This window comes from Micromonospora sp. NPDC049044 (genome assembly GCF_040649215.1).
Lineage (GTDB): Bacteria > Actinomycetota > Actinomycetes > Mycobacteriales > Micromonosporaceae > Micromonospora.
The window spans coordinates 1-88,565 of the sequence record NZ_JBEZFA010000034.1; the positions used below are offsets into that span (position 1 = coordinate 1).

The following is an 88,565-nucleotide window of genomic DNA, read 5'->3' on the forward strand; positions in this document are numbered from 1 at the left end:
CAGCGCATCCCACTCGACATCAGACAACTCGTAGCGACGACCCACGCGCTACATCATCCGACATCAAGATCCTTTGAAGACACGGCCTAGGGCTCGAGGGTGGCGGGCATGCCGAAGGCGGCGACGTGACGGGCACCGATGAAAGCGTTGCTCTCTACGATCTTCCCGTTCTCGATCCGGAGTACGTCGACGACCAACGCCTCGTAGTGCGGGCTGCCGGGCCGGCGGAGATAGTTGATCAGTGCCGGGCGCCCGTTGGCCGAGGCAGGGAACGTACGCCAGTCGAGCGGTCGGCCGAGGAACTCCGCGGCCGCGTCGATCCCGACTACCGGCGGCTCGGGCGGCATCGTGATCCGTACGTCCTCGGCGAGCAGTGCCCGGAGCGTCTCCGGGTCCTTCGCGTTGGCATAGCGGCGCAGGATCTCTTCGTCCTCACTGGTGAGCTGCGGGCGGCGCCAGTCCTTCGGGTCCGACGGCGCTTGCCGTCGGAGGGTGTGGCGGGCCCGTTGGAGGAGGCTGTTGACGGCCGGTACGGCGGTGTCGAGCGCGGCGGCGATCTCCTGCGGCGTCCAGCCGTACACGTCGCGCAGCACGAAGGCCGCCCGCTGCCGCGGCGGCAGGTACATGAGCGCTGCGATCACGGCCAGCTCGACGGTTTCCCGGGCGGCGACACCGGTCTGCGGATCGTCGACCAGCAGGGCGTCGGGATAGGGACCGAGCTCGGTGGACCACTCCAGAGGATCACCGTACGGCAGCGTCCGGTGACCGGCCGCCTTGCGGCTGTCGAGGAAGACGTTCGTGGCGATCCGGTAGAACCAGGTGCGCGCCGACGCGCGACCCTCGAAGCGGTCGCGAGCCCGCCAGGCACGCAGGAAGGTCTCCTGCACCAGGTCGTCCGCGTCGGTGACGTTCCCGGCGAGGCGGTAGCAGTGGACGTGTAGCTCACGCCGGTGTTCGTCGAAGGCGCGCTGCAGCCAGACCGCCTGCTCATCAGGCGAGTCGGACATGTGATCTCCCCGGGGCTGAGTGGTCTTCACCACCGTACTGACGACCGCGGACCCCATCCGTCATCGGTCACCGATGACGATCGCCGACTCGGTCGTCTGTACCTGTGACCGATCCCCACTCCACGAAGGAGATAGCCATGACGGCAACCCCGGCGTCCAGCGCCGCCGCGCCCCCGGTCGTCGACCGGGAGACCTGGCTGCGTGAGCGCGACGAACTGCTGGTCCGGGAGAAGGCCCATACCCGCGAAGGAGACGCGATCGCAGCCGCTCGTCGTCAGCTGCCGATGACCTTGATGCCGACGGTGACGGTGCGGGGCCCAGGCGGGGACACCCCGCTGGTGGAGGTGTTCGAGGGCCGCCGGATGCTCATCGCCTACTTCCACATGTGGCACGACGGCAAGCCGTACGAGCATCAGTGTGAGGGGTGCACCTTCTCGACCTGTCACGTGCAGACGCTGGACTACCTGCACGCTCGGGACGTCACCTACGCCGTGTTCTGCCAGGGTCCCTACGACGAAAGTGCCCCGTTCGCGGAGTTCATGGGCTACCGGTTCCCCTGGTATTCGGCGAGAGACTCCGACCCGGCTCTGGCCGACGGTCGTGACTTCGGGTTCATCGCGTGCTACCTGCGCGACGGCGACGAGGTCTACGAGACCTACTGGACCACCGGGCGGGGCGTGGAGGCGTTGATGACCACCTACCACGCCCTGGACCTCACGGTGTACGGCCGGCAGGAGAACTGGGAAAATTCGCCTGAAGGCTGGCCGCGGGTCACCGGACACCCGTGGCGTCTCAACGGCCGCCCCACCGCGCAATGGTCACGCCCCGGCGTCGCGCCGCAATGACGTTCTGATGATCGAGGTGATCATGATCGGGTCGACCGCGGTGTCAGCCTGCTGCTGCGTCGTGCCGCGGGCGGGCGCTTCCCGCAGAGCCCGAATGCTTGCGGGTGCGATGGTGGCCGTCATGGCCGCGGTGACCCTCGATGCCGCACCGGTTGTGCAGTACGCGGGCACGCTGCTGCTCCTGGTCCTGGCGGTGGCAATCGTCGCCGGCGGTCCGACCGAGCGCGGCCCGGAGGTGGAGTGGCACCGTACGGCCGGGGCCGTGCTCATGGCGCTCGCCGTGTTGATGCATCAACACGGTGAGTCGGTGGCTACCCACCACATGCACGCCGGGCCCCGGACGGACCACGACACCGTCACCGGCCATGACGCGGCGCTCGTGTTGGTACGCGCCGCCACAACGGCTTACCTCTGCTGGATGGCGACCGCACTCGTCCGGCTGCGCAATCGACCGATCACGGACCTGCTCCGTTGGGAGCACCTGGCCATGGGGGCAAGCCTCGCGGCCATGATCTTCTTCATGAGCTAGTGCCGCGCAAGCAGTCGGCCGATCAAATGACGTTGGAGTATCAGGTCTGTTTCATAAGGGCGGTCGCGCCGAGGCGGAGTCCGGGCGGCGATCCGGCGGCGTTCGGGTCCGCCGCAGGCCGGCCAGCTCTTATGAAGGAAACCCTAGAGGTACATGCCGGTGCGGTGCTCCGACTCGTCGCGCCGAACCGGCTTGTCGCCCTCGCCGAAGAACCGCTTGCCGCCGAACTCACCGTGCAGCCGGTCGTCCAACTCGTCGGCGAGACCTGTCATCACCTGCACCGCAAGCATCAGATGGGTGGCCTGGAAGTTGCGGCCGAAGACCGGGATGGACGCCCAGACCGTGTCGTCGGCGCAGTAGAGGCGGCCGATCGGCATCCGGTTGGTCAACTCGGAGAGCTTGACGTAGAGCCGCTCGGTCGGCTCCACCTCGGTGAGCACCGGAGAGAACACGTCCACGAGCGGCGGATTGTCCCGCACCCGCACGAAGACCATCGCCGAGCCGGCCCGGATGTTGATGTCACCGTCCGAGTCGATCTGCAACCGGTCAGTGTCCGACTTCAGCATCGTGGAGACCACCGTCCGGACCCGATCGGCCAGGTCGAGCACGTCGTCCCGCTCGGCCTGCGCGGAGGCCGCCTCGGCCAACGCCTCCTCCAGGTCGGCCTCGACATCGGCGTCCGGGCCGAACTCGCTGCGCGCCGTGCCCAACGGGTCCACGGCCAGCGGCTCACCCTCGGCGTCATGCACCAGGTAGACGAGGAACGCCGGATGCGGGGCACCGTAGACGTCCCGCAGCGTCCGGGAGAGCAGCGCGGCGATCCGGGTCGACTCGCTCGTCTGGCCGTCCAGTCCGAAGAAGCCGCCGGAGCCGGCGAGCACCCCGGGCGGCGACCAGCCAAGTGCGACCATGTCCGCCACCGCATCGCGGTCCAGCCGGTAGCCCTCCGGCAGCGTCGCGTTCCCGACCCCCCGCGCGGACAACCCGCCACCGTCGCGCACGTCCACGCTCACCGAGTAGACGGCGTCCCCGGTGCCGGAGGCGGTCGGGTCGAGGGTCACCTCAAGGTGCGCGCCGACGGGAAGTTCCCGCAGCCGAAGGGCGAGCGCACTGGCGAACTCCTGCCAGGCCTCGGTCACCTTCGCCCGCAGATCGGTAGTGCTGGGTTCGTCGAGCAGGATCGATTCCGCCGGCTCAGTCGTCGCGCCGGGCAGGTCACCGAGCGGCGCCGAGGGGTGGTCAGCCGTCATGATCGCCTCCGTCCGTCACGATCACCCTACCCACGCCGCCCACGGACCCGATCAGCCCGGACCGGGATCGGACAACGGCCGTCAGGGGGCGGTCGGGTCCGCCGGGTCCGCGCCCAGTTCGACAGGCCACGTCCCGGCCAGGGCGCTGAGCCGGGCCGCCACGTCCGCCGGGTCGGCACCCCGGCCGACCGCCAGCCCCAGCAGGTACGCGGTGACCGGCGCACCCGGTCGCAGCACCTGGTGGGCGACGTCGCGGGCCACGTCCAGCACCGCCTGCACGGGCACCCCGATCGGGTCCAACTCCAGCTCGGTGCAGACCGCCGTCACCCAGTCGTCCATCACCGTCATCGCGCCCACTCCTCCGCCCGGCGTACGTCCTCTTCAGTGTCGCAGTCGAACCACGGCGGCGGGCCGTCGCCGGACCAGGGCACCTCCCGCACCACGAGCCCGGCCAGCAGCGCCCGGACCGGGGCTCCGGCCAGGGTGCCGCCCCGCTCGACGGTCAGTCGGTCCAGGCCGGCCCGCAGCGCCGCGACCCGCCAGACCCCGCAGAGCGACTGCCGCCGCCCGTCCACGTCGACGAAGCACGCGCCGTCGGGCTCGGCTCCGGCGAGGTGGGTGAGCAGGTCGCCGATCGCGGCGCGGGTGAGCAGCGGCAGGTCGGCGGCGAGCAGCGCGACAAGTGCGGTGTCCGGCTCGAGCAGCGCCAGCCCGGCAGCCGCGGCGGCGACCGGTCCCCCGCCCGGCGGGTCCTCCCTGGTGACCCGCACGCCCGCCGGAACCGTGTCGGCCGGACCCACGAGCACCAGTGGGCTGGCGTCGCTGACGGCGGCCAGCACCCGGGCGCGCATCGGCTGGCCACCGACCGGGACTGCGGGCTTGTCCACCCCGCCCATCCGTCGAGCGGACCCACCGGCGAGCACCACGGCGGCATACGTCCCCACCCGGTCACGGTACCCGGGTGGACGCTCGCCGCCGGTCGCTGCCGGGTGCCCGCAGCCCGGTGGCCGTGCGGGCGTGCCGGCGGGAGGTGGAGGATGGCGGGATGGGACGGGCAACTGATCGGCGGGGCGTACTTCGGATCGACCTGGACGCGGCGACTGTCGGGCGCGGGTCCATCCGCCGACCGGACACGCTTGCGGTGGAGGAGCCGCTGGAGATCCGGGTCGGCGCGGCCGGGCCGGGCCGACGCAAGCCCCTCGCCGTGACCATGCGTACCCCCGGTGACGACCTCGATCTGGCCATCGGGTTCCTGCTTACCGAGGGGCTGATCCGGTCGACCGACGACGTGTTGACCGCGCAGCTCTGCGCCGGCGCGGAGACACCGAACACGTACAACGTGGTGGACGTGACGCTCGCCCCTGGCGTGCCGGAACCGACCACCGACCCGTCCCGGAACTTCTACACGACCAGTTCCTGTGGCGTCTGCGGCAAGGCCAGCATCGACGCGGTCCGTACCCGGTCCCTGTTCCCGGTCGCCGCCGATCCGCTCAGCGTGCCGGCCACGCTCCTCGTCGAACTGCCCGACCGACTTCGTGCCGCCCAGCGTGGCTTCGACCGGACCGGTGGACTGCACGCGGCCGGTCTGTTCACGGCCGGGGGAGAACTGGTGGTGCTGCGGGAGGACGTGGGCCGGCACAACGCGGTGGACAAGGTGATCGGCTGGGCGGTGCGCGAACGTCGGCTGCCACTGGCTGGGCACCTGCTGCTGGTGTCCGGCCGGGCAAGTTTCGAGCTGACCCAGAAGGCGTGGATGGCCGGGTTGCCGCTGCTGGCCGCGGTGTCCGCACCGAGCACGCTCGCCGCCGAACTGGCCGACGAGGCGGGGATGACCCTTGTCGGATTCCTGCGCGGTCGGACCATGAACGTCTACACCGGGCCACACCGGATCACGCTGGAACAGCCCGCCTGACGCTCAGCGACCGATCAGGTCGAACAGGGCCAGCCGCGCGGCGGCGTCGCGAGCGACAAGGAAGCCGGCGATGCCGAGGATCCACCCCAACGCGCTGCCCGCCTTGTTGACGATCCAGTTGTTGAGTCGGGCGAGCACCGGCTCGACAACTGCCGGGCGGGCCACTCTGGCAGCCAGCAGCACCACCGCGGGCAGCACCATGACCAGGCAGTATCCGGCCAGCAACCCCACAACTGTCGCCGGGCCGACCCCCGAGGTGGCCAACAACCCCACCGCCCCGAGGTACGGCAGCATGGTCGCTACCTCGGCGAGCGCGGCCAGCAGCGCGAGCCCGACCAACCAGCGGGCGGAGGAGTCTCCAGCGGTGGCTCGGTCCCGCCATCGCAGCACGCCACCGCTACGGGGACGTCGTTTGCCGTCGTAGCGGAAGCTGAGCGCCAGCATCGCCACACCCAGCACGAGTTGCGCCCAGAGCACGGCCGGGTTGTCCAGAGCACCGCCAAACACGTCGGCCAACCTGCCGCCGCCCCACACCAGCAGCAGCCCCACCGCGAGATAGAACGCCGCGATGGTGGCGAGGTAGCCAAGGATCCGCCGGGCGTTCACCGGCCCGGGTGCAAGCAGCAGCCAGACCGGGATGAAGAGGGTGCCGATGCTGGTGCTGTCCACCAACGCCAACCCGGCCAGCGAGAGCAGCAGTTCGAGGGTCATTTCGTACCGGTGCGAAGAGCGGACATCAGATCATTATCAAGGAGTGCTGGCGCTACCGCGTCGGCCGCGGACAGGAGTGCGCCGTACATCCTCTGGCGGCGTACATCCTCTGGCGGAGGAACCCGCCGGGAACGATCAACCTCGGGGGACGAGGGATCAGCGTCGGGCCGGGCAGCCTGGGCGGGCTTTGTCGGGCTGGCAAGGAAGATCGGCCCCGTCGACCGGGGCTCGTCCTTCCCCGCCCGACCCGTGGTCGACGACCCGCTCCACACCTCAGGTCAGATCGAGGATGCTCCACCTGGCGGGGAGCACCTTCGCCGCCGCCTTCGGTTGCACCGTCGCGTAGTGCGCCTCGTGGATGAGTGCCGCGCGGGCGGCATGGCCGAATGAGATGTCTCCATCAACGGCACGGGCGAGCGTGCCCGTGTCTCGCACGTCCTCGCCGTCGAGCGGCAACAGACGGATCATCGGAGCACTCATCATCAGGGCCAGTAGCGCGACATCGATCTCGTCGCCCGCGCCCGCGATGGCGGCAGCCAGGCACGTCGCAGGGACGGCAACCTGCCGGCCCTCGTCGGCGACCTCCAGCATCAACTCCCCCACCGAGACGTTGCCCCCGATGTAGGCAGTCAACGCCGACGCGTCGAAGACCGCCGCGATCTGATCGCTCATCCGGCACGCCCCAACATCCGGCGCCCCTCAGCCAGGGCATCGGGCGGGATGGGCGTCGCGAGCCGCTCCCGCCAGCGCGCCCTGCCCTCCTCGGTCACCTCAATGCCGGCGCGCCGCAGCACCTCGTGCAGGTGGCTGGCGTCCATCTGGGCCCGCACCGCCGTCGTGATCGCGGCCGAGACGTTGGGCTGCTGGTCAAGCCACTCCGCGACATCGTCGGGGAGGCTCACGGAGCGCTTCACGGTCATGTCCTCCAGGCTATCAACGTGGGTAGCACCGTCGGTATTACCGCGCGTGTTGCGGGGACGGTCAGCGGCGGCCACGTCGCCTCCGCCTACGCGGACGGATCACCCCTGGCATCCCGACCGACGGCCACCCGTCCAGCTCGGACGGGGGCACCCCGCGCCGGAGCAGGTCGTCAAGCAGGATGGCGAGCGAGTAGTCGGGGTGCAGGCTGAGCGTGCGCTCCAGCGCGACGGCCGCCAGCGCCCCCTGCCCTGCACGCCAGGCCGCGAACGCCAGCAGCGCACCTGGCGCGGCGGCAAAATCCGGCTCGGCCCGGCGCAGCACGTGGGTCCAGAGGGCGATGTCCCGGTCCCGACCGTCGGTGCGTTCCCAGGCGTGATCGCGGATCGGCAGGTGGGTCATCAGCAGGCTCAACCAGGCCACCTCGTCGTCGTCGAGCCGCTCACCGCGGCGCTGCCGGCGCTGCGCCTCGCGGACCGCCGCGGCCCCGGCGGCGCACATCGTCCGGCCGCCGAGCAGGTCGCTCGCGGGCGCCTGCCCAAGCAGCTCGGTCAGGCGCAGCTGGGCCCGGGCGGTGGCCGCCCGCATCGCGTCCCGGGCCGGGCCGTCCACCGGCGCCACCTGCGCCACGAGGGCGGCCCGGTCGGGGAGCGCGACCTGGCCGGCGAAGACCGCCGAGGCGGTAAGCGGGTTGGCGGACGGGTCGTAGCGCCGGCCCTCGGGCGGGCAGCAGTCGGGCTCGGTGCAGAGGTAGGACCACCACCGGCCCTCGGTCACCCGCAGCGCGTCGAGCACCTCGAGCCCGCCCGCGGTCAGCGCGGCGCGCACCGCGTCCACGGCCGGCGTCACCCGGTCGGGTGGCCCGTAACCGACCACGGTGGCGGCCTCCGCGCCCTGCCGGTGGATCACGCCGGCCAGGTGCCGGGCCCGCTCGACCAGGTCGGTCGACGGGTCGGGCAGATCCGCGCGGGCGGCGAAGATGATCTGCCGCCCCAGCATCGCCACCGCGACCACGCTGTCGGCGGGATGGAAGCCGAGCAGGTACGGCACAGCGGCGATCAGATCGGCTGGCGAGCGGACGGCGAGCTGAGGGCGATCGGTCGAGGTCATGGCGGAAGCCTGCGCGGGGCCGCCCAGGTGCCGCCGCCCCTGTGGACGACACGCGGTTTATCCACAGTTACTGAGCGTGTTTACGCTGCTCATCGCGTATCCACGAGTGCCGAAAGCGACCCGATGTCATCGGGCGGCACCGTGGCGTCACAGGGAGCGGTTACCGTGCGCTGATGGACCTGGCGTACCTGCGCGCGCACCCGACACACCTGCCGACCTTCCGGACCCACCAGCGGATCCGGGAGACGCCGGTCGCCGGTGGGCAGATCTGCGCGGCCGCCCGGCTCACCCTCGACGACGGCCACTCCGTCTTCGCCAAATCCTGGCCCGAGGGGGCGGGCCGACCAGCGCCGGAAGGTTTCTTCGCCGCCGAGGCGGCCGGGCTGCGCTGGCTGCGGGAGGCCGGGGCGATCCCCGTACCCGAGGTGATCGTGGCGTTGCCGGCCCTGCTGGCGCTCGACTGGGTGGAGCCCGGCGAGCCCACGCCGGAGGCCGCCGAACGCTTCGGCCGGGAGTTGGCCGACCTGCACCGGGCGGGCGCACCCACCTTCGGTGCGGCCTGGCCGGGTTTCATCGGGTCGCTCCCGCAGGACAACACCCCCACCGACGGGCCCTGGTCGACGTGGTTCGCCGAGCGACGCCTCATTCCCTACCTGCGGCGATCGGTCGACGGTGGTGCGCTCACCAGCGCCGACGCGATCCTGGTCGAGCAGGTGGTCGGTCGGCTCGACGGGCTCGGCGGCGACGAGCCACCAGCGCGCGTGCACGGCGACCTGTGGCCGGGCAACGTGCTCTGGGGTGCCACCGACCGGGCCTGGCTGATCGACCCGGCGGCGCACGGCGGGCACCGGGAGACGGATCTGGCCCAGCTCGCCCTCTTCGGCGGCATCCCCTACCTGGACCGGACGCTGGCTGCCTATCAGGAGAGCTGGCCGCTGTCGGACGGCTGGCGCGAGCGGGTGCCCCTGCATCAACTGCATCTGCTGCTCGTGCACACCGCGCTCTTCGGTGGCGGCTATCGAGACGCGGTCCTTCAGGCCGCCCGCGCCGTCCCGGGCCGGGTCGAACGCGCTACGGTCGACAGGTGAGCCTCGCCCCGGGGACCGCTGGCGTCCTCGTCGACCGGTACGGCCGCGTCGCGCGTGACCTGCGCGTGTCCCTCACCGACAAGTGCAACCTGCGCTGCACCTACTGCATGCCGGCGGAGGGGCTGCCCTGGCTGGCCGGCCCCGAGCTGCTGACCGACGAGGAGATCGTCCGGTTGGTCCGGGTGGCCGTCGAGCGGCTCGGTGTGACCGATGTGCGGTTCACCGGCGGTGAGCCGCTGATCCGACCCGGCCTGGTCGGCATCGTGACGGCCGTCGCCGCCCTCCAGCCCCGCCCCCGCATCTCGCTCACCACCAACGGCATCGGCCTGGACCGGCTGGCCCCGGCGTTGCGCGCGGCCGGCCTGGATCGGGTGAACGTCTCACTGGACACCCTGGACCCGGACCGGTTCACCACCCTCACCCGCCGCCCCCGCCTCGACGCGGTGCTGGCCGGGCTCGCCGGGGCAGCCGCAGCCGGCCTCAGCCCTGTGAAGATCAATTCAGTGCTGATGCGCGGCGTCAACGAGGACGAGGCGCCCGCCCTGCTCCGCTTCGCCGTCGAGCACGACTACCAGTTGCGGATCATCGAGCAGATGCCGTTGGACGCCCAGCACGGCTGGGACCGCGACACCATGGTCACCGCCGAGGAGATCCTGGCGTCCCTGCGTACCGCCTTCCATCTCAGCCCCGACCCGACCGAGCGTGGCGCCGCACCGGCGGAGACCTGGCTTGTCGACGGAGGTCCCGCCCGGGTTGGCGTCATCGCCAGCGTCACCAGACCGTTCTGTGGAGACTGCGACCGCACCCGGCTGACCGCCGACGGCCAGGTCCGCGCCTGCCTCTTCGCCACCGAGGAGTCCGACCTGCGCGCGGCGCTGCGCACCGGCGCGGACGACGAGGAGTTGGCCCGACGCTGGCGCACCGCGATGTGGGGCAAGCGCGCCGGGCACGGCATCGACGACCCGACCTTCCTCCAGCCGACCCGGCCGATGTCCGCGATCGGGGGTTGAGGCGTGACCCCGACACCACTGACCGTCCGCTACTTCGCTGGCGCTCGCGCCGCCGCCGGGCACGCCGAGGAGGTGCTGCCCGCCGGCCGGTCGCTCGACGACCTCACCGCCGAACTGGTACGGCGCCACGGCGATCGACTCGCCGCAGTGCTGCAAGTGGCGAGTTTCCTGGTAAATGGCGTCACCTGTCATGATCGTGAAGCATCCCTGCCGGCCGGGGCCACGATCGACGTTCTGCCTCCGTTCGCGGGTGGCTGAGGAGGCGCACATGTTGGCGGTTCTGGGGTTCGTGGGCATCCTGGCGCTGGCCACCGGTCTCATCCACCTCTACCTGTGGAAGCGGCTCGTTCGGGACACCACCAACCCGGGTCGCTGGCGGCGGGTCGGCGGGGTCGCCGCCCTGGTGCTGGCGCTGCTCGTGCCGGCCACCCTCGCCGGGACGCAGGCCGGGCTCTACTGGCTCGCCTGGCCGGGCTACCTGTGGCTCGCCGTGATGTTCTACCTGCTCGTCGTGCTCGCCGTCCTCGAAGTGCCGATGCTTGTCACCCGGCTGGTGCTGCGCCGCCGGCTCGCCACCGCCGAACCGACCACCGCCGCGCCCGAGCCGGTGCTCGTCGGCGCCGCCGGGCCACCCGAGCCGCCGGCGGCCGACGCCGTCACGGCCCCGGACCACGACCCGAGCCGCCGGCTGCTGCTGGCCCGTGGGGCGGCCATCTTCGCCGGCCTCACCGCCACCGGCATCACCGGGTACGGCGTGCGCACCGCCCTCGGCCCGCCCCGCCTGGACCGGGTGCAGATCCCTCTCGCCAAGCTCCCCCGCAGCATGGACGGCCTGCGCATCGCGACCGTCTCCGACATCCACCTCGGTCCGCTGCGCGGCCGGGCACACACCGAGCGGATCGTCGCCGCGATCAACCGGCTCGACGCCGACCTGGTCGCGGTGGTCGGGGACCTGGTCGACGGCTCGGTCGCCGAGCTCGGCCCGGCCGCCGCACCGCTGCGCGACCTACGCTCCCGGTACGGCAGCTTCTTCGTCACCGGCAACCACGAGTACTACTCCGGGGTGGGGGAGTGGGTCCAGGAGGTCGACCGGCTCGGCCTGCGGGTGCTCCAGAACCAGCGGCAGGAGATCCAGGCCCGGGGCGGCGTGCTCGACCTGGCTGGCGTGAACGACCTGGACGCGGACCCGACGGGCACCGGTCTGGCCGCCGGGCCGGACTTCGCCGCCGCCCTCGGTGACCGCGACCCGAGCCGTCCGGTGGTGCTGCTCGCCCACCAGCCACTCGCGGCGGTCGAGGCGGCCCGCCACGGCGTCGACCTGCAACTGTCCGGGCACACCCACGGTGGGCAGATGGTGCCGTTCAACCTGGCGGTTCGGCTGGAACAGCCGGTGGTCAGTGGCCTCGGCGAGGTCGACGGCACCAAGGTCTACGTGACGAACGGCGCCGGTTTCTGGGGGCCGCCGGTCCGGGTCGGGGCCGAGCCGCAGATCAGTCTGGTGGAGTTGCGCTCGGCATAGCGGAGGTCACGTCCGCGCGTGGCGGCCGCCGGCCGGCCCGGCGGGCGTGACAGGATGCGGCGTGCCCCCGTTCAGTGCCGTACCCTCCGGTGGCCTCTCGCCATTCGTCGCGGACCTGCACATCCACTCGAAATACTCGCGCGCGTGCAGCCGCGACCTCACGCTGCCGAACCTCGGCTGGTGGGCCCGGCGCAAGGGCATCGGTCTGCTCGGCACCGGCGACTTCACCCACCCGGCCTGGTACGACCACCTGCGGGAGACGCTGCGCCCGGCCGAGCCGGGGTTGTACCGGCTCGACGCCGAGGCGGAGCGGGACATCGCGCGGCGGCTGCCACCGCGGCTGGCCGGCGCGGCGGAGGCCGACCCGGTCCGGTTCATGTTGAGCGTGGAGATCTCCACGATCTACAAGCGGGACGACCGGACCCGCAAGGTGCACCACCTGATCTACCTGCCCGATCTGGACGCGGTGGCCCGGTTCAACGCCGCCCTCGGCCGGATCGGCAACCTCGGCTCGGACGGCCGGCCGATCCTCGGTCTGGACTCCCGCGACCTGCTGGAGATCACCCTGGAGGCCAGCGGAGACGGCTACCTGGTGCCGGCGCACATCTGGACGCCGTGGTTCTCCGCGCTGGGTTCGAAGTCCGGCTTCGACGCGATCGCGGACTGTTACGCCGATCTGGCCGACCACATCTTCGCCGTGGAGACCGGCCTCTCCTCCGACCCGGCGATGAACTGGCGGGTCGGCAGCCTGGACGGCTACCAACTGGTCTCCAACTCGGACGCGCACTCGCCACCGGCACTGGGCCGGGAGGCGACAGTGTTGACCGCCGAGCGGGACTACTTCGCGGTCCGCGAGGCGCTGCGCACCGGTGACGGTCTGGCCGGCACCATCGAGTTCTTCCCGGAGGAGGGCAAGTACCACGCGGACGGACACCGACTCTGCGGGGTCAACTGGTCCCCGGAGCGCACCCGAGCCGCCGACGGGCGTTGCCCCGAATGCGGCAAGCCGCTCACAGTGGGCGTGCTCACCCGGATCGAGGAGCTTGCCGACCGGCCGGCGGGGCACCGGCCGGCCCACGCCCGGGACGTCACCCACCTGGTCCCGCTTGCCGAGATCCTCGGTGAGATCAACAAGGTGGGCGCCCGGTCGAAGAGGGTCGAGGGGCGATTCAACGAGCTGCTCGCCGCGCTCGGCCCGGAGCTGGAGATCCTGACCACGACGCCGCTCGCCGACATCGCGCAGGTCGGCGGTGAGCTGCTCGCCGAGGGCATCGGGCGGCTGCGGCGCGGCGACGTGCGCCGGGTGCCCGGCTACGACGGCGAGTACGGGGTGATCACGCTCTTCGACCCCGCCGAGCTGGGCGCGCAGGAGACCCTGTTCGACGTACCGGTGCCGGCGCAGCGCCGACCCGCGGAACCGGCGGCCCGGTCGACGGCCAAGCGCCCGGCGGCGAAAGCGGAGCCGAAGCCGAAGCGCAAGCCGATCCCGGCTCCCGCACCGCCGATCGCCTCACCACCGTCCCCCCACGAGCCGTTCGAGCCGATGCTCTCCGGGATGGAGGAGGTCGGCACCGGCCTGCTGGACCGGCTGGACGCGATGCAGCGGGTGGCCGCCTCCGCGCCGGGCGGGCCGCTGCTGATCGTGGCCGGGCCGGGCACCGGCAAGACCAGGACACTCACGCACCGGATCGCGTACCTCTGCGCGGAGTTGAACGTCTTCCCCGAACACTGCCTCGCGATCACGTTCACCCGCCGGGCCGCCGAGGAGCTGCGACACCGCCTCGACGGCCTGCTCGGTCCGGTCGCCGAGGACGTCACGGTGGGCACGTTCCACGCGCTGGGCCTGACCATCCTGCGGGAGAACGCCGACGCGGCGGGCCTGCCGGCCGACTTCCGCATCGCCGACGACACCGAACGGGCCGCAGCCCGCACCGCGGCCGGCGACGACCTCGCCAGCTACACCGCGCTGTTGCGCAAGCAGGACCTGGTCGACCTGGACGAGCTGGTCACCCTGCCGGTGGCACTGCTGCGCTCCGACCGGAAGCTGGTCGAGGCCTACCGGGACCGCTGGCGGTGGATCTTCGTCGACGAGTACCAGGACGTCGACGAGGTGCAGTACGAGCTGCTGCGGCTGCTCAGCCCCGCCGACGGCAACCTCTGCGCGATCGGCGACCCGGACCAGGCGATCTACTCGTTCCGGGGTGCCGACGTCGGCTACTTCCTGCGTTTCTCCGAGGACTTCACCGACGCCCGGCTGGTCCGGCTCAACCGCAACTACCGCTCGTCGGCGCCGATCCTGGCCGCCGCCGTGCAGGCCATCGCACCGTCCTCGCTGGTCCGTGGCCGGCGGCTGGATCCGGCCCGACTCGACCCGGAGGCCCCGCTGGTGGGGCGCTATCCGGCGGCGTCGGTCGCCGAGGAGGCCGACTTCGTGGTGCGCACTGTCGACGAGTTGGTCGGCGGGCTGTCCCACCGGTCGCTGGACTCGGGCCGGATCGACGGCCGGTCCACCTCGCTGTCCTTCTCCGACATCGCCGTGCTGTACCGCACCGACGCGCAGGCCGCGCCGATCGTCGACGCCCTGGCCCGGGCCAACATCCCGGTGCAGAAGCGCTCGCACGACCGGCTGCGGGACCGGCCCGGGGTGGCAGCCATCGCCCGCGAGTTGCGGCACGCCGACGGGTTGGCCGGGTCGCTCGCCGCCCGGGTGCGGCTGGCCGGCCAGGTGGTCGCCGAGCGGTTCGCGGTGCCCACCCTGGACGGCACCGGCACGGTACGCCCCGAGGCCGTCCGCTCAGCCGTGGACCTGCTCACCCCGCTGGCCCGACGCTGCGGCGACGACCTGGAGGCGTTCCTGTCGCAGCTGGCCACCGGCGCGGAGGTGGACGCGCTCGACCCCCGCGCGGAGGCGGTCACGTTGCTCACCCTGCACGCGGCGAAGGGCCTGGAGTTCCCGGTGGTCTTCCTGGTCGGCGTCGAGGACGGGTTGTTGCCGCTGCGCTGGCCGGGCTCGACGCCCGACGAGGACGCGGTGGCCGAGGAGCGCCGGCTCTTCTTCGTCGGCCTGACCCGCGCCCAGGACCGGCTGTACGTGAGTCACGCCGCCCGCCGCACCCGGCACGGCGCGGAACGCGACTGTGCCCCGTCGCCGTTCCTGGGCGTGATCGATCCGGGCCTGTTCGAGCGGTTCGGCGAGACCGAGCCACGTCGCCCGAAGGACCGCCAGCTCCGCCTGATCTGAGGCTCCGCCCGCCCCGGCGACCGGCGATCTCAGACCGTCGGTCGCCGGGCTGGCTGAGCTGCACAGGTACTCAGGCTTGCAGCACGGCCAGCCAGGCACCGGCGAGCAGGGCCGGACCGAGTGGCAGCAGGGTGTCCCGACGCACCCGCCCGGTGGCGAGCAGGCCGAGCACCAGAGCACCGTGCAGCAGATGGGGCAGGACCAGCCCGACGAGCAGGGCGTCCCGGCCCAGCCAACCGAGCGGCAGGCCGAGGACGGCCGCGAGTTTCACGTCCCCGAACCCCAGCCGGGAGCCCGGCAGCAGGGCCAGCAGCAGGTGCGCCACGCCGGCGACCGCCGCACCGGCTACCGCACCGAGCAGCCGGGCGACCTCGCCGGACAGCATCGCCGCGGCGGTCAGGCCGCCGGCGGCCAGCACCCCGGCGGCGAGCACCAGCGGGTCGGGCAGCCGCAGGCAGGCCAGGTCGACCCGGGCCAGCACCAGCCCCGGCGCCGCCACCGCGAGGAAGATCGGCAGGGCGGGGTCGTCCCGCCGGGCCACCGCGAGCCCGGCGAACACCGCCGCCGCCAGTAGGGCACTGAGCCACGCCCCGGCCGCACCGTCGGGTCGTCGCCGGGTCGGGCCGGTGGTGAAGATCCGGGCCAGCCTGGGTACGACGACACCGACAAGCGCGCCGAGCAGCGCGACCGGCACCAGCGCGGCGGCCGACATGGGCCGGACGTTACCGCCGGTCGACCGTCCGCGCGGCCCCCGATCGTGTTGCCGCGCCCGCCCGACGCGGCCGTTCGGTGGTCACCACGAGCGCGACGCCGGCAACGATCACCGCACCACCGAGCAGCACCTGGGAGGTGATCGGCTCGGCTACCAGCAGCGCACCGAGCGCGACCGCGACCGCCGGGTTGACGTAGGCGTACGTCGACACGAGCGAGATGGGCGCGTTGTGCAGCAGCCAGACGTACGCGGTGAAGGCCACAAGCGAACCGGCCACCATGAGGTAACCAAGCGCCAGCCAGGATCGGGTGCTGACCTCCGCCGGGTGGAAGTCGCTCAGCTCGCCTCGACCGGCGGCGACGACGGCCAGCACCAGCGCGCCGGCCAGCATCTCGTACACCGTGGCCACGAACGGGTCGGTGGGCATCCGGATCCGGCCGGACAGGAACGACCCGACCGACCAGGCGACGGCCCCCGCGACCACCACCAACGCCCCGACCAGCGGCACCGCGTCCGCACTGCCGGCGGGCAACACCAGCACGACCAGGCCGATGAAGCCCACTGTGACCCCGGCGAACGTCCAGACCGGCGGACGGTCCCCGGTGCCGGTACGCAGCAGCACCACGAGCAGCGGCACTGTCGCCACCAGCAGCGCCGCGATCCCGGACGGCACCGCCACTCCGGGCGGCCCGGACTCGGCGAGCACCACCAGGCCGTTGCCGCCAGCGAGCAGGAGCACCCCGACCAGCGCCGCCGAGCCGAGCTGCCGCAGGTCCACCCGCAGCGCGCCGGGGCCGCGGCGCAGCCGCAGCACCACCGCCAGGACCAGTCCGGCGACGGTGAACCGCAGTGCGGCCGACAGCAGCGCGGGCAGCGTCTCCACAGTGATCCGAATGGCCAGATAGGTGGAGCCCCAGAGCAGGTAGACCACGATCAACGCGGTCCAGATCAGGGTCGGCGCGACGTTTGCGCGGTGGCCGATGCCGGCTGTCGCGCTCGGTAGAGGTGAGCTCATCAGTCGACCACGCTACGGTGACGTCGGAGCCGGCGTCGCGTACCGGTGGCCGGACTCACCACTTGTGCAGGGGGCGGCATGACGAACTACGGCCCACCCGGGGGCGCCAACCCGGGACCGTGGCGCGGGCAGCGTCCGGACGAGACGCCGGGCCGGCCGGTGCCGCAGCCCTACCCGCCGGCAGCCGGGCCCTACCCGCAGCCGACGCCGTCGTACCCGGAGGCGCCCCCGTCGTACCCGCAGGTGTCCCAGGAGCGGCAGGGGCCGTACGGCGGCCCACCGCACTACGGAGGCGGTTCGGCAACGCCCTACGGCGGTGCCCCCTACGGCGACGGGTACCAGTTGGGCGGGGCACCTCCGGCGTACGGCGGGCAGCCGTACCGGCCGGACGAACACCCGTACGGCCCGGACCCCACACCGGCACCGGGCCGGCGCGGTCGGGGGCCGCTGATCGCGGTGCTGGCCGTCGTACTGCTGCTGGTGGCTGCCGGTGGGGCGTTCTGGCTCCGTCGCGGGCAGGACGATCCGGCTCCGGTGGCCGCTCCTGCCAACTCGACCACCGCCGTGGCGCCGAGTGCGGACACCGACGGGGCCGAGCCGGCACCGAGTGCGCCGGCCCCGGAGTCGTCGGCTGATCCCCGGTTCGCCAAGGTCGGGCAGTGCGTCCGCAACGACGCCGCAGCGGGCAGCAAGCCCAAGCTGCTGATCAGCGAGTGCGCCGCGAAGTCGTACGAGGTGTTGAGCCGGATCGACGGCGCGACCAGCGGCGAACGCGACGCCGAGGCCAAGTGCGGCAAGGTCCAGGGCTACACCAACTGGTACTTCTTCGACAGTGAGCTGGACACTCTCGACTTCGTCCTCTGCCTGAAGCAACGCTGAGACCACCCACCCCGGGAATGACATGACGACCTATGGACCAGCGGGCTCCGACCAGCCGGACGACCCGTACCAGCGCCCGCCGGCGGGGCCCGACGGCCCGCCGGCGGAGGACCCGACCCTGCCCCAGTGGAACGCTCCGCCGCCCGCCGAAGATCCCACCAGGCAGCAGTGGGGCCCGCCGCCGCCCGCCGCGCCGCCACCCACCGCGCCGATGTGGGGGGCGCCGCCCACCGGCTCGGGCTACCCGCCGCCCGGACCGTTCCCACCGGCCGGGCCGACGCCGGGCCAGCCGCCCGGCCAGCCGCCCAGCCCTTTCCCACCCGCCGGGCCGACGCCGGATCAGCCGCCCGGACCGTTCCCACCCGCCGGGCCAATGCCGGGCCAGCCGCCCGGGCCTTGGGGCCAGCCGCCGCCGGCCGGTTACGGGATGCCACCCGTCGCGCCGGTGCGCAAGAGCGGCCGCAACGTCGCCCTCATCGTCGCGCTTGTGGTGCTGCTCGTGCTCTGCCCGTGCCTTGGCCTGGCCGGTTGGGCGGTGTGGCGGGTCGCCGACGCCGCGAACGACACGCGCACCCCGGCGACGAGCGCGCCGGGCCTGCCCAGGGACATGCCGAGATCGGCCGCGCCGTCCCCGGACGACGAACTCGGCACGGGCGACTGCGTGGTGAACGAGGGCACCAGACGGGACGCGGAGTTGCGCAAGGTGCCATGCAGCCCAGGCACCTACCGGGTGTTGCTGCGGATCGCGGCGACCACTGACGCGGGCCGGTGTGAGTCGCTGGCACCCGGGACGACAGTGACCTACGTGGACGACCAGCTCGACTACGTGCTGTGCCTGCAGGAGCAGTAGTCCGATTGCGAAAACTAGGGCTGTCTAGCGTGGAAGCTAGACAGCCCTAGTTTTTTGTCGACGGTCTCGACACGCCGATAGGCCCATCTATCCATGTCTAGCCCCGCAGCTAGACGGCCCGATACTCTGCGATGCGTGGATCCGGTCCGCAACCCGTACGCGCCGGGCGCCGGCCAGCGTCCGCCCGAACTCGCCGGGCGGGGGCGGGAGCTGGACGTCTTCGACATCGTGCTGGAACGCATCGCCCGGGGCCGACCCGAACGCAGCCTGATGCTCACCGGGCTGCGCGGCGTCGGCAAGACGGTTCTGCTCAACACCCTCCGGTCGCAGGCGATCAACCATCTCTGGGGCAGCGGCAAGATCGAGGCACGACCGGATCAGTCGTTGCGCCGCCCGGTCGCCGCCGCGCTGCACATGGCCGTCCGGGAGCTGGCTCCCCGACACCGCGCACCCGACCGGATCGACGCGTTCCTCGGCGTCCTGAAGGCGTTCGCCCAACGGTCCGCCCCGACCGGCCGGGCCGGTGCCGCCCCGAAGCTGCGCGACCGTTGGCAGCCCGGCATCGACGTGCCGGCCGCCAGCGGCCGGGCCGACTCCGGCGACATCGAGATCGACCTCGTCGAGCTGCTCACCGACGCCGCCGCGGTGGCGAGTGACGTCGGCACCGGGATCGCCATCTTCATCGACGAGATGCAGGATCTCGGCCCGGAGGACGTGTCCGCGCTCTGCGCGGCCTGCCACGAGCTGTCCCAGCTCGGCGCGCCGTTGATCGTCGTCGGCGCCGGCCTCCCGCACCTGCCGGCGGTGCTCAGCGCGGCCAAGTCGTACTCCGAACGGCTGTTCCGCTACCAACGCATCGACCGGCTCGACCGGATCGCCGCCGACCAGGCGCTCTGCGCACCCGCCGAGCGCGAGGACGTCGAGTACGAGCAGAAGGCACTCGACCTGCTCTACGAGAAGTCCGGTGGCTATCCCTACTTCGTTCAGGCGTACGGCAAGGCGACCTGGGATCATGCGCCGCGCTCGCCGATCACCGCCGCGGACGTGCGTGTCGCCGCACCCGAGGCGGAGGCCGAACTGGCGGTCGGATTCTTCGGCTCCCGGTTCGAGCGAGCCACCCCGGCCGAACGCGAGTACATGCGGGCGATGGCCATGATGTCCGCGGTCGAGGACGAGTCCGGGGCGGTGGTCCGCGACGACATGGACGCCGCGGTGCCCACCGCCGAGATCGCCCGGGCGCTCGGCCGCAAGCCCGCAAGCCTCTCCCCGGCGCGGGACGCACTGATCAAGAAGGGGCTGATCTACTCCGGCGAGCGGGGCACCGTAGCCTTCACCGTGCCGCACTTCGGCAGGTATCTGCGCACCCAGCCGGCCTGACCGCCGGACGGGGTGTCGACCCGGTCAGACCTTCGCCCAGGGCGCTGGAAAGAGCACCTCGCCGCGCGGCGGGGGGCCTTCCTCGCTTGTCGACGGCGGCAGCACCAACGCCTGCCAGGGCTCACCGAGGCCGGCCCACGGGCCGGTCAGGCCCAACTCCTTCGCGGCGCTGAAGCCGAACCGGCGGTAGAAGGCCGGGTCGCCGAGTACCACGACCAGCCGCTCACCAAGCTCGGTGGACGCGTCCAGGGCTGCCTGCACCACCGCCGTGCCGTGCCCGACGCGCTGCCGGTGCGGCGCCACCGCCACCGGGCCGAGCGCCAGGGCGGGCACGTCCGATCCCCGCTCCGGCCGCACCCGCACCCGGGTGAGCAGCGCGTACCCGACCACCTCGCCGCCGTACTCGGCGACCATCGCCAGCCGGGGTAGCCATGCGGCGGTGCCGCGCAACTCGTCGACCAGGCTCACCTCCGGCGGCGTCGCCACGTCGGGGCGGGCGAAAGCGGTGGCCAGTACGCGGCGCACCGGACCGGCGTCGGCCGGGTCCTCGGGGCGTAGCCGCAGCGTGGTCACCCGCGCGACGTTACCCGCCACGGCCGGCCCATCAGTGACTGTCGCTCGAATCGGCGTGGCGCACGTGTATGAACACCGATCCGATCCGACGGTTGCCTGGGTAGCACACGCCGCGACGGGGTATGACTGATCCATGACGCCCGTACGCTCCCTCGCCCGCGCCATGTTGAGCGGCATCTTCGTGGTCAGCGGGTATCGCAACCTCCGCAACCCGGGCCGGTTGGCGCCGGCCGCCACACCGATCACCGACAAGGTCGCGCCGCTGTTGAAAAAGGCGCACCCGAGCTTCCCCACCGATACCGAGACGTTGATCCGACTCAACTCGGCGGTGCAGGTGAGCGCCGGGCTGATGCTGGCCACCGGACGGCTCAGTCGACCCGCCGCGCTGGTCCTCGCCGGCACTCTGGTGCCGGTGACCATCGCCGGGCATCCCTTCTGGAAGAGCGACGATCCGGTCGCCAAGAACAACAACCAGATCCACGCCCTCAAGAACCTCGGTCTCCTCGGCGGTCTGCTGCTGGCCGCGGCCGACACCGGTGGCAAGCCGGGTCTGCGCTGGCGGACCGGTCACCGCATCGGCCACTCTCGACGTTCCATGCAGCGCGCCGTCCGTACCGCCCGCCGGGAAGCTCGGATCGCCGTCCGCTCCGCGTCCACGGCACGTCGACTGCCCGGCTGAACTGCATCGATGCCTCTCCGCGCCACCCCCACCCCCCGCTAAGGCCGCGAATTACCTGAACCACCCGGTAGGCGTTAACGCGGTGGAAATGTCAAAAACATGTGTGGGATCGGACACGGTCGCATAACGCGGGAGGCACTGACGTGAGGCGCCGTTCTAGGCTCCGTGCAGGACCTGGACGGGTAGGACGACCTTGGTATGGGGGTGGCCGCGCCATGCCGACGGCTGTCGGTAGTCGGGCGGACCGCCTCGCCCCAATCCAACGCGTGACGCGTCGGATCGATCGCAAGAACGTCGTACGGGCCGCCATCGTGGCCGCCGTCGCCTATGCCGCATGGCGCGCCATCGGCGCTTTCGGGCGGCCGTACAACTTCTTCGACATGAAGATCTACCACGGTGCCGTGGTGTGGTGGGCGAGCGGTCATGAGCTCTACGAGTTCATCGCGCCCGGAACCACCCTCGGGTTCACCTACCCGCCGTTCGCTGGGCTGGCCATGCTGCCGATGGCGCAGTTGCCGATCGACGCCGCCGGCATGGTCAACGCGGTAGCCAGCATCGCCGCGCTGGCGCTGGTGCTGGCCGGGCTGCTCCGCCCCATCGTGGACCGACTGGGGTGGCCACTGTGGTTCACCGTGGCCGTGGCGGTGCCGCTCGCGGTCGCCATCGAACCAGCTCGGGAGACGCTCGGCTACGGCCAGGTCAACATCCTGCTGTTCGCGTTGATCATGGCTGATCTGATCGGCCTGCGGTGGCGGTCCCGCCGGGGCACCCACTACGCGGCGACGGATGGTCCCCTGCTGCGCTTCCTCTACGGCGGAGCCTGGGCCGGGGCGGGCATCGGCCTGGCCACCGCGGTCAAGCTCACCCCGGCACTCTTCATCGCCTACCTGCTGATCACCCGGCAGTGGCGGGTGGCGGCCACCGCGATCGGCACCGCGATCGGGGTGACGGTGGCGAGCTTCGGGATCGTCGGTGACGAGTCGCGGACGTACTTCGGCAGCGTGCTCTGGCAGACCGAGCGGGTCGGCGCGGCGGACATGACGCCGAACCAGTCACTCGCCGGCCTGCTCGCCCGCCTGTACGACTCGATCGAGACCCCCGGGCTGCTCTGGCTCGCCTTCTCGGTGCTGATCCTGGCGCTGGGCCTGTCCCGGGCGGCCAGCTCCCGCGCCGACGGCGACGAGTTGACAGCCTTCACGCTTGTCGGCCTCACCGCCAACGTGATCAGCCCGATCTCCTGGACGCACCACCTGGTCTGGGTGATCCCGGCGATCATCGTGCTCGCCGACGCCGCCGTACGCCGCCGCGAGGCGAGCCGGACGATGCCACAGCGCGCCGGACAGGGCCCGGTGTTCGGGGGGTTGCCCGGGGTCAACGGGCTCCGCCCACCGATCTGGTATCCAACACTCACCGGGCTCCGGCACGGTGGCGCCGCGATCGGGCTCTACCTGCTCTTCCTGATCTCACCGATCTGGCCGTACGAACACCAGCTGCCGGAGATGTCGCACTACCAGGACGGTCTCTTCGGAGCCCTGATGGAAAACTCGCTCGCGCTCGCGCTCATCGTGCTGGTCGCCGCGCTGCCCTGGCGTCCGGGAGCCGAGCCGGCGTTCTACGGTGACCGGCTCACCCGGACCATGGCGCTCAACGCCCGCCGCTGACCGGTCAGGGGCAGTTGACCCATTCCTCGGTGCCATCGGTGAAGACCTGCCGCTTCCAGATCGGCAGGCGCGCCTTGGCCTCGTCGACGAGCCGGGCGCAGGCCGCGAAGGCCGCCGCCCGGTGCGCGGTGCTCACCGCGGCGACCAGCGCCACGTCACCGATCGCCAGCGGGCCGACCCGGTGGGAGACCGCCACCGCGTAGACGTCGGGCTCCGCGGCGATCTCGGCGGCCACCTCGCGCAGCACCTGCGCGGCACTGGGGTGCCCCTCGTATTCCAGGCTGGTGACCTGCCGGCCGTGATCGTGGTCGCGGACCACGCCCTGAAAGGAGACCACCGCGCCGGCCCGACGGTCGGCGACCGCGGCCTCATGGGTGGCGAGGTCGAGTGGCTGATCGGTGATCTCACCGAAGGTGATCGTCGGTGCGGTCATGACGGACGCTCCCCGGGAAGCAGTGGCAACGGCACGATCGGCACCCGGTCGCCCGGCTCGCCCCTGGTGCCGGGCCGGATGACGGCGAACCCGTCCGCGCCGGACAGGCCGCGCAGCATCGCCGAGCCGACGTGTCGCACCGGGAACGCGGTCCCGGCGGCCCGGTCCAGTCGGACCAGGGCCAGGTGGGTGTGGTCGCCGCGACCGGACACCGCCTCGGCCAACGTGGCGTGCGGCAGCACCGGCATCGAGCGACCCTGCAGGCCGGCGAGCAGCGGCGCGACAAGCGACACCAGCGCGACGATGGCGGACTGCGGGTTGCCCGGCAACCCCGCCACGAACCGGACCCGCCCGTCGTGGCCGGCCAGCCGGGCCAGCAGCATCGGGAACCCGGGACGAACCGCCACCGTGTTGACCACGTAGTCGGCGCCGAGCGCCTGCAGGGTCGGGTGCAGGTGGTCGACCGGGCCGTTCATCGTGCCGCCGGTGGTGCAGACCAGGTCGGCGGTTGCCAGCGCCGCACGCAGGGCCGCCACGTGCGCGGGCAGTGTGTCGGCCACCGGGCCGACCACATCCGATGGACGGACCTGGCAGCCGTAGCGCCGCAGCCACGCCGGCACCGCAGGACCCAGCGCGTCGCGGACCCGGCCGGCCGCCGGCGGGCCCACGGTCAGCAACTCGTCGCCGAAGACCAGCAGCGCGGCGCGCGGCGCCCGCCGGACCCGCAGCGTGTCGTGCCCGCAGGAGGCCGCCAGGCCGATCACCGCCGGGTCGACCGGCGTGCCGACCGGCAACAACTCCTCATCGGCGTACGCCTCCTCGCCGGGTTTCCGCCACTCCGGCGTCTCCCGCGGGGTGCCACTGACCAGGCCGTCGACGATCGTGGACTCCTCGACGCGCAGCACGGCGGTGGCCCCCTCGGGCACCATGGCTCCGGTCGCGATCTCGACGGTCGTGCCGTCGGCGGCGAGCGGCGCGGGTGTGTTGCCCGCCAGGACCCGGCCGACGACCCGCCACGGGCCGGTGCCGCGCACCGCCCAGCCGTCCACGCTTGAGGTCGGGAAGGCGGGCAGGTCGGTGCGGGTGGTCAACGGCTCGGCCAGGGTGGACCCGTCGATCTCGGCCAGGGGTCGGGCGAGGGCGGGCAGCGCGGCGGACAGACCAACCGCGTAGACCCGCGACCGCGCCTCCTCCCACCCGGCTGGCGGAGGTGCGGCGACCTGATCCGCGGTGGGTGCGGTTTCCGTGCTCACCGACCGAGCCTATCGGCACGGACCGACACCCGTCGGGGCCCGGCGTGGACCGTGGCCGGTGATCCCTGCCGTGACTCCGCTGGTCACCACCGCGAGGGCAGCGGCGCAGCCGCGCGGCTCAGTGGGTAACCACCGCGAGGGCAGCGGCGCAGCCGCGCGGCTCAGTGGTCGCCGCCGCGCAACTGGTCGACGGTGTGCGCGAGAATCGGCCCGAGCACGGCCAGGCCGTCCCGGGCGCCGCCGGTCGAGCCGGGCAGGTTGACCACGAGCATCCGGCCGGCGACACCGGCCAGCCCTCGGGACAGCATCGACGTGGGCACCCGGTCGCGGCTGTGCGCGCGGATCGCCTCGGCGATGCCGGGGATCTCGTAGTCCAGCAGACCCCGGGTGACGTCCGGGGTGCGATCGGTCGGCGTGACCCCGGTCCCGCCGCTGGTGAGCACCACGTCGACACCGTCGGCGCGGGCGGCCCGCAGGGCGACGCCGACCGGCTCACCATCGGGCACCACCACCGGATCGTCGACCTGGCACCCCAACTCGCGCAGGCCCGCGACGAGCAGGGGGCCGCTGGTGTCGGCGTAGACGCCGGCCGCGGCCCGGTTGGACGCGACGACCACCCGGGCCCGGATCACGGCCGGTCCTCCGGCCGGACCCACTGCCCGGTCTTGCCGCCCTCCTTGCGCAGCACCCGGACCGCCTCCACCGAGGCGGCCGGGTCGACCGCCTTGACCATGTCGACAAGGGCGAGACCGGCGACGGCGACCGCGGTGAGTGCCTCCATCTCCACGCCGGTCCGGTCCGCCGTGCGGGCGGTGGCCGTGATCTCCACGGTGTCGGCGGTCAATCGCAGGTCGACAGTGACGCCGTGCAGGGCGATCGGGTGGCACAGCGGGATCAGGTCGGGAGTGCGCTTGGCCCCCATGATCCCGGCCAACCGACCAACCGCCAACGCGTCGCCCTTGGGCAACCCGTTTCGGTGCAGCAGGTCGATGACCTCGGGTGTGGTCCGCAGCCGGCCGGCCGCGACCGCCAGGCGGCCGGTCACCGCCTTGGCGGAGACGTCGACCATGCGGGCCGCGCCAGCGCTGTCGACGTGGCTGAGCTGTGCGGGTTCGGTCACGGCCGAGAGCCTATCGGTGCGGTACGACGCTGCGCGCAAGGAGCGACGGCCAGCACGGCCGGGGTGACCGACGGTCGGAGTTCCGCTCCCCGACGCGACGCATAAGGACGACGCGGAGCATCGGACGGGCGTCGAGTGGATATCCGACCCGCTGCCGTAAGGGTGCCCACGAGCAGCCGGCGAAGCCTCGACAGCCCGGCGCGGACTGGCCGCATTGGTACGCACAATAACGACGACTGATCGCGGTAAGCAATCGGGCCATAACCCGTCAACGAGGTCGTCCACCGCACCCAGTCGACCGGGCCGAAGTGCGAGCATCGCGACGCTCGCCTGCTGTTTGGGTGTCGCAAGGCGCAACGTGCGGCAGGCAGTTGCGCCGAAAGACCGCCCGGAACGTCAACCCTTACCCACCCCCACCCGATCGGTGGCGGGTGTTCAGTCGATCACGCAACGAGGTCCATGTCCCTCCTTCGAGGCCGTACCCCTCGCGCTCGATCGGTTGCCACGGAGGCTCGCGGGGATGGCCACCCGATTGCCTGACCGGGGCCGCAACATGTCTGCGACATGTTGCACCGTTGCCCACTGAACGTCGTTGTCTTCTCGCCGTCGACAGGCACGCAAGCCGGAGTGGGACGCCACCGCCGGCCCGGACGCGACCAAGCCCGGGACAACATTGCCCAACCCGCCCCCACACCCGGCCGAACTCCGGTTGAAGTAGCGCTGGTAGAACCACCAGACTCAGGGAATACCACGACCAATAAGCTCGCCGGAAAGGCCCACGGATGAGGCCCTTCCCCGAATCCAGAACGGGCAGACTCCGACCGCACTCCGTTCAATGATGATGGACAGAACGTAATAAAACCACATCAGCTTGACTAATATTGCGCATACCGACATTTATTGGTGCTAACTACACCTGGCTCGTCTTAGGCTCTCGTCAGATCGACATCCCGGGCACAGAACCAACCGGGGACGAGAGTGGAGGGAGCGTGCAATGCGCGGCAGCGAGTGGCACTGACAAACGAACGACACACAGCGGTAAGCTCCTGTCGTCAACATGTAACTGTCGGCAACGACAGGAGCTTCATGAGTCGAGTCCCATCCGAGAACACCACCCGGGCAGACCGGCGACTCTTGGTGCTTGTCGGACTCATCGTCGTACTGGCTGCCGGCCCGACGCTCATCGCCGTCGTCGACATGTTCGCCCATCCGCCCGACTCGGTGGGCGACGGAGCGACCATCGCCGCGCTGATGTTCATGACCGCCCTCGGGACGATCATCAAAGCGCCGATCCGCATCCGTTCGACCACCCACTCGATCACCTGGCTCGAAGCGGCGATCGTGATCGGGCTCGCCGTGACTCCACCCGCCTGGGTGCTGCTGGCGACCGGCGTAGGCGTCGGCATCGCGTCAGCGATCATGAAGCTCCCTCCGATCAAGACTGCCTTCGGTGTCAGCAAGAACATCCTGGTCGCCGGTGGAGCGGGCGCCGCCGCGCTGGCGGTGCACTGGCAATGGCCCCCGGTGGGGCCGATGGAACTCATCGGCCTGTTGGGAGCGATCTACCTGGTCGCCGCCCTGCTCGACGACCTGCTGGCAATCCCCGTCATCGCACTGGCGACCGGCACCCGGATCTCCCGCCAGTTCCTCAACAACCTTGACCTCCGGCTCGCCGGCTTCGGTGTGCGCTTCATCGTGGCGCTGTGCACACTCTTCATCCTCTGGGCCGACCCCCGCCTGCTGCTTGCCGTTCCGCCCCTGGTCCTGAGCCTGCACCTGGCCTACTCCGCCCGTATCCGGGGCCGTACCGAACAGCAGGCCTGGCAGCGGCTGGCCCGCACCACCGACGCGCTCAACGTGGTCGACCTGGACACCGTCCTCACCACCGCCGTCACCCAGGCCGCCGAACTCTTCTCCGCCGACGAGGTCGAGATCGAACTGCGCCACAGCGACCGCGTCGTGCGCGGCGGCACCGGCGGCCTCACCTTCGACGGCCGCATCGGCAAGCCCACCGACGTGCACGGCACCGTCGTCCCCACCCGGCTCGAAGGCCACGACCGCACCGTCGATGTCGGCATACTTCGGCTGCGCTTCCGTGGCCCCGTGCAGCTCTCCGAACGAGAGCAGTACACCCTGCGTACCTTCGCCTCCGCTCTCTGCACGGCGGTCCGCAACGCCCAGGCGTACGCCGAACTGGCCCGGGTGGCCGACGAACACGCCTACGCCGCCGCGCACGACGCGCTCACCAACCTGGCCAACCGCCGACACCTCCTCGACCAGGGCACCGAGCAGCTGAGCAGCCGCCACGCGGACGGAATCACCGCACTGGTGCTCATCGACCTCAACCACTTCAAGGAGGTCAACGACACACTCGGGCACGCCGCCGGTGACCAGGTGTTGGTGCAGGTCGCCGACCGGTTGCGCGGGGTGGCCCAGTCGACCGACCTGGTGGCCCGCCTCGGCGGCGACGAGTTCGCCGTACTCCTGCGCGGGCTGCCGGCTCCGGCGGTCGCCGCGCACCGAGCCGAGACGCTGCTCGCCGCCCTGCACGAGCCGTTCGACCTGGACGGCATGCGGATCAGCGTCGAGGCCAGCGGCGGGATCTCCGTAGCCCCGTCCAGCGGTGGCATGGCCGAACTACTGCGCCGCGCCGACGTCGCCATGTACCAGGCCAAGCGGGCCGGGCAGCGGATCGCCACGTACGCCCCGACCCGGGACACCGCCGACCTGGGCCGCCTCACCCTCGGTGGCGACCTACCGCGGGCGGTCGCCGACCACGAGTTCGTCGTCAACTTCCAACCGATCGTCGACCTGGGCACCGGCGAGGTGACAAGCGCCGAGGCGCTGGCCCGCTGGCACCACCCCACCCACGGCATGATCGACCCCCTGCGCTTCCTGGAGGCCGTCGAGCGTTCGGGCCTGCTGCCGGCCTTCGCCGAGGCGATCCTCGACCAGGCGCTGATCGCGGCGGCCGACTGGCGCGACGCCGGCTTCGACGTACCCGTCGCGGTGAACGTGTCCCCACGCAGCCTGCTCGACGCACGGTTCCCGGGCTCGGTGCTGGCCCGCCTGCGCGCCCACGACCTACCACCGGACCGGCTGGTGCTGGAGCTGACCGAGACGCTCACCCTCAGTCAGCTCGACGTCGTCGACCGGGTGCTCAGCCGACTCCGCGACGAGGGCGTCCGGCTGGCGCTCGACGACTTCGGCACCGGCTACTCGTCGCTCTCCCTGCTCTCCCGGATCCCGGTGCACGAGCTGAAGATCGACCGAAGCTTCGTCACGACGATGGAGAGTTCGGCGGAGGCCGCCGCCGTCATCCGCTCCACCCTCGACCTGGGCCGCAGCCTCAACCTGGCAGTCGTGGCCGAGGGAGTGGAGAGTGAACCGCAGCGGCGGGCCCTGTGGGAGTTGGGCTGCGTCGCCGGCCAGGGGCACCTGTTCGCCCGGCCGATGCCGGCCGGCACCCTGCTCGCGGCCATGCAGCGCGGATCGGGCGGCCGACCCGGCACCCTGGCCGCGCCACTGCACGACGCCGGCGCGGTGATCCGACTGAGCCAGAGCCGCCGCCAGACCGGCCGCTCCCGCCTCCCGCACCTGCCCGCCTGACCGGGCACCAGCCGCCCGCGCCACGCGGCCCGGTGCAGGTACCCCCCGATCTGCCAGACTGGCGCCCGTGATCGCCGACGCCCCGAGCACCCCCCGCCGTCGCTGGCACTGGCGGACGCTCGACACCGCGGCCGGCGGACTCGCCGTCGACCTCGGCCTCTACGCCGTCTCGGCCGTCTTCGCCGCGCTCACCGCGCTCACCTCCACGCTGCTGCCGCACCGGGCATGGGGTGCCGTCGCCGCCGTGGGATACCTGGTCGCAACACTTGTGGTGCTCGTCCAACTCCTGCTCCGTCGGCGCTTCCCGACCTCGACCCTGGTCGGGCTGCCAGCCCGCTCGGTGCTCACCTGTCTCACCTGGGCGAGCACCGCACTACTACCCCTGCTCTGGCAGAGCATCGAGCGGGCCAACGGACGCACCGACCGGGCCCAGGAGGAGGTGCTCGTCGTCGAACACGCCGGCACCCGCCTCCTGGAGCACGGCACGCCCTACCTCGGTCCCGACGCGATCGCCGCCCTGCCACCCGGCGAGCAACTGCTCGGCTACACCCCCTACCAGCCCGGCATGGCGATGTTCGGCCTGCCCAGGGCCCTGGCCGACACCTGGTGGACCGACTCCCGGGTCTGGTTCGCAGTGGGCACCGCACTCGCGCTCACCCTGGCCGTGGCCGCCCTGCGCACCACACCGGCCACCGCCCGCACCGCCCAGGAGGCCCACCGGCGACACGCCGCGTTGCTGCGCGGCGTACAGGCCGCCACCGTCCTGCCGATCTGCGCCCTCACCCTCGCCACCGGCGGCGACGACCTGCCCGTACTCGCGCTCTGCCTGCTGGCCCTCGCGCTCGCCGCCGCCGACCGGCCCGGCCGGGCCGGCCTCGCGGTCGGCCTGGCCGGCGCGCTCAAGCTCTTCGCCTGGCCGGTGGCGCTGGTCCTGATCGCCTGGGGCCTGACCCGACGGGCCGGCACCCGGGTCGCCGCCGGCGCTGTCGGCCTACCCATCGCCGCCCTGCTGCCGGCGATGCTCGTCGACCGCGACGCGCTCACCGAGAACGTGCTGCGCTTCCCCCTCGGCCACGGCCTGGTCACCAGCCCCGCGCAGTCCCCCTTCCCCGGCCACCTGATCGCCACCGCACTACCCGCCGGCCGGCTGGTCGCCGCCGCACTGCTTGTCGCCGCCGGCGTGGCCATCGCCGTCCGGCTCGCCCGCCGCCCACCCCGCACCGCCGTCGCCACGGCGCTGATCTGCGGGTACGGGCTACTCGCCGCCATCGCCCTGATGCCCTCGACCCGCTTCGGCTACCTGCTCTACCCGATGGCCCTGCTCACCTGGGCGCCCGCCCTGCGCCACCCGGTCGACACGCCGACCACCCCGCTTTCCGACCTGCCCGCTCGGACCACATCGGCGTAACTGCTGGGCGCGACGGCCGGCCAGGGCGTACACCTGAAGTCATGACGACGTACCGCGACCGGGCCGACGCCGGCCGGGTGCTCTCCGAGCGGCTCACCGCGCTCGTCGGCGACCCGGACGTGGTCGTCCTCGGCCTCGTCCGGGGCGGCGTGCCGGTCGCCCGGGTCGTCGCCGAACGGCTCGGCGCACCCCTTGACGTGCTCGTCGTCCGCAAGCTCGGCATGCCGTGGGCCCGGGAGGTCGCCTTCGGCGCGCTCGGGCCGGGCGGGGTCCAGGTGCTCAACGACGCGGTGGCAAGCCGGCTCAGCAGCGTCGACATCGCCGAGGTCAGCCAACGCGAGCAGGCCGAACTCGCCCGGCGGGAGCGGCTCTACCGCGGTGGCCGCGCACAGTTGGACCTCACCGGGCGGACCGCGCTGATCGTCGACGACGGCCTGGCCACCGGTGCGACCGCCCGCGCCGCCGTGGAGGTCGCCCGCCAACTCGGGGCACACCGGGTCGTGGTCGCCGTTCCGGTCGGCGCACAGGAGGCGTACGAACTGCTCGCCGCCGTGGCGGACCAGGTCGTCTGCGCCCAACGCCCACCGGACTTCGGCGCGGTGAGCGTCTACTACGACGACTTCCACGAGGTGTCCGACGAAGAGGTGAGCGAGGCGCTCACAGCAACCGCTTAGGTCGACCGGGTACCGTCGGGCGATGAGTAGTCTCACCTGTCCCAAGTGTCACGGAGATATGCGCCAGTACGAGCGCAGCGGCGTCGTGATCGACCAGTGCGGGGAGTGCCGCGGCATCTTCCTGGACCGCGGCGAGTTGGAGAAGCTGTTCGAGGCGGAGGCCAACTGGAGCCGCCAACAGACAGGTGGTGCGCCGCCGCAACCCAGCCACCAGCCGGCCGGCTACCCGCCGCCCCCGCCCCCGCCGCACCAGCCCGGCTACGGTGCGGTCCCGCCGCCGCCTCCGCCCGGCTACCCGCCGGCGCCGGCCTACGGCCACCAGCAGCAGCACCACGGCTACCACGGCCACTACCGGCAGAAGAAGCGCAAGGGCTTCCTCGACGAGATGTTCGGCTGAGTCGAGACTGACAACCGGCCCGGGTCGATCACGCGTCGACCCGGGCACCCCGCCCACCCGGCGGACGCTTGGCCGGCGTGGTGGACCGTGCGAGGCTGCATCGCATGACCGCGATCCGACCGGACGAGGCGCTGGCCCAGGCGTACGACGGGATCACCGCGGTGGTCGGCGACCTGGACGACGCCGGCCTGCGACGAGCCACCCGCTGCCAGGGCTGGGACGTCGCCGCCCTGCTCCTGCACGTGGTCGGCGATGCCAAGCGTGCGCTTGACGCCCTGGCCACCACGGTCGACGGGCCGGCCGACGTCGACGACGTGAGCTACTGGCGTGACTTCCCCGGCGGCGACGACGAGGCCGCCGGGCACGCCCGGTGGGTCCGCCGCTCGGCCGCCGCCTTCGACCGTCCCACCGAGATCGTCAACCTCTGGCGGGACACCGCCCTGGCGGCGGTCCGCGCCGCCCGGTCAGCCGACCCCGAGGCGTACGTGGCCACGCAGGGGCACGTGCTACGCGTACCCGACTTCCTCGCAACGCTGACCACCGAGGCAACCGTCCACCACCTGGACCTGACGCTGGAGCTGCCGGACGCGCCGCCGCCCGGCCCGCTTGCGGTACGCGTCGCGGTGGCGACAATGGACGGCCTGCTCAGCGACGACGCCGTTCGGCCCGCCGCGTGGGACGACAACGATTTCCTGCTGAAGGCCACCGGGCGCATTCCGCTGACCGATCGGGACCGGCTGGAGCTGGGCGAGTCGGCGGGCTGGTTTCCGCTGCTCGGTTGACCGAGGACGGGTCGGCGGTCAGCCGATGGCCATGTCGACGAAGCGGGACAGGTGCAGCTGAGCCGCGACGGTCACCGTGTCGGTGGGGCCGTTCCGATGCTTGGCAACAATAAAATCCGCCTCCCCGGCCCGAGGGGACTCCTTGTCGTAGTAGTCGTCACGATGCAGCAGGATGACAACGTCGGCATCTTGCTCAATCGAGTTGTGGGTGGCGATGCCGTTGGCGATGAAGTTGTGCTTCTCGAGCACAGTCGCGTCGAACACCTCCTGCTCACCGATCGACTCGATAGAGACGATCGAGTCCCAGAAGATGTCGTTGGTCGCGTGCAGGTCAAGGTCGGCCGCGTCGAGGACAGTGGCAATCGCCGCCAACCTAGAGCGGCTGGGCGCATGCTTCCAGAGGGTGCTGCCGCAGAACTGGGTGCCAATGGCCTTCGCGAACTCGCGGTGAGTCATGCCCTGCTCGACAAGAATATCCTTGACCCTGGTCCACACCTCCCGCGGCACGGTGTCGACGTTGGTGTTGCTCTCCGTCGACTCCAACGCGGCAAGGAGAGCAGCACAGGGCTCCGACCGCTGCCCGTACACGCCGATCTCGCGCAGGAATCTCAACTGGTCGTCTCGTCCAGAGATGTCGAGCGTGTACTGAGGGCGGTGCCCCACGACGGGTACGACCCTCAGCCGGGCCGTAATGCCGTACCTGAGGAGCAGTCGAGAGATGTCCTCGAGCATTCGTCGGCTCGTGGACGAAAAGTAGACGCGCCCACCGCGACCTGAGCTGTTGACGGTCACCGAACCATCGGTAGCCCACAGATGCCGCAGGAAGGAGGTGATCTGCTCCTTCGGCAGGCTGAAGACGGCCGAGGGCAGAAACTTCTCGTGCGATCTCAAGCCGAAGAGGCCGAGGTCATCCAGCCAAGCGGCGATGGGGTTTCGCCGACCGCGAGCCAGGCGGTAGGGCGCTGGCAGCCGCAGGGTCGTCACCCTCGCCGCCGCGTAATCATCGCGGATCGCGTCGATGCCGAAATGCTTCGCCGCCTCTGTCACGGCCTGCAGGTTCCGCTCATCAGTACTCGCGTATCGGATGGGGTGGCGCCGCACGAAGGAGCCGTCGCCCAGCAGGTGCGCCAACATGACGACCTCCGCGTCAGCCCATGGGCGGGTGACCATTGGCGGCGGTAGGTGACGCGGCGTGGCAATGCGATCCCCGGGTGACAGCTCACCGAGCGGCACCCACCCGGTGAACGCGAGGAAGGGGTGGTTTGCCGTTGCATCGATCTGCTTGCCCGATGCGAGAGTCAGCCGGAACACGTCGCGGCGACCGCTCGGAAAGACATGGGTCATCGTGCGAGGCGTGTAACGGAGGCTCTCGTCCAACGCCCAGACCGGGATGTCTTTGGCGTTGTTCGACAACAACTCCGCGAGCGTGATCTCGGTGTTGTCATCCGCCCGGATCACTCGGGTCTCCGCCGTCAGGCAGCCAGATTCCCGCAAATCGGACAGTTGGGGCCGCTTGTCGGTGCGCTGCTCGGGACCACGGTTCAGCTGACTGACCGCGATGACCGGGCACTCGACCTCCTTGGCCAGCAGCTTCAGGCCACGGGACAGGTCGGCGACCTCCTGCTGGCGGCTCTCGGTGCGCTTGGGCGAGGTCATCAGCTGGAGATAGTCGACCACGATCATTTTGAGGTCGTGCCGCTGCTTGAGCCGCCGGGCCTTGGCCCGGATCTCCATCAGGTTCATGCTCGGCGTGTCGTCGACGAAGAGCGGCGCCTCACTGATCTCGCCCATGCACCGGGCCAGTTTGGTCCAGTCGTCGTCGGAGAGCTGCCCACTGCGCAGCACGTGCAGCGGCACCCGCGCCTCGGCGGAGAGCAGCCGCATCACGATCTCGACCTTGCTCATTTCCAGCGAGAAGATGGCAGCGGCCTGGTTGGCGCGAATGGCGGCGTTTCGGGCGAAGTCCATACTTGCGGTGCTGTTGTGGGTAGGGATCATCGCCCGGCTGGCCAGGTACAGGTGTTCGCCGTTATCGACAGTCACGCACCGGACCGGAACGCTGGGAACCGGCCGGACGTCGACGATGAACCGTGAGGTCGTCCGAACATCTGAGGTGGTGCGGCGGCGTTCGGTGTGCGCGTCCTGCTTGCGCTTGAGCCGGAAGATGACATCCGGTGTGGAGAAATTCAGTGTGTACGCGGTAGACGACTCGCGGGTGCGGCCGCGCACCTGCTTCGCGTTGACAGTGCATCGGTAGCCGAGACTGACGATCAGTTCGCGTACGTCATCGGCCAGCCGCTTCGAGGTCGACGTGTACTGCAGGTTGCCGGTGGGAGCGACCGTCCCGTCGGTGTCCATCAGCCCAGCGAGCAACGCCCTGCGCTGAGCCTCCGAGGCCCGCAGGTAAGCGGCCGGGATGTGCTTGTTGGCCGCTACCCCGACCTGACGCAACAACCCGAGGAAGGAGCCGTTCCGGTGACGACAGCCGGCGCACTTCCTGGTCGCTGGGTTCTCGCGCAACGCCCTTGTGGAAACGCCACAGTCCACGCAGACGCCGTTCGCCGGAGCAGCGGACGTGGGCCGCAGCAGGATGGTGTAAACCATCGGCCCGCTGGGCCGCACGACGAAGCCGTCCGCCTCGACGTGCGTGACCATCTCCGGGTCGGCGGTGGTGAAACGGCTGGCGTCGCTGTGCCCGTCACCGAGCCACGTTCCCAACGTGTAGGGCGGGATCAGCAGCTCCCGGTCCGGGAGTTGGAGGGGTGCGCAGTTTCCTACGGCATGGTTGAGCCGCCGCTGGGCGGTATCAGTGTGCAGCGTGGCCGCGATCTCAGCAGTGGTGACGACAGCATCGTGGTCGGCCCGGCTGCCGGCGTCGACGTCCCGCTCGGCTCGCTCCAGAAGCGCTGTCATCAGGGGACCGGCCGGGTAGCCCGGCGCAGTCCAGTTTCGTGTCCTGCCGTTGCGGACAATGGGGCGGCCGATCCGCCCGATCGCCCCGACCTCGGTTGCGACAGTTTGCAGGACATGCCGGAACTCGGATCCGACCTGCTCGAGCGGGTCGAAGAGGGTGATCGGCTGGTTCCGCATGGCGCTGAGCGTCTTGTGGGCCGCACGTACGTTGGCCAGCGACGACTCGGACCAGTGCCGCCTCTGTCGTGCCGGGCTCTGCCGTCGGCTCGCCCGGGTGGTCGTCTTCCACAGGTGCTCCGCGTCCGCCACGATCACGGTGCCGTCCGAGAACTCGACCTCGTAGCAGGGGCGGTCGTGCAGCACGTCGAAGGCCCGTGTGACGGTGGTCGGGGAGCCGTCGGCAGCCAGTAGCTGATCGCCCGCCTTGACCTCGCCCATCGTGGTCCAGCCGTCCGGGGTCGGCAGTGGGGTGTCGAGCGCAAGCGCCTTTCCCAGACCAGGTCGCCCTGCGACGATGATCAGCTGGCCGGCGTGCAGGCCGTTGAGCAGCCGGTCCAGGTCGCTGAAGCCGGTCGGCACGCCGGTCATCATCCCGCCCTGCGCGCCCACCGCCTCGATCTCGTCGAGGGTGGGCTGCAACATGTCGGCCAGGATCGCGAAGTCCTCGCTGACCCGCCGTTCGGTGACGTCGTAGACGGCCTGCTGGGCGAGGTCCACCACGTCGTCCACGTCGCGGCTGCCGCCGCTGGCGGTGCCGTACCCCAGTTGCACGATCTTGGTGCCGGCCTCGACCAGCCGGCGCAGCACCGCGCGTTCGCTGACGATGCGTGCGTAGTAGGCCGCGTTCGCGGCGGTCGGCACGCTGGCGATGAGGGTGTGCAGGTAGGGCGCGCCGCCGATGCGTACGAGGTCGCCGGAGTCGGCGAGCGCCGCCGCGACCGTGATCGAGTCGGCCGGCTCACCCCGGCCGTAGATGTCGAGGATGATGTCGAAGATGGTGGCGTGCACCGGCCGGTAGAAGTCGTTGGTCTTGAGGATCTCGACGACGTCGGCGATGGCGTCCTTGGAGAGCAGCATGCCGCCGAGGACGCACTGCTCCGCGGCGACGTCCTGGGGTGGGGTCTTGTCGAACTGGCCGTCTCGCTGGGCGGGTGGCTGGCCGCCGCCGGACCGTGACTCCGCCCGCATGTCGTCGGTGACCGACACGGGTCCCCCCTCCACTGCGCCGGATCTGGTTCCAGCTCTACCGCTGGGGTACGACGCTTTCCTTCGACCGGGCCGGTCGATCGGGGGCCATCGTGCCGGCGGTCGAGGGCCAACCATACGGACCCCGAGGTCAGAGACTCAACAAGGCCGGTGGACGAGCCTCGGGACAACCTGTGGATGTCGGTGGGCATGATGTGCGCAGGGTGTGCACAGCCTGTGGATAACCATTGGGTAATTCGTGGCGCTAGGTCGTTGACCTGCGGAAACATGCTCCCCAGCCTGTGGAGGATAATATTTCGGTCGGGCCTGTGACACGATCGTCCCGTACTATCTCCAGCGAACGGCTACACCTGGACAGCGGATTTCGCTTTCGGTTCAGAAGGGTCACACTCCGGCCGTGAGTTACCGGGACTGGGGACGCGGGGATGGCAGCCCGCGCGAGCGCCAGCCGACCGCTCCGTGGGGTGAGCGCGCGGCGTCTCTTCCGGTTGATCCGTACGACGAGGACGGTCGCTACCGCACCTCCAGCCGGCGGCGGGCGTTGGACCGTGGTCAGGACGAACCTGTCGACGCCTACCTGCCCCGGTGGGCGTTGGAGTCGGGTGTTCGGCACGCTGACGGTGGCGGTCGCCACGCGGCACCGGACGAGGACGATTCCGAACGCGAGCCGGAGCGGCCGGGTTCCGGTGCCGGCCGGCGGTCGATCGAGTCGTCGGACAGCCGCCGATGGGGTGGTGAGACGAGTTGGCGGGAGCAGGCGGCGATCGGCGCGGCACCCGAGTCGGATCACACCCGCGAGTGGACCCTCGATCGCCCGCAGGAGCAGGGGTACGCCGGCCGTCGACGCGCGGACGCCGGGGAGGACGGGCCGATTTCCGGCGCTGTCCAGGACCGCCGTCCCCGCCGGGCGCCGGCTGGCCGTCCGCAGGTGATCTGGTCGGGCGGGGAGTTGGAGGCCACTCCGAGCGAACCGGAGCCGGACGTGAGCCGTCCCACCCGGCGTAGTCGTCGCGCGGCGGAGGAGTCGTGGTCCCGGCCAGCGGCTGACCCGTGGGCCCGTGGATCGGATCGGGTGGCTGATCCCGAACCGTCGTACCCGCCCGCGGTGGACCCGTGGGACGCCTCGGGGGTGCACGCGTGGCCGCCCGGGGCGGGTGTCGACAGCACGGATCTGAGCGAGCAGTGGTCGGCAGTGGAGAGCGTCGGTGGCTGGGAGCGGTCCGAACGCACCGGCCAGTGGGAGCGGTCCGCGATCGAGGACGACAAGTGGGACCGTACGCTGCCGCCGCGCTCCGACCGGGAGGTCGCTGCGCAGGGTTGGCCGGCCCGGGACGACGGGTTCTGGTCCGGCACGCGGCTGTCCGGCGATGATCCCCGGTGGACGGATCCGCTGCCGTCCGCGCCTCGCTCACCGGTGGTGGGTTACACGGCTCCGAGGCCGCGCAGCGCGGCTGTGCCACCGGTGGCTGTGCCGCGGCGTCGGGCGGACCGGCCGGCGGTCGGGGCGGCGTCGGTGCGTCAGCGGGTCGAGTCGGCGGCCACGGGTGCCTGGGCGCGCCGCCTTGAGGACGACCTGCTCGACCCGGATCCGGGTGGGCCGTTCCGGCCGTTGCTGTACACGGCGGCGTGTTACCTGACGCCGGCGGTGTTGATCTTCGTGTGGCTGTTGACGTTGGACAGTCAGGCGCCGGCTGGTTGTGTGACAGACATCAGCGGGGGCGGGTGCGACTCGCCCAGGTCCCGCGCGTTGGAGTCGCTGCTCGCGGGCTCGCCGCGCTTCGGGTTGGCGTTGGTGAGCAGTCTGGTGGTGGCGGCGCTGCTGCGTCGGGTGGGCACGACGTGGCGTTCGGCGACCATCGCGGTCGCCGCGGCGGTGGTGGGCGGCGGCCTGTCCACGGTGCTGATCAGCGTGGTGACCGGTCAGCCGATCGGGTGACCGGTCGAGGGGTCGGCGCGGGTACGCGAGCCGGACGACGTATGCACGAGGGCCCGCACCGATCGCTCGGTGCGGGCCCTCGTGGTGGTGTTGCGGACGTCAGCCCTGAAGGACGTTCAGGTTGAACGACGCGGTCACCTCGGGGTGAAGCTTGATCTTCACCGGGTAGCTGCCGGTCGACTTGATGTGACCGGGCACCTCCAGTCGGCGCCGGTCGAGGACCGGGCCGCTGGCCGCCTTGACGGCGTCGACGATCTCGGCCGGAGTGACCGAGCCGAAGAGCCGTCCGCCGTCGCCGGCGCGGACCTTCAGGTTGACCTTGAGACCCTCGAGCTGAGCCTTGACCTCGTTGGCGTGGTCGAGGTCGCGGATCTCGCGGGCCGAACGGGCCCGCTTGATGACCGTGACCTGCTTTTCCGCGCCCTTGGTCCAGGCGATCGCGAAGCCCTGCGGCAGCAGGTAGTTACGGCCGTAGCCGTCCTTGACCTCGACGACGTCGCCCGGGGCACCGAGGCCGGACACTTCCTGAGTCAGGATGATCTTCATATCGGTGCCTCCTCTCAGCGGGTGGTGGCCGTGTACGGCAGGAGCGCCATCTCACGGGCGTTCTTGACCGCACGGGCGATCTGGCGCTGCTGCTGCGAGGTCACGCCGGTCACCCGACGAGCGCGGATCTTGCCGCGATCGGAGATGAACTTGCGCAGCAGCGCGGTGTCCTTGTAATCGATGTAGGCGACCCCGTCCTTGTCGAGCGGGTTCACCTTCTTCTTCGGCTTGCGCAGTGCCGCAGCCTTGGCCGTTGCACGTGCTCCTGGTTTGCGATCGCGAGCGCTAGGCGCCATTAGAACGGTGGCTCCTCGTCAAAATTGGCGCCCGAACCAGCACGCGCGGGAGAGGGAGCGGCCGAAGCCCAGGGGTCGTCGAAGTTGCCTCCGCCGCCACCCTGGTTGCCACCGCCACCGCCACCGAAGCCGCCGCCACTGCCGCCGGAGCGGGACATCTTCTGCACCTTCGCCGTGGCGTAGCGCAGCGACGGGCCGATCTCGTCGACCTCAAGCTCGATGACTGTGCGCTTCTCACCCTCGCGGGTCTCGTAGGACCGCTGACGCAGCCGGCCCGACACAATCACCCGGGCGCCACGCTGCAGCGACTCGGCGACGTGCTCGGCGGCCTGCCGCCACACGGTGCATGCGAGGAACAGCGGCTCGCCGTCCTTCCACTCGTTCGACGCCTTGTCCATGAAGCGGGGCGTCGAAGCGACTCGGAACTTGGCGACCGCAGCCCCGGAGGGGGTGAACCGCAACTCGGGGTCATCGGTCAGATTGCCGATGACCGTGATGGTGGTGTCTCCTGCCATGACCATCTCCTCGCGCACTCAGCGTCTCGTCGTACAGGCTCCCAGAGCCCTCTGACAGAGTCGCGGAGGCTGATCCGGACGAACCGGGGGTTTGAAGGCTTAGCGCATTTCCGGTCGGATGACCTTGGTGCGCAGCACGGACTCGTTGAGTCGCAGTTGACGGTCCAGCTCGGCCACCGCAGCAGGCGTGGCCTGCAGGTCGACGACGGCGTAGATGCCCTCTGCCTTTTTGTTGATCTCGTACGCGAGGCGCCGGCGGCCCCACACGTCGGTCTTCTCAACCGAGCCACCCGCGGTCCGAATCACGTTCAGGTACGTGTCGAGCGACGGGGCGACGGTGCGTTCCTCGAGGCTGGGGTCGAGGATCACCATGATCTCGTAATGACGCAAGACGTGCTCACCTCCTGTGGGCTAAGCGGCCACGGTCCTTCCGTGGCAGGAGGTCTTGTGTCGCTGCCCGCACGTGCCGGGGGAACCCGACCGGACGCGGACAACCTGACCAGGATACCCGGTCCGGACGATCATGCCTGGGGTGGTCGGGCCATCGCGCGACCACGCCGACGGGGGCCCACCTTCCAACCGTCAACCGGTCGGTGGTGGACCCCCGTCTACGAGGCCGCGAGGCGTCTGGTCCGCATTCCTTGGGTGGGACCTGGGGAGGAACGACCACACCGATGAGGTTGGACCGAAGACGCCCCGCGGAGCTTTATCGTGTTGTTACCTGACGATACAACAGCACTCGTACCTTGTCGGGGGAAAAAGCACAAATTTCCGGGATTCTTCAGGTGTCGGAATCCGCCTCGCGAAGGGGGTCGCCCCGCCGCGCCGGGCCGCGCGGCGGAGGCAACCTCGCTGTCGGCCGTCGACCCGATCGCCGTGCGCGGCGCTCGCACCGCCGGCCGACCGGCAGTCGACGCCGGTTCAATCCCATCAACGACCGTCGGTCCGAGCGGTGACGTCAACGGGCCCCGACAGCGCCCCGACCGTCGCGGACGACGGTCAGGGCCGCGACGTAGGCTCGCTCACATGCGTATCGGAGCCCACGTCGATTCGACCGACCCGCTGGCGGAGGCGGCCGCCCGGTCCGCCGACACCGTGCAGTTCTTCCTCGCCGACCCGCAGGGGTGGAAGGCGCCCAAGCCTCGGGAAGACGCCGAGCGGCTACGCGCGGCCGAGGTCGACCTCTACGTGCACGCGCCGTACGTCATCAACGTGGCGACCCTCAACAACCGCATCCGGATCCCGAGCCGCAAGCTGCTGCTCGGCCATGCCAACGCCGCCGCCGCCATCGGCGCCAAGGGCGTGATCGTCCACGGCGGGCACGTGAACGCCGGAGACGACCTGGCCGTCGGCTTCGACAACTGGCGCAAGACCTTCGCGTACGCCGCCGACTCCGGTGGCTTCGGCGTGCCGGTCCTGATCGAGAACACCGCCGGGGGCGACAACGCCTGCGCCCGGCGACTGGACGCGCTCGCCCGGCTCTGGGACGCCATCGGCGACCACGAGGTCGGCTTCTGCCTGGACACCTGCCACGCGTACGCGGGTGGCGAGGAGTTGCTCGGGCTCGTCGACCGGGTCAAGGCGATCACCGGACGGATCGACCTGGTCCACGCCAACAACTCCAAGGGCGGGTTCAACTCCGGCCAGGACCGGCACGACAACCTGGACGGCGGAACGATCGACCCGGAACTGGTGGTGGCGGTGATCCGGGCGGCCGGGGCGCCGGTGGTCGTCGAGACGCCGGGAGGGGTGGCCGGTCAGGCCGCCGACATCGACTTCCTCCGGCAGCAGCTCGGGACGGAGCACCGGCCAGCATGACGACCGGACAACCCGGGACCGGTAAGACCCGGCCCGTTCCCGCCGGCCCGGATGCCGAACACCTACCCACCACGGGCAGCCCGGCCCGGCCGTCCAGCACCTCCGACGCCGGCCGGACGTCCGTCTCCGCCAAGACAACGACCGCTACGGGAAGCTCCGGGCAGCCCGTGCCGCCGACCGACGCCGCGAAGCCCGCCGCAGCGAGTAACGGTGGGCCCACGGCCGCCGGTCACGACGAGACCGATCCCGCGAAGAACAACACGGCAAAGGCCAGCAACACAGCCGAAGCCAGCGACCCCGCCGAAGCCGCCAACACGGCAAAGGCCAGCGACACGGCAGACGGCGAGGACACGGTCCGGGACGCCACCGGTACGGGCGACGCGACCACGGCGGACAACACCACGACCGGACCCGCCAAGACCGACGCGCCCACGGCTGACGACACCAAGACCGGGTTGGCGAGGACCTGGTTCGCCAAGGCGTGGTTCGCCAGGATCCGGTCCACCAAGGCGGACGACACCAAGGCCGGGACCGCCGAGGACGAGACGGCCAAGCGGAACAGCACCGAGTCCGGCTCCGCCAAGGTCGACAGCCCGGTCAAGGACGGCCGCCCGGTCGACGGCGACGGCACGAAGGTCGATGCCGCCAAGGGCGGCGCGACCACGGGCGGTGGCTCCGCCGAGAGCGCGAAGGCGGGCCAGGCGCAGACCGACGGCGAGACGAAGCCGGTCGATCCGGATCGTTGGGCTGCGTTCGCTTCCGCTCCGGAGCCGAAGCCGTCGATCGTGAGCCGGGCCGGCCGGGCCGTCGGGCGGTTCCTGATCCACGAGTGGACACTGGCCGCACTGGGCTCCCTGGCACTGGCCGTGCTGATGACCTGGCCGACGCTGCGCTACCCGCGCTACACACTCCCGCAGGACTACTGGGATCCGAGCCTGCAGGCCTGGCAGATGGCCTGGTCGGGGCACATCCTGCTGACCGACCCGGCGCACCTGTGGCAGTCCAACACGTTCTTCCCCGAGCTGTGGAGCTTCGCGTTCTCCGACACCCTGCTCGGGTACGCCCCGGCGGGGATGCTCGGCAGCGGCCCCGCGGACGCGATCCTGCGTTACAACATCATGTTCGTGTTGGCACACGCGCTCGCCACGTTCGGGGCGTACGCCCTGGCTCGACAGCTCGGTGCCGGTCGGATCGGTGCCGCCGTCGCAGGTGTCACCTACACCTACGCGCCGTGGTTGCTGTCCCAGGCCGGTCACCTGCACGTGCTCTCCAACGGCGGGATCCCGCTGGCGTTGGCGATGTTGGCGCGCGGGCACGGTTGGTCACTGCGGCACGGTTACCGGCCCGAGCAGCGACACGACGGTTGGGTCTACGCCGGTTGGCTGGTGGCGGCCTGGCAGCTCAGTCTCGGCTTCGGCATCGGGCTGCCGTTCGCGTACTTCCTGGGCGGCGCGGTGCTTGTCGCCGTCGTCCTCTTCTACGTGCGGCGGCTGCGCACCCGCCAGGCCGTGCCCTTCGGCCGCCGGTTGTTCATCGCGGACGTGCTCGGCGGGCTGTTGTTCGCCGGTGTGGGGGCGCTGCTGGCGGTCCCGTTCTTCCGGGTCACCGAGCTGCACCCGTACGCCGAGCGCACCATCGACGACGTCAGTGTCTTCTCGCCGCCGGCGTCGGGTTTCGTGACGGCACCCGCCGAGTCGTGGATCTGGGGTGGACTGCACGAGGGTGCCCGGGCGGCGCTGCCGTGGCACCCGGAGATGACCCTGTTGCCGGGCTACGTGCTCTACGCGCTCGCCCTGGGTGGGTTGTTCTTCTCGGTCTGGCGGCGGCGGCACCGACTGCTGCTGCTCGCCGGGGTGCTGGTGACGATGGCCTTCGCGATGGGCACCCGTTTCTTCGACGGCACCTTCACCTACGTGCCGCTGTTCGAGCACGTGCCGGGCTGGAACGGGCTGCGTACCCCTGGTCGGTTGATGTTGTGGACCACGTTGTTGCTGGGCTTGCTCGCGGCAGGAGCGGTCACGGCGCTCACCGACCGGGTCCGCGAGCTGACCGCGCAGCGGATCCCGTCGTGGCCGGGCCCGTGGCTGCGGATGGCCACGCTGCTGCCGCTGCTGCTGGTGACCGTCGAAGGCCTGAACAGCACCCCGCACCCGGTGGTGCCGACGCAGCCGGCCGCGCTGCGCGCGGCCGAGGGGCCGCTGCTGGTGCTGCCGAGCAGCCAGAACCTGGACCAGCACGTGATGCTCTGGTCGACAAGCGGGTTTCCCGATGTGGTCAACGGCGGCAGTGGCTTCACCCCCCGTCAGCTCGACGACGTCCGCCGGGTGAGCCAGTCGTTCCCCAACCAGACAAGCGTCGACTACCTGCGCACGCTCGGCGTCCGGACGGTGGTGCTGCTACGCGACCGGGTGCCCGGCACGCCGTGGGAGATCACCATCGACGCGCCGGTCGAGTCGCTCGGCATCACCCGGCAGGAGGTCGGGAACGCCGTCGTCTACCGGCTCTGACGCGGGCGCACGGGATCACGTGGTGGGGGCGGGTTCGGGTTCGGGTTCGTTGGTCGCCGCTGGGCGGCGCCAGCGCTCCAGCCAGGGCGCGTCCGGTGCGCCGTCGAGCACCCCGCCGTCCGGATCGTCCGGGTAGGTGGACCGCACCGCGTCCTGCTCGGGGTGCAGGATCTCCCGGATGACAAACACGCAGAGCACCACGACGGTGGTCAGCCGCAGTGTCGAGGCCAGCACGAACACCCCCTCCGGGAAGACCGGGCGGCTGGTCGCCGCGCCGAGCAGCTCACCGTAGAAGGCGACGAAGTAGCAGACCTCGGCGATCTGCCAGGCCAGGAAGGCCCCCCACTTGGGCCGGGCCAGCACCACGAGCGGCAGGAGCCAGAGCACGAACTGCTGCGACCAGACCTTGCTGAAGATGAGGAACGCCGCGACCACCAGGAAGGCGAGCTGCCCCAGCCGGGGTCGGCGCGGTGCGCGCAGCGCCAGCACGGCCACCCCGAGGCAGGCCAGCCCGAACAGCGCGTACGACAGGGTGTTGAGGGCGGGGATGTTGGCGTTCAGCCACTCGAACGGGCCGAGCTGGCCGGGGTCGTTGCCGACCTTGCCGTCCAGGTAGCGCCCGATGTACCAGAGCGTGCCCCAGTCGATCGGCCGGGTGGTGTTCAGCTCGAAGAACCGGTCCCAGTTGTCCGGGTAGGCCCGTGCGGCGGGCAGGTTCACAAGCACCACAGCGGCTACCGCCGTGCCGACGGCGGTGAGCGCGGCGCGGACCCGGTTGGCTCGCAGTCCGAGTACGAGGATCGGCCCGAGCAGGAACAACGGCCACAGCTTCGCCGCGCCGGCCAGCCCGAGCAGCACGCCGGCGACCGCCGGTCGTTTTCGGGCCCAGGCCAGCAGGCCGAAGGCGGCCAGCCCGATGGCCAGCAGGTCCCAGTTGACGGTGGCGGTGAGCACCAGCGCGGGGGCGAGTGCGAACAGCGCGGCGTCCCAGGGTCGTCGGCGGCGCAGGGCCAGGATCACCGCCACCGTGGCCACCGCGAGCGCGCCCAGCACCAGCGCGTTGAGGTTGTAGAACCACTGGCCCTGGTTGATGCTCGGGTCGTCGGCACCGACGGCGTGCACCGGCAGGCCCAGCGCGCCCATGAAGTAGCCGGTCAACACCGGGTACTCGACCGGGTGGTCGCGGTAGGGCACCTTGCCCTCGTTGAGCCCTTCGGCGTAGTACAGGGCGAGCACGTCGGTGTAGCAGAACCGGGTGTACTGCACGTTGTTCTGCCAGGCACCGTCCTGACAGGGCGACTTCTGCACCCAGTGCAGCGCGAGGGTGAGGCAGGCCAGCGCCAGCACGATCCGGACGGCGGTCCAGAAGCGCCGTTCCTGGCCGGCCGGCCGGTCGAGCGCTGTCGCGTGGTCGCCCAGTGGGCCGCCGATCGCGCCGGAGAGGCCGCGGACGAACCCGTCGGAGCGGGACGGGTGGTCGGTGGTTCCGGCGTCGTCGATGCCGGGCGTCGACTGGGTGCTCATGAGAAGGCATCCTGCCGTATGACGGGGGTACCCGTCCCGTCCCGACGCCGAGAGATCTGGGTACGGAAACGCCGCCGCCGGCCGAACAGATCGTCCGGCCGGCGGCGGCGTGTGCGGAACTGCGGATCAGTCCTGGTTAGGCGGTAGACCGGGCAGCAGCCCGCCGCCGCCACCACCACCGCCACCGCCTGGCCCACCGGGCCCACCAGGATTACCGCCCGGGTTGCCACCAGGATTGCCGCCCGGGTTACCGCCGGGGTTACCGCCCGGGACCGTGCAGAACGGATCGGTGAGCGGGTCGCAGCCCGGTTGACCCGGCTGGCCCGGCAGACCGGGCAGGCCGGGCAGGCCCGGGATGGTCGGGGGCGGCTCCTTGCCGTTGCCCTTCGTGACGTCACCCTCGCCGGTGACGCTTGGCAGCGGGATCTCCTCCTGGCCCTTGAGGGCGGCGTTCATGAACTTCTCCCAGATCGGGCCGGGGAGCGTCGAACCGCCGATGTCCTTGCCGCCGGTGAGCCGGATCTCCGGCCTCTTCGGGTCGCGGCTGCCCACCCACACCGCTGTGGCGTTCTGCGGGGTGTACCCGACCGTCCAGGCGTGCGAGTTGTCGTCGTCGTCGTACTCCCAGGTGCCGGTCTTGGCGGCGGCCTGACGGCCGTTTTCGAGCGAGATGTTGTTGGGGCGCGGGATCTGCTTCAGGACACCGGTGACCTCATCGGTGATCTTCTTGGGGATCCGCTGCTCCGAATTGATGCGCTCGCTGCCGACGACCTTCCACTTACCGGATTCCTTGTCCTGCTTCTCCACCTTGAAGACGAAGTGGGCCTTGATGTACTTGCCGTCGTTGGCGAAGGTTGCCATGGCGTTGGCGTGGTCGAACACCGTGATCGGGTACTTGCCGAAGGCTGTGTAGTTGTCGAACGGGTTCGGCCCCTTCTTCGACAGGTCGAAGGCCTGCGGCGGGTCGACGCCCCACATGGTGGTCACGCCCGCCTTCCGGGCCATGTCCACGATCTTGTCGGCGCCGATCGTGTCGGCGACCCAGTAGAACGGCACGTTGTACGACTGGACCGTCGACTCTTCGAGGGTGCAGTACTTGCCGCACTTGAGGTTGGTGCGGTTGGCGTTGCCGATCGGGTCCTTGGATCCCTTGGGCTTGTACGGCGTGGGATCCCAGTGCGACTTGACCGAGATGCCCGCCTCGATCGCCGCGGCCAGGCTGTACACCTTCATCGACGAGCCCGGCTGGTGTCCACCGGTCAGGTCGCCGTTCTTGTCGGTGTTCTTGCCTGCATAGTCGAAGTCGGCCCCGCTGTCACCGCCGTAGTAGGCGAGCACCCGGCCCTTCGACGGGTCGATCGACACCACCGCCGCCATCAGGTTCGATGGCTCGCCGTACAGCTCGGAGCCCTTCTTCGACTGCATCGCCGTGTTCTCGGCGGCGGTCTGCAGCTTCGGGTCGATGGTGGTGGTGATCCGGTAGCCGTCGTCGCGCAGCGCGTCCACGCAGCTCTTCTTGCCCTCCGCACCGTTATCGGAGCAGAGGCCCATCGCGTCCATCTCCTCACGGACGTAGTTGATGACGTTGCCCCGTGGGCTGTCGACACCGAACCCGTTTCCGCCCTTCTTCGGCGGCAGCACCTTGGGGTACTCGGTCGGCGCGGCGGGCTGCCCGGGGGCGTCCACCCAGCCTTCCTTCTTCATGCCGCCGATCACGTATTCCCACCGGGTCTTGGCGTCCGGCAGGTTGACCGCGGGGTCGAAACCCCTGTGGGTCTCGCTCGGCTGCGGCTGCTTGATGACCGCCGCGAGCACCGCGCCCTCGGCCACGGACAGGTCCTTCGCCGACTTGCCGAAGTACGTCTGCGCCGCGGCCTCGATGCCGTAGGCACCGCGTCCGAAGTAGATGACGTTCAGGTAGTGCTGCATGATCTCCGGCTTGCTGTACGTGTCGTTCAGCTTGGAGGCGAGGATCGCCTCCTTCACCTTCCGGCCGTACGTGTCGTCCTGGAGATTCTCGAACGCGTTGCGGGCGTACTGCTGGGTGATCGTCGAGGCACCCTGCTTGTCGCCGCCGGAGATGTTGTTCCATCCGGCCCGGACGATGCCCTTGTAGTCGACGCCGGAGTGCCGGTAGAAGTTGCGGTCCTCGGCTGCCGCCACCGCGTGCTGCACGTGCTCCGGAATCTGGCCGATCGTGACGAAGGTGCGGTTCTCGCTGCCCAGCTTGGCCAACTGGGTCTTGCCGTCCTTGGCGTACACGGTGGTGGACAGCGGCAGCGGCAACTCGTTCGGCATGACCACGTTCGTCGAGTAGTAGGTGAACCCGACCACGCCGACACCGGCCAGCATGATGAAGACAGCGACCCCGGCGATGAGTATGTTCATCCGCTTGCGCTTCTTCGACCGGGCCGCGCCCGCGCCGCCCGCACCACGACCGCCTCGACCCGGGCCGTTGGGCCCGCCCGGTCCACCCGGTCCACCGGAAACCGGTGAGACGCTCGCTCGGGCGACAGCGGCCCGGCCACCCACCGACGCGGAGCCCACGCTGGCTCGACCCGCCGAGGCGGCACCGACAGCGGCGGCACCGACGGTGGCCCGACCGGCGGGCGCTCCGGGTGCCGGGGACACCGGCACCGAGGCCCGTCCGGCACCGGCGCGGCCGGAGGCCACTCCGGGTGCCGGCGACACCGGAACCGAGGCACGCCCTGTTCGGCCCGGGGTGGCCGAGCCCACCGAGGCCGATCCGGCCGCCGGGCCCACCGAGGCGGATCCGGCTGCCGAGCCGCCGCGTGGCGGCACCGAGGCCGACCCGCCCACCGAGGCCCGCCCACCGGCGGCCCGCGGCGTCACCGAGGCGCGGCCCGGGGTCGCCGCTCCGCCCTCCGAGGCCGACCAGCCATTTCCGCGGGAGTCACCGCCGGGTCGGCGGTACGCGTCGTCCGCGCCCGCCCCGGAGTCGCCCGCCGGACCCGGGTACTGGGCCCGGCCGCGCGCAGAACTGGGATCGCCGTACGAGTTCATTCCTCACACCCTGCCGGTCGCGGTGGGGCGCGGCTGCGCCGCCACCGGGTTGCCGTGAGTTGCTTCACCCGGGACAGCGGCACGGGGGTGCCGCCTCACCGAGGTCAATGCTGTATCAATCGGGCCAATCGGACCATCGAGTGGTCGTCCGTCCCGGGTGTTGTCGATGGCCCCGGGGCCGGTCCAACCAGCTGCGATCACCGTTGCGCCTCTCGCCTCCGCCGACCTGCACCTTCGGCGGCCGCCACCTGCTGCTCGCCGGTGCCGTCGCTGTCGCCGGTCAGACCGTCCCGGCCGAGCAGGTACTGCTCGACGAGATGATTCCAGTCGCAGCCGAGGCACACCTCCACCACGAAGACCTGGAACTCACGCAGCGTCATCGCCAGGACGGGCAACTCGGTAAGTGTCCGCGCCTGCCCGGCGGACTGCTTGAGCTCGTCGCCGTAAATGTAGTGGACGAGGGTCAGGTTTTCACTGCGGCAGATCGGGCAGCGCCGGTCGGTCGGCTCTCCGTGGAACCGAGCGGCGTTCTTCAGGTACGGCGACGCGTCGCAGACGTCGTACGTGCCGACCCGGCCGGCCAGGAGCTCACGCAGCACTGCTCGCTTCTGAAGCGAGTAGTCGACGACCTGGCGCTGCGTACGCATGCGGAGAAGGGTACGCGGTCCGGCCCGACCAGGCGACCATGCTCACGATCCGTGACGACAGCGTCTCGAATCCGGGGGTTTGCCCTGGCCGGTGCAACCCGCTAACGTGCGATGTATCGGTCCGATACATCGCGGCGGTTACTACTTCACGCCGGAGGGGAAAGAGAGGGTGGCCAGTGCTCGAGTTCGCCATCCTCGGCCTCCTGCAGGAGTCTCCGATGCATGGCTACGAGCTGCGCAAGGAGTTGACCGCCAAACTCGGCGCGATCCGGGCGGCGATCAGCTACGGCTCGCTCTACCCGACCCTACGCAGGCTGCAGGCGGCGGGTTGGATCACCGAGGCTGCTGAGACGCCCGCCACTGCCGAGGAGGTTCCCGCGCTGACCAGCCGACGAGGTCGGGTGGTCTACAAAATCACCGCCGAGGGCAAGGAACGCTTCGCCCAGCTGATCGCACAGGCCGGACCCGAGACGTACGACGACACGGGCTTCGGGGTGCACTTCGCGTTCTTCGCCCGGACCGACCAGGCGACCCGACTGCGCATTCTGGAGGGTCGCCGCCGCAAGATCGAGGAACGTCGCGAAGGGCTTCGTGACGTGCTGGGCCGGGCAGCCGAGCGCCTCGACGCTTACACCTTGGAACTACAGCGCCACGGTCTTGACGCCTGTGAGCGCGAGGTCCGCTGGCTGGAGGAGCTCATCGCCAACGAGCGCTCCGGCCGAGCCCCGACGGTCCCGCACACCGGGACGGCCGGCGGCCGACGAGAAGACAACAGCCCGCCTCCGCCTGGAGAGACCAGGAATGAGCGGCCGTGACAGAAAAGAAGGAGGCAGACGCTATGGGCTCCGTCCGCGTCGCCATCGTCGGTGTGGGTAACTGCGCCTCGTCCCTGGTTCAGGGCGTCGAGTACTACCGGAATGCCGACCCGAACGACCGCGTCCCGGGTCTCATGCACGTCGCCTTCGGCGACTACCACGTCAACTCCGTCGAGTTCGTCGCGGCGTTCGACGTGGACGCCAAGAAGGTGGGCATGGACCTCGCGGAGGCGATCGTCGCCAGCGAGAACAACACAATCAAGCTCTGCGACGTGCCGCCTACCGGCATCACCGTGCAGCGCGGTCCGACCTTCGACGGTCTGGGCCAGTACTACCGCGAGATCGTCGAGGAGTCCGACGCCACCCCCGTCGACGTGGCGCAGGCGCTGCGTGACGCGCAGGTCGACGTCGTCGTCTGCTACCTCCCGGTCGGCTCCGAGCAGGCCGCCAAGTTCTACGCCCAGGCCGCGATCGACGCCGGCTGCGCGTTCGTCAACGCCCTGCCGGTCTTCATCGCCTCCGACCCGGAGTGGGCCCAGAAGTTCACCGACGCCGGCCTGCCGATCGTCGGTGACGACATCAAGAGCCAGGTCGGCGCCACCATCGTGCACCGCGCGCTGGCGAAGCTCTTCGAGGACCGCGGCGTCGAGCTGCTGCGCACGTACCAGCTCAACTTCGGCGGCAACATGGACTTCATGAACATGCTGGAGCGCAAGCGGCTGGTCTCGAAGAAGATCTCGAAGACCCAGTCGGTCACCTCGCAGATCCCGCACGAGATGAGCAAGAGCGACGTGCACATCGGCCCGTCGGACCACGTGCCGTGGCTGGACGACCGCAAGTGGGCGTACATCCGCCTGGAGGGCCGCTCGTTCGGTGACACCCCGCTGAACGCCGAGCTCAAGCTCGAGGTGTGGGACTCGCCGAACTCGGCCGGCGTCATCATCGACGCGGTCCGGGCTGCGAAGATCGCGCTGGACCGGAAGATCGGCGGCCCGATCCTGTCGGCCTCGTCGTACTTCATGAAGTCCCCGCCGGTGCAGTACGCCGACCACGACGCCCACCAGGCCGTCGAGGAGTTCATCGCCGGCGAGGTCGAGCGCTGACCCGCTGAGCGGCAAGCACGGCCGAGGGCCGGGTCCGAACGGACCCGGCCCTCGCCGCGTTCGGTGCCTCGCCGTCCGGTACGGCGATCGAGCTACTTCCAGCTCGGCGTGCTCTGCTTGGCCTTGGCCGCCCGCTCCGCCTTGCGCTCGGCCTGCGACTTGGCGGTGCGCCCCGCCGCGTTCACGGAGTACGGCAGGATGCCCGGGTTGACCGCGCCGTAGCCGATCACGAACGCCGTGACGTCGAGGACGACGTGCGTGGTCTGCAGCGCGTAGATGGAGATGTAGTCGGCGTCCCACCCGATGCCCGACATGAACGCGTTCGAGTAGACCTGGGTGGCCTCGTAGTTCAGCGACGCGAAGGCCGGCGGACGCGGGGTGTTGTACGGGAAGATCTGCAGGAAGCCCGCGGACACCGCGGACGTCGCGGTGACGATGCCGAAGAGCGCGTCACCGTAGTGGACGAAGTCGTCCAGCCGGACGTGGATCGTCTGACCGCCCCGCAGCCGGCCGGCCGAGTCCAGGGTGGTCGCCGAAGCGTTCGTGATCCGGACCCGCCGCGCCGCCTCACGGGTGTCGATGACCCGCTGCGGCACGATCGACACGATCTGGTTCGAGTTGCCGGTGGTGTGCACGTAGTCGGTGATGGAGGTGGAGCCGCTCTGGACGGAGACCACCTGGAAGTTGCCGTACTTGTCCACGCCCATCGAGCCGACCGGCGCTTGTTCGCTCAGCAGGTCACCGATGGGAGTCAGCATCAGCGGCGGGCCGGCGAACTCGACGCCGTCGCTCGCCTGGACGTTCGTGTTCGCCAGCCGCAGGGTCGGCCCGTTGGCCGGGTTGACGAGCGCGGTGGTGCCACCACCGGTGACGAAGTTGCTGGCGGCCTGGACCACCGGCTGACCCGGGTCGGCCTGGGCCGGGCCGGCGACGGCGGCACCGACAACTGTGGTGCCGGCGACACCGGCGGCGACAGTGCCCGCGCGGCGCAGCAGCTGGCGCCGGTCGACGGTCTTGTCCTGGTTTTCGGTCATGAGTACCCCCGCGAAAGTGGAAATGACGCCCGATCATGACCGTTACGGGACCGTATCCACATCGACCGGTCGGTTGATAGTCAAGGTTCTTTCCGGCGCGCACGGCCGACCGCGACAGGTCAGGACCAGGCGTGCCGCAGCGCGACAGCGGCCTCCAGCTCCAGCAGCTTGACCTTGCGCGGCAGACCCCCGCCGAAGCCGACAAGTTTGCCGCCCGCGCCGACGATCCGATGACACGGCACGATCACCGGCACCGGATTGCGGTTGCAGGCCACGCCCACCGCCCGCGCTGCCCCGGCATCGCCGACCCGCCGTGCCACCTCCCCGTACGTGAGCGTCTCGCCGTACGGGATGCGCGTCATCTCCCGCCACACGGCCCGCTCGAAGTCCGAACCGCGCGGCATCGAGACCGGAACGGTGAACGCTGTCAGCTCGCCGGCGAAGTAGGCCCGCAGCTCGGCGACGGCCTGCCGGGACAGCGCGAGGTCGGGTTGCTCGGTGGCAGCCTCGACCCGGCCGAAACGGGTGCCACACACGCTCGCGTCATCGGTGCCGACGGAGAACTCGCCGATCGGTGAGTCGAGCACTGTCCAACGCATCGCACCATTCTCCCCGACCGGGGCGACGCCGTGCGGACGCCGTCGACGACCGGCGGCCAGCCGCGTTGTGTGACGTCGATACCGTGCAGGTCGTGGCAACGGGGACGCTCATTTTTCTCATCATCGGCGGGGCGGGCATCGGGGTGCTCGCGCTCGCGCTGCTCGGCACCGAACTGTTCCAGTTCGCGCACGCCGACGTGGACGGACCGATCTCGGTCGAGACGGTTTCCGGTTTCGCCGGGGCGTTCGGCTTCGGCGGGGCCATCGTGAACGAGCTGCTCGGAGCGCGTACCCCCGCAATGATCGTCGGTGCGGCGGCCGGTGGGGTGCTCGCGGCAGTGCCCACCGGGTGGTTGGCGTCCCGGCTGAGCCGCGCGGCACGGAACATGCGCACCGATCCCACCCCCACCCGCGACGACCTGGTCGGCGCGCTCGGCCTGGTGGTCACCCCGGTGCCGGTCGACGGCTACGGCGAGGTGCGGGTACGCCTCGCCGGCCAACCGGTCAAGCTCAGCGCCCGCGCGGACCAGCCAATACCGATCGGCACCCAGGTCTTCGTCGTGCAGGCGCTCAGTGAGACAAGCGTGCACGTCGAGACCTACTGATCTCCTTCTCCTCCTCGTAGACGGGACTTCCTATATGGCCCTGCTCATCGCCATCGGTGGCGCGGTTCTCCTCGCGCTCATCCTGGTGCTCTTCGTGCTCTCCCGGATCAAGGTGGCCGGGCCGAACGAGGCGTTCATCGTGACCGGCCGCAAGGGCCGCACCACGCAGACCGCCGACGGTGGCCGGTCGACGGACAACTCCGGGCAGAAGGTAGTGCTGGGCGCCTCGGTGTTCGTGCTGCCGGTGGTGCAGAAGCTCCAGTCGCTCGACCTGTCCAGCCGCCGGATCGACGTCGGCATCCGGGGCGCGGTGAGTAAGCAGGGCATTCGCGCCGACCTGCACGGTGTGGCGATCGTCAAGGTCGGCGGCACCGAGGACGCGATCCGGGCCGCCGCCCAGCGGTTCCTGCACCAGCAGGACGAGATCGACAACTTCACCCGGGAGGTGCTGGCCGGCGCGCTGCGGTCGATCGTCGGCCGGCTCACCGTCGAGGAGGTCATCCGGGACCGGGCGGCGTTCGCCAGCGCGGTCGCCGAGGAGGCCGAGCACTCGATGACCAACCAGGGTCTGGTGCTCGACACGTTCCAGCTCCAGGACATCCTCGCGGAAGGCTCCTACCTGCAGGACCTGGGTCGGCCGGAGGCCGCCCGGGTGCTCAAGGACGCGGCGATCGCCGAGGCGCGGGCCCGGCAGCAGGCCGAGCAGGAGCGACTGCTCGCCGAGGAGGCAATCGCCGAGGCGAACCGGAACCTGGCCCTCAAGCAGGCCGGTATCCAGGCCGAGATCGACGCGGCGAAGGCGAAGTCGGCTGCCGCCGGGCCGCTCGCCCAGGCGGAGCGGGACCAGGCAATCCTCTCCGAGCAGCAGAAGGTCGCCGAGCGCAACGCCGAGCTCAAGCAGCGTCAGCTGGACACCGAGGTGCGCAAGCCCGCCGACGCGGCCCGGTACAAGGTGGAGCAGGAGGCCGAGGCGTCCCGCAACGCGGCGGTGCTGCACGCGGACGCGCAGCGACAGTCGGTGATCGCCGCCGCGCAGGCCTCCGCCGAGCAGGCGCGACTCACCGGTGAGGGCGAGCGGGCCCGACGTGCCGCGCTGGCCGAGGCCAACGCGATCGAGGGCGCCAAGGAGGGTGAGGCCGAGCAGCGCCGCCGTTCCGCCATCGCCGAGGCGGTGGAGCGGGAGGGTCAGGCCGAGGCTGCGGCCATCCTGGCCAAGGGTGAGGCCGAGGCGGACGCGATGGCGCGCAAGGCCGAGGCGTTCGCCGCGTACGGCGAGGCGGCGGTGTTGGACCTGCTGGTCAAGGTGCTGCCGCAGGTGGTGGAGGCGGCCAGCGCGCCGATCGGGGCGATCGACAAGATGACTGTCATCTCGACCGACGGCGCGTCGTCACTCACCAAGTCGGTGGCCGGCAACGTGGCCCAGGGGCTCCAGCTCGGCAGCGACCTGACCGGGATCGACCTGGCCGGCCTGCTGGCCCGGCTCGGGTCGGCCTCGACTCCGGGCGGCAACGGCACGTCGGCCGGTAAGGGCGCGTCAGTGGACGGGACCGCGGTCGAGACCCGCTGACACCACACGACGACGGGCGCCGCTCCCGGCTCGGGGGTGGCGCCCGTCAGATCCACTCGGGTTCCTGAAAACCGGGGTGTCCTGGCAACCGGGACACCCCGGTTTCCGGGAAAACGAGTCGATCAAGGCCAGGGCTGCGGAGCTAGTCGATCAGGCCCTCGGCGCGCGCCCATCGCAGCAGCTCCACCTCGGCGGCGTCGCGGTCCAGCGGACCGTGCTCCAGGCGCTGCTCCTTGAGGTGCTTCCAGGCCCGCCCGACGACCGGCCCCGGCGGTACGCCGAGCAACTCCATGATCGCGTTGCCGTCCAGGTCGGGGCGGACGCGGGCCAGGTCCTCCTCGGCCGCGATCCGGGCGATCCGCTCCTCCAGCGCGTCGTAGTCCGCCGCGAGCTGGGCGGCCTTGCGCCGGTTACGGGTCGTGCAGTCCGAGCGGGTCAGCTTGTGCAGCCGAGGCAGCAGGTCACCGGCATCGGCGACGTAGCGACGCACCGCCGAGTCGGTCCACTCGCCCCGCCCGTACCCGTAGAAGCGCAGGTGCAGCGCGACAAGCGCGGTCACCTGCGCGGTGACGTCCTTCGGGTACCGCATCGCCTTCATCCGGGCCTTGGTCAGCCGGGCGCCGACCACCTCGTGGTGGTGGAAGCTGACCCGGCCGTCGGACCCGACCGCCTTCGTGGCCGGCTTGCCCACGTCGTGCAGGAGGGCGGCCATCCGCAGGACGAAGTCGCAGCCCTCCTCCTCGTAGGAGACCGCGTTCTCGACGACCGTCAGGGTGTGCTCGTAGACGTCCTTGTGTTGCGCGTGCTCGTCGATCTCCAGCTTCAGCCCGGTCAGCTCCGGCAGGAACCGCTCGGCCAGGCCGGTGTCGACGAGCAACCGCAGCCCGGTGATCGGGTCCGCGCCGCAGAGCAGCTTGGTGAACTCGTCCCGGATCCGCTCGGCGGTGATCCGGTCCAGGTCGGCGGCCATCTCGCTCATCGCCCGGTGCACGTCCGGGTGCACGGCGAAGCGCAACTGGGCGGCGAACCGGGCGGCCCGCAGCATCCGCAACGGGTCATCGCCGAACGACTCACCCGGGGTGCTCGGAGTGCGGATCATCTTGGCCGAGAGGTCGGCCAGCCCGCCGTGCGGGTCGGTGAACCGGTGCTCCGGCAGGCTGACCGCCATCGCGTTGATCGTGAAGTCGCGCCGCTTGAGGTCCTCGTCGAGGCTGGTGCCGTACACCACCACCGGGTTGCGGCTGACCTGGTCGTACGACTCGGCACGGAAGGTGGTGATCTCCAGCCGGAGGCCGTCACGCTGCGCGCCGATGGTGCCGAACTCGCGACCGGTCTCCCAGATCGACTCGGCCCAGCCCTTGAGGATCCGCAGCGTCTCGTCGGGGTGCGCGTCGGTGCAGAAGTCGAGGTCGTCACCGAGCCGGCCGAGCAGGGCGTCCCGCACCGAACCGCCCACCAGGTGCAGCTCGTGACCGGCGCGGACGAAGCGGCGGCCCAACTCGTCGGCGACCGGGGAGACCCGGAGCAGTTCGGCGACGGCGTTGCGCTGCGCGGCGGTGAGTTCGCGGCGGTCGGCGGCGTGTGGAGCGGAGGCTTCGGACATGGGATCGCCAGCTTATCGGGCCGGGGTGTGATCCGATCCGCCGGGCGCGGGTATCGGGCGGGGGTTGACTATGGTCTGTGACGTGCGGGTCGGTGTCCGGCTCGACGTACCCCTGGGAGGCTGGAGATGAGCGGCGGGCTCTACCGCAGCGCCAACGCCACGCCGGACGGTAACGTGCCGCCGGCTGACGGGGCGGTCTTCATCTCCGCGGAGCCGCTGAACCAGCCCGGGGTGGAGGCCACGGCACCGCCGCCGGAGGTCGTCGGCGAGACCAGCGCCGCCGCCAACAGCGCGGTCATGGCGATCGGCAGCCTGGTCAGCCGGGGCACCGGCTTCATCCGGAACCTGATGATCGGTGCCGCCCTCGGCAACCTGATCGGCAACGCCTACACGACCGCGATCTTCCTCCCCAACCAGGTGTACGAGTTCCTGCTCGGCGGGGTGCTCACAAGCGTGCTGATCCCGGTGCTGGTCCGTCGACGCAAGAGTGACCCGGACCGGGGCGAGGCGTACGCCCAGCGGCTGCTCAGCCTGGCGGTGCTGGCGCTGGCCGTCGCGGCCCTGATCGCCGTGGCGTCGGCGTCCTGGCTGACCGCCATCTACGCCAGCGGCAAGGACGAGGCCTACACCAGCCTGATCACCCGCCTGTCGTGGCTGATCCTGCCGATGCTGTTCTTCACCGGCGTCAGCGCGTTGATCGCCGCGGTGCTGAACACGCGGGGTCACTTCGCCGCGCCGATGTGGGCGCCCATCCTCAACAACCTCGTGGTGATCGGCGTCTTCGGTCTCTACATCCTGGTCTACGGGGCGAAGGGGCTACAGCCGGCGGACATGGACGCCGGCCGGATCCTGCTTGTCGGTGGCGGCACCCTGCTCGGCGTGGCGGTGCAGACCGCCGGGCTGCTGCCGGCGTTGCGCAAGGTCGGCTTCCGGTGGCGGTGGCGGTTCGACTTCCGCGAGCTGGGTCTGCGCGAGCTGGCCCAGCTCGGCGCATGGATGTTCTGCTACGTGGCGGTCAACCAGCTCGGTCTCTTCGTGGTGGTCAACCTCCTCACCCGGGCCGCGGGCACGGACCAGGCCGGCATCCTCATCTACAACAACGTCTTCCTGTTACTGATGATGGCGCACGGCATCATCGCCGTCTCGATCATCACCGCGCTGATGCCCCGGATGGCCGCCGCGGCGGCGGACGGGCGGTTCCACGACGTCACCGCCGACCTTTCCCGGGGTGTCCGGATGGTGACAGCGGTGCTCGCGCCGATCGCTGTCTGCTACGCCGTGCTGTCCACCCCGATCTCGGTGGTGGTCTTCCGGTACGGAGCGTTCACCGCCGAGAACGCGACGGCGACGTCCACGGTTCTGCTTGCCGCCGCGCTGGCCCTGGTGCCGTTCGCGATCAGTCAGCTCTTCACCTTCGCGTTCTACGCGCTGCCGGACACCCGCACCCCGGCACTGATCAACATCCCGGTGGTGGCGCTGCGGGTCGGCGTACAGATCGTGCTCTTCGCCGCGTTCGCCGCGCAGTTCGCGGCGGCCGGGATGATGATCGGCAACGCGGTCTCCTACCTGGCCGCGGCGATTGCCTCGGCCTGGCTGCTGCGGCCCCGGGTCGGCCGGATCGGGCTGGGCGCCATCATGCGCACCCTCGGCCGGGTCGTGGTCGCCGCACTCGGCGCGGCGCTGATCGGCTGGCTGGTGATCGCCCTGCTGCCCGGCGGCGACCGACCGAGTTGGATCGCGGCGGCCGTCCAACTCGTCATCGGTGGCGCGGTGATCGGCGGGAGCTACCTGGGCCTGGCCATGCTGTTGCGGATCGGCGAGATCACCGAGGTGGTCGGCATGGTCCGCCGCCGCCTCGGTCGCTGAGCGTCGGCGCTCGTTCACAAGAAGTTCGCACCCACACGGAACGTGACAACGGATCACCAGGCTGGGGACACAGCTGTGGATAAGTCCGCGATTCGCCGGTCAACCACCGCATTGGCCTGTGGATAACCAACCGTACGGCTGAGCGTGGCACGCCGTTCGGCGGGAACAGGCACTGTCGCGGGAGCGCCACACCAGCCCAGCCCCGGCGTCGGTCACTTGCGGTGAAGCCGTAGATTAGCTAGTACATGTGCCAGCAACGTGGCTGACAACGGTCGTAACCGGACGAGTTCTCGGGCTGCCGGAAGCCCGTCGGGTACGGCGGGAAGATGACATGTCGGGGAGACGGGCAACCCGGGTAAGGTCGCTCTCGACGGGTACGGCAGGGGCCGACGCTGCGCGTCGACACTGGTCGGCCGGTTCCTTCAACGGCAGAGCGGGAAGCCACATGCCCAGCAGTGCGGGTCCATCGATCGACACGATCACCGAGGGAGGACGGGTGACCCAGGTCGGCGAGGGTCAGGAGGCGGACGAAAGCGCTCCTCCGGTCATGACCTTCGGTGCTCCCACGGCCGGTGAAGTCCTCGCCGAGCGGTACGAGCTGGTTGAGCACATCAACAACGACAGCGCAGGTCGGCTGGTCTGGCGCGGGGTCGACGTCATCCTGCGCCGTCCCGTCGCGGTGGTGCTGCGCTACCCGGGTGGCGACTCCGCCACCGAGATGCTCCAGGCCGCCGTGGCGGCCAGTCGGGTCATCCACCCCAACCTGGTCGGCGTCTACGACGCGATCGACGAGGCCGAGCGGGCGTACGTGGTGCGCGAATGGGTCGACGGGCAGTCCCTGCGCGACCTGGCGGCCGACGGCCCGCTGGACCCGGCCCGCGCCACCGCGATCGGCAACGCCGTCGCCAGCGCACTCGCCGCCGTGCACGCCACCGGCATGGTGCACGGCAACGTCCACCCCGGCACCGTCATGATCAGTGACGAGGGCCGCGTGGTTCTGGCCGATGCGCGCACCGATGGCGCGGACAGCCAGGAGAACGACATCCGGGCCGTCGGCGGCATCCTCTACTTCGCCCTCACCGGCTCGTGGCCGCACGCCGAGGCACCGCTGCACGGCGCCACCGCCGGTCACGGCCGGGCCGCTATCCCGGACGCCGTTCGGGATGCCGGGGGTGGCATCGCGGCCCCACGTCAGGTCCGCGCGGGCGTGCCCGCGTACCTGGACGACCTGACAATGGATCTGCTCGACGCCGAGATCGCGCCGCCGTCCTCCGATGTGCTCGCCGCCGAGCTGGCCCGACTGGACGTGCCGGCCGAGGAGGAGCACTACCTCGAGAACAGCGGCCCGCTGCGGTTCGCCGCCGAGACCGGAGAAGAGCCGTCGCCGCTGGCCGCGGCCGGCGGCCGCAAGGTCGCCGTGGGCATCGCCGGCCTGCTGGCGGTGGCCCTGGTCGGTCTGCTGATCGGGATCAGCACGCTCGGCGACAAGGACCCGCAGGCCGGGCAGAGCCCCACCCCCTCAGCGAGCGCCCCGGCCGGCGATGCCACCCCGGCCGCCGCCACGGTCCGCAAGCTGCCGGTGAAGACCGTCCGGATCATCGACCCGGACAGCCAGGTGCGCGATGAGCTGGGCGGCGCGGAAAAGGTGACCGACGGCGACCCCGACAAGGGCTGGGGCACCGACACGTACACGACCGCCAAGTTCGGCAACAAGAAGCAGGGCATGGGGATCTGGCTGGATCTCGGTGCGCCGCACACGGTCAAGTCCGTGCAGGCGGTCCTCTCGGCCCGGGGCGCCTCCGCCCAGCTCCTCACCGGCACCATCGACCCGCCGTCGACCTCCACCGGCGACAAGCAGCTGATCGCCAACTACAAGACCGCGAAGAACGCCATCGGGCAACCCTTCGAGGACCATGACGGCACCACGATGGCGTTCGACGGCTTCGACGTCGACACGAAATACCAGTACCTGCTGTTCTGGATCACCGAGTTGCCGGCCAGTGAGCGGGGCTTCCAGGTCGACGTCGAGGAGATCACGGTCCAGGGGTCGTGAGCCTGGCATCTCCGCCGTGGCACCGCATCCGCAGGACGTGGTGATGGACGGGCGCGCTGCCGCTTCGGATCTGGAGCTGCTGCGCGCCCACGTCGATGGCGACCGGCAGGCCTTCGCCGAGCTGTTCCACAGGCACCGCGACCGGCTCTGGGCGGTCGCCCTGCGTACGCTCGGTGACCGTGAAGAGGCCGCTGACGCACTCCAGGACGCGCTGCTCTCCGCACACCGGGCGGCCGCGCGCTTCCGCGGTGACTCCGCAGTCACCACCTGGCTGCACCGGATCGTGGTGAACGCCTGCCTGGATCGGATCCGTCGCCGGCAGGCACACCCGACAGTGCCGCTGCCGGACGGCAACCGGGCCTGGGACGGCTCGGGCACCGGCGGGATCGAGCCGGTGGCGCCCGCACCGGACCACGACACCGCGCTCGTGGTCCGTGCGGCGCTTGCCGCGCTGCCCGTGGAGCAACGTGCCGCGCTGGTGCTGGTGGACGTGCAGGGCTATCCGGTCGCCGAGGCCGCCCGGATCCTCGGTGTCGCCGAGGGGACGGTGAAGAGCCGGTGTGCCCGGGGACGGGCCCGGCTGGCCGTGCTGCTCGGGCACCTGCGGCCCACCGGCAACCCACCGCCGCCGTCGGCCCGCCCGGAACCGACCGGCCCGACCAGGGAGGTGCTGGGCGTCACGCCGGGGAACCCGGGCCCGGCCGAGGGCGTCGGATCGGGGTCGGGACGGTACCGGCGGGACGCCAATCAGGAGGACACGTGACGACCGAGGGGTTCCGGGGGGTCGACGACGACCTCCTCGCTGACTACCTCGGCGGGGCGTTGGACGGCACCCCGCAGCAGGAGGAGGTCGCCCGGCTGGTGGCCACGGACCCGGCCTGGGCCGAGGCGCACGCGCTGCTGGCGCCCGCGCTCGCGGAGGTGCGGGCGGAGCTGACCCGCTGGGCCGAGCCGTCGCCGCAGATGCCGCAGGCGATCGCCGACCGTCTCGGCGCCGCGCTCGTTGAGCTGGGGCCGATGGTGGCAGACACCTCGACCGACGAGGACACCGCCGCGACCGCCGACGCCGACCGCCCCGCGACATCACCTGTCGTACCGATGCAGGGCGGGGCGCGCCGCCGGCCAGCCGGCCCCGCACCGGCCGGTTCTGGTCGGTCTTCCACCGGACCAGGTCGCCGTGCCGGCTGGATCCGCCGTGGCGCGCCGGTGGCGGCCGCCGCGATCGCCGTTGTCGCGGTCGCGCTGGGCCTCAACCAGCTGTCGATGCGTGCGGGCGACGACACCGCCGGCACCAGCGCGATGGAACGGCCGGCCAACGCACCGGCGGGCGCCGCGGCGCCCGCAGCGGCCCGCACCACCGGCCCGGCACTGCGCAGCGGTACGAACTACACCCCGCAGACCCTCGGCAACGCGGTGGACGTCGACGGGGAGACCCTGGCGTCTCCCGGCCGGGCGACGGGTGACGCGGCCGGCTCGCCGCCGGAGTTGGGCACCGGGGAGCGACGCCCTTCACCCGACGGGTCGGACCAGTTGGCCCGGTTGACCACCGACGCCGCCCTGAGCACCTGCCTGGCCGACGTAGCGGCGGAGCACGGATCCGCGCCGCTGACGGTCGAGATGATCGACTATGCGCGTTTCCAGGGCGAGCAGGCGCTTGTCATCCGTTTCACCGACGCCACCGGGTCCCGCTGGGCCTGGGTGAGCGGCCCGGAGTGCGGAGTGCCGGGGTCCGGCTCGGACAGCCGGTATTCCGCGCGGGTAGGGTGAATCCACGGTCATCGGCATGATGACCGGCCACGTGACCTGACCCACCAGATGCCCGTCTCGGGAATCCCCGATTCGTACGATGACGTTCTGGAAGTCAGCTGTCGACCCACCCAGGCGTCGGCAACTCGGATCAGCGCCGGTGCGCTCACCGACGCTGAACACACACACTCGGGAGACGGCAGTGGACGAGGTCCGCAACCTGATCATCATCGGCTCCGGGCCGGCCGGCTACACCGCGGCGGTCTACGCCGCACGCGCCAACCTGAAGCCTTTGATCATTGAGGGCGTGCAGTCCGGTGGTGCGCTGATGACCACCACCGAGGTGGAAAACTTCCCCGGCTTCGCCGACGGCATCCTCGGCCCCGAGCTGATGGACAACATGCGCAAGCAGGCCGAGCGGTTCGGTGCCGAGTTCCTCACCGACGACGTGACCCGGGTCGAGCTGGTGGACACCGGCGACGCCGGTTCCGGCGCGGTTAGCACCGTGTGGGTCGGCGAGACCGCCTACCGGGCCCGGTCCATCATCCTCTCCACCGGTTCGGCCTGGCGTCCGCTGGGCGTGCCCGGCGAGCAGGAGTTCCTCGGCCACGGCGTCTCCGCGTGCGCCACCTGTGACGGCTTCTTCTTCCGCAACCAGCAGATCGTGGTTGTCGGCGGTGGTGACTCGGCGATGGAGGAGGCCACCTTCCTCACCCGCTTCGCGGAGTCGGTCACCATCATCCACCGGCGCGACTCGTTCCGGGCCAGCAAGATCATGGCCGACCGGGCGCTGAGCAACGAGAAGATCAAGGTCGAGTGGAACAGCACCGTCGAGGAGATCCTCGGCGACGACGGCAAGGTCACCGGCGTACGGGTCCGCAACGTGCACACCGGCGACACCAAGGTGCTTGACGTCACCGGCGTCTTCGTGGCCATCGGTCACGACCCCCGCAGTGAACTCTTCCGTGGTCAGGTCGAGTTGGACGACGAGGGCTACGTGAAGGTCCAGGCCCCCGGCACACACACGAACGTGCCCGGCGTCTTCGCCGCCGGCGACGTGGTCGACCACACCTACCGTCAGGCGATCACCGCGGCCGGCACCGGCTGTGCCGCCGCGCTCGACGCCGAACGGTTCATCGCGACGCTCAGCTGAATCAAGAACACATCCCGGAGGAGGGGCACAGTGGGAAATACCAAGGCGGTCACCGACAAGAGCTTCGTCGCAGACGTGCTGCAGGCCGACAAGCCGGTTCTGGTCGACTTCTGGGCCGAGTGGTGCGGCCCCTGCCGCAAGGTGTCGCCGCTGCTCGAGGAGATCGCCGGCGAGATGGGCGACCGGGTCAGCATCGTCAAGCTCAACATCGACGAGAACCCGGAGACCGCCCGCGCCTACCGGGTCATGTCGGTGCCGACGCTCACCGTCTTCAAGAACGGCCAGCCGGTGCAGTCGATCGCTGGTGCCAAGCCGAAGGGCGAGCTGGTCCGACTCATCGAATCGGCGCTCTGACCAGCAGAAACATCCACCTAACCCCGTACCCGATCTCGGGTGCGGGGTTAGGTGTCTTTCCGGCCCGCGCCGGTTGACGTTTTTCCCGGCCCGGCCACCTCGCCGCCCCGGACCGCATAGCCTCAACCCTGGGCCGCCCGGCCAGCCATCGTCGTGCAGAGGGGGTCGTGCCGTGCGTCCGATCCGAGCCGGTGACCGGGGACCCGCGGTCACGGAGATCCGCAGCATCCTGACCGGCCTCGACCTGCTCACCGCTGCGGGACCGGCCACCGACGAATTCGACCTGGACACCGAGCGGGCGGTCCGCGCGTTCCAGCAGTCCCGGGGTCTCAGCGTGGACGGCCGGGTCGGGGCGGAAACCTGGCGCGCCCTGGACGCCGCCCGCTGGCGGCTCGGCGCCCGCACCCTCTACCACGCGGTCCCCGACCCGCTCAGCGGCGAGGACGTTCGGTCACTGCAGGAGCGGCTGCTGGAAATGGGGTACGACGTGGGCCGGGCGGACGCCATCTACGGCATCCGGACGTCCCGGGCGGTGGCCCAGTTCCAGCGGGAGGTCGGCCTGGCCCCCGACGGTTCCTGCGGCCCGCACACGATGAACGCGTTGCGCCGGATCGGCCGCAAGGTGGTCGGTGGCCGACCGCAGTGGCTCCGCGAATCCGACGCCATCCGACAGTCCGGGCCGGCGTTGGTCGGCAAGACGGTGGTCGTCGACCCCGGGCACGGGGGCACCGACCCGGGGATGGTGGTGCCCGACGGGTCGCTGCGCTGGACGGAGGCGGACCTGGTGCATGACCTGGCCAGCCGGCTGGAGGGGCGGCTCGCCGCGACCGGGGTACGGGTGCAGCTCACCCGCGGCCCGTCGCCCGACAGATGCCTACCGGACACCGACCGGGCGCTGCTCGCCAACTCGCTGGGCGCTGACGTGTTCATCTCGCTGCACCTGGACGGGCACGCCAACCCCGAGGCGGAGGGCGTCGCCACCTACCACTACGGCACCGACAACGGCGTCACGTCGGCGACCGGTGAACGTCTGGCCGGGCTTGTGCAGCGGGAGATCGTCGCCCGCACGGGGCTCCGGGACTGCCGTACCCACGCCAAGACCTGGGACCTGCTGCGGCTGACGCGAATGCCGGCCGTGCGGATCGAGGTCGGCTACCTCACCTCACCCACCGACCGCGCCAAACTGGTCGACCCCCGTTTCCGCGACCGGGTGGTGGAGGCGATCGTGGCGGCGGTGCAACGGATGTACTACCCGATCGAACGGGACGTACCCACCGGCTCGTTGGACGTCAGCGAACTACGGGCCGTCGTGATCGCCGGCACGGTTGTCGACTGATCCGCCGACTCGGCGATCAGGTGTTCGTGGAGCGGGTGGCCGGCGCGGGGCGGACCGGGCGGAGCAGGGTCTCCGGGCTCATCGAGCCGAGCAACTTCTCCAGCGCGTACTCGACGTCGGACTTCCAGCTCAGCGCGGTTCGCAGCTCAAGGCGCAGCCGGGGGAAGCGCGGATGCGGACGTACCGTCTTGAACCCCACGGAGAGGAAGAAGTCGACAGGTGCCACGCAGCCGCCCGCGGGGTCGTCCGCGTCGCCGAACTTGGCGTCGCCGAACGCCTCAATGGCCTTGATCCCCCGCTTGGTCAGGTCCCGGGCGACACCCTGCACAAGCATCCGGCCCAGCCCGCCACCTGCGAACGCGGCGACCACGTTGGCGGTCATCAGCAGTGCCGCGTCAGCGGAGACGGGCGAGGTCGGGAACGCCATCGAGCGGGGCACGTAGGCGGGCGGCGCGTACGTGACGAACCCGGCCGGCATGCCGTCGACGTACGCGAGTTTGCCGCAGGAGCCCCACTCCAGCAGCGTCTGGGAGACCCACGCCTCCTTCTCCAGGCCCGGATCACCGGCGGCGCAGGCCCGGTCCGCGGAGACCGGATCAAGCTCCCAGTAGACGCACTGTCGGCACGGGCGAGGAAGGTCTTCAAGCGTGTCGAGGGTCAGGCTGACCAGACGTCGCGACATATGGCGCATCCCCACAATAGGCTCGGTGGTAGGACCGGCGCGCAACGACAGCGCCGCCTTCCTGCTCCGACGAGCGATCGTACGCCGCCGATCGGCGATCCGGGAGGGGACGCGCAAATGCCCAGCCCACCGGGGGACACCCAGGCTGGTCCGGCATGTGGTCGATCCGAATCGGTAGGGCCCTGGTGCGGTGCGGGCGGACTAGGATCGACAATCGGTGTCTCGTCGCCATGGTCATCGGTGGATGGGGTACCCGGGCGGTAGCCACCCGAGCAGCGATCGAGGTGAGGTCATGACCGGCACGACACTCGACGACTACACCGACCGGTATGCCCGGCGGGTACGTGGGATGACCGCCTCCGAGATCCGAGCACTGTTCGCGGTGGCCAGCCGTCCAGAGGTCGTCTCGCTCGCCGGTGGCGCACCGTACATTGCCGCCCTGCCGCTCGACGCGGTAGGCGAGATGCTCGGCCGGCTCGGCTCCGAGCACGGCGTGACCACCCTGCAGTACGGCATCGGTCAGGGCACCCTCGAGCTGCGCGAACGGATCTGCGAGGTGATGTCGCTCTCCGGGATCGACGCCGCGTGTGGCGCCTCTCCCGAGGACGTCGTGGTCACCGTCGGCGGGCAGCAGGCACTCGACCTGGTGGCCCGACTCTTCCTCGACCCGGGGGACGTGGTGCTGGCCGAGGGGCCGACGTACGTCGGTGCGCTCGGAGTGTTCCAGGCCGCCCAGGCCCAGGTCGTGCACGTACCCATGGACGCGGACGGGCTCGTCCCGGAAGCGCTGGAGGCGGCCATCGCCGACCTGTCCCGCGCCGGGCGCCGGGTGAAGTTCCTCTACACGATCCCCACCTACCAGAACCCGACCGGCGTGACGCTCAGCGAGGAGCGCCGGGAACGGGTGCTCGACATCTGCGAGCGCGCCGGTCTGCTCGTCGTCGAGGACGACCCGTACGGTCAGCTGGGGTTCGAGGGGGAAGCGCCGGCGCCGCTACGGGCCCGCCGCCGGGACGGGGTCTTCTACCTCAGCACCTTCTCCAAGACCTTCGCGCCCGGCCTGCGGGTCGGTTGGATCCTGGCCCCGCACGCGGTCCGCGACAAGCTGGTGATCGCCAGTGAGGCGCAGATCCTCTGCCCCAGCGGCTACGCCCAGGCCGCCGTCTCCACCTACCTCGGCACGATGCCCTGGCGGCAGCAGCTCAAGGTCTACCGCGAGGTCTACCGGGAACGCCGGGACGCCCTGCTCGACGCGATGACCGACCTGATGCCCGAGGGCACCAGCTGGACCAAGCCGGCCGGTGGCCTCTTCGTGTGGGCCACCCTGCCCGACGGGCTCGACTCGAAGGCGATGATGCCCCGCGCGGTCGCCGCCCGGGTCGCCTACGTACCCGGCACCGGCTTCTACGCCGACGGCACCGGCACCGAGGCGATGCGCCTCAACTTCAGCTTCCCGCCGCCGGAGCGGATCCGCGAGGGCGTCCGCCGGCTGTCCGGCGTGATGGAGCAGGAAATCGCGATGCGCCGGGTCTTCGGTGCCGTGGGCGGCGCCACCGGCCGCCGCGGCCAGGCCGGCTCCGACGTGCCCGGTCCTGACTTGGCATGATGCCGGCATGGGTACGACCGCCATCGAGCGTCTCCTCGTGACCGATTCCGCAGTCCCGGCCGACCTCCACGTCGTCGTGCTCGCCGGTGGGCTCTCCTACGAACGGGACGTGTCGCTGCGCTCCGGTCGGCGGGTGCTCGACGCACTGCGTGCCGTCGGCGTCGAAGCCGAACTTCGGGACGCCGATGTGGCACTGCTCCCGGCGCTTGCCGCCGACCCACCCGACGCCGTCGTCATCGCGCTGCACGGCGCCACCGGCGAAGACGGTTCGCTGCGCGGTGTGCTTGACCTGTGCGACATCCCGTACGTCGGCTGTGACGCCCGAGCTTCCCGGGTCGCCTGGGACAAGCCGTCGGCCAAGGCGGTGCTCCGCGAAAACGACATCCCGACCCCGGACTGGGTGGCCCTCCCGCACGATCGCTTCTCCGAGCTCGGCGCGGTCGCCGTACTCGATCGGATCGTCGACCGACTGGGTCTGCCGCTGATGGTGAAACCCGCACAGGGTGGGTCTGGGCTCGGTGGGGCGGTGGTCCGGGACGCCGCAGCGCTGCCCGCGGCGATGGTGGGCTGCTTCGCGTACGACTCCACCGCCCTGGTGGAGCGGTACGTGCCCGGCATGGACGTGGCGGTCTCCGTTGTCGACCTGGGCTCCGGGCCGCAGGCGCTGCCACCGGTGGAGATCGTGCCGCGCAACGGGGTGTACGACTACGCGGCCCGCTACACGGCCGGGCGGACCACCTGGCACGCTCCGGCCCGGTTGGCCCCCGAGGTGTCCGCCGCCGTCGCTGACGTGGCCCTCGCCGCACACACCGCGCTCGGCCTGCGGGATCTCTCGCGGGTCGACGTGATCGTGGACGCCGCCGGCCAGCCACACGTGCTGGAGGTCAACGTCTCGCCGGGCATGACGGAGACGTCGCTGCTGCCACTCGCCGTGCAGGCGGCAGGGCTGGACTTCGGCCGACTCCTCGGCACCCTTGTCGCCCGGGCGGCGGCCCGCGTCACCACTGTCTGACGCACTCGCCGCCGCCTCGGTGCGGCGCTGCGCCCGGCCACCAGGTTTGCGCGATTGCCACGAGCCCGGGCCGCCGCGCCACCCTCATGGCCGGTTCACGGTCAGGGAGCACTCGCAGTGCCGCTGTCCGGGGTGGCGCTGTCCGGGGTGGTCCCTGCGGTGGCCTCGTTGACCGCGCCCGGTGCGGGCTCGACACCGGTGCTGCCCACCCGAGCACGAAGGGCTGCGGCAGCGGCGAGGGATGTGGATCCGCCGCGAGTCGACTCGTCGGCGCCCGCAACGCCGAATGCCGAGGTATCTGATGTGGGCGTGGCGGCGGTCGGGGCGCCGGGCGTTGGGGCACCGGACGGTGTGGCGGTGGAGACGCCGGTTGGCGCGTTCGTGGCGGATGCCGGTCGATCGGGCCCAGCAGTCGGTCCGGTGTCGGCCAGCGCTCCGGTGTTGGCCCTCAATCCGGTGTTGGCCCTCAATCCGGTGTCGGCCGACGAGCCGGTGTCGGCCGACGAGCCGGTGTCGGCCGACGAGCCGGTGTTGGTCGACGAGCCTGTGTCGGCCAGCGGCCCGGTGTTGGCCGACGAGCCGGTGTCCAGGTCCGGGCCGGCCGGATCGGCTGCGGGTGCCTCATCGACGTCGATCTGATCGGTGCCGGCGTTGGGTTGCGGTGCTGGCTCCGGTGTTTCCTCGGCTGCCTCGATGACCGAGGCTGCCGAGGCGGCTTCCGCGGCGGCCTGCGCGGCGGCAGCGGCATCCGCGGCGGCGGACTGGGCCAGCAGACTGGACGGCGCCTGCCACTGGATTCGGGGCGGCTCGGCGAGCGGACGGCCGCCGAACTCGGCGAGCCAGGCGGCGACGAGCGCCAGATTCTCCCGCCACTGCGACTCGGAGATCGGCGGCAGGATCGAATCCCACAGCGACAGGAAGGTGCCCCGCAACTGGAGCCGACCGTACGGCCGGGCGAGGAACCACATGTGTAGGTGGGCCGAGCCGTCTCCCCACCGGTTCACGTGCACCCGCGCCACGCCGTCGAGCGACCGGATGGCCCGTTCCAGCCGCACGGTCATCACGCCCAGCTCAGCGGCGAGCAGGTTCGGCAGGTCGCCAAGGTCGAGGTGGGTCCGCGATTCCAGGATGAGCACCATGGGTAGGCCGGTGGGCCGGTCCATGGCCCGGACCCGCCACCGCTCGCCGACCCAGATGTAGGCCTCGTCGGGTGCGTTGCAGGCGGTGCATTCCCGGAGACCCTCGCCCTTCCGGGGTGGCTCGACCGGGACCGGATCATCGAGTTGCTTCACGTGGAGGTCGCCCTCGAAGGGAAACGACGGCCACTGCGTGAAGTCCGGGACTGAGGGAGGGGTGTCGTGCACGACGCTGACCCTAACCGAGTCTGGCACCGCTGTCCCTACCTGTTTGACAGCTCCCGGCTGACCGGATCAGTGTCCTCAGTCGGCCAGGTGTGCCACGTCACCACCGGCCGGTAAACCGGTATCCACAGGCTGCCGAGATCGCCAACACAGGCCGTCATCCACAGGCTCGCACCCGCTCCCACGCGCTGTTTCACGTGAAACAGGGGGTACCTGTGGACAACGGGTGTGGATAACTTTTTGGCCGGTCGGTCGTTGTCCGCGGAGCGCTGAACCGCCCGGCACCAACTGCTCCGACAGCGCCGGCCGAACGAGGGCGATCTGCCACCCTCTGCCGCTTCGGAAGCTACGGGAACGGGCCGTCGCAGCCGACCGTTCACCGGCCTCGACAGCTCGATCGTCCCTCGTCGGCAATCGCCGTGCCGACGGCCTCGGGTGTCCCCGCCGCCGCGTCGCCGACGGCTGGCAGACCGGGCGGTCAAGCACCAGCGCTCCAAGCTCTCGCCGACGGTCAAGCACCGGAAGCCTTCCCAACGGTCAGGCACCGGCGGCCGGAGGCTGGCGACGGTCGAGCACCAACAACCGGACGCCACTGTCGCGCCTCGGGCACACCGCCAACCGGACGCCACGATCGCGCCTCGGGGGCACACCCACAACCGGACGCCACGATCGTGCCTCGGGCAGAACAACGACCGGGGCGCCACCGCCGCGCATCTGGGCGTATCAACAACAGGAGGACCTCGCCGGGCCGTCGAGCACCCAACAGCCGGCATCACCCCGCGCCTCTGCCGCACCGACGAGGGGACGGCCTCGCGGCTGGTTGAGTGCCAATGAGCCGGAGACACCTCAACCTCAGCACGACCGGAGGCACCGCCCGGGGCCCGGGAGCCAGCGACCGGAGGTGGCGGCCGAACGCCGACGGCAGACGAGTAGCGCCAGCGCGAGGCGACCGGGGGTCGCATTCGGGCCCAGAGGCCGTGCGGGAGGTCCGAGCCGGCCGGAGGTCACCCTGCGGCCTGCGTGGCGGCAGCGGGCCGCTCAGCGGCCGCAGCGGCATCGCACTGTCGTTCTCTGGGCGCGCCTCGCAGGCTTCCTGGCGTGGCCCCTCCACGTTTCACGTGAAACGGGCCTCGTCTGCCGAGCCGGGTTTGCCGAGTGCCGCCCGCCGGTCCGCCGGTCCGCCGGAGGGAGCAACGGGTCTGCGTGGCGCACGGTCACCCCTGTCGGGGTCGGCAACCACGATTTACGTCTCAGAGAACTCCGCTGGACGAGCCTGAAACGGCGGCCGTTTCACGTGAAACGCGGTCAACCGGATGCGGAACGGCCGCGCTACCCGGAGGGGTGCGCGGCCGTTGGCGGAGAGGGCCGGCTCAGTCCCCGCTCTCCTCCTGTTGAACTCCGATGATTCCGACGATCCGCTCAAGGTCGTCCACTGTCGCGAACTCGATGGTGATCTTCCCCTTGCTCCGGCCGATGTCGACCTTCACCCGGGTATCGAACCGGTCCGACAGTCGGTCGGCGAGATCGGTCAGGGCCGGCGCGTGCGCCTTCGGCCGGCGCTTCGCGGCCTGTCCCTTCGCCGGCCCGTCGTTGAGGGTCAGGGCAACGATCTCCTCGGTCGCCCGAACTGACAGGCCCTCCGCCACGATCCGCAGCGCCAACTGCTCCTGCGCCTCGGTGTCATCGAGGCTCAGTAGCGCGCGGGCGTGGCCCGCCGACAGGATCCCCGCAGCGACCCGGCGCTGCACCTGAGCCGGCAGGTTGAGTAGCCGGATCGTGTTGGAGATCTGCGGGCGGCTCCGGCCAATCCGTCGGGCCAACTCCTCGTGGGTGGCCCCGAACTCCTCAAGCAGTTGCTGATAGGCGGCGGCCTCTTCGAGAGGGTTCAGATTGGCCCGGTGGATGTTCTCCAGCAGGGCGTCGCGGAGCATGGCGTCGTCACGGGTGTCCCGGATGATCGCCGGAATGCTGTCTCGCCCCACAGCCTGGGCGGCCCGCCACCGCCGCTCGCCCATCACCAGCTCGTACTTCTCGTCGTCGAGCTGTCGAACCACGATGGGCTGAAGGAAGCCGACCTCCTGGATGGAGGTCTTGAGTTCCTCCAGAGCCTCCTCGTCGAAGACCTGGCGGGGCTGCTTCGGGTTGGGCAGGATCGCGTCGACGGAAATCTCGGCGAATCGCGCTCCGGGTACCGGGCTGAGCGTGGACTCCGGCTCGTGCACCGTCGCCAGGGCGGGCACTGCCGGGGCGGCCGGGGTGCCGGCGTCGTCCGCGTACTCGATCTCCGGCTCTGCCGTCACGGTGTCGGCGGCACCCGGCACCGGCCCGGTCGGGATCAGTGCCCCCAGGCCCCTACCCAGACCGCCCCGAGGACGGTTCTTCATGCCTCGCCTCCCAGCGACTCGTCCGCACTACGCATTCCGGCCCACCGGCTCCTTGACGCCGCGCTCGGCAATCTCCTGGGCGGCCTCGAAGTAGCTCGTGGCACCCCGCGACCCGGGATCGTAGGTCATCACCGACTGGCCATAGCTGGGTGCCTCGGAGACCCGGACATTGCGGGGGATGACCGCCTGGAGGACCTTGTCGCCGAAGTGGTTCCGGACGTCCTGCTCGACCGCGTCGGCCAACCGGGTACGCCGGTCGTACATCGTCAGGAGGATGGTGGAGACGTCAAGCTTCGGGTTGAGGTGCTGGCGTACCAGGTTGATGTTGTTGATCAGCTGGTTGAGCCCCTCCAGGGCGTAGTACTCGCACTGGATCGGGATCAGCACCTCCTGGGCGGCAACCAGGGCGTTGACCGTGAGCAACCCGAGCGAGGGCGGGCAGTCGATAAAGACATAGTCGAACTCGCCCGGGTAGGCGGCGATCGCGCGGTCCAGGCGCGACTCCCGCGCCACCACCGACACCAGCTCGATCTCGGCGCCGGCCAGGTCGATGGTCGCGGGTACGCACCAGAGATTGGGGATGCCCTCGACCGCCTGCGCCACCTCGGCCAGCGGCACGCTGTTGATCAGACAGTCGTAGACGTCCGGGATGCCGGTGTGATGCGGGACGTTGAGCCCGGTGGAGGCGTTGCCCTGCGGATCGAGGTCGACCACGAGCACCCGGTTGCCGTGCAGGGCGAGTGCCACCGCAAGGTTGACGGTGGTCGTGGTCTTACCCACGCCGCCCTTCTGGTTGGCGACGCACATGACCCGGGTCCGGTCGGGCCGAGGCATTGTCACCTCGCCACTGGGATTCAGGATCTGCACGGCGCGCATCGCCTCCATAGCCAACGGTGGGTCATCCTCTTCGCGCGTCGGGGTTTCACGTGAAACGTACGTGGGGTCGGTCGCCACGGCGGCCAACGACTCGGTCGAAGCGACAGGTGGATCGGCACTCACCGCCGTGGCGTCCCGAACAGCCGCCGCGCTGGGCTGGTGGGGGACCGCCGGCTCGAAGCGAACCGCCCGCGCGGTGTTGCGTCGTCCCAACGTCTGCCGCACCTCAACGACATTCGCCGGGCGGGTCGAACCCTCCGATGGCCGTCGAGCCGCCGCCGGGTCCACAACTTCGGGACCGGTCTGTTGCGCCGCTGGATCTCCGCCGAACACCGACGGATCAACGTCCGCAGGTTGGATGGCTGGCCCGGTCGTGCCGGGCGACCAGCTCGGGTAGTCGGTTTCACGTGAAACGGGATCGCTAGTCGACCCGGTCACGCGTGGATCGTCGTACCTGCCGTCGTCATGCACCTGTCATCCCTGCCCGCTTCGGATGGTCGGTCCGCGCCCCGGTCAACTTGGCCACACCCACGCTCGCAACCCGGAGCGTACGGCCCTCGGGAGCGGTCGGAGACCCGCGACGTCCGTCGCCCGCTCCACACTATCGACGCGCGGTCAGCCTACGGCGGACGGGCGCGGCCGGTCCACGTCGGGTTCTCATCCGGTTGTCCATCCGTACCGGTACAACGAGGCAACCCGCCCGCCGGAAGCCCGCCGACCCGAAGTGTGTCAGCGTCGGCGGGGGCGGCCGCCGCGCGAGCGCTTGGTGGCCGCCACCCGTGGCGGGCCGACCATTCGCTCGCGCACGATCTCCACGACGGTGGTGGGCGGATCGATCACCCCGGTCCCGCAGAGGTGCACTGCCGGTTCCCCACCGCCGAGTCGCGCCACCACCTCGGCGTGCTCCTCGATCTCCGCAGCCGCTGACGAACCCTTGAGCGCCAGCAGCCGGCCGCCACGGACCGCCAATGGGAGGCTCCAGCCCGCCAGGCGATCCAGTGGCGCTACCGCGCGGGCGGTCACCACGTCGCCGCTTATCGGTTCACGACCGCTCGACCCGGTAGCCGCCTCGTCCGCCCGACCACGGAACACCCGCACCGACTTGGCCAGACCGAGTCGTTCGACGACCTCGATCAGGAACGAGGTGCGCCGCGCGAGCGGCTCGATAAGGGTGACAGTGAGATCCGGGCGCGCGATGGCCAGGACCAGACCCGGCAGGCCAGCACCGGAGCCCACGTCGAGAACCGTCGCGCCGGACGGGATTCGCTCGGCGACCACGGCGCAGTTGAGCAGGTGCCGGTCCCAGATGCGAGGTGCCTCCCGGGGGCCGATCAGACCGCGGACCACCCCGTCGGTGACCAACAGCTCGGCGTACGCGGCAGCCAGGTCGAGACGATCGCCGAAGAGGGTACGTGCGGCCGGGGCCAGCTCGGGCGGCAGCGCCGCGTCAGCTGGTGACGGGGCGGCGTCGAGTCGGTCCGATTCGGCGTCGGCCCCGGCGGGCTGGACAGCGGACGGCCCGAGCGGCGTGCCGCCCGGGCCGGTCACGGCGTCAGCCGTGCTGTCGTCGTGGGTCACCCGGTCAGTCCACCGGCCGTACGACGATGCGCCGGTTCGGCTCCACGCCCTCGGACTCGCTCGCCACACCGGACATGGCGTTCACCACGTCGTGCACGCACTTGCGCTCGAAGGCCGACATCGCGTCCAGGCGGACCGGCTCGCCGTACTCCTTGACCTTCTCGACGGCGTTCTTGGCGACCGCGGCGAGTTCCTTGCGACGGTTCGCCCGGTAGCCGCCGACGTCGAGCAGCAGCCGGCTCGGGGTGCCGGTCTGCCGGAAGACCGCGAGGCGGGTCAGCTCCTGAAGCGCCTCAAGGGTGGCTCCCCGCTGGCCGACCAGGTTCTGCAACCGCTCGCCGACCACCTCGACCATCGGACGCCCAGCGGCGACCAACTCGTCGATGTCACCGTCGTAGTCGAGGATGTCGAGCAGCCCTTCGACGTAGTCGGCAGCGATCTCGCTCTGCCGGAACAGGTCGCTTTCGCTCACCGCCTTCTTCACCCTGCCGCCAGCCGCGGCATCGGTGTCCTCGTCGGCCGCGCTGTCGTCGTCGGTTTGGGTGTCGTCGCCGTCCACCGCGAGCGTCGCGGTCTCCTCCTCGTCCAAGGACTGCTCGGCGCGGGGGATGCTGGTCTCGGTCACGGTCTCATCTCCGTACTCGCTCGGCCGGACCGTCGGGTCCGACTGGTTTCCCGGGGCCGGCTGGAGGTCGCCGGTGCCCGCGGGCACGTCTGTACGGGCAGTGTCGCCCGTGGCCGCGCGATGCGCGGTCGGTTCCGCTCGGCGCCACCGGACGGCGGCTGCTCGGTGCGGAACGGGCCGTCGTCGGTCACCCGACGACGGCCCGCGGAGGTCAGCCCTGCCGCTTGGCGGGACGGCTCTTCTTCGGGTTGTTCGCCGGCTTGGCCCCCGGCTTCGGCCCGGCCACCTTGGGTGCGGTCGCCTTGACCGGCGCCGCCGGTGCCGTCTTGCCACGACCGAACAGACCACCGGACTTGGCGGGCTGCACCGGGTTGCGACTGGCGGCGGGGGCGGCGGTCTTCTTGGCGGTCACCGGCGGCGGGAACTTCCGCAGCACCCACTGCTGCTGGCCGAGGGTGAAGAGGTTGTTGGTGACCCAGTAGATGATGACGCCGATCGGGAAGATCGCGCCGGAGATCAGCAGCGACGCCGGAATGCCGTAGAGCATCAGCCGCTGGATCATCCGCTGTTGCGGGTCCTCCGCCCAGCCGGTCTTGAGGATCATCTGCCGGCTGGTCAGGTAGGTGGTCGTGATCATGATCAGGACCAGGATGCCGGCAATGATCTTGACGGTGCTGCCGGTGGCGCCGAGGCGGGACAACTCGTCGGCCGTCGAGCCGAACTTGCCGGCGATCGGGGCGGTGAAGAGCTTCGCCTGCGAGGCGCTCTCGAACTGGTTGACGGTCCACCCGTACAGGGTCTTGCCGCCGTTCGCCGGGTCCAGCCGCTTCAACGTGTGGAAGAGGCCCAGGAAGACCGGGATCTGAAGGAACATCGGAAGGCAACCCATGAGCGGGTTGGCCTTCTCCTTCTTGTAGAGCTCCATCATTTCTTTCTGGAGCGTCTCCCGGTCACCCTTGTGCTTCTCCTGAAGCTCCTTGACCTTGGGCTGGAGCGCCTGCATCGCCCGCTGGGACTTGATCTGCTTGACGAAGACCGGGAACAGGATCACCCGGACGGTGACCACCAGGAAGATGATGGACAGGATCCAGGCGAAGTTGGTGCCGATCACCGCGCCGACCGGCACCCCGATGGCGTCCCAGGCAGAGTGCCAGGTCAGCAGGATCCACGAAATCGCGTAGTAGATCCAGTCGAGACTCAGACTCAATTCGGGGCTCCAGTCACATCAGCACGGCGGCGGCTGCCCGGCTCCGGCACCGGGTCATGTCCACCAGGGTGAAAGGGGTGGCAGCGCAACAGCCGCCGGACCGCCAGCGCGGCTCCCCGGAGCGCGCCGTGCCGGGCGACCGCCTCCTGGGCGTACGCGCTGCACGACGGGTAGAACCGACAGCGGGCCGGCAGCGCCGGACTTATCCACCGACGGTACGCGATGATGGGCGCGATCAGCACCTTGGCACCGGTTGTCGACGCGCGTGGACTGGTCTTGTCGGCACCGGTCATCGGGGCCGCCGTTCGCGGGGCGACCGGGCGACCGCGATGGCGGCGTCCAGGTCGGTGGCCAGGCGGGGATATGACGCCACCGCGGCTGCGGGCAGCGCCCGGACGACCAGGGTGCTGCCGGCGGGCAGGGCGGTCAGCCGGTCCCGGACCAGTGCCCGCAGTCGACGCTTGACCCGGTTGCGGACCACCGCGTTACCGACAGCCTTGGACACGACGAAGCCGGCGCGGGACGGCACGGATGACTGCTCCGCACTGTCGTCCCGCACCGGCTCCGACGAGGTCGAGATGCTGGGGTCGGCGAGCGCCGGCACGGTCAGATGGACCACGACGGCGCCTCGTCCGACGCGTCGGCCACCGCGAACCGCTGCGGCGAAGTCAGTGCTGCGCCGCAGTCGCTGCGCGGCGGCCAGCACGACTGCCCACGTCCCCTGACCGGCCCGGTCGGCTCAGGCCGACAGGGTGGTGCGACCCTTGGCGCGACGGCTCGAGAGGATGGCACGGCCGGCACGGGTGCGCATGCGCAGCCGGAAGCCGTGGGTCTTCGCGCGCCGGCGGTTGTTCGGCTGGTAGGTGCGCTTGCTCACGTCAGGCTCTCCGTTTTCGTACGCGCCCCGCGCGACGGGATCGCCGGGGTCGTGTGGTGGTGTCCAGGCCACCTCGACGGTGGCCTCCGATCGGTGCTGTCCGACGGTGCGGGACCTCGACGACGCGGGGGATGCGACCGCGGACAGCAAGCACCCATCACCCTAGCAGAGGGCGAGAAAGCAGCCGTTCCAGCCTACGCAGGGGGGCAATGACCGTCAAACACCCCGAGCAGCGGACAAGCGGCGGACAACGGGACGCGCCCGAGGCCGAAGGGCGGTTTTCGCTGATGCCGACAAGGGCGCCCTCGCGTCGCCGGTTGATGGCGCAGGGACAACGCTGTTACCGTGCCCGATTGCGGTGAGCGTCGGAAGCTCCGGTCGTCGCACAGGCAAGACCGGACAAGGCAGTGAATCGTTCGGCACGGTGAACCCGCTTCAGCGCCCGTCCAGGCAGGGGCAGGTCGCACCCGCGTCCGGCGGCGGCCACAATCGGTCGGTACACAGGCTGTGGATAACTTGTGGATGACCACCGGTCGACAGCCGGGTGGGTGTTGTTCCACCCGCGAACGCGGCGGGCCCGGGATGGCCGGCTGGCAGACAGCGGCGGCCGGGAGCAGAAGCGAGGGGGTGGCACGACGGTGGCCGGTACGACCGACCTTGCCGCAGTGTGGTTAGCGGCGACCGACGAGCTCGCCGACGAGATCATCTCCGCCCAACAGCGTGCCTATCTCCGCCTGACCCGACTGCGGGCGATCGTCGAGGACACCGCTCTGCTCTCGGTGCCTGACGCGTTCACCCGGGACGTGATCGAGTCACGGCTGCGTCCCGCGATCACCGAGGCGCTCACCCGGCGGCTGGGCCGACCGATCCAGGTGGCGGTCACCGTTCGGGTGGCCGAGGACGCCACCGGCCGACCCGCCGGCACCGTCTACCGCAGCGCCCCGGAGACCAGCCCGTTCGACGTCGAGGGTCCGGCTGCCGCACCCTTCGACGACGACCAGGGCGCCCGACCGCACGCCGAGATGATGATCCCTGAGCAGTCACCCGCGCCGCGACCACCCGAGCCGGTCGCGCCACCCGCGCCCGCGGGTCCGCCGCTCGCGCCGAGCGTCGACTCGCATCGGCCGGGGATGATCCCCGCCAGCAGGGACGGCCAGGAAGCGCTGTTCAGCGCCGCCTTCGCGGAGCCGATGCGGTCCCCCCGACCTGGCGCCGACCGGCGCGGCTACGACGAGCAGGCCGCTCGCCTCGACCCGCCCGGCCCGGACACCCGGCCCTACGAGCCCCGCTACCGGGAAGACTCGGCGTCCCCGCGCGACCAGCATGTGATCCGCGCGATGCCCCGCGACGGTGGCACGGACAGCGGACCGGGCCGCAGCGGCGTGGACCACCGGACGGGTGCCCGCGACGACCGCCGGCTGCCCGGCGCCGACACCGGCGGCAACCGGCTCAACCCGAAGTACATGTTCGAGACGTTCGTCATCGGCTCGTCCAACCGGTTCGCCCACGCGGCGAGCGTGGCGGTGGCGGAGTCACCGGCGAAGGCGTACAACCCGCTGTTCATCTACGGGCACTCCGGTCTGGGCAAGACCCACCTACTGCACGCCATCGGGCACTACGCCACGACGCTCGGCAACGCCCGCTCGGTCCGGTACGTCTCGACCGAGGAGTTCACCAACGACTTCATCAACTCGCTCCGGGACGACAAGACAAGTGCGTTCCAGCGGCGCTACCGCGACGTCGACATCCTGTTGATCGACGACATCCAGTTCCTGGAGAACCGCGAGCGTACGCAGGAGGAGTTCTTCCACACCTTCAACACCCTGCACAACGCCAACAAGCAGATCGTGATCACCTCCGACCGGTCGCCGCGCCAGCTCGCCACCCTGGAGGACCGGATGCGAACCCGGTTCGAGTGGGGGCTGCTTGCCGACATCCAGCCACCGGACCTGGAGACGCGGATCGCGATCCTGCAGAAGAAGGCGGCGCAGGAGCGGATGTACGCCCCGCCGGACGTGCTGGAGTTCATCGCCTCCCGGGTGTCGAACTCGATCCGGGAACTGGAGGGGGCACTGATCCGGGTGACGGCGTTCGCCAGCCTGACCCGGTCGACAGTCGAGCTGTCCCTGGCCGAGGAGGTGCTCCGGGACTTCATGCCCGACGGCGCCGGTCCGGAGATCAACGCCGACCAGATCATGGCCTCCACCGCCGACTACTTCGGGGTGAGCCTGGAGGACCTGCGCGGTCAGTCCAGGTCCCGGGTGCTCGTCAACGCCCGGCAGGTGGCCATGTACCTGTGTCGGGAGTTGACCGAGCTGTCGTTGCCCCGGATCGGGCAGGCGTTCGGTGGCCGGGACCACACCACTGTGATGCACGCCGACCGGAAGATCCGTCAGCAGATGGCGGAGCGGCGCTCGCTCTACAACCAGATCGCCGAGCTGACCAACCGGATCAAGCAGAACAGCTGACGCGTACGCCGCCGTCGTGGCGGCCCGCAGCCCAGGAAACGCCCGACCGGATCTTCGGTCGGGCGTTTTTCGGCCCACCGGCTGGACTCTCGACATGGTGTAGGCCACAGCATGGAGGCCGTGACCGCCTCGATCCCCAGTCGTTGTCCACAGCTCGTTATCCACCGCCGGTGGATAACTACGGTCCGTCCTCCGCCGGTTACCCACAGGCTGTGGAGAAACCCTGTGTACGGAGCTGTGGACGCCTGGGGACAACCGACACGTTTTCCACCGATGAGCGGCTGCCTGTGTACGAGCTGTTGAAGGTTCTGGGGATGACGGCAATGGTGATCTTCATCGTCATCCACAGGCTTGGGGAGAAAGTCGGTGGATTACCGGTGGACAACCGGTGGACAACGGTGGACAACCAGCCGCCGAGACCGGGCTGTGGACAGGCAAGCCGGTTGTCCCCCCGGTTCTCCACAGCTAAATCACCTGTAGATAACCTGTCTGAGCTGCCCAGACTCGGGTTTTCCACAGTTTGCACAGGTGCGATGAAGACGATGAGTTATCTCTTCTAAGAGAACAAAAACCAATCATCACCGTTGGGCTTTCTGTGGATCGTGCCGAACGCTGCCCGATCGACCGGTCAGCACCGACACGAACCATGGGGTCGGGCGCACAGCCGATGCCCCCGCGCCCTAAGGTGCGATGGGTACCCGCACGGTCGGGCGGGACGGTAGGCAGCGGTCGGCATGAGAGAGTTGTCGCTGACGTCGACGCGGAGGCATTTATGAAGTTCCGAGTGGAGCGCGACGCGCTCGCCGAGGCCGTGGCGTGGACCGCGAAGAGCCTGCCCAACCGGCCATCCGTGCCGGTGCTTGCCGGTGTGATGCTCCGGGTCACCGACGGCAACCTGCGGGTTTCCGGGTTCGACTACGAGGTCTCCAGCCAGGTGACCGTCGAGGTGCAGGGTGACGCCGACGGCGCCGCCCTGGTCTCCGGCCGCCTGCTCGCCGAGATCACCAAGGCGTTGCCGGCCAAGCCGGTGGACATCGCCGCGGTCGGTGCCCACCTTGAGCTGGTCTGTGGCAGCGCCCGGTTCACACTGCCCACCATGCCGGTGGAGGACTACCCCGCGCTGCCCGAGATGCCGCAGAGCGCCGGCACTGTGGACGCGGCCGCGTTCGCCACAGCGGTCTCCCAGGTGGCCATCGCCGCCGGCCGGGACGAGACGCTGCCGATGATGACCGGCGTCCGCGTCGAACTCTCCGGCAACACGTTGTCGATGCTCGCCACCGACCGGTACCGGCTGGCGCTGCGCGAGATCCAGTGGCAGCCGGACGACCCCGAGGTGAGCATCAACGCCCTGGTGCCGGCCCGCACCCTGAACGACACCGCCAAGGCCCTTGGCCCCTTGGGCGGCGAGGTCACCCTCGCCCTTGCCCAGGGAGCTGCCGGCGAGGGCATGGTCGGCCTTGCTGGCGGCACCCGGCGCACCACCAGCCGCCTGCTCGACGGCGCCAACTACCCGCCGGTGCGGTCGCTCTTCCCGGCCACCCACAACGCCGCCGCCCGGGTGTCGGTGAGCACCCTCATCGAGGTCGTCAAGCGGGTCGCGCTTGTCGCCGAGCGGACCACCCCGGTGCTGCTGAGCTTCAGCGCCGACGGCCTGGTGGTCGAGGCCGGCGGTTCCGAGGAGGCACGGGCCAGCGAGGCGATGGAGGCCACCTTCACCGGTGACGCGCTGACCATTGGGTTCAACCCGCAGTACCTCATCGACGGCCTGGCCAACCTCGGTTCGCAGACCGCCGTGCTCTCGTTCGTCGACGCCTTCAAGCCCGCGGTGATCTCACCCGCCGGCGAGGATGGAGAGGTCATTCCGGGGTACCGGTACCTCATCATGCCGATCCGCGTCTCGCGCTGATCGCGCCAAGCAACACCCAGATCCACGGAGGTAGAAACACATGCAGCTCGGCCTTGTAGGACTCGGCCGTATGGGCGGCAACATGCGGGAGCGGTTGCGTGCCGCTGGTCACGAGATTGTCGGTTTCGACCACAACGCCCAGCTCAGCGACGTTCCGACCCTCGCGGGTCTGGCCGAGAAGCTTGAGTCACCCCGTGCGGTCTGGGTCATGGTGCCCGCCGGCGTCACCGACGCCACAATCGACGAACTGGCCGAGGTGCTCGGCGAGGGCGACATCATCATCGACGGCGGCAACTCGCGCTTCAGTGACGACGCGCCCCGGGCCGAGCGGCTCAACGCGCGGGGCATCGGCTACATCGACGTCGGCGTCTCCGGCGGCGTCTGGGGCCGGCAGAACGGCTACGGGCTGATGGTCGGCGGCGCCCAGGAGCACGTGGACCGGCTGATGCCGATCTTCAGCGCGCTCAAGCCGGAGGGCGAGTTCGGCTTCGTGCACGCCGGGCCGGTCGGCGCGGGACACTACTCGAAGATGGTGCACAACGGCATCGAGTACGGCCTGATGCACGCCTACGCCGAGGGTTACGAGCTGATGGCGGCCTCGGAGTTGGTGACGAATGTGCCGGGCGTCATCAAGTCCTGGCGGGAGGGCACCGTCGTCCGGTCCTGGCTGCTCGACCTGCTGGACCGGGCGCTCGACGAGGACCCGGAGCTGGCCGACCTGAGCGGCTACACCGAGGACACCGGCGAGGGCAGGTGGACAGTCGACGAGGCGGTCCGGCTGGGGGTGCCGCTGAACGTCATCACCGCGTCGCTGTTCGCCCGGTTCACCTCGCGGCAGGACGACTCCCCGACCATGAAGGCCGTCTCCGCGCTGCGTCAGCAGTTCGGTGGCCACGCCGTCCACAAGCGCTGAGCGGTATCCACAACCTGTGTATGTCCACCGGCTGGAACTTGTCGACTTCCGCTCGTACGAGCGGGTGGCCGTCGACCTCCAGCCGGGGGCGAACGTCCTGACCGGTGCCAACGGCGTGGGCAAGACCAACCTCGTCGAGGCGCTCGGCTACGTGGCGACCCTCGACTCACACCGGGTGGCCACCGACGCGCCGTTGGTCCGGATGGGCGCCACCGCCGCGGTGATCCGCTGCGTGGTGGTGCACGACGGCCGGGAGCTCCTCGTCGAGTTGGAGATCGTGCCCGGCAAGGCCAACCGGGCCCGGCTGGGCCGCTCACCGGCGCGGCGGGCCCGGGACGTGCTCGGCGCCCTACGACTCGTGCTCTTCGCCCCGGAGGACCTCGAGTTGGTCCGGGGCGACCCGTCCGAGCGCCGCCGCTACCTGGACGACCTGCTCGTCAACCGGCAGCCCCGGTACGCGGGTGTGCGGGCCGACTACGAGCGGGTGGTCAAGCAACGCAACGCACTGCTGCGCACCGCGTACCTGGCTCGCAAGACCGGCGGGTCGCGCGGCGGCGACCTCGGCACCCTGGCCGTCTGGGACACCCACCTGGCCCAGCACGGCGCGGAGCTGCTCGCCGGCCGACTGGAACTCGTGGCCGCGCTCACCCCGCACGTGGCCAAGGCGTACGACGCGGTGGCCGCCGGCCGGGGTGCGGCGAGCATCTCCTACCGTCCCTCGATCGAGTTGGCCGAGCCGACCACCGACCGGGCCGTGCTTGCCGACGCACTCACCGCCGCCCTGGCCGCGTCCCGGTCCGCGGAGATCGAACGGGGCACCACCCTGGTCGGGCCGCACCGCGACGAGCTGGCGCTGGCCCTCGGCCCGCTTCCCGCCAAGGGGTACGCCAGCCACGGTGAGTCGTGGTCGTTCGCGCTGGCGCTTCGGCTGGCCGGGTACGACCTGCTGCGCGCCGACGGCATCGAGCCGGTGCTGGTGCTCGACGACGTCTTCGCGGAGCTGGACACCGGGCGCCGGGAGCGGCTGGCGGAACTGGTCGGCGGGGCGAGTCAGCTGCTTGTCACCTGCGCGGTGGACGATGATGTGCCGGTGGCTCTGCGCGGCACCCGCTACCAGGTTGGCGAAGGGACGGTACGCCGTGTCGGATGAGCCACGCCCCGATCGAGCGGAGACCGGCAAGAGCGAGGCCGCAGCCGCGCCCACCCCCGGGGCGGCGGGCGCCAGCGGGCCCGAGCTGGCTCGGGCGGTGCTCGACGCGGCGCTGTCCCGGCGGCAGGCGGCGGCCCGTGCGCGGCGTACCCCGGGTGGGGCGGGCGGCGACGCGGCCGGCGGGTCGGGGCGGCGGTTGCGCGGCTACTCCGGGCCCGGCCCCGACCCGCGCGACCCGCAGCCGCTGGGCGCGGTGCTGAACCGACTGGTGAAGGCGCGGGGCTGGCAGCAGCCGGCAGCCGAGGCCACCGTGTTCGGTGCCTGGGAGCGAGTCGTCGGCGCGGAGATCGCCCAGCACAGTCGCCCGGTCAAGCTGGAGAACGGCGAGCTGACCGTGGAGGCGCGCTCGACCGCCTGGGCGACCCAACTGCGACTGCTCGCCGGCTCGCTGCTCAAGCAGATCGCCAGCGAGGTCGGCCACAACGTGGTGCGCAAGCTGCACATCCACGGCCCGGCCGCGCCCTCCTGGGGGAAGGGGCCACGCCGGGTCCGCGGCCGGGGCCCCCGCGACACGTACGGCTGAGCCGGCTGTCAGCCGTTCCGCGCCGCACGGGCCGCTCGCCGCTGTTCGCGCTGCTCCCGGCTGTGGCGCTTACGCTCGGCCAGGTCGCGTTTCCACGCCTCGCGGGCCTCGGCCGAGCCGCCCTGCACCGCACCCTGGACACCCTCGGCCGGGCCGGCGAGGTGCCGGAAGGCCCAACTCAGGAGTCGGCCGCCCTCGCCCGGAGCTTTGGTGGCCGCGCCGTCCTCGCTCATCTGCCGCCCTTTCCGCTCGCGTCCGCCCGCCCGTCGCACGGGCAGAGGATTGGGGCACCAATGCTTTGTACACCAATGATCGGTAGAGTAGTCACCGTGCCAGGTGAGAGCAACCGATGAGCGAGCGACCCGACGACGTCGACCCGTTGGCGTTGGAGCAGCAGGTCTGCTTCGCCCTGTCGGTGGCCGCGCGCAGCGTGGTGGCCGTCTACCGGCCACTGCTGGAACCGATGGGCCTGACGCATCCGCAGTACCTGGTCATGTTGGCGCTCTGGCAGCACGCGCCGCTGTCCGGTCGTGACCTCAGCCGCCTGTTGCAGCTCGACCCGGGCACGCTCTCACCCCTGCTCAAGCGCCTCGAAGCGGCCGGCTACCTACGCCGCGAACGCGACCCCGGCGACGAGCGCAGCCTCGCCGTCACCCTGACCGCGAGCGGCGCCGCGCTGCGGAGCCAGGCGGAGTTGATCCCGGCCGCGATCGTGCGCCGGCTCGGGCTGCCCGTCGAGGACCTGCAACACCTGCACGCGGTGCTCACCCAGGTGATCGCCGCCGCCAACCGGCCGGGCGGCGACCAGCCCACCGCCGGAAGCGGCGCGGTGGGTCAGGCGTCGGCGTAGACGGCGAAACCGCGCTCGGCGCAGCGCCGGTAGAAGGCGGCGAGCACGCCCAGCTCGGCGCAGGTGAAGTTCCACTGCGGCGGGTCGCCGCGCTCGTCACGCAGCGCGTCGAGTCGGCTCTCCAGCCACCGCAGCTGCTGCTCGGCCAGCCTGCCGTCGCCGAGCAGCGAGCGCAGCACCGTGCTCACCGACTCGAAGGTGACCGCCTCACCGTGCGCGCGGTGTCCGGCCACGAACCGCTCGATCCCACTGGCGATCCAGGAGCAGCCGTCCGGGTCGATCACCGGGTCCTCGTCCTCGGCGGCGGCGTCTGTGGCGTACAACACACCTTCCAGGCCGAGCAGCAGATCCACCAACTCGGTGTACGCCGTGGCCCGGATGGTGCCGGTCTTCGCGATCAGCTCGGCCAGCGCCGCCGTCGGCGCGGAGATCCGTGGCAGATCGACGATCTCGCCGAAGTCGACGAACTCGGCCGGCGCGACCGGATCGTAGAAGCGGCCGGTCCGCGGCCAATGCACCGCGACGTTGTCCAGCCCCATCTGTCACCTCTTAAAGAGCACGTGTCGGGTCGATCGGGTCGATCGTCCCGGTTCCGGCCGGTAAAGATCAAGCCTGGTTCCGGAGCGCCGCAAACGTACGGCACGGACGCTCCGGCCGCGACCCCCGACCCGCCCGAGCGCGGGTCAACCCGTTCGGGGGCGGCGCGTGCGATCGGGCCATGGCGTGTGGGGGGAGTCGCGGGCAGCGGGGTTCTGCCGGCTACGGACATCTCAGCCGCCTCTTTGAGGGTGCCGAGTGGTGGTTCTGTCCCCCGCGCACAGTAGGATTGACAGCGAGACGAAGACCCGGTGCGGGAGAGACACGGGGCCGGTGGCCCCAGATTCATTCTCCACGTCGGGTCGAGCCGATCGCGATCCGCGGGCAACCGCGGCGACCGGCGCGTTCGACCCGTTGTCCGGAGGTCTCCGGCACCGGTCCACGCGCCGACGTCGCGTCCTGTCCGCCGAACCCGCGCCCGACGCGCCCTACCGGCGCGGCTGACGCGAGAAAGTGGCCGAGGGTGGCAGCGCAGGACAAGCAGGAGTACGGCGCAGAGTCGATCACCGTTCTTGAGGGTCTGGAGGCGGTCCGCAAGCGGCCCGGTATGTACATCGGGTCGACTGGCGAGCGCGGTCTGCACCACCTCGTGCAGGAGGTCGTGGACAACGCCGTGGACGAGGCGATGGCCGGCTACTGCGACACCATCGACGTGGTGCTGCTGGCCGACGGCGGCGTCCGGGTCACCGACAACGGCCGTGGCTTCCCGGTCGACCTGCACCCGAAGCTCAAGAAGCCGGGCGTCGAGGTCGCGCTGACCGTGCTGCACGCGGGTGGCAAGTTCGACGGCAAGGCGTACGCCGTCTCCGGCGGTCTGCACGGCGTCGGCGTCTCGGTGGTGAACGCCCTCTCCACCAGGATGGCGGTGGAGATCCACAAGAACGGCTTCGTCTGGCGGCAGAAGTACACCAACTCCAAGCCCGACCCGCTGGAGAAGGGTGAGACCACCGACCGCACCGGCTCGGCGGTCTCCTTCTGGCCGGACCCGGACATCTTCGAGACCGTCGAATTCGACTTCCAGACCATCTACCGGCGCCTCCAGGAGATGGCCTTCCTCAACCGCGGCCTGCGGATCCACCTGCTCGACGAGCGGGTCGCCGAGGGCGAGGAGGGCAAGCCACGCGAGGTGACCTTCCTCTACGAGGACGGCATCGCCGACTTCGTCCGGCACCTCAACGCCTCGAAGAACCCGATCCACAAGACGGTGGTCCAGTTCGACGCCGAGGAGGCGGAGGAGGGCATGGCGGTCGAGATCGCCATGCAGTGGAACGAGTCGTACGGCGAGTCGGTCTACACCTTCGCCAACACCATCAACACCCACGAGGGCGGCACCCACGAGGAGGGCTTCCGCTCCGCGTTGACAAGCGTGGTCAACCGGTACGGCGCCGACAAGAAGCTGCTCAAGGGCGACGAGAAGCTCTCCGGTGAGGACATCCGGGAAGGGCTCGCGGCGATCATCTCGGTCAAGCTGACCAACCCGCAGTTCGAGGGTCAGACCAAGACCAAGCTGGGCAACACCCCGGTGAAGAGCTTCGTGCAGCGGGTCTGCAACGACCGGCTCGTCGACTGGTTCGACCGCAACCCGGCCGAGGCCAAGATGATCATCACGAAGGCGTCCCAGGCCGCTCGGGCCCGGATCGCCGCGCAGCAGGCGCGCAAGCTGGCCCGGCGTAAGTCGCTGCTGGAGTCCGGCTCGATGCCGGGCAAGCTGGCCGACTGCCAGTCCACCGACCCGCGCGAGTCCGAGGTGTTCATCGTCGAGGGCGACTCGGCCGGTGGCTCGGCGAAGCAGGGTCGCGACCCGAGGACGCAGGCGATCCTGCCGATCCGCGGCAAGATCCTCAACGTGGAGAAGGCCCGGATCGACCGGGTCCTGAAGAACAACGAGGTCCAGGCGCTGATCACCGCGCTGGGCACCGGCATCCACGACGACTTCGACATGGAGAAGCTGCGCTACCACAAGGTGGTGCTGATGGCCGACGCGGACGTCGACGGCCAGCACATCCAGACGCTGCTGCTCACCCTGCTGTTCCGCTTCATGCGTCCACTTGTCGAGCTGGGCCACGTCTACCTGGCCGCCCCGCCGCTCTACAAGATCAAGTGGAACAAGAAGGGCGACGACGCGCAGTACGCCTACTCCGACCGCGAGCGGGACGGGCTGATCGCGCTGCGCCAGCAGAAGAAGCCGAACGCCAAGCCGGACGACATCCAGCGCTTCAAGGGCCTCGGCGAGATGAACTATCCCGAGCTGTGGGAAACCACTATGAACCCGGCAACGCGTACCCTGCGTCAGGTCACGCTCGACGACGCGGCGACAGCCGACGAGTTGTTCAGCGTGCTGATGGGTGAGGACGTCGAGGCGCGCCGGTCGTTCATTCAGCGCAACGCCAAGGACGTCCGGTTCCTGGACATCTGACAGACCGTGGTGGGGGGGGGGGGGGGGGGGCGGCCGCCCCCCCCCCCCCCCCCCCCAAAACCCCCACCCCCCCCCCCCCCAACCCCCGGTTAAGAAACACAAAAAAAATAATAGAAAATTAATTGTATTATATTAAAGGTATCTGC

At 70.7% G+C, this 88,565-nt stretch carries 80 protein-coding genes and 1 pseudogene; 42 read left to right on the top strand and 39 right to left on the bottom strand.

Annotated elements, in window-relative coordinates:
* Positions 1-86 precede the first annotated feature (86 nt).
* On the bottom strand, positions 87-1,007 hold the full coding sequence (locus tag AB0B85_RS24835; protein ID WP_357411182.1) for an RNA polymerase subunit sigma-70: 921 nt from the start codon (positions 1,005-1,007) through the stop codon (positions 87-89).
* Positions 1,008-1,144: 137 nt separating this feature from the next.
* On the opposite strand from AB0B85_RS24835, the gene AB0B85_RS24840 reads away from it, so the two are divergent.
* Positions 1,145-1,852 carry a DUF899 family protein gene (locus AB0B85_RS24840; protein WP_357411184.1) on the top strand — a complete coding sequence of 236 codons (708 nt, stop codon included), beginning with the start codon at positions 1,145-1,147 and terminating at the stop codon, positions 1,850-1,852.
* Here the strand turns inward: AB0B85_RS24840 and AB0B85_RS24845 are convergent.
* Positions 1,826-1,975 carry a hypothetical protein gene (locus tag AB0B85_RS24845; RefSeq protein ID WP_357411186.1) on the bottom strand — a complete coding sequence of 50 codons (150 nt, stop codon included), beginning with the start codon at positions 1,973-1,975 and terminating at the stop codon, positions 1,826-1,828. The genes AB0B85_RS24840 and AB0B85_RS24845 overlap by 27 nt on opposite strands.
* Here AB0B85_RS24845 and AB0B85_RS24850 point away from each other — a divergent pair.
* Positions 1,974-2,381: a hypothetical protein gene (locus AB0B85_RS24850; RefSeq protein ID WP_357411188.1), complete on the top strand. Its 408-nt coding sequence runs from the start codon at positions 1,974-1,976 to the stop codon at positions 2,379-2,381. The two genes, AB0B85_RS24845 and AB0B85_RS24850, sit on opposite strands and share 2 nt — an antisense overlap.
* A gap of 143 nt (positions 2,382-2,524) precedes the next feature.
* Here AB0B85_RS24850 and AB0B85_RS24855 read toward each other — a convergent pair whose 3' ends face one another.
* From AB0B85_RS24855 to AB0B85_RS24865, 3 genes are all read right to left on the bottom strand, one after another.
* On the bottom strand, positions 2,525-3,631 hold the full coding sequence (locus AB0B85_RS24855) for a hypothetical protein (RefSeq protein ID WP_357411190.1): 1,107 nt from the start codon (positions 3,629-3,631) through the stop codon (positions 2,525-2,527).
* Between the two features lie 81 nt (positions 3,632-3,712).
* A complete protein-coding gene (locus AB0B85_RS24860) occupies positions 3,713-3,979 on the bottom strand; it encodes a DUF6457 domain-containing protein (protein WP_357411192.1) in 267 nt (88 codons plus the stop codon).
* On the bottom strand, positions 3,976-4,575 hold the full coding sequence (locus AB0B85_RS24865; protein WP_357411194.1) for an NTP transferase domain-containing protein: 600 nt from the start codon (positions 4,573-4,575) through the stop codon (positions 3,976-3,978). Before AB0B85_RS24865 ends, AB0B85_RS24860 begins: the two co-directional genes overlap by 4 nt.
* A gap of 101 nt (positions 4,576-4,676) precedes the next feature.
* Here AB0B85_RS24865 and fdhD point away from each other — a divergent pair, with 101 nt between their 5' ends.
* Positions 4,677-5,543, top strand: a complete 867-nt coding sequence (fdhD, locus tag AB0B85_RS24870; protein WP_357411327.1) for a formate dehydrogenase accessory sulfurtransferase FdhD — start codon at positions 4,677-4,679, stop codon at positions 5,541-5,543.
* 3 nt (positions 5,544-5,546) lie between these two features.
* Here the strand turns inward: fdhD and AB0B85_RS24875 are convergent, their stop codons facing one another.
* From AB0B85_RS24875 to AB0B85_RS24890, 4 genes are all read right to left on the bottom strand, one after another.
* The gene (locus AB0B85_RS24875; protein WP_357411196.1) at positions 5,547-6,254 is read right to left on the bottom strand and encodes a GAP family protein; all 708 of its coding nucleotides are present in this window, start codon (positions 6,252-6,254) and stop codon (positions 5,547-5,549) included.
* A 273-nt stretch (positions 6,255-6,527) separates the two neighbouring features.
* The gene (locus tag AB0B85_RS24880; protein ID WP_357411198.1) at positions 6,528-6,926 is read right to left on the bottom strand and encodes a hypothetical protein; all 399 of its coding nucleotides are present in this window, start codon (positions 6,924-6,926) and stop codon (positions 6,528-6,530) included.
* Positions 6,923-7,174: a hypothetical protein gene (locus tag AB0B85_RS24885; RefSeq protein ID WP_357411200.1), complete on the bottom strand. Its 252-nt coding sequence runs from the start codon at positions 7,172-7,174 to the stop codon at positions 6,923-6,925. Before AB0B85_RS24885 ends, AB0B85_RS24880 begins: the two co-directional genes overlap by 4 nt.
* Before the next feature lie 61 nt (positions 7,175-7,235).
* Positions 7,236-8,282 carry a DUF4192 domain-containing protein gene (locus AB0B85_RS24890; protein ID WP_357411202.1) on the bottom strand — a complete coding sequence of 349 codons (1,047 nt, stop codon included), beginning with the start codon at positions 8,280-8,282 and terminating at the stop codon, positions 7,236-7,238.
* A gap of 173 nt (positions 8,283-8,455) precedes the next feature.
* Between AB0B85_RS24890 and AB0B85_RS24895 the strand changes: the two genes are divergently transcribed.
* From AB0B85_RS24895 to AB0B85_RS24915, 5 genes are all read left to right on the top strand, one after another.
* Positions 8,456-9,370 carry a fructosamine kinase family protein gene (locus AB0B85_RS24895; protein WP_357411205.1) on the top strand — a complete coding sequence of 305 codons (915 nt, stop codon included), beginning with the start codon at positions 8,456-8,458 and terminating at the stop codon, positions 9,368-9,370.
* Entirely contained in the window at positions 9,367-10,380 is a 1,014-nt protein-coding gene (moaA, locus tag AB0B85_RS24900) for a GTP 3',8-cyclase MoaA (protein WP_357411207.1), read from the top strand. Before AB0B85_RS24895 ends, moaA begins: the two co-directional genes overlap by 4 nt.
* A gap of 3 nt (positions 10,381-10,383) precedes the next feature.
* On the top strand, positions 10,384-10,638 hold the full coding sequence (locus tag AB0B85_RS24905; protein ID WP_357411209.1) for a MoaD/ThiS family protein: 255 nt from the start codon (positions 10,384-10,386) through the stop codon (positions 10,636-10,638).
* Positions 10,639-10,648: 10 nt separating this feature from the next.
* The gene (locus tag AB0B85_RS24910) at positions 10,649-11,899 is read left to right on the top strand and encodes a metallophosphoesterase (RefSeq protein ID WP_357411211.1); all 1,251 of its coding nucleotides are present in this window, start codon (positions 10,649-10,651) and stop codon (positions 11,897-11,899) included.
* A gap of 61 nt (positions 11,900-11,960) precedes the next feature.
* Positions 11,961-15,140 carry a UvrD-helicase domain-containing protein gene (locus AB0B85_RS24915; RefSeq protein ID WP_357411213.1) on the top strand — a complete coding sequence of 1,060 codons (3,180 nt, stop codon included), beginning with the start codon at positions 11,961-11,963 and terminating at the stop codon, positions 15,138-15,140.
* 70 nt (positions 15,141-15,210) lie between these two features.
* Here the strand turns inward: AB0B85_RS24915 and AB0B85_RS24920 are convergent, their stop codons facing one another.
* On the bottom strand, positions 15,211-15,852 hold the full coding sequence (locus AB0B85_RS24920) for a prepilin peptidase (RefSeq protein WP_357411215.1): 642 nt from the start codon (positions 15,850-15,852) through the stop codon (positions 15,211-15,213).
* A gap of 10 nt (positions 15,853-15,862) precedes the next feature.
* Positions 15,863-16,867, bottom strand: coding sequence for an EamA family transporter (locus AB0B85_RS24925; protein WP_357411217.1), 1,005 nt, complete (start codon positions 16,865-16,867; stop codon positions 15,863-15,865).
* Positions 16,868-17,209: 342 nt separating this feature from the next.
* Between AB0B85_RS24925 and AB0B85_RS24930 the strand changes: the two genes are divergently transcribed.
* The 3 genes from AB0B85_RS24930 to AB0B85_RS24940 all read left to right on the top strand — a co-directional run bounded on the left by AB0B85_RS24930 (position 17,210) and on the right by AB0B85_RS24940 (position 19,973).
* Entirely contained in the window at positions 17,210-17,746 is a 537-nt protein-coding gene (locus tag AB0B85_RS24930; protein ID WP_357411329.1) for a hypothetical protein, read from the top strand.
* A 427-nt stretch (positions 17,747-18,173) separates the two neighbouring features.
* Positions 18,174-18,596: a hypothetical protein gene (locus AB0B85_RS24935; protein ID WP_357411219.1), complete on the top strand. Its 423-nt coding sequence runs from the start codon at positions 18,174-18,176 to the stop codon at positions 18,594-18,596.
* Between the two features lie 135 nt (positions 18,597-18,731).
* The gene (locus AB0B85_RS24940; protein ID WP_357411221.1) at positions 18,732-19,973 is read left to right on the top strand and encodes an ATP-binding protein; all 1,242 of its coding nucleotides are present in this window, start codon (positions 18,732-18,734) and stop codon (positions 19,971-19,973) included.
* Positions 19,974-19,997: 24 nt separating this feature from the next.
* Here AB0B85_RS24940 and AB0B85_RS24945 read toward each other — a convergent pair whose 3' ends face one another.
* Positions 19,998-20,546: an N-acetyltransferase gene (locus tag AB0B85_RS24945; protein ID WP_357411223.1), complete on the bottom strand. Its 549-nt coding sequence runs from the start codon at positions 20,544-20,546 to the stop codon at positions 19,998-20,000.
* Positions 20,547-20,679: 133 nt separating this feature from the next.
* Between AB0B85_RS24945 and AB0B85_RS24950 the strand changes: the two genes are divergently transcribed.
* Together AB0B85_RS24950 and AB0B85_RS24955 are read left to right on the top strand one after the other, a co-directional pair.
* Complete coding sequence (locus AB0B85_RS24950; protein ID WP_357411225.1) at positions 20,680-21,225, top strand: DoxX family protein; 546 nt, start codon at positions 20,680-20,682, stop codon at positions 21,223-21,225.
* A gap of 215 nt (positions 21,226-21,440) precedes the next feature.
* A complete protein-coding gene (locus AB0B85_RS24955) occupies positions 21,441-22,886 on the top strand; it encodes a glycosyltransferase 87 family protein (RefSeq protein WP_357411227.1) in 1,446 nt (481 codons plus the stop codon).
* Positions 22,887-22,890: 4 nt separating this feature from the next.
* Here the strand turns inward: AB0B85_RS24955 and AB0B85_RS24960 are convergent, their stop codons facing one another.
* The 4 genes from AB0B85_RS24960 to moaC all read right to left on the bottom strand — a co-directional run bounded on the left by AB0B85_RS24960 (position 22,891) and on the right by moaC (position 25,692).
* Positions 22,891-23,319: a molybdenum cofactor biosynthesis protein MoaE gene (locus tag AB0B85_RS24960; protein WP_357411229.1), complete on the bottom strand. Its 429-nt coding sequence runs from the start codon at positions 23,317-23,319 to the stop codon at positions 22,891-22,893.
* Positions 23,316-24,572: a molybdopterin molybdotransferase MoeA gene (locus AB0B85_RS24965; RefSeq protein ID WP_357411232.1), complete on the bottom strand. Its 1,257-nt coding sequence runs from the start codon at positions 24,570-24,572 to the stop codon at positions 23,316-23,318. The genes AB0B85_RS24960 and AB0B85_RS24965 overlap by 4 nt, the downstream gene beginning before the upstream one ends.
* A gap of 161 nt (positions 24,573-24,733) precedes the next feature.
* Entirely contained in the window at positions 24,734-25,204 is a 471-nt protein-coding gene (locus tag AB0B85_RS24970; RefSeq protein ID WP_357411234.1) for a MogA/MoaB family molybdenum cofactor biosynthesis protein, read from the bottom strand.
* Complete coding sequence (gene moaC / locus AB0B85_RS24975; protein WP_357411236.1) at positions 25,201-25,692, bottom strand: cyclic pyranopterin monophosphate synthase MoaC; 492 nt, start codon at positions 25,690-25,692, stop codon at positions 25,201-25,203. Before moaC ends, AB0B85_RS24970 begins: the two co-directional genes overlap by 4 nt.
* Before the next feature lie 1,086 nt (positions 25,693-26,778).
* On the opposite strand from moaC, the gene AB0B85_RS24980 reads away from it, so the two are divergent.
* The 5 genes from AB0B85_RS24980 (at position 26,779) to AB0B85_RS25000 (ending at position 32,562) form a co-directional block, all read left to right on the top strand.
* The gene (locus AB0B85_RS24980) at positions 26,779-29,301 is read left to right on the top strand and encodes a bifunctional diguanylate cyclase/phosphodiesterase (protein ID WP_357411238.1); all 2,523 of its coding nucleotides are present in this window, start codon (positions 26,779-26,781) and stop codon (positions 29,299-29,301) included.
* Between the two features lie 67 nt (positions 29,302-29,368).
* Complete coding sequence (locus AB0B85_RS24985; RefSeq protein WP_357411240.1) at positions 29,369-30,709, top strand: glycosyltransferase family 87 protein; 1,341 nt, start codon at positions 29,369-29,371, stop codon at positions 30,707-30,709.
* A 41-nt stretch (positions 30,710-30,750) separates the two neighbouring features.
* On the top strand, positions 30,751-31,383 hold the full coding sequence (locus tag AB0B85_RS24990) for a phosphoribosyltransferase family protein (RefSeq protein ID WP_357411242.1): 633 nt from the start codon (positions 30,751-30,753) through the stop codon (positions 31,381-31,383).
* A gap of 22 nt (positions 31,384-31,405) precedes the next feature.
* Positions 31,406-31,780 (top strand): zf-TFIIB domain-containing protein, encoded by a 375-nt coding sequence (locus AB0B85_RS24995; protein ID WP_357411244.1) that lies wholly within the window; start codon positions 31,406-31,408, stop codon positions 31,778-31,780.
* Between the two features lie 104 nt (positions 31,781-31,884).
* Complete coding sequence (locus AB0B85_RS25000; RefSeq protein WP_357411246.1) at positions 31,885-32,562, top strand: maleylpyruvate isomerase N-terminal domain-containing protein; 678 nt, start codon at positions 31,885-31,887, stop codon at positions 32,560-32,562.
* A gap of 18 nt (positions 32,563-32,580) precedes the next feature.
* Here the strand turns inward: AB0B85_RS25000 and AB0B85_RS25005 are convergent, their stop codons facing one another.
* Entirely contained in the window at positions 32,581-36,798 is a 4,218-nt protein-coding gene (locus tag AB0B85_RS25005) for a replicative DNA helicase (protein WP_357411248.1), read from the bottom strand.
* Between the two features lie 280 nt (positions 36,799-37,078).
* On the opposite strand from AB0B85_RS25005, the gene AB0B85_RS25010 reads away from it, so the two are divergent.
* Complete coding sequence (locus AB0B85_RS25010; RefSeq protein WP_357411250.1) at positions 37,079-38,617, top strand: hypothetical protein; 1,539 nt, start codon at positions 37,079-37,081, stop codon at positions 38,615-38,617.
* 99 nt (positions 38,618-38,716) lie between these two features.
* Here AB0B85_RS25010 and rplI read toward each other — a convergent pair whose 3' ends face one another.
* From rplI to rpsF, 4 genes are all read right to left on the bottom strand, one after another.
* Positions 38,717-39,163: a 50S ribosomal protein L9 gene (gene rplI, locus AB0B85_RS25015; RefSeq protein ID WP_357411252.1), complete on the bottom strand. Its 447-nt coding sequence runs from the start codon at positions 39,161-39,163 to the stop codon at positions 38,717-38,719.
* Positions 39,164-39,177: 14 nt separating this feature from the next.
* Positions 39,178-39,459 carry a 30S ribosomal protein S18 gene (rpsR, locus tag AB0B85_RS25020; RefSeq protein ID WP_357411254.1) on the bottom strand — a complete coding sequence of 94 codons (282 nt, stop codon included), beginning with the start codon at positions 39,457-39,459 and terminating at the stop codon, positions 39,178-39,180.
* A complete protein-coding gene (locus AB0B85_RS25025; RefSeq protein WP_357411256.1) occupies positions 39,459-39,992 on the bottom strand; it encodes a single-stranded DNA-binding protein in 534 nt (177 codons plus the stop codon). The genes rpsR and AB0B85_RS25025 overlap by 1 nt, the downstream gene beginning before the upstream one ends.
* Before the next feature lie 81 nt (positions 39,993-40,073).
* Positions 40,074-40,364 (bottom strand): 30S ribosomal protein S6, encoded by a 291-nt coding sequence (gene rpsF, locus AB0B85_RS25030; protein ID WP_007073791.1) that lies wholly within the window; start codon positions 40,362-40,364, stop codon positions 40,074-40,076.
* A 636-nt stretch (positions 40,365-41,000) separates the two neighbouring features.
* Between rpsF and AB0B85_RS25035 the strand changes: the two genes are divergently transcribed.
* Together AB0B85_RS25035 and AB0B85_RS25040 are read left to right on the top strand one after the other, a co-directional pair.
* Positions 41,001-41,792 (top strand): deoxyribonuclease IV, encoded by a 792-nt coding sequence (locus tag AB0B85_RS25035; protein ID WP_357411259.1) that lies wholly within the window; start codon positions 41,001-41,003, stop codon positions 41,790-41,792.
* The gene (locus AB0B85_RS25040; protein WP_357411261.1) at positions 41,789-44,299 is read left to right on the top strand and encodes a hypothetical protein; all 2,511 of its coding nucleotides are present in this window, start codon (positions 41,789-41,791) and stop codon (positions 44,297-44,299) included. The genes AB0B85_RS25035 and AB0B85_RS25040 overlap by 4 nt, the downstream gene beginning before the upstream one ends.
* Positions 44,300-44,314: 15 nt before the next feature.
* On the opposite strand, the gene AB0B85_RS25045 is transcribed toward AB0B85_RS25040, so the two are convergent.
* Positions 44,315-45,823, bottom strand: a complete 1,509-nt coding sequence (locus tag AB0B85_RS25045; protein WP_357411263.1) for a glycosyltransferase 87 family protein — start codon at positions 45,821-45,823, stop codon at positions 44,315-44,317.
* Between the two features lie 126 nt (positions 45,824-45,949).
* Complete coding sequence (locus tag AB0B85_RS25050; protein WP_357411265.1) at positions 45,950-48,211, bottom strand: transglycosylase domain-containing protein; 2,262 nt, start codon at positions 48,209-48,211, stop codon at positions 45,950-45,952.
* Here AB0B85_RS25050 and AB0B85_RS25055 point away from each other — a divergent pair.
* The gene (locus AB0B85_RS25055; protein ID WP_357411267.1) at positions 48,198-48,905 is read left to right on the top strand and encodes a hypothetical protein; all 708 of its coding nucleotides are present in this window, start codon (positions 48,198-48,200) and stop codon (positions 48,903-48,905) included. The two genes, AB0B85_RS25050 and AB0B85_RS25055, sit on opposite strands and share 14 nt — an antisense overlap.
* A 139-nt stretch (positions 48,906-49,044) precedes the next feature.
* Here the strand turns inward: AB0B85_RS25055 and AB0B85_RS25060 are convergent, their stop codons facing one another.
* On the bottom strand, positions 49,045-49,494 hold the full coding sequence (locus tag AB0B85_RS25060; RefSeq protein WP_357411269.1) for a DUF5318 domain-containing protein: 450 nt from the start codon (positions 49,492-49,494) through the stop codon (positions 49,045-49,047).
* 176 nt (positions 49,495-49,670) lie between these two features.
* On the opposite strand from AB0B85_RS25060, the gene AB0B85_RS25065 reads away from it, so the two are divergent.
* Entirely contained in the window at positions 49,671-50,309 is a 639-nt protein-coding gene (locus AB0B85_RS25065; protein ID WP_357411271.1) for a PadR family transcriptional regulator, read from the top strand.
* Between the two features lie 23 nt (positions 50,310-50,332).
* On the top strand, positions 50,333-51,412 hold the full coding sequence (locus AB0B85_RS25070; protein ID WP_357411274.1) for an inositol-3-phosphate synthase: 1,080 nt from the start codon (positions 50,333-50,335) through the stop codon (positions 51,410-51,412).
* Between the two features lie 92 nt (positions 51,413-51,504).
* On the opposite strand, the gene AB0B85_RS25075 is transcribed toward AB0B85_RS25070, so the two are convergent.
* Complete coding sequence (locus AB0B85_RS25075) at positions 51,505-52,446, bottom strand: hypothetical protein (RefSeq protein ID WP_357411275.1); 942 nt, start codon at positions 52,444-52,446, stop codon at positions 51,505-51,507.
* A gap of 119 nt (positions 52,447-52,565) precedes the next feature.
* Entirely contained in the window at positions 52,566-53,045 is a 480-nt protein-coding gene (locus tag AB0B85_RS25080; RefSeq protein WP_357411278.1) for a methylated-DNA--[protein]-cysteine S-methyltransferase, read from the bottom strand.
* A gap of 83 nt (positions 53,046-53,128) precedes the next feature.
* Between AB0B85_RS25080 and AB0B85_RS25085 the strand changes: the two genes are divergently transcribed.
* Entirely contained in the window at positions 53,129-53,650 is a 522-nt protein-coding gene (locus AB0B85_RS25085; RefSeq protein WP_357411279.1) for a hypothetical protein, read from the top strand.
* 34 nt (positions 53,651-53,684) lie between these two features.
* Positions 53,685-55,217, top strand: a complete 1,533-nt coding sequence (locus AB0B85_RS25090; RefSeq protein ID WP_357411281.1) for an SPFH domain-containing protein — start codon at positions 53,685-53,687, stop codon at positions 55,215-55,217.
* A gap of 142 nt (positions 55,218-55,359) precedes the next feature.
* Here AB0B85_RS25090 and AB0B85_RS25095 read toward each other — a convergent pair whose 3' ends face one another.
* Complete coding sequence (locus tag AB0B85_RS25095; RefSeq protein WP_357411283.1) at positions 55,360-56,820, bottom strand: CCA tRNA nucleotidyltransferase; 1,461 nt, start codon at positions 56,818-56,820, stop codon at positions 55,360-55,362.
* 126 nt (positions 56,821-56,946) lie between these two features.
* Between AB0B85_RS25095 and murJ the strand changes: the two genes are divergently transcribed.
* The 7 genes from murJ to AB0B85_RS25130 all read left to right on the top strand — a co-directional run bounded on the left by murJ (position 56,947) and on the right by AB0B85_RS25130 (position 65,328).
* Positions 56,947-58,686 (top strand): murein biosynthesis integral membrane protein MurJ, encoded by a 1,740-nt coding sequence (gene murJ / locus AB0B85_RS25100; RefSeq protein WP_357411285.1) that lies wholly within the window; start codon positions 56,947-56,949, stop codon positions 58,684-58,686.
* Between the two features lie 445 nt (positions 58,687-59,131).
* A complete protein-coding gene (locus tag AB0B85_RS25105) occupies positions 59,132-60,739 on the top strand; it encodes a protein kinase family protein (protein ID WP_357411287.1) in 1,608 nt (535 codons plus the stop codon).
* Between the two features lie 43 nt (positions 60,740-60,782).
* Positions 60,783-61,502, top strand: coding sequence for an RNA polymerase sigma factor SigM (sigM, locus tag AB0B85_RS25110; RefSeq protein ID WP_357411331.1), 720 nt, complete (start codon positions 60,783-60,785; stop codon positions 61,500-61,502).
* Entirely contained in the window at positions 61,499-62,506 is a 1,008-nt protein-coding gene (locus AB0B85_RS25115) for a hypothetical protein (protein ID WP_357411289.1), read from the top strand. Before sigM ends, AB0B85_RS25115 begins: the two co-directional genes overlap by 4 nt.
* Before the next feature lie 181 nt (positions 62,507-62,687).
* Complete coding sequence (trxB, locus tag AB0B85_RS25120) at positions 62,688-63,638, top strand: thioredoxin-disulfide reductase (RefSeq protein WP_357411291.1); 951 nt, start codon at positions 62,688-62,690, stop codon at positions 63,636-63,638.
* 30 nt (positions 63,639-63,668) lie between these two features.
* A complete protein-coding gene (trxA, locus tag AB0B85_RS25125) occupies positions 63,669-63,992 on the top strand; it encodes a thioredoxin (protein ID WP_053651673.1) in 324 nt (107 codons plus the stop codon).
* Positions 63,993-64,164: 172 nt separating this feature from the next.
* Positions 64,165-65,328, top strand: coding sequence for an N-acetylmuramoyl-L-alanine amidase (locus AB0B85_RS25130; protein ID WP_357411293.1), 1,164 nt, complete (start codon positions 64,165-64,167; stop codon positions 65,326-65,328).
* Between the two features lie 16 nt (positions 65,329-65,344).
* Here AB0B85_RS25130 and AB0B85_RS25135 read toward each other — a convergent pair whose 3' ends face one another.
* The gene (locus AB0B85_RS25135) at positions 65,345-66,010 is read right to left on the bottom strand and encodes a GNAT family N-acetyltransferase (protein WP_357411296.1); all 666 of its coding nucleotides are present in this window, start codon (positions 66,008-66,010) and stop codon (positions 65,345-65,347) included.
* 292 nt (positions 66,011-66,302) lie between these two features.
* On the opposite strand from AB0B85_RS25135, the gene AB0B85_RS25140 reads away from it, so the two are divergent.
* Entirely contained in the window at positions 66,303-67,616 is a 1,314-nt protein-coding gene (locus AB0B85_RS25140) for a PLP-dependent aminotransferase family protein (RefSeq protein ID WP_357411298.1), read from the top strand.
* Between the two features lie 7 nt (positions 67,617-67,623).
* Positions 67,624-68,628 carry a D-alanine--D-alanine ligase gene (locus AB0B85_RS25145; protein WP_357411300.1) on the top strand — a complete coding sequence of 335 codons (1,005 nt, stop codon included), beginning with the start codon at positions 67,624-67,626 and terminating at the stop codon, positions 68,626-68,628.
* 773 nt (positions 68,629-69,401) lie between these two features.
* Here AB0B85_RS25145 and AB0B85_RS25150 read toward each other — a convergent pair.
* The 9 genes and pseudogenes from AB0B85_RS25150 to rpmH form a co-directional block, all read right to left on the bottom strand.
* Positions 69,402-69,992 (bottom strand): annotated as a pseudogene (locus tag AB0B85_RS25150) (hypothetical protein); the annotation flags it as partial.
* A 1,367-nt stretch (positions 69,993-71,359) separates the two neighbouring features.
* Positions 71,360-72,373 carry a ParB/RepB/Spo0J family partition protein gene (locus AB0B85_RS25155; protein ID WP_357411302.1) on the bottom strand — a complete coding sequence of 338 codons (1,014 nt, stop codon included), beginning with the start codon at positions 72,371-72,373 and terminating at the stop codon, positions 71,360-71,362.
* 27 nt (positions 72,374-72,400) lie between these two features.
* Positions 72,401-73,720: an AAA family ATPase gene (locus tag AB0B85_RS25160; RefSeq protein ID WP_357411304.1), complete on the bottom strand. Its 1,320-nt coding sequence runs from the start codon at positions 73,718-73,720 to the stop codon at positions 72,401-72,403.
* A 258-nt stretch (positions 73,721-73,978) separates the two neighbouring features.
* Positions 73,979-74,689, bottom strand: a complete 711-nt coding sequence (gene rsmG, locus AB0B85_RS25165) for a 16S rRNA (guanine(527)-N(7))-methyltransferase RsmG (RefSeq protein WP_357411333.1) — start codon at positions 74,687-74,689, stop codon at positions 73,979-73,981.
* Positions 74,690-74,831: 142 nt separating this feature from the next.
* Entirely contained in the window at positions 74,832-75,452 is a 621-nt protein-coding gene (locus AB0B85_RS25170; protein WP_357411306.1) for a R3H domain-containing nucleic acid-binding protein, read from the bottom strand.
* 211 nt (positions 75,453-75,663) lie between these two features.
* Entirely contained in the window at positions 75,664-76,653 is a 990-nt protein-coding gene (gene yidC / locus AB0B85_RS25175; RefSeq protein ID WP_357411336.1) for a membrane protein insertase YidC, read from the bottom strand.
* 2 nt (positions 76,654-76,655) lie between these two features.
* Complete coding sequence (gene yidD, locus AB0B85_RS25180; protein ID WP_357411308.1) at positions 76,656-76,952, bottom strand: membrane protein insertion efficiency factor YidD; 297 nt, start codon at positions 76,950-76,952, stop codon at positions 76,656-76,658.
* On the bottom strand, positions 76,949-77,365 hold the full coding sequence (gene rnpA, locus AB0B85_RS25185; protein WP_357411310.1) for a ribonuclease P protein component: 417 nt from the start codon (positions 77,363-77,365) through the stop codon (positions 76,949-76,951). Before rnpA ends, yidD begins: the two co-directional genes overlap by 4 nt.
* Before the next feature lie 33 nt (positions 77,366-77,398).
* On the bottom strand, positions 77,399-77,536 hold the full coding sequence (gene rpmH, locus AB0B85_RS25190) for a 50S ribosomal protein L34 (RefSeq protein WP_007453904.1): 138 nt from the start codon (positions 77,534-77,536) through the stop codon (positions 77,399-77,401).
* Positions 77,537-78,174: 638 nt separating this feature from the next.
* Between rpmH and dnaA the strand changes: the two genes are divergently transcribed.
* The 5 genes from dnaA (at position 78,175) to AB0B85_RS25215 (ending at position 84,556) form a co-directional block, all read left to right on the top strand.
* Positions 78,175-80,004 carry a chromosomal replication initiator protein DnaA gene (gene dnaA, locus AB0B85_RS25195; protein ID WP_357411312.1) on the top strand — a complete coding sequence of 610 codons (1,830 nt, stop codon included), beginning with the start codon at positions 78,175-78,177 and terminating at the stop codon, positions 80,002-80,004.
* Between the two features lie 772 nt (positions 80,005-80,776).
* A complete protein-coding gene (dnaN, locus tag AB0B85_RS25200) occupies positions 80,777-81,910 on the top strand; it encodes a DNA polymerase III subunit beta (protein WP_357243002.1) in 1,134 nt (377 codons plus the stop codon).
* A gap of 40 nt (positions 81,911-81,950) precedes the next feature.
* Positions 81,951-82,823 carry a phosphogluconate dehydrogenase (NAD(+)-dependent, decarboxylating) gene (gene gnd, locus AB0B85_RS25205; protein WP_357411315.1) on the top strand — a complete coding sequence of 291 codons (873 nt, stop codon included), beginning with the start codon at positions 81,951-81,953 and terminating at the stop codon, positions 82,821-82,823.
* A 16-nt stretch (positions 82,824-82,839) separates the two neighbouring features.
* Entirely contained in the window at positions 82,840-83,973 is a 1,134-nt protein-coding gene (gene recF, locus AB0B85_RS25210) for a DNA replication/repair protein RecF (RefSeq protein WP_357411317.1), read from the top strand.
* On the top strand, positions 83,963-84,556 hold the full coding sequence (locus AB0B85_RS25215) for a DciA family protein (protein ID WP_357411319.1): 594 nt from the start codon (positions 83,963-83,965) through the stop codon (positions 84,554-84,556). The genes recF and AB0B85_RS25215 overlap by 11 nt, the downstream gene beginning before the upstream one ends.
* Positions 84,557-84,564: 8 nt before the next feature.
* Here AB0B85_RS25215 and AB0B85_RS25220 read toward each other — a convergent pair whose 3' ends face one another.
* A complete protein-coding gene (locus AB0B85_RS25220; protein ID WP_357411321.1) occupies positions 84,565-84,789 on the bottom strand; it encodes a hypothetical protein in 225 nt (74 codons plus the stop codon).
* 116 nt (positions 84,790-84,905) lie between these two features.
* On the opposite strand from AB0B85_RS25220, the gene AB0B85_RS25225 reads away from it, so the two are divergent.
* The gene (locus tag AB0B85_RS25225; RefSeq protein ID WP_357411323.1) at positions 84,906-85,406 is read left to right on the top strand and encodes a MarR family transcriptional regulator; all 501 of its coding nucleotides are present in this window, start codon (positions 84,906-84,908) and stop codon (positions 85,404-85,406) included.
* Here AB0B85_RS25225 and AB0B85_RS25230 read toward each other — a convergent pair.
* Positions 85,391-85,945: a hypothetical protein gene (locus tag AB0B85_RS25230; RefSeq protein WP_278143236.1), complete on the bottom strand. Its 555-nt coding sequence runs from the start codon at positions 85,943-85,945 to the stop codon at positions 85,391-85,393. The two genes, AB0B85_RS25225 and AB0B85_RS25230, sit on opposite strands and share 16 nt — an antisense overlap.
* A gap of 521 nt (positions 85,946-86,466) precedes the next feature.
* On the opposite strand from AB0B85_RS25230, the gene gyrB reads away from it, so the two are divergent.
* Positions 86,467-88,419 (top strand): DNA topoisomerase (ATP-hydrolyzing) subunit B, encoded by a 1,953-nt coding sequence (gyrB, locus tag AB0B85_RS25235; protein ID WP_357411325.1) that lies wholly within the window; start codon positions 86,467-86,469, stop codon positions 88,417-88,419.
* The last annotated feature ends 146 nt before the right edge of the window (positions 88,420-88,565 follow it).

What these genes read in the sequence shown, in the direction of transcription:
- AB0B85_RS24980 (WP_357411238.1), top strand. Translation starts at nt 26,779, where the DNA reads ATGAGTCGAGTCCCATCCGAGAACACCACCCGGGCAGACCGGCGACTC.
- AB0B85_RS24955 (WP_357411227.1), top strand. Translation starts at nt 21,441, where the DNA reads ATGCCGACGGCTGTCGGTAGTCGGGCGGACCGCCTCGCCCCAATCCAA.
- AB0B85_RS25155 (WP_357411302.1), bottom strand. Translation starts at nt 72,373, where the DNA reads ATGAAGAACCGTCCTCGGGGCGGTCTGGGTAGGGGCCTGGGGGCACTG.
- AB0B85_RS25055 (WP_357411267.1), top strand. Translation starts at nt 48,198, where the DNA reads ATGAGTATGTTCATCCGCTTGCGCTTCTTCGACCGGGCCGCGCCCGCG.
- AB0B85_RS25005 (WP_357411248.1), bottom strand. Translation starts at nt 36,798, where the DNA reads ATGGTTGGCCCTCGACCGCCGGCACGATGGCCCCCGATCGACCGGCCC.
- AB0B85_RS24835 (WP_357411182.1), bottom strand. Translation starts at nt 1,007, where the DNA reads ATGTCCGACTCGCCTGATGAGCAGGCGGTCTGGCTGCAGCGCGCCTTC.
- AB0B85_RS24935 (WP_357411219.1), top strand. Translation starts at nt 18,174, where the DNA reads ATGCCACCCGTCGCGCCGGTGCGCAAGAGCGGCCGCAACGTCGCCCTC.
- AB0B85_RS25035 (WP_357411259.1), top strand. Translation starts at nt 41,001, where the DNA reads ATGCGTATCGGAGCCCACGTCGATTCGACCGACCCGCTGGCGGAGGCG.
- AB0B85_RS25135 (WP_357411296.1), bottom strand. Translation starts at nt 66,010, where the DNA reads ATGTCGCGACGTCTGGTCAGCCTGACCCTCGACACGCTTGAAGACCTT.
- sigM (WP_357411331.1), top strand. Translation starts at nt 60,783, where the DNA reads ATGGACGGGCGCGCTGCCGCTTCGGATCTGGAGCTGCTGCGCGCCCAC.
- rpsR (WP_357411254.1), bottom strand. Translation starts at nt 39,459, where the DNA reads ATGGCGCCTAGCGCTCGCGATCGCAAACCAGGAGCACGTGCAACGGCC.
- AB0B85_RS25145 (WP_357411300.1), top strand. Translation starts at nt 67,624, where the DNA reads ATGGGTACGACCGCCATCGAGCGTCTCCTCGTGACCGATTCCGCAGTC.
- fdhD (WP_357411327.1), top strand. Translation starts at nt 4,677, where the DNA reads ATGGGACGGGCAACTGATCGGCGGGGCGTACTTCGGATCGACCTGGAC.
- dnaN (WP_357243002.1), top strand. Translation starts at nt 80,777, where the DNA reads ATGAAGTTCCGAGTGGAGCGCGACGCGCTCGCCGAGGCCGTGGCGTGG.
- AB0B85_RS24990 (WP_357411242.1), top strand. Translation starts at nt 30,751, where the DNA reads ATGACGACGTACCGCGACCGGGCCGACGCCGGCCGGGTGCTCTCCGAG.
- AB0B85_RS25000 (WP_357411246.1), top strand. Translation starts at nt 31,885, where the DNA reads ATGACCGCGATCCGACCGGACGAGGCGCTGGCCCAGGCGTACGACGGG.
- AB0B85_RS24845 (WP_357411186.1), bottom strand. Translation starts at nt 1,975, where the DNA reads ATGACGGCCACCATCGCACCCGCAAGCATTCGGGCTCTGCGGGAAGCG.
- AB0B85_RS24875 (WP_357411196.1), bottom strand. Translation starts at nt 6,254, where the DNA reads ATGACCCTCGAACTGCTGCTCTCGCTGGCCGGGTTGGCGTTGGTGGAC.
- AB0B85_RS25060 (WP_357411269.1), bottom strand. Translation starts at nt 49,494, where the DNA reads ATGCGTACGCAGCGCCAGGTCGTCGACTACTCGCTTCAGAAGCGAGCA.
- AB0B85_RS25090 (WP_357411281.1), top strand. Translation starts at nt 53,685, where the DNA reads ATGGCCCTGCTCATCGCCATCGGTGGCGCGGTTCTCCTCGCGCTCATC.
- AB0B85_RS24850 (WP_357411188.1), top strand. Translation starts at nt 1,974, where the DNA reads ATGGCCGCGGTGACCCTCGATGCCGCACCGGTTGTGCAGTACGCGGGC.
- AB0B85_RS25045 (WP_357411263.1), bottom strand. Translation starts at nt 45,823, where the DNA reads ATGAGCACCCAGTCGACGCCCGGCATCGACGACGCCGGAACCACCGAC.
- AB0B85_RS25070 (WP_357411274.1), top strand. Translation starts at nt 50,333, where the DNA reads ATGGGCTCCGTCCGCGTCGCCATCGTCGGTGTGGGTAACTGCGCCTCG.
- AB0B85_RS24995 (WP_357411244.1), top strand. Translation starts at nt 31,406, where the DNA reads ATGAGTAGTCTCACCTGTCCCAAGTGTCACGGAGATATGCGCCAGTAC.
- AB0B85_RS24920 (WP_357411215.1), bottom strand. Translation starts at nt 15,852, where the DNA reads ATGTCGGCCGCCGCGCTGGTGCCGGTCGCGCTGCTCGGCGCGCTTGTC.
- AB0B85_RS25050 (WP_357411265.1), bottom strand. Translation starts at nt 48,211, where the DNA reads ATGAACATACTCATCGCCGGGGTCGCTGTCTTCATCATGCTGGCCGGT.
- AB0B85_RS25230 (WP_278143236.1), bottom strand. Translation starts at nt 85,945, where the DNA reads ATGGGGCTGGACAACGTCGCGGTGCATTGGCCGCGGACCGGCCGCTTC.
- AB0B85_RS24860 (WP_357411192.1), bottom strand. Translation starts at nt 3,979, where the DNA reads ATGACGGTGATGGACGACTGGGTGACGGCGGTCTGCACCGAGCTGGAG.
- AB0B85_RS25220 (WP_357411321.1), bottom strand. Translation starts at nt 84,789, where the DNA reads ATGAGCGAGGACGGCGCGGCCACCAAAGCTCCGGGCGAGGGCGGCCGA.
- AB0B85_RS24880 (WP_357411198.1), bottom strand. Translation starts at nt 6,926, where the DNA reads ATGAGCGATCAGATCGCGGCGGTCTTCGACGCGTCGGCGTTGACTGCC.
- AB0B85_RS24910 (WP_357411211.1), top strand. Translation starts at nt 10,649, where the DNA reads ATGTTGGCGGTTCTGGGGTTCGTGGGCATCCTGGCGCTGGCCACCGGT.
- AB0B85_RS25040 (WP_357411261.1), top strand. Translation starts at nt 41,789, where the DNA reads ATGACGACCGGACAACCCGGGACCGGTAAGACCCGGCCCGTTCCCGCC.
- AB0B85_RS24960 (WP_357411229.1), bottom strand. Translation starts at nt 23,319, where the DNA reads ATGACCGCACCGACGATCACCTTCGGTGAGATCACCGATCAGCCACTC.
- yidD (WP_357411308.1), bottom strand. Translation starts at nt 76,952, where the DNA reads ATGACCGGTGCCGACAAGACCAGTCCACGCGCGTCGACAACCGGTGCC.
- murJ (WP_357411285.1), top strand. Translation starts at nt 56,947, where the DNA reads ATGAGCGGCGGGCTCTACCGCAGCGCCAACGCCACGCCGGACGGTAAC.
- AB0B85_RS24840 (WP_357411184.1), top strand. Translation starts at nt 1,145, where the DNA reads ATGACGGCAACCCCGGCGTCCAGCGCCGCCGCGCCCCCGGTCGTCGAC.
- AB0B85_RS24895 (WP_357411205.1), top strand. Translation starts at nt 8,456, where the DNA reads ATGGACCTGGCGTACCTGCGCGCGCACCCGACACACCTGCCGACCTTC.
- gnd (WP_357411315.1), top strand. Translation starts at nt 81,951, where the DNA reads ATGCAGCTCGGCCTTGTAGGACTCGGCCGTATGGGCGGCAACATGCGG.
- AB0B85_RS25105 (WP_357411287.1), top strand. Translation starts at nt 59,132, where the DNA reads ATGCCCAGCAGTGCGGGTCCATCGATCGACACGATCACCGAGGGAGGA.
- rplI (WP_357411252.1), bottom strand. Translation starts at nt 39,163, where the DNA reads ATGAAGATCATCCTGACTCAGGAAGTGTCCGGCCTCGGTGCCCCGGGC.
- AB0B85_RS25225 (WP_357411323.1), top strand. Translation starts at nt 84,906, where the DNA reads ATGAGCGAGCGACCCGACGACGTCGACCCGTTGGCGTTGGAGCAGCAG.
- AB0B85_RS25140 (WP_357411298.1), top strand. Translation starts at nt 66,303, where the DNA reads ATGACCGGCACGACACTCGACGACTACACCGACCGGTATGCCCGGCGG.
- AB0B85_RS24890 (WP_357411202.1), bottom strand. Translation starts at nt 8,282, where the DNA reads ATGACCTCGACCGATCGCCCTCAGCTCGCCGTCCGCTCGCCAGCCGAT.
- AB0B85_RS25075 (WP_357411275.1), bottom strand. Translation starts at nt 52,446, where the DNA reads ATGACCGAAAACCAGGACAAGACCGTCGACCGGCGCCAGCTGCTGCGC.
- AB0B85_RS24950 (WP_357411225.1), top strand. Translation starts at nt 20,680, where the DNA reads ATGACGCCCGTACGCTCCCTCGCCCGCGCCATGTTGAGCGGCATCTTC.
- AB0B85_RS25095 (WP_357411283.1), bottom strand. Translation starts at nt 56,820, where the DNA reads ATGTCCGAAGCCTCCGCTCCACACGCCGCCGACCGCCGCGAACTCACC.
- AB0B85_RS24885 (WP_357411200.1), bottom strand. Translation starts at nt 7,174, where the DNA reads ATGACCGTGAAGCGCTCCGTGAGCCTCCCCGACGATGTCGCGGAGTGG.
- AB0B85_RS24855 (WP_357411190.1), bottom strand. Translation starts at nt 3,631, where the DNA reads ATGACGGCTGACCACCCCTCGGCGCCGCTCGGTGACCTGCCCGGCGCG.
- AB0B85_RS25080 (WP_357411278.1), bottom strand. Translation starts at nt 53,045, where the DNA reads ATGCGTTGGACAGTGCTCGACTCACCGATCGGCGAGTTCTCCGTCGGC.
- AB0B85_RS24925 (WP_357411217.1), bottom strand. Translation starts at nt 16,867, where the DNA reads ATGAGCTCACCTCTACCGAGCGCGACAGCCGGCATCGGCCACCGCGCA.